The following is a 98,447-nucleotide window of genomic DNA, read 5'->3' as shown; positions in this document are numbered from 1 at the left end:
GTTTACCTTAACTGGTTTACCATGCCAATTTAAAAAAGCGCCCTTGGGCGCTTTTTTGTTATTCACTTGCTTGTATCGACAACGTCATGGTCGACGACAAGGTTTCCTGTGGCCCTACTTTGGCAGCGCCTCCGATAATATGCAGCTGCTCGTTAAACGAGACTGAGCCATGACCATGACGCGGTTGTGGCAAGTTGGGCAGTGCCTGCCACAGATCCGTTTGCGGATCGTATGCCCACACATCATCAAGGGCTTTACCTGCCTGCCAGTCTCCATTGGGGCCAAACACCTCGCCACCCGACACGATAATTTTACCATCCAGCACACTGGCCGACAGCCCCGCCGATGCAACGGGTAAAGGTGCAATTGGTGACCAGCTATCCGTTTTGGTGTTATACACTTCGCCATGGCTGAGGTTAACGCCCTCTTTGCCGCTGGTACGTCCGCCAATCACGTAAATTTTATGGCCAATCACCGCGCTGGCGGCCGAATTGCGCGCCACACTTGCCGACTTAACCTTGCGCCAGTAGGCGTTGTTGACCAGCACATAGTGTGCGTCGGTATCTATGTTTTTACCGCTGTCCCGGCTGGGCGTTTTACCGCCAATCACATGGATGTTTTTGCCCACGCTGGCATACACAGATTCGGCAAGCGGTATGGGCAAAGTCGGCGCGTTGCGCCAAGCCTGCATATTGCCATCGAGCCTGAAGACCGAGCGCTGAATTTGCCAGGCATCATCCTTAGCCCCCGTAAAACCACCAATGGCATACAGAAAATGCTGGTTAGCGACCATACCCAGGTGATGCCGGGCTGCGGGCAAAGCGGGGGCTTTGGTCCAGCGCGCGTGAGCCGGGTGAAGTAAAAACACGTCAGTGGTGGGACCTAAATCAGAAAAAGACGGGAGATCGGAAGGCGTAAAGCCGCCCCCCACAAAAATACGCTTGTTAAAAACCGCAGGATACACTTCCTGCAGCGCAATGGGTAAGTCGGGCCCGGCCGACCAGCTAAATGGCGTCCGAGGCTCAACGTTTTGCTCTGCCCCAAGCGATCCCGATAGCAACATTGCAGTCATTACCATAAAGACCCGACTTGCAGAGAATAGGCGCATTCTGACTCCTTTAAATTTAATCAAACTATGATACGGTACTGCCAGGGCGCAAGATCAGTGCGCGCGTCATCCTATACAGTTACCGTAAAACATCAGCAACATCAAATAAAAGAGCCAGCATGCGAGCCTGGTTAGGCTTCAGACAGCGGTGTGCTGAGGATTTCCTTACGCACAATTTCAGCCCCGGCACTGAGGGCATTTAATTTGCCCCGAGCCACGTCCCGTGCAAGCGGTGCCATACCACAGTTAGTGCAGGGGTAAAGTTTATCGGCATCCACATATCTGAGCGCTTCTCTGAGTGTTGCGGCGACTTCTTCTGGCGTTTCTATGGTATCCGTCGCCACATCAATGGCACCGACCATGACTTTTTTGCCGCGCACCAGGGATAATAACTCCACCGGCACCCGCGAGTTATGGCACTCCAGCGAGATAATATCTATGTTCGACTTTTGCAGCTTAGGCAACACTTCCTCGTACTGACGCCACTGCGAACCCAAGGTTTTTTTCCAGTCGGTGTTGGCTTTAATGCCGTAGCCATAACAAATGTGTACGGCCGTTTCGCACTTCAGCCCTTCAATGGCACGCTCCAGGCAGGCTATGCCCCATTCATTCACTTCATCAAAGAACACATTGAATGCTGGCTCATCAAACTGAATGATGTCGACGCCGGCCGCTTCCAGTTCTTTGGCCTCCTGATTTAATACCTTAGCAAATTCCCAGGCCAGCTTTTCGCGGCTCTTATAGTGGTCGTCGTACAAGGTGTCTACCATGGTCATCGGGCCGGGCAGTGCCCACTTAATGGGTTGCTTGGTTTGCTGGCGCAAAAACTTAGCGTCTGCAACAAACACCGGCTTCTGGCGGCTGATGGGACCCACCACGGTTGGTACACTGGCATCGTACCGGTCGCGAATTTTAACCGTTTTACGGTTTTCAAAATCCACACCATCCAGGTGCTCAATAAAAGTGGTCACAAAGTGCTGACGGGTTTGCTCACCATCGCTGACAATATCAACGCCTGCCAGCTGCTGCTCGTGCAACGACACACGCAGTGCATCTTGTTTGCCGTCAACGAGTGCCTGTCCTTCGAGCTTCCAGGGCGACCAAAGCACCTCTGGCTGTGCCAGCCAGCCAGGTTTAGGCAAACTGCCCGCAGTGGAGGTAGGTAAAAGTGTTTTCATAATTTCTGCCGCTTCTTTGTCGTTAACTATCAGGCGTAATTCGCCGACCACTGCTCAAGTACACTCTGGTAAGGCTTAATAAAGTGCTCGTGGGCAAATTTACCCTGCTCCACCGCCAGCTTGCTGCGCTCCTCACGGTCGTACACGATTTGCGTCAGTGAGTGATCCTGGTTTTTTAGGTTTGGCTGGTAGCGTCTGCCTGCCACTGCATTGGCGTTATAAATCTCCGGGCGATAGATTTTCTGGAACGTTTCCATCGTGCTGATGGTGCTGATCAGCTCCAGGTTGGTGTAGTCATTCAGCAAGTCGCCAAAGAAGTAAAACGCCAGCGGCGCAACACTGTTTGGCGGCATAAAGTAGCGCACCTGCAAACCCATTTTCTTAAAGTATTGCTCGGTCAGCGACGACTCATTTGGTTCATATTCAAAGCCCAGTACCGGGTGTTGGTTTTCGGTTCTGACATAGGTTTTGCTGTCCGACACACTCAGGCAGATCACCGGTCGCTTTTTAAAGTTTTGTTGATAGGCACTGGAGTTCACAAAGTGTTTAAACAGTTTGCCGTGCAATTCTCCAAAGCCTTCGGGGATGCTGAACTGCGGTTTACCTTTGTTGTGATCGAGCAGTACCACACTGAAATCGTAGTCGCGCACATAAGATGAAAAGTTGTTACCGACGATGCCTTCGGTGCGCTCACCGGTTTTATGGTCGATAATGTTGGTTTTCAGTACCTCGATAGAGGGAAAAGCTTCGCCGCTGCCGGCAATGTCGATGTCTACCGAGATGATCTCCAGCTCAATGGCATAACGGTCGCCGTTTGGATTGTCCCAGTTCGCCAGTGCATTAAAACGGTTATCGATCATCTTTAATGCATTGCGCAAGTTCGCCTGACGACTTTCCCCTCTGGCCAGGTTAGCAAAGTTGGTTGTGATCCGTGTATTGTCTGACGGACGATAATGCTCATCAAAAATGAGGCTTTTGACTGTAAAAGTAAACTCGTTGTTCATGGCGTTCTGGTATCCAATTTTCTTTATTTAACCCAAATGTACAGTGCTCTTCCTGGTGCAGCGCTTGCACTTAGCCATAATCAAGCAGGTCTGGCGGTGAGAGCACATACATTGTTACCCGGGCAAGCACTTGAAGAAAAACGGTTTAATTTCACCTAAAACTTGAGCTGCGCTCATGCTTGTTACTCAGCTGCGTTTTTTCGTCGGCCAGCCACAAGAAAAGGGGCATAAAAACACCTAGAAATTTAAACATCTAGCCATCTAGATGTTTAAATTGAATTTCCTTCATCTAAAACGTGAGGAATATTCAAAGCTTATCTGAAAAGCCTGCGCCGTTATCTTGATATACTCCTGTGGAACGTGGCGATCCGGTTACCTGCAAGGCAATCCCCTCGTCATCTGTCTAAATCCGAATAATAAAATGAGACAAACACAATGAGTGACTTGTTGTTATTGATAATATGCTGCGCGGTGCTGGGCAGCGGTGTGGGCTTTCTGGCCGGACTCCTTGGCATTGGCGGCGGGCTGGTGATTGTTCCGGTGCTAAGCAGTATCTTGTTGTACTTTGCGGTGTTGCCTCCTGAGCAGGTGATTATCGCCGCCATTGCCACCTCCTTGGCCTCTATTTTGTTTACTTCGACCTCCTCTGCCATCGCCCACCACAAAAATGGCAATGTGCCCTGGGAGCTGGCTCCCTGGATCATGACGGGGGTCGCGCTGGGCGCATTGATCAGCGGCTTTTTAGCGGCCATGCTACCGGAGCAAATCGTACGCTGGGTGTTTGCCATCAGCGTGGTTCTGATTGCACTGAAGATGTTTTTTGGCAATAACAAGCCTGCTTCTGACGAGCGCACTATGCCCAATAAAGGGGTGTTAACGGGGTTTACAACCTTAACTGGCGGGCTCTCAGCCATGATTGGCATCGGTGGCGGCGCACTGCTGGTGCCTCTGCTGACGTTTTTCTCCATTGATATGAAAAAAGCCATTGGCTGCGCCTCAGCCTGTGGCATCGTGATTGCCCTGTTTGGCTCTGTTGGTTACGTCACGTCGGGCAGTGCACAGTTTGCGCTATCAGATGGGTTTGCCGGCTTTGTCTACCTGCCCGCACTGCTGGGAATTGTCTGTACGTCCTGGTTTACCGCTCCGCTGGGGGCAAAAGCAACGCATCATTTACCCGTACCAACCATCAAGAAAATTTTTGCGGGGTTACTGGTGCTGGTTGCGGCGAATATGACACTCGCTTAGACGCTATCATAGGGGCCCGGATTGAGCGCCCCCGTTTTAACCAAATTCGGTTCAGTACCACAGAGCTGCGGCACTCAGCGCCGCAACTCAGGCAGGTTTAACACAAGATTGTGGTATGGCAATTAAACTCTCCAGGGCGAGTGGTACACATTTTAATAATAGACGGGCAAATGGTTGTGCACCCGGTGTTTGTATACTCACCGCCTGCAACATTGGGCGTTGCATCAACAGCCAGTGTGGGGAGTTTACTTAAATTTTTGATCTGCTTTTTCTTAAATTTCAGTTTCATAATCATTCCTTGTGTTGATAAATAAGTGTTGATAAATAAGTGTTGATAAATAAGTTTCAATAATTACCTTAACTTAATCCTGAATATTTGCAATAGAGGGACAAGTTTGCCGCTTCGTCCCGTTTATAGCGGACCATTGAGTGTTATCCTTTGTGCCGCTTTCATATCAGTCACCCCTCTGCCATTCAGAACACTTTTGCAGCCTGCTGCTTTGCGGTTAAGGTAAAGCGCTGTGTTAAGCCAAGGCGCTTGTATTTGGCCCGCATAGCCAGCTGCTTGTCGTTACCCTTGCCATAAAATCCATTGTGAAATCGCAGCTCTTGCTTGTGATCAACGCCGACAAACTTGCCCATGACTACAATCTGGTCAATCTCACTTTGGTCGCCGTGATGGGCGGTTTGTGGTGACAGAAGCAACCCTTCTATGTGCTTTTTGATCTTTCCCTCGGTCATATAGACCTGGGCCTGTACATGTTTAAACAGGTCACTTTGCGCCTGTTTAAACTCCTCTGCGGATAAATGGCCATTTTTATCGGCATCCGCATCTGGAAAACTCGACGGGTCAATGGCCACCACCAGATAGGCGCCCGACTCGTCAAAAGTCAGCGTGCCCTGCTCGGCCACCATTAAGTGAGCATGGGCTGCGCAGCTTAGTGAAAGGCTGGCAGCCAGCAGTAATTCTGTGATGAAACTTCGCATGTTTAAATCTCCCAATGACTATAACTGACCTTTTACACAGCGCTGAAAATACGGATAGGTATCGGTGGCATAGTAATGGTAAATGCCTTGAGGGAACTCAGGGGTGACGCCATAGCGGCCATTACATTCGTCCAGGTCGCCACTGCCCGACACATACTCCCAATCCTGAGCAAAGGTCCCCAGTGCATATACAGACGTTGAGGGGCGGTTGCTGCTAACGTTCTCCACCAGCTGATAACTGCCCGTCATCGCCTTTAACGACGAGGTTGCATCTTGCGCGTCGCTGTAACCATTTCGGGCGTATATGGGAAAGCCATCGGCAGCCCAGCCAATCAAGGTCATACTGGTATTGTCGCCACCACGCAGGGCAATAAAGCCTTCCGGCATGCCGTGGTAATGATAAGCGCCATTGGGCTGCACATGGGCATTGTTGTCATCGGTGCCAAAATCAAAGCTGGTCTGGCCAAGCGCTTCGATATGCCAGTTTCCGGTATTGCCCACCAAACTACAGCTGTTGCCGGAATCATCGCACGAGCCTGCGGTATTGGCATCTATTTTAACGCCATTCAGTACATAGCCCGTTGCGCCTCTTGGTCCGCCGAGCGTTGAAGCCGTATCCGTTTGTTCAGGCGTTAGGGTGTAACTGACAGAAACTGCTGTTTCGCTGATGGTATTGGGATTGCCCGGATTAGGAAAAGTGCCCGTCTCATGGTCTGGAATGCCATTGGCAGTAAGTTGCCGAGTACTGCCGGTACAGCTCCAGTCGGCATTGCTGGTCATTTGTACTGAGGCGGAGTCATTGAACTCGTTGTAGAAGTAATCACACAGCACGCCGTCGGTCGAGCCAGATGTCAGCGCCGTGCCCGTGTCTGTATTGGCACCCGATTCTGTCTCTTCGGTGTTTGTGTCATCCGACGGAGCATTATTATCACTTGATGTGTCCGCTGTGCTGTCGCTCTGCGTTGCTGATCCTGTGTTGGTGCTGTTGGTTTCAGCGCTAAGCGAATTCGACTGAGCCTGAGTATCACTGCCACCACCCGAGCCACATGCAGATAACAACAACACCGACACCCAGGTCGCCAACATTGTTCTTTTATGTACTGTATTCATACCAACCACTCCCACAAAACGGAACATCTGATAGCCAAAACGCTACCTTTGATTTCACTATATGAGTGGATTGTGCAAACACCGCGCAAAGAAAGTGCAAATACTGTGCAAGTTTAAGGGGCGCTGGCCTCGCCATGGTTGGGCCAGACACCCGGCTAACTTTTCAGTGTTTTTTCCATATCGGTTTTTTCCATATAGAACAAAGCGCGCCCCTGATGCTCAGCCCGTTCAAAGAGGGTATAGCCTAGTTTTTGGTAGATATGGATCCCACGGGTGTTGTCGGCAAACACATCCAGCCAGATACGTTTGCACTTAAGCACATCGACGCAGTATTGCTCCATTTGGCTGAGAGCTTGCTGACCAATGCCGCGACCTTTAACGCCGACCACAATTCTGCGAAACTCCACGCTGGTCTCACCCTCGCGCGCCAGAATGATAAAACCGACTAACGACTGACTGTCATAGATAGACAAATACACTATGCGCGGCTGTGCCATCGCGGCGCGATGTTGCTCTGCACTGTATGGCAGAATAAAGCCGGACGTGTCTGTGGCCCTTTCCATTTCTACAAAGTGCGCTATATCTGATGGGTTTGATTGTTTTAGTTCTATCATTGCACTCCCCTGTTTCTGAGCCCTGGCAATCTGACGTAAATAACACCGGTCAAAAATCCTACCAAGCGCCCGATATTCATCAGTCATTAACTTTACAGGATCAACAGTAAGCTGGCGATAGGGTGATAAGCCCAAAACTTGCAACCTGCAAAGGCAAAGCGCTGAAAGTGCAAAAAAACACACAACCACAAACTTGACAAAAAATACACATAAAACCAACCTCTATCTCACTAATCAAAAGGAGAGGATCTGAAATGAAAAAGTTACCACTGACCGCATGTATACTTACTGCATTACTGGGCCATAGCACGCTCGCGCACGCCAACAGCCAGATTAGTGATCAGGCAATGACTGAGTTCAAGGAAATGCAGGTAGCATTTAATGAAGGCGCCAACGCATTGGGAATGAGCGCTGAGCGCTATGCCGATGTCGCCCAGAAGTACGAGCGCTTTATGACCAAGCTGGCTGCACCAGCGGGTTATCACGACAGTGAAGTGCCTGATGATATCCTGCCTTTTAACCAGATCCCTGCGGTACAGGAAGCAAAGTACCATGCTGACGGTTATTCCCCGGAGTTTGAACAACGCCTGAGAGCCGAGATCAACCAAAATGATGCACGCCTGGCCACATATCTGGGTCTGACAACCGAGCAGCTTCATCCGTTTGTTAAACAGTACGCTCAGTTTGTGATGGATGGCAGAGTAATGAGCGACAACATGATGGGGAAAAGGTAATTTCTCTATCAAAGCCATGGAAAGGTTCGAGTATGTGTGTCGCTCAGAATGCGGCAGCTTTGCTATGACTAGCCTGGATTATCTTCATTTACGAGAAGGACTGCGAGCGCTGCATTCAGGTGGCTGTTATACCGACGTTAAAGTTGTTACTCGCAATCGTGATGGCTCTTATCATGACACTGCTATCTGGCGCGTGCGCATGGATGGGCGCATATGGCGAGAGCGCGCTGCAAATTGCGACAGTGAGATTGGTTGCCACCAGGAACCCTAGCCGCTCCTGGATATTTTTGTATTTCAGTACTACAAACAGGTATTCAGGCTGGGTGGCGACCACGAAATACAAGGTACTTGCGGCACCCAGATATAGCCTTGCTGATCACACCCATAGGTCATGCCCGGTGCTTGTATCTGATAAAGTCCGGCAATATAAAGACAGAAAATGGCATCCAGCGCATCTTCATTGCTTTTAAGGGCTTGTTTGTTTCAACGTACCTCAGTGGCCAGTTTAAGTAAATGGGCGCTAAAGTTCAGGCCACGACGCTTTGCGTCTGTCAGATTAACGCGAAAGCTGAGGTTGTTGGCATCGGCAATCAGGCCTATCATGGCACCCTGGCGGAACCCTTCGCTGGTATCTGCAACCACCAGCACCGGGGACGGGGACTGTGCCAGGTCTTCAAGCCAATACTGGGTTTGCTGCCTGTTCTGCTGGCTTAAAAACAGGATATCGCATTGCGCTACTTGCTCGTTGTCGGGCAGCTCTATGACTTCGGTATTATCATCCACCTGCTGTTCTTGCAGCAAAGCGTCGATGGCCTGATAGAGATCCGGGTTACCGACCACGCAAAAGCTCAGTTTATCAGGCGGTGGTGGCGGCCACTTGCTGAACTGACTAAAGCGGTATAAAAACGCTGCCTTGAGCTCATTCTCACTGAGGTTTTGCGCCTTTCCCTCGGGCAGCAACACCAGACATAACAGAACCAATAGCAACTTAATCATTGCCCCAGCTCCAGTTGAGCGACAAGTGTACCTGACGACGGCGTTGCAGATACGGCACAAAGCCGTCATCGGTAATATCGAGTATTTCTTTATCGGTGATATTTCTGACGCCCAGCGCGATAAACAGGTTGTGCTCGTTTTGCCAGTTTACGTTGACATCATGACTGGCAAAGCCCGGCAGGTGACTGTCAAAGGTCCTTCTTTTGCTGACCGCATAAGAACTCAGGCTGAGCGTAAAGCCGGAGCGACCAAGCGGTAGGCTAAAGCGTAGCTTGCCAATAAATTCTGGGGAGTTAGCAATGCCAAACCCGCCGCGCAGGCGTGAGCGCTGGATTGCGGTGCTGGCTATCAAAGACATGCCGTTAGACCAGCGTTTGTCTGCCCCAATTTCAGCACCATGACTGCGAATAGGTGGGGGATTAAAGTAAATAGGCCGGAAAAAGTCCTGATGGATCAGGTTATCTATGTTGGCATAATAAAACGTGGCAAACGACGACAGTGAGTCGCTCCAGCGCTGCACCAGGCTTATCTCATTGTAATCTATGGTCTCATTTTTGGGGTTTGGCTCGTCAAATACGCTGTTTGCATTGCGCTCAAGGAAGTTCGCGACCCTGAATGCCCGGCTGTGGCGCAGCAACAGGTGGTGATCCGGTGTAAAACTGTATTTGGCGGTAAAGCTTGGAGACCAGCGCTCAGAGCTGAAATCCGAATTGTCATATCTCAGCGCCCACTGAAATTTAAACTCAGGTGTTATGCGCCACAAGTCCTGCACGTACAAGCCATAGCGATTTTCATTACTTTTTTGCTCAAAATTAAACTCCGAGGGTATGCTGGAGCGAGAGCTAAACTCCTGTCTGTGATCCTTTTGAAAATCTATGCCCAGCATCAGTTCGTGATCTTCAACACCTAAAAAAACCAGCTGGCCATCCAGGTTACTCCAGCGGCCAGAGTTCATAGGACGCACAAATTCCAGTCCGCCATCGGGCAAGGTCAGCGGTACATTGCGGATAAGATCGTTACCATGAGTAGAGATATGAAAATACGCTTCTATGTCCTGCGAAATAGTGTCATCAAATGTCAGCGCGACAAAAAAGGCTTCATTGTCGAGCGTTTCAAGTTCAGGCGCGCCTATTTCGGGAACGTTAGAGCGCAGCACACTAAAACCATCCGGAAAACTGCGTTGGCGGCGTGAAGCCGCAGCCTGAAACTGAAAACTGCCACTTTGATGGCTGAACATGGCTCTGCTGCTGCTTTCTTTATTAAGCTGCTGCCAGGCAAGCAGCTCGGCTGGGGCACCTGGCACGGGAAAATCGATATCCCGCAGCTTAGAGCCACTCAGAGAAAACCAGCTGTCGGCGCCCCCTTGCGAACGGAACCCCGCAGTTATCCGGCCATGGTGTGTTTCGTCGTTGGTCACCGACCAGGCTGTGTTCAGGCCTCGCAATTTGCTGCTGGTTTTGGTCACTATGTTGATCACCCCAAGGAGTGCATTGTTACCGTACAAAGCAGCAGAGGCACCCGGGCTGTATTCCACCCGCTCAATCAGCCCCACATCGACAAAATTCTCGTAGCCAAGCAACCCGGCATCCAGCAGGTTTTCGTTCATTCTGGTCCCGTCCAGTAAGAACAAAAAACGCGAATTAAAGTCGCCGGGCCGGCCTATACCTCTGGCCCCAAGGTAGATAAATGAGCTGTTATCACGGGTGGTGATCCCCACAAACATCGCCAGAATGTCTGCCAGTGATTGCAGATTAAACTGCCTGATATCTTTGTCGGTGATCACATGGGTGACTGCCATGCTGTCGCTACTTGAGCGTTCTATCCTGGAGCCCGCAGAGCTTTGCGTATTACTGGGTAACTGGTTAAGCTGCTGACTCAACAGATCTTCCAGGTCGGGCAAAGGATCATTTTGTGCCAGCGCGCAACTCGACAACATCATCAAGAGCCCAACAAAAAGGTCATGCTGTTTCATACCGGAGCCTGCTTGCTGAAAACCTGAAAATTGTTTTTCCCTGCACGTTTGGCCGCATACATAGCGTCATCGGCACAGTTTAGTAGCTCCATTGGCGCATCGGCATCGAGCGGCGTGTAGGCCAGACCAATACTGATCCCTATTGGCATCACCGTCTCTTTGACCACGATGGGCTGATTAATAATAGTGACTATCCTGGCGGCCAGCTTCTCGGCGTTTTCTGTCGACTCTATGCTTGGCAAAAGCAGCGCAAACTCATCGCCGCCCAGGCGACACAGCAGATCATCACTGCGGATAATGGCGCTGATCCGCTTGCCAACCTCAATCAGCGTTTCATCCCCGGCATCGTGGCCATAGTTGTCGTTCACAAATTTAAAGTTATCAAGGTCAATAAACATCAAGCAACTTAAAGGCTTGGGGTTACACGCCTCGCAGGTTATCTCTTTGAGCAGTTGGTTCAATGCGACCCGGTTTGGCAGCTTAGTGAGCGGATCGGTGCGGACCATTTGCTTGAGCTGCTGCCCTTGTGCCTGCTCCTGTTCAAGCTGTTGTCGTAGTTCAGCCTGGGAAATATCAACACGCTTGAGTAGCTCGTTGAAACTGCGGGTTAAAATGCCAATTTCGTCATCGCGGATCACATTGGCGCGCAACTGAAAGTTATGCTCATGTGAAACCCGCTGCGCCAGCTCCGACAGAGAGATAAGCGGCATCAGGGCCTGGCGCTGCACGCGTGAAAGCAAAAAAGCCGAGCCGGTAAACAAGGCTGCGATCAGTAACGCCAACATCAGGACCAACTGTAAATACCAGTACATCATGCCCGTTAAATCGAGCACCATGATCAGGTCGCCCTCAAACTTGCCCTTGATTGACACAGGATAATATAAGCGCATTCTAACGCCTTCGTATTCCCGCACAGACTCAATGCCAACTTGCTGATATAAAGCCGAAGATTTAACAAAGCTGGGCTTTGCATACTCGCTGAAAACCTCACCTTTGGTATCTCGTAAAGAGATAAACAGCACGTCTTTGTTAACCCCGACAAGCTCAAGCTCTTTGCTTGCCGTTTCCACATCATTAAATACCAGCATAGGCACCACGTTATGCGCCAGCTGGGCAAGATTGGTCTCTGCGGTTTCGGCCTGCCGGTCACGGACCACAAACCACAGCAATATGGACGTCAACGAAAACACCAGCAACATACTGCTTGCCATCACCGACAAGTTCAGCTGGGTTAATCTCTTAACAAGAGACATAGAAGGTAACGGCTCGCTCAAGTGTCCCCCATAAACCAGACGACTGTATTATCTTAATAAATATAGAAGAGAGCTGTTCAAAAAACAGGGCGAGGCCGGTAATTAGAGAAAATTATTAAGTTTATTGCAACTCTAACCCCAGGCAGCAGATAGCATTAAAGCTGTCGTCTAACGGTGCAATATACACATTTAACTCAATGCAGTACTTGCCAAATGTCGAACCAGCCGATTTAATGCGTCTGTACCTGCACAAACATGCAGGGGCACACATGTTTTAAATAAGGAGAATTGACATGTCAGAACCCGTTCATATCGACCTGGTTGAAGCCTATATTTGCGCCTACAACGACTTTGATATTGCCGCTATGCTGGCGCTGTTAGATCAGGATATTATTTTTGAGAATGAATCTAATGGTGAGATCACGGCAAGTGCACAAGGTAAAGCAGCCTTTGAGCAACTCGCCGTAAAAGCGGCCGCGATATTTGAGTCCCGCCAACAAACACTCACCGAGCTTGCACTGGAAGAAAATGCTGCCACCGCGCACATTCAGTACCAGGCAAGACTGGCCGTTGACTTGCCAAACGGCTTGAAAGCGCAGGATACGCTGGAGCTTGAAGGAAAAACCCTGTTCCGGTTCGAAAACAACAAAATCACTTATATTAAAGATGTGAGCTGAGGGCGACTCAGCCTGCCCGCTTTACAAAACCAAAAGGACTCGTCGTTTTATGACTTTTGAACATTACCTGGCGTTGTTTATTGCCATGTTTCTCGTTGCGGTGATACCCGGTCCCGCCGTATTTGCAATTACTTCGGCGTCTATCGCGCGTGGCCTGAAACAAGGTGTGAATATGACGGTGGGCCTGCTGCTTGCCGATTACCTGTTCATTTTACTTGCAATTTCGGGCCTGGCAGTGGTCGCCGAAGTGCTGGGCAGCGCCTTTGTTATCATCAAGTATCTCTGCGCTGCTTATCTGATCTGGATGGGGATTTCCCTGCTACGTGCAAAACCGGGTACATCCATTACTGAACCTAAGATGCAAAGCACGCAGTCGGCCGTGTTGAGCGGCTTTTTGCTAACACTGAGTAACCCAAAAGCCATTGTTTTTTACGTGGCCTTATTTCCCACCTTTGTGGCCATAGAAAACATGACTTATCCGGATATTTTGGGGATCATGGCATGTGCGACCCTGGCGTTTGGCTCGGTCAATCTGGCTTATGTATATCTGGGTAGCCAAGCCAGAAAACTGCTGACAACGCCACGCCGGCTCACGCTGCTCAATCGCTGTGCCGGCTCGGTACTGGCCGCATCCGGCGTGACGGTAGCCGTGCGCTGACCTGGTTTGTGCTGAGCATTCGCCCTGCTCAGCACAAAGGATTTAACTGAGTGTCAGGATTTAGAGTTCAATGGCCAGGATGCAGCTATTTTGTGAGCCTGCACTGCGTTTTTGCGGGTCGTGAAAAGTATCAATAATTTGAAATCCGGCTTTTCGCATCATGCCAGCAGACGCCAGGTTTTCTTCATGACGCTCAATTAAAACCAGTTCGCCACCAGCGTGCTTTGCTTGTGCAATACAGGCCTGCAACAGGGCCGTCGCTATGCCTTTGCCGCTATGCTGACTGGCAACCACCACGTCACCGATAAAGTACATAACATTTAGGCCAGTGTATTTGTTGAGATAATCCGGGCTGTGCGCAGCGCCAATCAACACAGCAAAACCGATAATTTCACCTTCCTGCACCGCCACCATGGCACTTGCGCTCCCCTGTTTAAGTAGCTCAAATTCACCATTAACGCCTTCTTCGGTTAAGTGGTTCCACTCATTCTGGCCATGTTGCCATAACAGTGCTTTTAGCGCTTCAGCCTCCGATGCCAAAGCAAGTCGATAAGTGATCATTTGGTTTTCCTTAGCTCTTTATTATGTTTTTCATTGAGTTGAGTTATGCATAAGCACGTGTAAATGCCCTTTACAGTAGGCTTTCAGGATCCGATTGTTTGCACCGATAACTGTACTAAAATTTCCTGCAAAACAGGGAGTACAGAAATAACCAACAACAGCGCCATGGCCAGATTAAAACGCTGACGGCTGGCCGCGCTGCTCAGCCAGTTTTGTAACAGTGAGCCAAACAACAGCCAGACGCCAACACAGGGAAATGACACCAGCAAAAAGATGGTGGCGATAAGCATAGTCTGACTATCGACTCCGCCCCCGACCGTGGTAAAGGCAGCGACCGCGCCGGTGGCAACTACCCAGGCTTTACCATTGATCCATTGAAATAAAGCACCTTTTAAAAACGACAACGGCTGGCCCTGATTGTCGGCATCCTGGGTGTCGGCGGAGCGTGCGATCAGTAAAGCCAGATACAGCAAATACAGTACACCCGCACATTTGATTAGCATATGAAGTCCGGGAAACCATTCAAACAATCTGGAAAAACCGATCCCGACAAGCAGCAGCATAAAGGCAAAGCCGATACAAATGCCGCTCAACAGAGGCAGACTCTTTTTTACGCCAAAGTTAACCCCTGACGTCATCACCATAATATTGTTCGGCCCTGGGGTCACTGAGGATGAAATGGCAAAGAGGATAATTGCGTATAAATAGTCCATATTTGAGTCCTTCCTTTTGTTTCTATATTCCTTTTTACAGGTCAACTCATAAGTAGACAAGTGGCGATGTTCAAAAGTTCGCCACAGCGCGTTTTGAAACTCTCCGAATTTTCTTGGCACTGTGAGGCCACAGCGCGCCATAGCTGTATGTGAAAGAGAAACAGCCAGACTGCTGGTAATTTCGCGCCAAAATACAGCTCGCTCAGATCACTGAGCGAGTAGCAAAGTTGCTTGTTTAAAGTGTTAGGTTTTAAAGCGGCTGACTAAGTCTCTGAGCTGCAATGACAGCTCTTTCATATCACCGGAGTAAACCTGCACCTGCTCGATTTTGCCCATACTGTTTTGCCCCGAAAAGACCACTTCATTGATGTTTTTACTGAGATCTTCTGCAACCGTGCTCTGCTCCGAGACTGCCGATGAGACATGGCTGGACATTTGTGTGATGTTTTCAACGGCTTTACTGATGTTTGCCAGCGAGGCGCTGGCCGTCTGTGCCGCCTGCTTGCTTTCTTCGCTTTTCAGTTTGCTTTTTTGCATCACGGTCACGGCTGAGTCTGAGCCTTTTTGTAGCAAGGTAATGGTTTCGTGTATTTCCGCAGTGGATGTTTGTGTTCGACTGGCCAGGGAACGCACCTCATCGGCCACCACGGCAAACCCCCGACCCTGCTCACCGGCTCTGGCAGCCTCTATGGCGGCATTGAGCGCCAGCAAATTGGTTTGCTCTGCGATCGACTGGATCACATCCAGTACCGACACTATGCCCTGAACACTGGCTTCCAGTGAACTGACCACTTGCGTGGCTTCGTCCATTTGTATCACCAGCTCTTCAATTGCATGAATAGACTGCTCGAATGCCTGATTCACCTTATCCGCATCCGTGTAGGCATTTTCGGCCGACTCCAGCGTCAACTTAGTATTGCTTTCAATTTCCAAAGCCGACGACGCCATCTCAGTAATAGCCGTTGCAATCTGGTCCGTTTCCTGTTGTTGCTGCTGTAAGAAGTTAAAGCCTTCGGTACTGAGGCTGGAAATGTTTTCTGATAACGTCGATGAATCGTCAATCGATAACTTAATGGTTGTCACAAGTTCCGCTATTTTTTCTTCAAACAGGTTAAACGAGGCGGCCAGCCGACCTATTTCATCGTCCCGTCTGACCACTAATTGCTGGGTCAGGTCGCCTTCACCACTGGCAATGTTGGCCAGTTTGTCGGCCACTTCCTCCAGCGGTATCGCCACCAGGCGGTTAAAAATAAATGCCAGCACGCTGCCTAAAATGGCTGCAAGGAGCACCACTTTCACCACAGAGTTAATAGCCAAAGACAGCAGTGCCTGGCGCATCGGCTCAGTGTTGATCAGCAAGGTAACGCTGCCCACCGGGCTTTGCTCCCCACCGTTGTCGAACAGCAATTCAAATTCAAAAGAGGTGGTAGAGAGCGGTTGTGCATCGCCCTCCTGCGTAGCTTTCACGATTAACTCGCCGCCCGTATCTCGCACTTCAATCAGGGCAAGGTCGTCGGATGCCGCCTCCGCATTTACCAGCTTCTGCGCCAGGTCGGTCTGAAAGTTCCACAAAGCACTCGGCAGTGATAGCTCCATACGCTGCTTAGCCAAGGCTATTTGCGTATCCAACTTGCTTTTTAACTGATTACTCTGAGTCACATAGTCATAAACACCAAACGCTAACAACACAAAACCCATTGCCAGCAAAGCGGTTAAAACAAGACGAGATTGAATCGAGCGAGTCAAGCGAACCTCCTGCCAGCGTTAATTGAGGTGCTTAGCCATAATGGCGGGAATATCAATTTTTTTCAGTCCGGCATTATAAATTTGCTGCCACTTTTGACCTTGCGCGTCATTACGAAATGCCACAAATAACTGTTTGTCTTGCAGTAAGGTCGGGTGCATTGCAACCTTAGACTGAACGCCACTTAACGACGCGTCGGATTTCAGCAAATACTTCAGTACATTACTGTCTATTACGGCTGCATCAATGCGTTTTGCTGCGACTTTCTTAATGTTCAGCACATCAGACGGCACAGCCTCCCCTTTAATACTGCCGCTGGCTATCATCTCGTCCAGCTCTTTGGTGTTAACATAATCCTGCACCACACCAATGCGTTTACCAGCCAGGTCGCCCACAGAGCTGTAGCTGATTGGCGCAGACACATTCTGAACCAGGCCAAGTGGCCCTGTGCCCATTGGATCGGAAAACACAAACTCACTGGTGTCGTAGTGATATTCCGGAAAATACCCTACATACTTGGAGTCTTTGGTAGACGCCGACTTAACCGCCCGCGACCAGGGATAAAACTCCACCACCAAAGTGTGACCTTCGGCGGCAAATGCGGCTTGTGCAACCGCCACCGACGCCCCCTGCTCACTGAGCGATTTACCTGAGTAAGGCGGCCAATCCAGTGAAGTCAGATATACAGTTTCTGCATAGCTGTACCAAGATGCACATAGCAATATTAAGGCTGAAATCAGTGATTTCATTACATAACTCCTTTAGAAGTTAAAGGTTCTGGCCAGTGTGACTAACACCGTGGAATCACCCATAGTTTCCATGGTCGTATCTTCGTACCCTAAGCTCAGCGCCCAATCATTGATGCTATAATTCACCGTGGCTCGCCAGTGCGTGTAACTGTCATCGTCTTCCCATTTCCATTTGTCTTTGTCATGACTTATGGAGTGGTCAATACCCACTTCGAACGACAGATTATCGTTGATGGGAATGGCGTGAGTCAGCATTACAATGCTGTGCCCGGCATCTGTCCCAAAGTAGTCCCAGGTATGCCAAAAATTCAGATTGGTGTTGCCAACGTTAAACTTAACGTAAGCTTCCGGGTAGTTATAATCCGAGCTGTTATCACCGCCATGGTAGGTATATTGTGCAATGCCAATATCCACATTAACCGTGTCGTCAATCGCGGTGTAATAGCCAATATAGCCATCCGCTTCAATGTCTGTTCCTTCGCCAAAATCGACCTGAGATCCCCAAAAACCGGCATACAGACCAGAATCGCCGGCCCAGTCTAGACTGGCCTGAATGGCAGGATCTTCGTCGGTCTGACTGACCCCGTTAAACAGGTAATCGGAAACCAAAGTGATTGTTGAAGAAGTCGCGGCATATCCATTGGCGGATACCGCAAGAAAAGTGCACAGGAGTAGTTTTTTCATGGTAACCCTCTAAGAGCCAACAAATTAGTTGTCACTTCAAAGCGTAGCGTAAATTTTTACACTTTAAAGTTAGAGGTCATCTTTATTAGATTTATATCAAAAAACTCAATAGTGTCTGGTTTTGTGTGAATTCTTTTGACGCTGGCAGCTTCCCCTGCTTCGAAGAGCACACCAGAGACACGCGCTTAGAACAACCAAGTCGTTGTATATTCGCTAGCTTTAAATCTCACTAAAAACGCTCAAGATGATACGAGGCCTGACGATGACGGCCTCGTATCTGTGCCTTCAGTGCGCTTTTAGTGTTTCACCGACTTTTGGCAAGGCGCGTTTGTCCAGCACCGAAAATGTACTTAGCTCGATGAGCGCTGTAAACACCAGCTCTTCCTTGGCATAAACAATCAGCAAATTGCCATCCTTATTGACAGCTGTGGTGATCAATTCGCTGTATCCGACAATGACTTCTGTGTAGTTGGTACCGTCGAGACGGCTTAAAGCAAAGGTCATATCATCATTATAATCAAGCTGTTGATCTTCATTGGTGTCTTTATTGATCAGCTCATAGAAAATAGCCTGCTCCTGCTCATTGAGCCGAGCACCTTCTTGTACCAAGGTGCCAAATCGGTAGATAAGCTGATCCACTGAGTCAAACAACCAGTGAGATTCATTGGTGCTGGCATTGATCAGAATGGCATTTTTCATTCGAGATTTTCGATAACTGCTATACATTTGCTGCGAGCTGCCACTGCGCTTGAAGCCTTCTGCTGTTGAGATGTCCGCTGCTGTCGCATCAACCGTCAGCTTTTCGGATTCCAGCGGGATCAGAAAGTAATCATAGTCTCCAAGCTGTTCAGGATAACCCAGATCCCAATTTTCTTCCCGGTCCTTATCCTCAGCTAAGTTCAACGGCACATTTTGCTCGCCCTGTTCAGAAAACAGATCTCTGCCTATGTCATACACAAGCATTGCGCCCAGAAACAGTACTATGAGGAATAAGATCAAGCCGTTAATTCGCCAAATCCAGTTAAAAAAAGCATGTATTTTCATAATCATGTGAAGTGCTGTGTAATGTACCCGCTACTATGCCTTGATTTTGGGCACAAAAAAAGCGCTGTTTCCAGCGCTTTTTTGCTTGGTTACGCCTCAGAGGCGAGTGGCTGCGAGCTGACCCGCTGTGCCTTCGATTCCTGCGCATAGACGCGTTTCGTTGCGGCAATACAAATGGCAGCCAGCAGCAGCAACATAGTATCAACCAGCAAAACATCACGCAGTGCAGCGCCGCTGAGCAGGCTCGACGTGCTGTAAAACAAGGTCCAGTCGCTGATGGCGGTCAGGGCAAACAGTGCCGCACTGGCGCTCAGCAGCGCCTTGCAAAACAGCTTTTGATTGCGCATCAGCTGCGAGATCACAATACTCACAATCCAGATCAGGTAGAAGCTGCGCTCTATAAACTCAGCACGCCCCAGATGCTCGACCGGGAGCGCACGCGCCAGTGCAAACCCGGCCGCAGTAGCCGCCACTACGCCAATAAAGCTGCCTGAGGTCAGGCGCCTGACAAAGTTCAGACTGCGCTGGCTTTGGTTGCGTTGTTTAGCCCGTTTCGCTATCCACATCAGGTTACCTGTGATGATCACATAGGCAGTTGCCAGACCAAACAAGAAAAACGCTAAGCGCATCCCGTATCCTGCAAAGTCACCGAAATGCAGACTGGCAATGGTCGACAGACCACCTCGCACGGCGTTATCGTAATTGTCCATGGTCAGGTAGATTTGCTCCTGCGTACTCATCAGATAACGCACTTCACGCCACAATGAGAAGTCTTCGTTACTGGTCGTAGCGAACACCAAAATCGCGTTCTCGTCACCAAAATGTTCAATGCTGATGCGCTCTATGGTGACATCGCCCAGAGTCGCCATAGCGCGACGATACATATCATCCACACCTGTCATAGCCATTCGTTTATCGGCTTCTTCCAGATGCGGCTGGTCAAACCCGGCGGCATCGAGCAGCGCTTCCTGATTACCCTGATACAAAATCACCGCATAGGAGATCTGGTAAATAATCACCATGTTGAAAACCAGACCGGTGAAGGCATACATCAGGTGCATGGGCAGTCCCATTGTGCCTATCAGATTATGCGCATCGAGCCACTTATCTTTATTGCCGTCTTTTCGATACTGAAAGAACTTGCTGAACAACTTACGCCAGTGGATCACTATGCCGCTCAGTATTGCCACGAAAAAGAACAAAGTAATGAGACCAACAAAATACAGGCCCGCACGCCCCAGCCCTAGGTCATAGTGCATCTTGTACAGGAAGTGCGCATAGTTATGCGTATCGCTGCTGGCAACGATTTCACCTGTAATGGCATCCAATAACAAGGCCTGATGAAGGTGATCTTCACCAGTGATCGGGTCGGGCTGTGCCAGTTCACTTTCAAAGCGGGCTTCAATAAACGGATTGTGTTGATCCGGGGCATACATAAACATGCCGCCATGCATGTCTACCTGATAATTTTTTTCAATGGTTGCCAGCGCTTTATCAAATGCGGGCTGTGCTGTGTTGTGCCCAGCGTCGACCAGTAAAGGCGTGCGCTCCCAGCTGGTGATATTGTCTTTAAACAAAGTGATGGCACCGGCAAAAAACACCACAAACAGAACAGTAGAAATGATCAGACCTATCCAGGCATGGGCATTGGTCAGTGATTTAAGTGTTTGATTGTTCATTGTCTGAATTACCTCAGCACCATCAGGGCAGTATTAAGCAAAACGGATGGCACCAGTGCCAGCATCAAAGCCCGAAAAGACTTCCAGGCAGAAGGAAAGGAGTAGGCCCATACTAAAGCCGCAGCCCAAATTGGGAATGCCAAAATAAGTCCAATTAACAGGCGCGTGCCCTCGGAAAAAGGCAATAACAGATTGAGGTTAAGCACAACTGACACGGATAAAAACAGGCCGATGAATAAACCACTGAGTGTTTTAGGCCACATAGCTTGCCCCTCCAAAAATCAGGCTAACCAGGCACACGCCGCCCGTTATGGACAAGGTGCGCTCTCTGGAGTAGCCCGAGCTAATGGTCACTGTAAACAGGCTTAGCATAAACACCACCAGCGCCGCCAGCATCGACGACACCCAAGGGTAATTTAGACTGAAAGCGACAATGCCGAGTAAAAATAAAGACATAGCGCTAAACCCGGCCAACGGCTTAGGTAATGCGCGAGTGATGATGACTTGTTGCTGACTGCCAAGATATAAACTCAGTGCCGCCAGCCAAAGCGGGATAATTGCAATAAAACTCATATTTATACTAATCGTTATCATTTGCAATTATGGTACGGTTTTAAACCCAGACATTCAACTATAAAGCACAAAATATGGTCGCTTACGAGCAGAGCACTGCTACCATAGAGGTGTTTTTTGTGCGCCCCCACAACCCCCAAACAAGTTCATTAAAGTTTTGTTTCTCTGAACAATTTACGCTTGCAACCGGGGCTGCTATGAGCTTAGATAAAGCAATAGCCTGCACATAAAGTCAGGCTGCTTATCTGCGCTGGCGCAGTCACGATGGAACTAAGGAAAGGACGATGAACATTGAGCTAAAGCAAGCCTGTGATACCGACAAGCCCTATTTGCTGAACCTGCGCCTGCAAACCATGGTGGAGCATCTCGAGCGCGAAGGGATTTTTCTCAGTGACGAAGCACACCTGTGCCGACTTGAGGAAGACTATGCCAGCTCACATTTGCTGCTCATCGATAACGTAACGGTTGGCACACTCAAGTTTCGGTTGTTAAACAAGGAGGTGGAGATTATGCAGTTACAAATTGCTCCGCAATACCAAAAGCAAGGACTTGGCCGCTACACGCTCAGGCATATGTTTGAGCAGTATCCAGACTACCCGTTCTCCCTGACTGTACTTAAACACAACCCGGCTCGTCATTTGTATTTTGCGTTAGGTTTCACAACCTATGATGAAGACGAGTTTGAATACTATATGCGCCGACCCGCACAGCACATGCTTATGGCTTAACTTGTACAGACCCGGATAGCAGGCGCTGAAAATGTTGATCGATCAGCGCATCAATGGCGGCCTGATTGCGTATGATGGCCAGATTAAACTGCTGCAAACGCTTTTCACTCAACAGGCCGGGCCTGATCATGTAATGAACGGGATTTTTGTGCACGCTTAAGCGGCTTGCTCTGATATGCGCCTTATAAGGGTCGCGGTTAATCAAGTAAATGCCGGTGAATAAATCTTCTACCGCATAGTCAACGCGCTTTTTGACCAGCAAATCAAAGCGCTCCGTGGCCAGGTTAATGTCAACCACACAGTCGGGGCACTGCTGCACAACGCGCGAAAACGCCTCGCCATATACACTGCCCCGATTCACAGCCACGATAGATTTACTCAGAAAACTCAGGGTAGGCGTTAAAGCGCGCTGAGCGCTCAACGGGTTGCTCTCGTGGCGGAATAACTGCATCACTTCATCACGATAAGGCACACTAAACTCAGAAAAACGCCGCCGCTCCTGGGTAAAGCTGGCAGCAAAAATAATATCTACTTTACCTTTTTTAAATTCTTCGAAGGTCCGGCTTGATGAAGGAAATGATACGTAACGCCAACATAAATCGGCATTTTTCAGCACCAACTCAAGGATCTCAATATCCAGCCCATGATATTGCTCACCAGAGCGGAACGAATAGGGTGGCCAGTTATCGCTGGCACTGACCGTGACGGTTTGTGTACAGGCCTGTGCCACCGCGCTGCCTGAGACGATAAACAGCAGGCTGACAAACATGAACGTTAAGCAGTTTCGAACGAATTGCACTTTTAGCCGACATGATAGAAAACGTGTCTTTGCTTATAGCATAACTGGCGCTTTTTCCGCCAGTTACCAGTCAATAAATTGCCTGCTAATCAGCACAAATATGATTAAAGGTCGTCGCTATCCGCGCGGATAAGTTATTAAGCCAAGACGCACTGACGATACCAACGTCACTACTCAGCTCAACCATCAGACCAGCTTCAGGAGAGCGAACAAAGCGGATCTGCAACCAATGATAGCGCTGTTCAAAAGCAAATACCTGCTCGTCTGTCAGCCAGTTTTGCCCGCTCAAGCCAAACCTTGGCTGAGCAAACACTTGCAGCTCGGGTACTTCGCTCAGATCCGCAAAAGCGACGGATATTCTGGGAGCCTGGGTTTGAGCAAGTGTTTTAAACGCCCGATCTTTACAGAACATACTAAGCCAGCCAAAGCTATGTCCACCCACAGGGTACGCGGCTAAATCCGCGTTTGTTTGCCCAAGCTGTGCGTCGGACTGCGCACAACTATGCAATAGCAGCGGTGCACTGTGAGCAAACCAGCCCACTGCCTGACCCACTTCCACCGAGATCCCATACTCACAGTTTGTGAATGGCTGTCTGCCATTGTTTTCCAGCGCGACCGTCACTGCACTGTCACCGCAACACTGAGCGTAACTACTTGCCATAGCAGCAAGCAATGCAGCTTGCAGTGATGAGCCCCGGCACGCCAGGCGCGGTAATAACGTGGCGAGTTGCGCAGCGCTGGCTAACTGCATCTGACTATGGACCGGTTTTTTGCTGTTCAGCGCCGCCAGTTTACGCTCCGCCTCCTGACAAAATTCCCCACGAGTGTTAAGTGCATCCCGCCAGTAGTTCAGGTCGTAATCAAAGTGACCGGCCATGACCGCTTTATGACATTGTCGTTGCCAGTGCAGCAGGGCCCAGTCTCTTTGCCTGTCGAAATGCTGAGGAGCGCTGAGCAAGCTTTCCAGGTCACTACTGAGCACCTGCAGGCTGATATCATCAACTAGCAAATGGCTTATCCCTATCGCGACTATATGACCGTAACGGCTGCGATAACTGGCGATGGTTACTAATTGCTCTGACAATGAAGACTCAGCCAGACAAGATTTAAAGGCCTCCCGGGCTTGCTGTTTAAAATCTGCAAAGCTGGCAACGCTTAGCTCAGCACTCAGGTGTAAAGCCCCTTTACTAATCTGCTGCGTCATCTGCCTGGGATTAAAACGCAGCCGCAAAGCGGGATATTTCAGCAGTAAAATACGCGCAGCCTGATGGACTTTCTCACAGCTTAGCTGTTGTTGAGTGAACAACATAGTGCACACTTGCCAGCGCGCTATCCCCTGGATATGGATCATCGCCAGCTTGTTTGGTAATGCATAATTCAGCAATGTTTGCTCAAAGCCTAACGTTGCATTAGCGCAAGATGGGGCTAACTGAGAAAGCGGCACATCACTGAGTAACTGACTTAACGACACCGTCCAGCCGTGTTGCCTGGCACGGGTTTGCAGCATCAATGCCTTTAAAGAATCCCCGCCTTGCGATTTATACCCTTTGTCACGGTCCAGCTCGGCCAGCGGCACATTCAGGCTCTGTGCAATTAGCTCAGGCAATGTCGCCACCTGCTGGCATTGCGCCAGCCTTAGCTCGGCAACGCGCTTTAACGCTGGTTTATCAATTTTACCTATGGCCGTGGTTGGCAGCTGAGTGTAGTAAAAAAACTGCGCCGGCAACATATAAGCGGGTAGCGCTTCGCTGAGCACTTTGCGCAGCGCACTGGTATCTGCATCATTCAGATCACCGGCTATAAAGGCTATCAACTGGGTGCCTATACACAATACCGCCGAGCTGTGAATGCCCGAGTACTGATCCAGCACGGCTTCAATCCCTTCCAGCTCAATCCGATGGCCAAGCAGGTTAACCTGGTTGTCCAGCCGTCCAAGATAGGTGATCAGCCCGTGTTCATCACGGCGCACCAAATCACCACTGCGATAGAAGCGCTGCTCTGCACCAAGACGTGCCATGGTCATAAACTGCCGGGCTGTTTTTTGTGGCTCAGCTAAATATTCCAGTGCCAGGCCCTCGCCCCCGATCAGCAGCTCGCCCTGTTTTGCCGGTCTGCCCTGCTCGTCTACAATCAGTAAAATGCTGCCTGCCGAGGGTCTGCCAATAGGCACCCGGCTGCGTTTTAAATCGGCCCGGGTCACGTGGTGCAAGCACGATGTTACTGTGGCCTCGGATGGTCCATATTCGTTATATAGCGCAATGCGTTCAAACAAGTTCAGCCTGTCCCAGTGACGCACTATGTTATGACTGAACTCCTCTCCCCCGAGGATAACAGTATTCAAATGCATGCTCGCAAGCCATTCTTCAGCATGTGAGTCTGCCAGAAAATTGGCCAGCAAACTGGGCGGTACATCAATATGGGTGATGGCTTTAGAGATACAAACCTTGGCAAACTCGGCCGGATCCAGCACAGTGCGCAGGGTGAAACACACGCATGCCCCGGCAGACAGAAACATCAATACTTGCTGCAAAAAGGCGTCTGTTGAGCTGGATAAAATACATAAGGCACGATTGCCCGGTAGCAGCTGATATTGTTGTCGTGCGGCCTGAACTTGCACAGCCAGACTATGACGAGCAATCGCAATGCCCTTTGGCTGGCCTGTACTGCCAGAGGTATACACATGATAAGCAACGCGCTGCTGCTCTGCCTCCAGGCTGGTTGGCGGTAGCCCGCTCATTGATAAAACCACAGGGTGTGAAACACACGCCAAATCGACAAGGCAGCCAGTTTCTGTCAGTTGTGGATCGACCTTGCTGTACAACACCACACGCGCCTGACTGCGAGCCAGCATATGTTGCATACGTGCCACCGGAAAGTGCACATCGAGGCACACAAAGGGGCAGCCAAGTAACAACGCCGTTAATATCCCCACCACACTCAAGCGCGGATCATCGCCGTATAAGGCAATACAGTCGCCGGGCTCAAGGCCTGAATCGCGCAACAGCGCCACACATCGGGCCACCAGAGCGCTCAACTCGTCATAGGTGAATGTCCAGTCATCGCCTTCGAGTGCCATGGCCTGCGCGGGCTGGTTCAAGATATTGGCGATCATATTGGCCACCGTAGCTTGCGTCATGCCGACTCCTTGTGTAATGAAAGCCCGGTAAACCCATTCACGCCCACCAGCATATTGCACCAATGGGTAAGCTCCTGGCCTTGCATCCAGGGCTCGTCATTATCAAAGGTATACTTACGGGTAAACGCAAGACCAGGACAGCTGTGTTCAACCAGCTCGTCATGAAAGGTCGCCACCAGCAGGCCAACCCTGGCGTTGGGGCACAGCTGCTCAAGCGTGGTTTTTAATGTCAGCGTGTTTGCCAAAATCTCATCCGGTGTTTCAAACTGCCAGTCTTCATTTTCTTCCAGTGCCACACTCAAAAAGAACAACACACTGTCGAGTTCTGCCAGCTCAGAAAAGAAGCGAGTGCAAATGCCGTCAAACTTTTCCCGAAATGCCGGGTACTCGCGCACCAGATCATGGTTTTCAACCGCAAAGTCGTGGGCAGACAGGTAACCCGAAGCGCGATCGGCGTACTTGCGGTACTCCTTGCAATCAGGCTCATACGGTTCCAGATTTTTAAGCAGCAGTACCTCTTTACACCGCGTTTGCAGCGCTCGGTTGAGATCGGCCACCGAACGGCCGCCTATCCAGTCAAAAGGCCCACGCCGACAACCCAGTTCCAGCTGCCGGGTCAAATGACGAGGCCGACAATCCATCCCCAGGCTGTAAACCCGGCGATAGTTTCCCGCGATAAACGGGTTGCCGGTTAGAGCTGTGAATTGCTTGCTCATGCGCACGCTCCTTTGCCTTGTAATCTATTCAAACAGACTCGCCCAATCACCCGCCACCACGTTGGTACCTCCAGCAGCACACGGGCAAACGGGATCAGGCACAGTTTAAGTTTGTGGTTGGGAATGGTACGAAATTCATCGCGGGCTTTGCTGTACAACCAGAAGGTTTCAACAAAACCCAGCGCCGTCCAAGCCAGCACCAGCGCCACGCCGACAGTACTGCTAATCAAAAACGCCATCAGCAACAGCAGCGGCATTAATAAAAAGATGCTCACAGAGATCATGTCGATGCGGTGGCGCAATCCTAATACGGTTTTCTCAGCCATCTGATTGCGATAAAACGCCGCTTTATGCAGCGCCACTTCGACAAACCCCTGCGACCAGCGACGGCGCTGCTGCAACAAGGCATGGAAGGTTTGTGGCGGCTGGGTCAGCGCTTGAATTTGCGGCGCGTAAAACACGGTGTAACCCAGCTCCAGACCCAGCAAACAGGTTTCTCTGTCTTCACCACTGCGCAGCCCGCTGTGGCGAGACAGCAGCGCCTCAATAATTGGCCGCTTATACAGACAGCCCGCGCCGGGCATAATGGGCACACTGCCCTCATTTTTGCTGAACTGATAACTGGCTCGCTCCAGCGCATATTCCAGCATCTGAAACTGCACTGCGGGTGTATTTCCTTCTGTGGGGCGCATGCTGAAATAACACCCCATAGAGGCCGAGTCTGCTGCCAACTTATCATGTATCTCAGGCAGGTTATCCAAACCCTGAAGTTCAGTATCAAAGTCGGTGAAAATAATATACTGATGCGGCAAAGCTTTGATTTGGGTATAAAGCGCCCCTATCTTTTGGCCATTGGGCGTCACTATGCTGAGGCTAAGATGGGTCAGCTTTTCAGTATCCGCCGCAAAAGGCTGATCGGTAGAGCCATCATCAATCAGGATAATATCCAGCTCAGGATGGCGCGCTGCCAGCCCATCAAAGTAAGCCAGGCGCTCGGCAAAGTTTGTTTTATCGCCCGCTTCGTTATAAAAAGGCACTAAAACTGCCGTTGTTTGAGTGGTTACCCGCTGTGCCAGCCAGGTTAACTGATAATCTTTCATCGCACGCTCCTTAGTGGGATTTGACCAGCGACAGCGGCTGTGTCGGATAAGGGTGAAGCTGACCATCACGCATCAGGTAATGGCTGTCACAACAATCAAAGTAAGCCTCATCATGGGTGATCACGAACAGGGTTTTACCCATTTCTTTGAGTGTGGGTAACCACTGGCGGTAAAACACCTGACGGCTTTGCGGGTCGATATTGGCGGCAAACTCATCCAGCACCAGGATGGGCCGCTCTTCCATCAGCGCCTGCACCATGGCCAGGCGTTTTAGCTGGCCCGTCGACAGGCGGGTATTGGTAAAACGACCGTCGCGAAACTGCACTTTGTCGCTCAGCGCAAGTTTGTCCAGCCATTGATTAATTTGCGCCTCGCCCATCGGCTGCCCATAGCGATTGGCAAAGACCACACTGTCGGCCGAAATACCGGAAAAAAGCTGACGATAAGCGAGTAGCTGAGCCGCCTCAAGCGGACGATTATCAAGCCAGACTTGACCGCTTTGCGGTGCATATAATCCACTTAGCAACCGCATAAAGGTGGTTTTACCAGAGCCATTGCCGCCGGAGATAAACACGATATCACCCTGGTTCACTTCAAGATTAATGGGCCCGACCGTAAACCCTTGGTCATATTCAAACATCAACTTTTGCAGCGTCAGCTGCTGTGTAAACGACACCGCTGACGACGCAACACCCTGCTCCCCGGCCTCGCTGGCCAGTTGTTTGATTTCGGCCAGCTTGTGTTGCGACACCTGTAGCTGGCTGAGCACCCGAAATAACTCCATGCTGCTGTGAAACGGGCTCACCATAAACAAAGTGATGATCACAAAGCTGATACTCTGCTGAGGCGACAAGGCAAACCACAACGGCGCGACAAATACCGCCACTGCCGCCAATAGATAAAGTGCGGCCATCAGCATCAGCTGATTATGGGCAAAGCGACATTCGGCCATAATTTTGTTGTGCTGAACGGCTGAGGCATCGCGGCTCAGGTGCTGTTCATACAGGCTGTCATTGCGCAGCGCGTTTTGTTTCACTTCGCGGATCCCCATCAGCAGGTCGTGCAGATGAGTAAAAAAGCTGTCTTCGGCTTCTCTTGCGCGCTCATACCCCTGATGAATGCGCCCGAAGCGCAAACAATAGGCCGTCACCGCCAGCGCTATCAGCCCCAGCGCCAGTAATGCGCCCAAAGGGGCAATCACAAACATGTAAATCAGTGCTGCAATTACAGTGAACAAATGCCCCACACTCAATGCGACGAACTGATTCAGCTGACTAAGTGTGTTGGCATCATACGCAATCGCCGAGAGGATCCGCTCCTGGCCAAACTGCTCTATCATCTGTAACCGGGCATGGCGCACCGCATCCAAAATATCCAGCCGCACGGTCTTAATGGTGGTTTCGGTCAGCCGGATCACGCTGCGCTGAAAAACCAGCTGCACCAACACAAAGCCAACAAATGCCACTGAGAACCACACCGCACCCTGAACCAGATTGGCCGGGTTGCTGCTATCCAGTTGCAGTGCCATAGTGAAAGTGTGCAAGATCAAAATGGTGGTGCAGGCGCTTAAGCTGCTCAATAAAACCAGTTTGAGCGACAGCACCTGCCACAGGGCCCGGCATTTTTCTATCATACTTGTCCTCCCAGACTGCGAGCATACAGGCGCGGCGAAAGCTGCCACAGTACGCCCCCAAGCAACAGGGAGCCGTAATAGCGTAAGTAACCATGGGTGCGGAATTTGCGCTCATTGTGGACAAAATGACAGCGCCCAAGCCATTGATAATGACCACCGTGACGCTGACATCGCACGCCCAAGTCGGTGTCTTCACCACGCAATAAGTCCGTGTTGAAGCCCCCTACCGCTTTAAACAAATCGGCCGACACAAAACAATTGCCGCCCATACTCAAATGACGCCGATTAAAGCGGTTGATATCGGCCGCAACAAACCGACCGAGCCAGTGGCCACTGTCACTTTTCAGTGGCGCTGTGCCATACACTGCTCTGTGACTGCCTTTGCCAAACTGAGCAACCTGCGCTGGTAACTGTGCACTGCACACGGTATCAGCATCGAGAAACAACAGCATGTTGCCACTTGCCTGTGCAGCGCCATAATTACGCGCCGCAGCGGCACTGCCTGCTGAGATAGTAAATACTTGCTCAGTGTAGGCCCTCGCTACCTGTACAGTTGCATCTAAGCAGGAATCACAGACCACGATCAGCTCAGCATCCAGAGGTAACTGTTCAACCAATCGCGGCAAGGTAATTGCTAATGTTTTTGCTTCATTGTGAGCCGGCAAAATCACGGACAACATACGCACCTCTACAGCAAAAAGTTATGTGCATCAGGGCAGGCGTTGAGCACTTTAAGGCTTTTCTGACGCATGGTCTCGGCAGCACGCTGATAGGGCTCAGACGCAATGAGTTCCTCAATAGGTGTTTCCAGCACATTACCAAAGACCAGATCAGGGAACTGCTTGGTCATCACCAGTTTGCCGCCGATATCGACATCCAGTTTCACGCCCATTTTGAGATAATGTGGCCGAGCCGGCATTTTGCCGCGATAGTACTGACGAATTTCGTCTGCGTCATAATCCGGCCCGAACAATACCGGGATCTGGGCCGGATAAGCACGCAGTTTTTCTATGGTGTCTATCACCTGCTCAATATAGTCCGGGCGAAAATCGCCCATATCAAAGCCAGTATAAGAATTGGGCACTGTGTCATAGTCTTCACAAAAGCGGTGGTATTCGCTGCGCGCCATCATGTCCACGACCCACAGATGGTTGTAGATCATCCAGTCCACGCCCGCCTGCTCACACTCATTGAGCAGCTCAGTGGCCCGGTCGAGGTTTTTGGCCATCATGGTGTTTTCTACCCCGATCAACCACTGCTTGCCCGCTTTTTTACCATCAGCCAGCAACTTAATACCGGCCATGGTTTTGTTGTAGGTGCCTTTGCCCCGGATCGAGTCATGGATATCTTTTGGTCCGTCGATGGAAATTAAAAAGGCCAGCTGATCGTGATACTTACTCAGCTCCTCAAAGTGACGCTTGATCATCAGACCATTGGTACAGATATAAATAAAGCACCCGGCTTCTGCCAGACGGCTGAGGAATTTGGGAAAATCGGGGTGCAAAGTGGGCTCACCGCCGGTCAGTATGATGTCGCAGCGCTGACGCTCAACAAAATCAAATAAATGACCGCTCTGTTCATACGGAATGGCCGTGGGATCCAGACCGTGATGAAAACCGGTTTCACGCCACTGGAAACACTGCTCGCAACGCAAGTTGCAGCTGCTGGTCATTTTAATTACCAGTTTGCAGATGTTCTCGGCTTCAATTTTTCCGCTCGCGGCATAGCGCCTGAGGGCGTTCGCCACGCGCTCGGTGCTGGCCTGATGGTGGGCAGTAAACCCTGGGTTTCTGGCCATAAAGTTCTGATGCGCCTGCGGTAATTCGCTGACTGACAGCTGCGTGGCTTTCTTAGTCCACATATTCGACTCCTACAATATTATTTGCTACTTGCGAGTAAATGATGACAAATCTGTTGTGATGCATTGGCATTGACCAATGTGGCCGCTCTCATGCTGGTTTGGCTGCGCAATGAGCTTGACCCCTGAATGCGACTGAGCAGGTCTCTAAGCTGCTCGTCATTGTGGGCATTGAGCGCGGCACCCTGCGCCACAAACACGGCGCGATTGTGCTGCTCTTGCCCGGGCAAAGCGCCATGAATGATCAGGCAGGTATTGGCCAGCGCCGCCTCGGTTAAAGTCAGGCCGCCCGCTTTCGTGATGATGATGTCGGCCTGAGCGTAATAGGGCCGCATATCCGACACAAACCCAGCCAGCCGCAGCTGTTGCTGAGCAATCTGTTGTTCAAAACGTGCCTGCAACTGCTGCTGTAACGCCTCGTTCTGACCGCAAATAACGGTCACCGTGCCTGATGGGTTTTGCGCCAGCAATAAAGCCACCGTTGCAGGTGAGATCCCCAGCCCCCAGCCACCGCCACAAAGCAATATGTTCAGGTTCGCGTTGTTTTGCTCATTTGTTGCTGTTAAATCGGGCGTTACCTCGGTGGGGATCCCCAGCGGCAATACCTCGGTCCCTCTGGCGCGATGCCAGTCCAGCACGGGGTGACTGTACTGATGAGAAACAAACAACTGAGTGAGCGCAGTCCGCCATCCGTTCGATATTTGATAGTCTCCCAGCACACCACTGACTTCGACCTTGTGCCCGGCCAGTTTTGCATAATAACGGGCAAAAAAAGCGCCATAATAGCTACACGCCACCACCTGTTTGTGACGGCGGATCACCGCTTTGGCCTCATCCAGCTTGTCATTGCCTTTAAGTGCCAGCCACAGTGGTAACAATCGGTAAAGAAACGGATAAAACCAGCGGCTGGCATACAATTTACTGTGATGTTGCTTACCCGACATGCACCACTGGTAATACTGGCCAAACAGCAAGTCAGACAGCCACTGTGGCAATAGCTCGGACACTGACATCAGCTCAACCGCTTTGCCTTGTTTGCGAAAACGACTCGCCAGGGCTTGTGCCAGCGCGCGTGAGCCAGCGCCGGATTCCACATATAGCAGTAACATACTACTGAACCCGCTCAAGTGGCCGCGTGGTGTTCAGCCACAAAGCTCTTACTTCAGCCAGCTCCAGTTTCATCACCACCATGTCCTGCTGCGGGCCATAAAAATTTTCAAAACGACCCAGCGCGGTAAACTGTAAAGAGTGATAAATATTAAGAATGTTCGACTGCTTGGTGTCGGCAAATACCTCAATGTAGAGCTCTTCATAACTGGTTTCTTCCAGCAGGACTTTTAGGGTATCGAGCAGCATGGCCATTTTTACCAGAGGCGAGACAGCCTGATCGGCAACAAACCAGCCACCCCAGACGATGCTTTTTGGGTCCCACAAGCGATAGTGATAACCGGACATGCCAACCAGCTGCTCGCCCTGTTTAAAGCACCAGTAGTGACGGCCATTGTCTATCCCCGCCGCCAGACAACGGCGATGAAATTCAATGGTGCGAATGGTGTCTTCGTTCAGTCCATCCACCATTGCATGCTCGATAAACTCCAGTTGCTCATCGCCAAAAGACACCGCTGTCTTTTCAAGCCGCTGATGATGCATAAAGCGCTCGGTACGGCGCATTTTTTGTACCAAAAGTTCTGCTCTGCGATCTTTAAATTGCTGTTCCATATCCGGCCACCCATAGTGTTGCTTTGCTTTGATGGCCTGCAAGTTATTATAAGTATTGGATAAAATCGCTTATGGAAAAGTGATGAATGATTATGAGAGCACTATGAAGGCTGAGCAATGGTTATTCTAACTGATGATAAAACAGCCCGTTTTAAAGCCATTAACATGGTGTTTTTTGCTTAACATTGGGCTGTAAACTCCACCTTATTTCCGAGCGGGAAAAGCACGATTTTTTGTGTTATTTTGAGCGGCAGTTATGCAAACAAAGAGGCCTATAGTGCCGATAAACAAACTGCTATATTCTCTGCTGATACCACTCATTTTATCTTTAATAGCATGTACTTCACCCCCTTCAACGATCGTTGAATGGCCTGGTGGCAGATTGTCGTTATCAGAAGAGCCGGCTTCATTTAACGGCGAAGTGGGACAACGAACATTCCAGGCGACTGTCTCTGCACTGTGGCATGAAGGCGCACACTGGTATGTCATTTATGCCTGCAGCGCTTATGAGCAAAACACGGACACAGAGCGTTTTTCTGCCGGCGAAGTGACATCTGAGTCGGCGCTCATCGGCACACCTGTCACGCTTGATTGTGGCTTAGGGGTTACGTTGACTGTACGACCGTGACTTTTTAGCGCAACTATCGTGCTATAAATGGAAAGAGGTAAGGCGAAGGTGATCCACGCAATACGTCATCAACCAAGTCGTCTGAAGCAAGAGCACGGGATGACGGGTGAAAAGGGTCAGATTTATGGTGTGTTGTGAGGCATTCCAAGCGTCTGCGCTTCGCAGCCATAACAGCCTATAGCCTGAGGAAAAAACAAGCTCAGCAAGGATGCATTGTGGTCAAGCCAGCTCCTCGTCGTCTTACCGGCCCTGAGCCGCCACCTGCTCAAATAAACAGCCATGTGTTGCTTATCGGTGCTAATCGCTTTGTTTACGGCGTTTAATTGCTTGCTCAATCTGCACTTTTAGGTCTTTGGCTCCCTGCCTGTCGGGATCAAGCTCCAGTGATCTCTCTATCGTATTTAGCGCATCTTGATATTTTTCTTGTGCAAATAGTAATTCAGCCTTCGTCTCAACGAATACAGGATGTTTGGGCGACAAATCCAATGCTCTGTTTATCAGGACCTCAGCTTCCTCAAGACGGTTTTGTTCAACCATTAAACTAGCGTAATTGTTCATCACATTTGTGTAATCTGGCTTAAGAGACAATGCTTTTTTATACAAAGCTTCTGCCTCCTCAATTCGGCCAATACTATTTAGTAGGATCGCGTAATTATAAAGATAACTTGCCTCACGGGAGTTTAACTCCAACGCTATTTTATAGTGAGCTTCCGCTTTTTCAAAATTCCCCTGAGCTTTTAACACTAGTGCATAATTGCTATGAGCACTGTCATCATAAGGGTCAATATCTATCGCTTTTCTATAGTGCTTTTCCGCACTTATAGCCTGACCTGTGTCAAATAACCAATAAGCGTAGTTGTAGTGCAGTTCTGACGACTCTGGCAAGGCTTTAATTGCCTGCCTATAGTGTTCAAGTTTATCTTCAACAGACCCTTTACCTTCAGCCTCGAGTGACCAGTCCAACCAGCTTTTATCCTTCTTTTCCTTGGGTTTAGGCAGTAGTTTTGCTTTAATGTCTTCTCCGCCCTCACGAGAGGTATTCAGTACCTGCTCCTGAAGTGTTTGCTTCATATCTTCGGTATAACGCTCCAAGTCTTTTAACTGATCATCATGCTTATAACCCCAAAGGTTGCCGATATCCAGCATTAGCTGATCCCAGTCTGGCGTTGGCACCAACACGCCGTTATGCTTTTGCATCAGCGCAGCGATGTCGCCATTTGGTTGTCCGCCAGGTTCGTAGTAGCACCAGAAAGGTCTGCCACTGATGTCCTGCTGCGACAGGTCAGATAAAAAGTTCATCAGGCTGCCATCGTTTCCGCCATAACCAATAAAAATGGGGGTATAAAATTTAAAGATATTCTTCAGGGCATCTTCCCAGGGCTTTTTCAACTGCCCGGTGCCGTCTGGGTCATTAATGGGGTCGGTAAACAAGTCACGGTGGATTTTGGCGACCATAGGGCGCCTTGCCAGTGGCTTCAGATATCCAGCGAGGGTTTCGTGACCTATCACATGCGGAGAGCGACGACCATAAATATACAAAGAATCAGCGACCAGGTTGTCGAAATTGGTAGTGATCACCATGTTATGGCTGGTATTGGTCATTATCCAGGCCAGTACGGCATAACCAAAACTCGGACTACCAGCTTCGATGGCTTTTTCCAGCTCCGCGAAGCCGGCCTCATGGTCACCTGCGAAGCAGCGGGCAAATATCTCGGGATAATGACCAGCCAGATTATCAGGCTGCCAGTTGTCTATTTCCAGCGGGTTACACCTGAGCCAAGCATCAAAGTCGCTACCGGGTGATACCTCTCGATGATACAACATTTGCATCCATTCCCTTGCCAAATGCGCTGCGCCTTTAACCCCTGACTGGATTGATGCCCCCGCGCCCAGAATAAACACAAAGCGACGGTCTTCCATGGTGCCATTTATACGTTTTAATTCATCAAGGAAACCCTTTAATGCCCAAACCTGCACTGCTGATGCCTCTCTGTCCATGATATTTTTATAAATTTATTTATAACTGGACCAATTGTAACGCGAAAGCTCCCTACCCGGAAGTGATCTGGATCAGTCAAAAAGTCGCATTTTGCGCACCGACGTTGTGTAATAAAACTCGTTTAGCTGTGAATACTCAGCGCTTTGGACACACCACTTTCTCTGCCTTCAGATGATACATTTCAATATCCGGATGACTAAAGAACCCCACTTCCCAGGGGTTTTTAGAGATAAACAACTCTCTCACTTCATTAAACAAAGCACTGCTCGTGGCTATTTGGTGCACCCGCCCGGTGATGATGGAGTAGTTCCATTCAACATAGTTTTCAAAGGTAAAACTGGCACGATTGTCGATGGCAAAATAGCACTGATTATCGCGTTTCATCAGGCTGGATTTAAAGGTCTGTGGCAGGGTGATAAAAAAGATATCGTCATCGGTACTGGATAAAAACGCCATCACAGTAGTGTGTGGTTGCGACTGTGCTTTGGTGATCAGCACGCCAACTTTGTTGTCGTGCTCTTCTTCGTCCATAACAGGCGTTGCAGTTAAAGGTGTGCAGGGTAAGGGGTTTTGCACACGCGGATCTTCCGGGAATTGATACCCCGGTGCACGATATTCCAGCGCAACCGAAATCCCGTAATACACCTGATACTCCACAGCCGACAGGGTGACGTCGGTCTCGTTCAGGGCGGTTACCCGGCCTTTGTACGATAAACGATAAACACTCAACTCGGCGTCATATTCGCTGACCCCGGTGCGGTTATCCAGATGCACCGTGACCAGATCGCCAACACGCAATGCGTGACTCTCTCTGAGCTGGAGCAAAAGCTGGTTGTCATCATTTATTTGTGCAAAACAGATAAAGACATCAATGCCGCCCAGATGGGTCTGGTAAGCCGATGCAACGGCAATCACAGGTGATGGAATAAACTGATTTAAAGACGACATAACACTCCCTTGAAACTGGGTTAGCAAGCAAAATCGAACACTTTAACTCTAGCATATACACGTCGCAGGATACGCTATACATCACGCACAACCATTCTTATTTACAGAACGATAGTGACGATATTCGCACATTTTATTCTTTTTCTTGAAGCGGTAGAGTAGCGCTATCACAGTTTAGGAGCATCATCATTATGCCATCAATTCGTCGCGGCTCAGAGCGGGGCCAGGTTAATCTGGGCTGGTTAAACAGCCTGCATACTTTTTCATTTGGTCATTATTACGATCCAGAGCATATGGGATTTTCCGTATTACGCGTTATCAACGACGATACGGTTGCACCCGGTATGGGGTTTGATACCCACGGGCATCGCGACATGGAGATTATTTCATATGTGCTGCAGGGTGCATTGGAGCACAAAGACAGTAAAGGCAATCATCACATTATTCCAGCCGGCGAGGTGCAACTGATGAGTGCAGGTACCGGGATCGCACATTCCGAGTACAATTATTTTGCCACAGAGCCAACCCGCTTTTTACAGATCTGGATCCGCCCAGGCTCAAAAGGGCTGAGCCCCGGTTACGCGCAAGCCAAAATCAAACAAGAGGGTCCACTTACCCCACTTGCAACCCCCGGTGGCCAGCACGGCTCACTGGTCATTCATCAGGATGCCAGCCTGTATCGCCTTAAGCTCTCAGAAGGTGAAACTTACACACTGAACGCAGATAATCGCTGGGGCTATCTACACCTGGTTGAAGGTTCAGCCCAAACGGCTGAAATATGCCTGGAGCCGGGCGATGCTATGGGCCTGACAGCACAAGAGTCCGCCACTGTGACGGCAACAGCGCCACTTGAGGCACTGTGGTTTGAGCTCCCACCGGGCTGAATTTCAATACAGTATAAGACGGGTCTGCGGCTCAACGGGCTCAGCGCTCAATACTGGTTTCCGAGTACAAAAAAAGCCATGCACAGTCGAACAGGCATGGCTTTGCTATGGACAGTAGTGTCACAGCTACGTCCCGCATTCAAACTGGAAGTATTAAGTCTTTTCCTCCAGAGGCGTTGCACCTTCCTGCAAGCGCAAAAAATCATCAATATCTTTGATGGACGCAGAAGGCGAAAGCAGCCGCAAAGGCACCTCATACTCAGAGTGTAAGAAGAACTTAAACCCTTCATATTCGTACGTTTGGCTAAATAGCTCAGCCAAAGTGTCGGCCTTATTTAGCGCAAAGGCTTGCCCCGATGGCCATTGGTGCGCAAGGATATCAGCCACACTTTGATATTGTTTGTAGTCATTCCAGTTGTGGTCTTGCATTTTCAACATCCTTACGACCTTACGCACCACAGGCGCTATCAAGCTCAAAGCACTGGTAAGACCAAAGAAAAAGAACTTATGCCAGGTGGGTACCTGCATCAGACCGACCCGGCGGATCATCGCCTTGGCCGCCTCAGGGTCTTTACCTGGTCCGCTTAATCTAAATTGCGCGGCGACTAAACTGCCATGATAAAAATTGAAGATCAGCCTTGGGTCTGGCAGCAAGTGATACCATTTAGGCTCTACGCCAAGCGTCCGCGCCAGTTCACCGGTAAATCGGTAGTAACGCACATTTTCTGAACGGTCTGGTTCCAGACAAAACTGCTCCCGACATTCCTGCTGATACTCATCTATACGCCGTTGCAGAGTGTGTGAATCAGCCAGCTCAGTTTTACCCGCCAAAACCCGGGCATATAAACGCGCCTGTAACTCGGCAATGGTCGGAACACCTCCAACATCCGGACGGGTAAATCCAATCCAGACTAAGCTGTCTCGCAATGTCGGGTGGATCATGTGCAAAAAGTTAGAGCGGATATTCTTCGCTGCATCTTGCGCTGCGCTGTGGTGGATCATGTCAAACTGCGTTTCATAGCCGGTTGACATCATCACATCGGTACATTCAATAAATTGCCCATCGTGCAGATAAACACCATTCTCGGCAAAACGTTTTACAGAGAACAAATGAAGCTGGGTTTGCCCGGTTTCCAGATCTTGCAACCAGATATCATTCTTGTTACTGAATTCGCCGTGCAGGCCGTATTTAACCAGAAACTTCCACATCCAGAACGCGCTTAAAGGTCGCTGACGCTTTTGCTCGTTGACCTTCAACCCTTTATTCATAATGCGTTTTTTCAGCGTGGCCTCAAAAAGCGAATGATTGACCAAAAAAGAGTAATGCGCAGCTCGTGTGGTCCTGGAGTCACCGGTATCGCCCAGAATAACCCGGGCAATAATGCTCTTGGGGCGCTTAACCACCAGATGAGTTTCTTGCGCAACTTGCGCAATTTGGTGCACTACATCAGAGCCAGACTCTCCAAGTCCCAGGCAGACCACCTTTTTGCCCTTAAATTTTGACGCTTCTTTGAAATCAAAACTATGGTGAATGGTCCCCTTGAACTGCTCCATGTTAGGAACAGAGGGCAATAGTGGGTTGCGAAACTTGCCACTACACACCGCAACAGAATCAAATAACTCGTCTTTGCGTTCACCGTTCTTAAGATAAGTCACCCGCCATTTTTGTGTGCCAACTGGCTCAACAGACTCAATGACGGTGTTAAAACGGATGAACTTTCTCAGTCTGAAATGCTCAGTAAAATCTTGCAGATACTCGATATATTCACTGGCAGTCCAGTATTTGCGATTCTTCTCTCTTGGCGGAAATGAGGAAAACGCCATAAAAAAGTTAGAAACCGTCAGGTGGATGTCGTTATAGATCCCGCCTTCGTTTTCTTTGTTATAAAAGGCGCCACCAATGTCATCGCTGCGCTCAAAACACACCACAGTGTGACTTTGATCTATCAGCTCTTTGGTGGTTACCAGGCCAGATAAGCCCGCACCAATGACCGCAACGCGCTTCATCGGGTGGCTTGGTGCCTGCATAGCTTGTGAATTCATCACATCGTCTCCCACTCGGTTAGATTGGGTAAATTATCGAATCAGGTAATACTTCCGCGTCTATGATGCAAAGCCGCTTTGAAAATTGCAGCGTACCGTCTGGTGCGATACTCAGGCTGTCCTGACTTTCGCTGGTCAGCAACAAAGTGGAAGGCTCTCCCTGTCGGGATTCAGTGACCATAAAGCTGCTCACCACTTCCAGTGCATGTTCACTTTGGTGCGTGATCTCTATGCTGCCCGCAAACCGGCGTTGCAATCGGTCACGGAACCAAACGGCTTTTTGCAGGCCCAGGGCTCTGTCTATCAACATTTTTTTGCCTTCACAAAACACGTTGTAAACCAGCATACCCTCCTCAAAGTTGGCTCGATTGGTCACTAAGTAACTGGCATCTTCAGTAAAGAAATCTGGCCACTGGGTCAACATTTGCTGGTCGAGCTGGGCGTGATAGCGCTGGTAAAATTCGCGAACAGAGCGCTCCAGCAACAGGGTTTTCAACATTTCTTCCATGCTCACAGCTCCATCACCTGACGATAGTAGTTATAGAACCCACGGATCGCTGATTCCGACACCATATGATCGCAATCTGACGTGCCTTCTCCGTATTCAATGGCGCATTCAAACTGAGATTGCTGCTGTAAACCCACTTGACAGGAAGCCAAAATTTCATTGTCATCTATGGTGACCAGGCCCGACGCTCCCAGTAAATTGGCCTGTTTAACACGTCGTGCAGTCAGTGCTGGGTCTTCGTCTTCATACGCAAAGAAAGTCCAGGTTTTTACACATTTATCCTGGCTAACCGGCTCCACATGACGCATGACCAAACAGTTCAACTGTTGCAGAAAAATCAGATTTGGCCAGATAGTCATGACTGCACCAGTCGCATGAGAAAACTCGGCCTCATGGGCTATCAAACTCGGATCTAGTAATGAAAACTCCGAATCAACTTCTTCTGAGTGAGTCTGCTGCTTACTGAATGTGGCAGTAGAAGCCAGCACACTGTGCATGCCCTTGTCCTCAACCACAATCTCAGTCTCCTGATCCGACCGCCAGATCCCAAACAGGGTGAAAAATGAGTGCAAAATAGCCGCATGTACGGTGTCTTTCACATTTTCAATCTGCAGCTTCCAGTTGCCGGCAACAACGTGCTTGTGCTTGCCAATCACCTTTAAGGGACGGCCATCACAGACTCGGTCAAAGTAACGCAGAACTTTGGGACCCAGATAGGTCTCAAGCGGCACCATGTCGTTACTAAAGCTAGCAAACACCACACCGTGGCGCTCACATACATTTAGCTGTTTCAAACCATGATTTTGCGGGTCAAACTGCGCCGACATTCCCCCTTTTCCCTTCACTCCCTGGCTCAAAGGTACGCCTACCAGGCGGCCCTCCAGATTGAAACGCCATTCGTGATATGGGCAGGTAAACAGCTTGTTGTTACCTTTACGCTTCTCACATAACCGCGCGCCACGATGAGTACAGCGATTAACAAAAACGCGAATAGCCCCTTTTCGGTCTCTGGACACAATCACACCGACATTGCCTACCGAGCTCAGGATATAATCGCCAGGCTCGGGCACCTCACAGCTTAACGCCACATAGTTCCAGGAATTGGCGAAAAATATCTTATCCAGCTCCCGCTGAAAGTTATCCCTGTCGGTATAAATGTGCTGGGGAAGCCTGCGCACACCCGCGTCAGGCCATCCGTGGAACTCACTCATGATTCAAGCTCAGCTGCCGGTTGCTTAGTTGCCTGCGCTGCATTGCTGTTTGATTGTCGCTCTGAGCCATACACCACTAAGTCGGCGATCCGGCTCATCACCGACATCAGCATGGACCAACCCTGCTCCTGAATTTCAAGCAAACCTTCTGCCTCATGCAGGCTGGGTGTCTGGCGACGCACAAAGTCATAGCCCATTTTGACGTGCTCGTGGTCGCCATCATCATGCTCATGGAAATGGCGAGCGTGCTGTGTTTGTGACATCACAGGCGCAACATGCTTGTAGAATACAGTGGCTGAGGCTTCAACCACCAGGTGGATCAATACCAACTTTTGCATATCAGACAAGCGGTTTAAAATACTGCAGAACCAGCTGCTGGTCGCTTCAAGAACCGGGTCAAAAATGCGCGCACTTGAATCCCGGCTGGCAGCCAAGTCCATATTGTGGCCAAACTCTTCGATCAGATGGTCCCAGGCCAGCTCCAGGTGTGCCCCATCAGCACTGGTCAGATAACGGTTGAACACCATTTTCTGGAAGTGATTTGACCACACCTGAAAACAATCCAGGAAACGATTTCTTGTCTCTGAGTCTGTTAGCAGCCCTTTATTTACCAGCGCAAACAAACGATGTTTATCGAAACGATCTTTGAAAATTTCGTTCTTCTGGAACAGTTTATCGACTATGGTATCGGCGTGTTTTAATTCGTAGTTTTCGTCCTCGTGGAACGTCGCCCAGGGGTCGGCGATGTCTTCATATAATCCACGGGAATCGAATTGTAATGACAAGCCCCAAAAACCCGTGGGCTCTGCGCCGATGAACCCATGAGGGCGACCAGGTGGAACCAGCAGTGCATCCCCCGCGCCCATGTCTGTTTCTACATCACCAAGTGTAGACGCACCGCCTTCACAAATTAAGATCATTGATTCCACAGGGTGGATATGCTCATCCAACTGCTCACCAGCTTCCAGTCTGACCCAGGCCATCGAAATGCGGTTATCCTTTGGCAAAAACTCGGTCAGCCCTTCATGTTTGGTGAAGTCTTTAACGTGGCCTAACCAGTGCTCAACACCGTTAACCTCGATAGTGCGAATAGATGGAATATCATCGCGCTTTACCAGTGAAACTAATTTACTCTCAGACATGCTCATTCCTTAGGTATCTTATTTTTCTACAACTTGTAGTGATTTCAAAAATTTAATAACGCTCTTCTGCTCAGAAAGCGGTAACAGCGAAAAGTGGTCACGGCTTTGACGTGCTTCACCACCGTGGTACAAAATGGCCTCAGTAATGGTCGTAATATCACCCCGGTGACCATAAGGCGCTGAACTGCCCACATCCCATAGCTTTCTGGTAATAAAGAACTCACTCCCCGGGCGGCCATCCTGAGACGGGCGAGCCTGATCGAGTGTCTCATTACAGAAAAAGCGAATGGCATCTTCACGCTCCACCGGATCACATAAATTGTGGCGCTTCAGGTCGGTGTAGGCCCATACAGTGGCACTGCCATCTGGGTTTTTCTTCAACCGAGGCTTAGGACCTTGCTTGGTCATATCCCAGCGCACTGAGCGACTGGTATCACGGAAAGTATGAGACGCATTGAGCGGGCTGGGTTCAGAGAACACGGGCGTATCCAACTTAAGTGCCGGTACGTGGCAGCTGTTACAGCCAATCTCGTTAAACTTGCGCTTACCAAGGCGCACGGCTTTGCGCTCAGCACGGGCGCGCGGCATCACCTGAACCGGCACAGGTAAGCTGGCCTGATATACCGATAATGCCGTGATGTCACCGACCGATAGCTCTCTTTCCACACCATCTTCATCGTGATCTTTATCGAACCCTTTGCCCGGGTTTAAATCAAAGCGCTCTTCTGCTTGCATGCCGTGGTGATGGTTCATTGCATCGACGGTAAAGTGGCGCAAAGTGGCAATGTTGCCCGACTGGTTAAATGGGCGGACCATCAAATCCGTATTAATGCCTTCACTTTCCACCACCAATCCGCCTTCCTTGCGGATATCAAAGGACACTCCTTTTGAAACTAATGTGTGTTCCCCGTCAGGCAGGGCTTCGGCTTGAGCGCGCAGATCATAGGTCATTTCACGGGCCACCATTTCAATGGCACCCGCACCATGCATGCCCGGCGTGTTCCTTTCGTTACTAAACTGATTAGACACGGACTCTGTAACCGGGTCTAAACGCTGCGCCAGAATGAAAGCGTTGACCACAAACTCGCCTGATCCACCTATGACCGGCTGAGAGTGACACCCGGCACAGGAATTCGTTTCAGGTGATGAGGTACGAATAAAAGCAGGCTGATCCGGCGCGCGTTTCACGCCTCCACCCGTCGTTGCCGGACGACCCTGACCATCACATTTATTAAACTTGGCAACGAAAAGATCGCGACCCATTTTATGGATCTGCTTTAACGTTGCCTTTCCATTTGCAATATCATCATGTTCAATATGCTTTTTAATCGCCCCTTCTTCCGGATAATCCGCCGGACAAGCGGCCTCTACTGATGCACTTATCACACCAGACAAAACCAATGGCACGGCCATCAACAGGCGACGGTCAATTAGTGTATTTACTCTATTTTTTGTGCGTATGTAGCTGTTCATGGCCCCTCCAATTACATACAATGTGGGTTTATTTTTCTGGTAATGTGCGATAGCCGGGCAGCTGCTCGAAACGTGTAGCCCAATCAAGGACGCGCGGAAAATCGCTCAGGCTAGGCTCGAGTTTGATAACCAAAGCGATGTAGCTGTATAGCGCAATATCCGCAAGGGTGGCGTGTGAGCCTGCCAGCCATGGCTGCTGCTCCAGCTGTTTACTCATAAGAGAAAACAACTTAATAGTCAGCTGCTTAGCTTGTTCTTCATTGCCTGGTTTACCTAGTATCCGGATCCCTCTTAACGCGACGGGACCCGTACACAATTCGCCCGCAGAGAGCGCAAACCAGCGCTGGATCTCTACCTGGGTTGGCAGATCATCTGGGTACCAGATTCGCTGTTGGTCGTATTGTTGAGCAAGGTAAAACAAGATAGCGTGGGAGTCGGTGATCGTTTTGCCTGCATCGACCAGCACAGGTATCTTGCCGGCCGGGTTAAGACGCAAAAATGATTCAGACAAATGTGCTTTAGATTTTAAGTCAATGGTCAAAGTCTCTATGTCTAACCCTAACATTGATGCAAGAGTGAGAACCTTGTGACTGTGCCCTGACATCGGGTGATAGTACAGCTGAATATTACTCATGATAGCAACCTAGTGCTCCCTATATTGGTGACATGCGGAGCATTAGACATTAAAATTTTCATAGAATAAACATACAAAACGAAAACACTGATCACACAAAATGAAAACAAAAGGACCTAACTTGTGGACACTATAGAAGGCTTTAGAGCAGTTATCGCGGTGGCTGAAACCGGCTCATTTACGGCAGCAGCCCTGCGACTGGGTATTTCGAAGTCTGTTGTCAGTAAATACGTCAATGCGGTTGAGAATCAACATGCCACCAAGATATTTAACCGCTCAACCAGAAAGGTTTCTATGACCCGGGCAGGGCGACACTTTTATCATGGTATCGTCCACGTATTGAACGAATATACCTCACTGGTGGATCAGGTCAGTGAAGAAAGTACCAAATGTTCAGGCTTGCTCAGGATCACCACCTCGGTGACTTTCGGAGAGCAAGTACTGGCACCCAAATTACCTCAGTTTATGTCTTTATATCCTGATATCCAGCTGGATTTAGAGCTGAATAATCGCAAAGTCGATTTGGTCGAAGAGAGTTTCGATCTGGCAATCCGCGTAGGCTCCACCGAAGTTCAGGACTTTGTAGCAACGCAAATATGTCAGTTTCCGATGGTGTTGTGCGCGACACCTGAGTACATAAAACAACACGGTCAACCCGAGTGCGTCAGAGATCTCAATACTCATGTCTGGCTCATCGACAAGAAAATGCCTATTAACGACTGGGTAGATGACAAAGATACCGAGCAGTGGGATGCCCTGTTTACGTCCGCACCAATTTCAGTCAACAGCCCGAACATCTTAAAAACCCTGGTCAAGTCTGGCGCCGGGGTTGCATTGATCCCTAAATTTTTGGTCGAGCAGGAGCTGGCAGAAGGTACACTGATTCAGCTAATGAAAGGCGCAATTAAACAACCATTAAATGTGCATGTTATTTACCCAGAGAATAAGTATATTCCAGAAAAGTCGCGCGTTTTTATCAACTTTTTGAAACAACAATATGGCGATAATCCCGTCGATCCGCTGACACAAGGGAACAGCTTGCTCAACGCCTTAATATAGTCACCCAAGATATATTATTAAGCCATAGCGGTCAGAACTCGTGAAGACTGAAAACAGCTCAGGTGAGCATATCATCGCGCACCTGCTCTGGAATCAAAGCTGTGCTTGCAATGCTGGCTTATCATATCTATGAAACAGCGGATCTTAGCAGGCACATACCCTCCGGATCGGTACAAGGCATGGATAGGAAATCCTTCCAGCTGATAGTCAGGTAGCAGAGCCACCAGCTCACCTATATTCAGCGCTTCTTCAAAGGCCCAACGCGGGCCAAGGTGCACCCCTTTACCGGCCAAAACCAGCTGTCGAACTGCAGACACGCTGTTAACTGTAAAGCCCCCTGACAGTTTGACTCGTGATGTTGTGTCACCTTTTTTTATACTGACCTGACTGTTAGCCTGAGCGCGCGAATAGAATATAAACTGGCACCGACTCAGCCCGGATGGATCCGTTACCCCATCAATCTGCTCCAGATAACCCGGGCTGGCAACCAGTACACGCTCAGCAGTGCCCAACCCTCTGCAGATCAGCCCTGAATCCGGCAGCATGCCAACACGCACTGCCACATCAATGCCATTGGCAGTCAGATCTTCAAAATGACTTCCCAGTAACAACTCGACGTTCAGGTCAGCATAAGCGGCCCGCATCTTGTTCAGTACAGGTACAACAAACTGAGTACCAAAATCAACTGGCGCAGCTACCGTCAGGGTTCCGCTGGGCCTATCCTGCAATCCCCGCAGGCGATTTTCCAATTCAGCCTGCTGCTCAGCAATGTGTTTTAGCCCTTGAAAATATACGAGCCCAGCCTCGGTTGCCTGAGATCGCACCGTAGAGCGATTGATCAGTTTAACACCCAGATGGCGCTCCAGCGCAGCCACTTTACGGCTCACCGATGAGGGATCGGTGTTAAGTTGTTCAGCAGCGCCTTTCAGACTGCCCGCTTCAATCACCTTTAAAAAGGTCAGTTCATTTGCGTTCATTACTTTTTGCATATTTTGCAATTAATGAATGAAAATTTATGGCATACCTGAATTAAACGCAAGCGACTAAGCTTACTCTCGTCAACTAATCCAACAGGAGTAAATACTATGTCCACCCCAAGCACGCAATTAGACTTAACTGATAAAGTGGCCATTGTGACTGGCGCAGCCCGAAATATGGGCCGAGCATTTGCTATTTCGCTGGCCAAACGCGGCGCAAATATTGTCGTGCATTATCACAGTGATGCGTCGCTTAACGATGCTGAGCAAACCGCCGCTGAGATTGCTCAGATTGGCAGACGAGCACTATTAGTTCAGGGCGATCTGAGTCAGGAAAGTCAGGTTCAGGCCCTGTACCGACAGACTCTGGAAGCCTTTGGCCGCGTTGATATTGTTATAAACAACGCCGGAAAAGTGCTGAAAAAAGCCATCGCGGATATCTCGGAGCAAGAGTATGACCAGCTTTTTGCCACCAATACTAAAGCACCGTTTTTAATGATGAAGCACGTAGCGCAGCATATTCAGGAGCAGGGCCGCATTATCAATATGGGCACCTCTTTGCTGGCGGCATTTACCGGTCTGTACGGTGCCTACGCCGGTGCCAAAGCACCGCTGGAACACCTTACCCGCGCGCTGGCAAAGGAAATTGGTAGCCGTGGCGTCACGGTCAATGTCGTTGCACCAGGTCCAATAGATACGGCCTTTTTTCATGGCGAAGAAAATGCCCAGTCAGTGGCTTATCTGAGTTCAGCCAGCGTGCTGAATCGCCTCGGCCATATTGATGACGTCGTACCTATGGTCGACTTTCTGGTCAGTGAAGAGGCACGCTGGATCACCGGTCAGACGTTATTTGTCAATGGCGGCTTCGTTACTCGTTAAAATCGATATGACCAGCTCAGGCGCAAGTTCCGTGGCGCCTGAATATACTTAACGGGAGACACACCCCGGGCGTTGCCGTGATAATAGGTTTCATCGAACAAATTCTCGATATACAGGCCAATAGTGCTGTTCCCTTGTGTGTAAGTCAGGTTGGCATTGACCGTCGTCCAGGCAGGTATGGTGACGACCTCAGTGCCGCTTTGCTCAAACCGGTTGGCCTCAGTCAGGGATTCATCCCAATGATCTACAAAAGCAGCTATCTGCCAGTGCTGATTTAAGGTGTAACCAAGCCCCAGTTTGACCTTGTATCTTGATACATCGAGGACTACAGACTGACCGGCAACCTGGGTTTTGTCCGGTGAAATATAACGTAGCGCCAGCTGCCCATGCCAGCGCTGAGCGTGCCAGCGTAACTGGTTTTCCCAGCCATACACCCGGTGCTCGCCCGCCACCACAGTACGCCAGATCTGAGTATTCGGGTCCTGCACTTTTTGATAGAAATTCTTCGCCTGCATGCTATACAAAGCTGAGATATTGGCAAATTCAACTCCGCGCCAGCGAAACTTACTGCTCCAGTTGAACTCATACATCTGCATAGTTTGCGATTCAATTTCGTCGTCAACGACCAGGTCGAATTCAAAAATCGTCGGCGGACGAAACGCCTTACCGTAGGTCAGTTTGAGTGCCTGATCTGGGTTTGGCTGATAGACCATGCTAATGCGGGGCAACCAGCTGGCATTGGTATAATCCTGACGATGGTACCTGAGCCCGGCGTTAATCTTGAGGGTGCGCTCTGCAAAGCGCCACAGCTTTGAATACTGGCCAAACACGGCGTGTTTATCAGAGCGCTCTTTATCGGTCGGCCAGGAATCGGGGGTCACAAGTTTTATCCCCTCAGCAGTTTGCCGGTATTTAACTTTGCGGCCGATTTCGGTGCGCCAGCCATCGTAACCCATGATCCAGTCCTGATCAGAGCCCGCCTGATAGTGCCACTGGGTATTGAGCCGTATTCTGTCCGACGGCCCGATATCTTCCCGCTCGGTATATAAAGCCAGGTCTTCATAGCGGGTAGCCTGCTCAGGGTTATCCACGCTGAGACGGTATTTTTCTTTATATTCCCTAAAATAACTCAGCTCAATATTACCCGACCAATTTGCTGAGGGTTGCACATCTTTGCCGAGATAATAACTACTGTAGCCACGATAAGCGTCGTCCCCGGTAATGTAATCAAATGCCACGGCCTCGATGCCACTGACGTTTGTGGTGCGGGTAAGATTATTGCCCAAGTAAAACCAGGGGGTGCTCAGGCGGCTGTCCAGGGTAATGTTTTCCTCGCGGTTGCGAAAATCATTGGGGTTGTGGTTTCTTAGTGGATCTTTGCTGTTGCGACTGAATGCGTGATCATCAACCAGGAACTCACGTATTTCACGATAGTCCTGATCGCTTGCAAAATAACTGGCCGACACCGCCAGCTCTACTTGCCCCTGTTGATAATGAAACAAACCATGGCCGTGACGCGTGCCCACCTCGCCGGCCAATAGCGTCACTTCGTTCACACCTGTATCCAGGCGGGTGATCACATTGATCACCCCTTGGGTTGCATTACCGCCATATAAAGTAGAATTTGGTCCCTGTAAGATCTCCACCCGTTCAATTCTGGCACTCGGAAAGTTATTCATAATAAAGGCTTCGTTGGCCAGCAAGTTTTGTACTTCTCGGCCGTCTATCAGCATCAGAGTACCCGACATGTTCCCGGTAAAGCCTCTCTGACCGCCCGGCAGCCATGCCCATTGATAGAAATAGTCCATATTGGGAACAGAGGCGAGGATCTCTTTTAAGTCGCGCCAGCCATAACGCTCAATTTCCGAGCGACTGACCACATATACCGTGCCCGAAGAAGCCAGCCAGCTTTCACTCTTACGCGCTGCCACGGTCACATCCTGAGCGAGTAACTCCTCAAATGACATCGCAAAAAGCGCGTCCCCCTCTTCTGCCTGTGCCAATGAAGTGTGCGATATCACGCAGATAAACAAAGAGGTAACTAATCGGGCCATATACTGCTTACTTAACAAGAGATCTCTGGCAAGTATAGCTAAGCATTTTGACTTTTGAGTGAAACGACACATTTGTACATTCAATCCAGATAAAGGGGCTTATGCGTCATAACTTTTGCGGCCAGCGCAACACAAAACTATCGATAGCTGAAAACTGGCACACAATTCGCGCCATAGATGAGGGTTTTTCAGCCAAAATAGCAGCAAATACAGGATAAATTCAGCTTTTGTTTAATTTAAAATAATTATATAAATATCATGCAGATAGAAACAATAAAGTGAACCAGCATGCACCGTTCACAAAATGTCAACCTTGAATTTCCCCTCTATTCACCTTAAAATTTATTTTTATTGAACGGTCAATTAATAAAAATATGCCTAAAGTCGGAATGGAACCTGTGCGTCGCCAACAACTGATTGAGGCGACCTTACAGTCAGTGGCAGAGCTTGGATTACAGGCCACCACGATTAACAGCATCAGTAAAAAAGCCGGGATGTCGTCGGGGATCATCAGCCATTACTTTGGCGGTAAGCAAGGTCTCATCGAAGCCACGGTGCGCTACCTGCTGAGCAGCCTGCAACGCAGTTTGCTGCATAAAACAGCACAGGGTTGCTCCCCCGAGCAGCGCCTGATGTTTATTGTCGAAGCCAACTTTGCTGTGGTGCAGCAACAAAGCGACACCACCCGCACCTGGTTGAGCTTTTGGGCGCATTCCATGCACGATGCGCAGTTACATCGTTTACAGCGCGTCAATGCGCGCCGACTTTACAGCAATTTATTGTATTCGTTCAAACAGTTAATGGCCCAAGGCGAAGCGCGTGAAGCTGCTGAGCTAAGCGCCGCGATGATCGACGGCCTGTGGCTCAGAGCCGTTCTCAGTAAAGCCGATGATGCGCAGTTTGACAGCGCGCAGGATCTGGCCAAACGTTATATCCAGTCCCTCATCCAACAATTTGGAGTCTAATATGTCCACACCTGTCTACCAGAACTTTATTCACGGCCGCTACCTAGCCAATCAGACCGGCGAGCAGTTTGCGGTAAAAAACCCCGCGACCGACGAAGTCATTTATCACGTTGAAGTGGCCGATGCACACATTCAAAAAGCGGCCATCGACAGTGCCAAAGCCGGGTTTGCGCAGTGGTCAGCCATGACCCCGATTGAGCGCAGCAGAATTCTGAATAAAGCGGTGGCGCTGTTGCGTGAACGTAATGATGAGCTGGCTAAAATTGAGGTACTGGACACAGGCAAACCCTGGCAAGAAGCCGAGTGCGTTGACATTCAAACCGGTGCCGACGTAATCGAATATTTTGCCGGACTGGCGCCTGCACAAGTTGGCCAGCAACAAATGGTCGGCGATGACTTTTACTACACCCGCAAAGAGCCACTGGGCATTTGTGCGGGCATTGGTGCCTGGAACTATCCACTGCAAATTGCCTGCTGGAAGTCTGGTCCGGCACTGGCTGCGGGCAATGCTTTGATCTTTAAACCATCTGAAGAAACACCGCTGGGCGCAATGAAACTGGCTGAGATCTTTATCGAGGCAGGCATGCCAGCAGGTGTCTTTAATGTAGTGCAAGGTGCAGCCGAAGTCGGACAATGGCTGACACTGCACCCGGAAATTGAAAAAGTCTCGTTCACGGGTGAAGTGGGCACAGGCAAAAAAGTTATGCAAAGTGCGGCGTCTAACCTTAAAGACGTGACCATGGAGCTGGGCGGTAAATCGCCGCTACTGGTATTTGACGATGCCGATATCGAACAGGCGGTCAGTGCCGCCATGCTGGGTAACTTCTACACCCAGGGTGAGATCTGCACCAACTGTACACGCGTTTATGTGCAGCGCGGCGTGTATGAGCAGTTCCTTGAGCAGCTTAAAACCCGCACAGAACAAAATATTATTGCCGGCGATCCCCTTAATCCCGAAGTAAATCTGGGCGCCTTGATCTCGAAAAAACATCAGCAGCTGGTGCTGGATTACATTGAGCAGGGCAAACAGGAAGGCGCAACTGTGCTGACCGGTGGCCATGCTCTGAGCCCGGCTTCGGCGCCTAACGGCTACTTTGTTGCTCCCACTATATTCACCGACTGTCACGAAGACATGACCATAGTCCGTGAAGAGATCTTTGGTCCGGTCATGTGCGTCATGGTGTTCGATGACGAGCAAGAAGCGATTAACCGTGCCAATAATACCCACCTGGGCCTGGCGGCCGGGGTATTCAGCCGCGATATTCAGCGTGCGCACCGCGTGATCCACCAGCTACAGGCTGGCATTACCTGGATCAACGCCTATGGCAACTCACCCGCCGAAATGCCGGTTGGTGGCTACAAGCAATCCGGTATTGGCCGAGAAAATGGCATTGAAACACTGGATCACTACACCCAGACCAAGTCTGTTTACGTAGGTATGAGCCAAATCGAAAGCCCATTTTAAGCAAAGGAGCCAGACTATGAAAAAAGTATTCGACTACATCATTGTCGGTGCTGGCTCAGCAGGCTGTGTACTGGCAAATCGATTGTCCGCCAATCCACAACACCGGGTGTTACTGTTAGAAACGGGTGGCAGTGATAAGAGCATCTTTATTCAGATGCCTACGGCGCTGTCTATTCCCATGAACACCGACAAATACGCCTGGCAATTTCATACCGAGCCGGAGCCATATCTGGACAACCGGGTGATGCATTGCCCGCGCGGTAAGGTACTGGGCGGCTCGTCTTCTATCAATGGCATGGTGTATGTACGTGGCCACGCCAAAGATTTTGATGAATGGCAGCAACACGGTGCGCAAGGGTGGGATTATCAGGCTTGCCTGCCTTACTTTAAGCGCGCCGAAAGCTGGTATCTGGGTGAAGACTCGTACCGGGGCAGTGAAGGCCCGCTCGGCACCAACAATGGTAACGAAATGGCCAACCCACTGTATCGCGCATTTATCGAAGCCGGTGCACAGGCAGGATATGCCAGGACTGACGATTACAATGGCGAGCAGCAAGAAGGCTTTGGCCCGATGCACATGACGGTAAAAGATGGCCGCCGCTGCTCCGCCAGCCGCGCCTATCTCGACCCTGTAAAGGGGCGTGACAATCTAACAATCGTCACCGGTGCGCTGGCGCACAAGGTGCTGCTAGATGGCAAGCGCGCTGTGGGCGTAGAATATCAGTGTAAGGGCAAAACCCATCGCGCCACTGCCGAGCGCCGTGTGATCTTAAGCGCAGGACCAATCGGCTCGCCACATCTGTTGCAACTGTCGGGGATTGGCGATCAGGATGCGCTCAAAGCCGCAGGCGTTGAGGTACAACACCATCTGCCCGGCGTCGGTAAAAACTTACAAGACCATCTGGAGTTTTATTTCCAGTACAGATGTAAGCAGCCCATTACCCTCAATGGCAAGCTGGACTGGTTCTCTAAGGGGTTGATCGGTGCGCGCTGGATCCTCAATAAAACCGGCCTGGGGGCAACCAACCATTTTGAGTCTTGCGCCTTTATCCGCTCTAAAGAAGGGGTTGAGTGGCCAGATCTTCAGTATCACTTTTTACCTGCAGCCATTCGCTACGATGGTAAAAGTGCGTTTGACGGACACGGGTTCCAGGTCCATATTGGTCATAACAAACCGAAAAGTCGCGGTGAGGTCACCATTAAATCGGCCGACCCGACTCAGGCACCTAAGATCCAATTTAACTACCTGGCACATCAGGACGATATTGAAGGCTTCCGCGCCTGTGTTCGCCTGACCCGCGAGATCATCGAGCAACCCGCTTTTGATGCCTACCGCGATGGTGAAATCCAGCCAGGCAAAGACGTACAGAGCGACGAAGAAATTGATGCCTTTGTACGCCAGGCAGTCGAAAGCGCCTATCACCCGTCCTGCTCATGCAAAATGGGTGAAGACGACATGGCCGTGGTGGACTCAAACACCCAGGTGCATGGTATCGACGGCCTGAACGTAGTGGATTCGTCTATCTTCCCGACGATCCCGAACGGCAACCTCAACGCGCCAACCATTATGGTCGCGGAGAAAGCCGCAGACATTATTCTGGGCCAGCCGGCCCTTAAAGCAAACAATGCTCAGGTTGCCATTCACAGTCAGTGGCAAGCAGTACAACGTAGCACGGAGATTTAACAAAGCCACCTGCGGCCCAATCGGGCCGTGGGGTCTGCAGTGGTGCGCGATACAAATTGGTTGTATCGGGTTAATGCGGAAACAATAAAAAAACGGAGAGACAATGAGTTATTTCTACTTATTTTGGGAGGGTGACAATGACAGTATGGCTTAGTGCAGGCATTGTGTTTACCCTAGTTGCAATCGCTTTTATTTTATTAAAATGGGGAAATCTACGCTGTGTCGGTGTGACACCGGTTAAAACTTTTACCTTTATTGCTATTTTATTTACGTCCGGTCTGGATGTCGGACTTATCATGTTTCCGCTGACGGAGTTTGCGGGTTACGCAGACATAAAAGCAAGCCCAGAGTATGCGTTTGCCAATCCACTTGCCATCGAATTTGGCTTTTGGGGCTTCCTGATCTGGGGATTTTATTTTCTGACGTGTTTTTATTTCTGCGTAATAGAGCCTAAGGTGAAATTTTTCGAAATTCCTTGGGTTAAATTTATCAATAATGTAGTTATTATTGGTACATGCGCCTTTACGGCCTATCTGCTGCTGTCCAACCTGCCCTGGTATATGCCAAGCGTAGGCGATGGCGAGTCCATTATTCCGACCTTTTATCTCATAGTGTTCGCCGCTATCTGTTTTGCGGTCTACTCGAGCACTAGCCTGAAGTATGTGCGCATTCTGAGTATTTCTACGACCTGGATGTTCATTGCCCTGATCGCCTTTATGTGGGCCTCTGCGTTTGTCTTTGGTGACAGTGAAATGAGCGCCTTTACCAACAATGTTGCGCTACTGGGCGGCTACTTTAGCAATATCCATGAGTTTGTATTGCCACTTAATGATTACCACGAATTCTACCTGTTCTGGTGGTTTGCCTGGAGCATCATGATAGGTCAGTTCACCTCACGTTTTGTCGGTGGCCTGAAAACCTATCAGGTACTGGCGGCTATGCTGGTATTCCCGTCAATTCCCATCGCTGTGTGGTTTAGTGTGTTGTATCACTACCATGAAGCCGGGATCGACACTGCGGGTATCAAGAACCTGGCGATGGTCGTGGTTGGCGTGATCTTTGTGATCAACTCGCTGGACTCTTTAATTCGACTGTACACCGACAACCTTGGGTTAACGGTTAAGAAACTCGGAAAACGCAATTATATTTTGTTTAATATTGCCGCTCTGTCATTGCTGACGCTGCTATTTAAACTAAACTTTTTGCAGATCCAATGGGTGGGTGCGCTGGTCATTGCACTGTTCTTTGGTTGCTTTGGCTATATTTGCTACAGCAAGTTCAAAACAGTGGCCAATATTACCCGTTCACCGAAAGAGAACACCATCGACTTCAGCCGTATCGAGACCGTAAACTAAGGTTCAAAAGAAATGAAAATAAATTTAAAAACAACACTCTGCGCACTTCCTCTGGCCCTTTTGTCGAACCTGGCTGTGGCTGGCTGGTCAACCACCATTACCGGCACCTCAGACTATACCTTTAACGGGGTGTCACAAACCCAGAGCGACCCAACCATTCAGGGCAGCCTGGACTACGCAGCCGATGCAGGCTGGTATGTGGGTACCTGGGCCTCGGGTGTGGACTTTGGCGATGACACGGGCCATGAGTGGGACTTTTACGTTGGCCGCTCGTCGGAGCTGTCCAGCGCATGGACGGTAGACTATGGTATCGCCTACTACACCTATCACGGCGATGATGCGTCGAGCGACTATAACTATCCAGAGGTGTACTCTAAGTTTGCTTACGCAAGTAGCCTGGGTACCACCAATGTGAACTTCTGGTACAGCTGGGACTACTTTGGAGTAGATGTCGGTCATAGCATTGTGATGCTGTCGCATACCTTTGATATCGCGGATAATCACTCAATCACCCTCAGTGGTGATGTGTCGAACTCGTTCGATGCCGACAAGTATGCCTGGGACGGGCTGGACAGCTCTTACACCCACTACGCAGTGTCTTACACCACCACACAGTTCGATTTCGATCTGACCTTTACCGTGGAAGACACCACCATAGATGGCGAGCATACCGACGAGCGCTTTGTGTTCGCAATTGCACGCACATTTAACTTGTAATCCAAGTGACCACAGTGAGGGCGCAACTGCGCCCTCACTCTCTCATCTATCGGGCTCACAAAGCTATTTGTCTCACGAGAATATCGCTGATACAGCACGCTCTTCACTCCTATTCATCATGTTCTCAATGTCGTGCCAGATCTGGTTGTCTGCACTTTCATAAGCTTCGCTGTCATCGACATAAGCAAGTCTTACCCAATGGGCTTTATTAGTGGGATTCCCCTGTTAGTTTTAGCCCCACAAAAGCACACAAAAATTACATGGAAACAAAATATTGACATTCTGAGAAAAAAGAATAAACCTAGCACTTCCACAACAAAAAGGATGTTAATTATGAAAGTGACTTTAAATAAAAAATCTATTAAATCTCTATCTGCTAATCCAGCCACGGTTATTCGCGCGCAGGAGACACCTCAGATAGGCGGTGGCCGTGTTATCGATGAATCATTCTGGGTTTGTATTAACACGCGTTCGAACTGCGAAGGGACAAAACGCTGTCCATTTTGATTGATTAAGTTTAATAACAAGCGCACTGTGCGCTTGTTATTTCAGTGAGTCTGCGCTTTATCCTCACAACACAGTCCGCCCTGAGCGGTTCCTTCAAAAACCTACATCTTGCTACGCCGCAATTAAGAGCCACAGCGAAATGCACTGGGTACGGCTCCGGTCCAGCGCTTAAATGCCCGCCGAAAGCTGTGTACATCGGCAAACGCCATAGTGCTGGCCAGCTGGCTGTTATTCCATTGATTAAGATCCATCAGGTGCAACGCTTCTTGTCCCCTGACCTCATCAACCAATTGCTTGAAATGCGTGCCGTCTTGCTTGAGTCGACGCTTCAAGGTTGCCGGGCTCATACCCAGATAGCAGGCGGTGTCTTCCAGCGACCAGGTCTGACTTAGATTCTTACGAAACACACGGCGCAGGTGTGCCTGAAGTAACTGTGGCGAGTGAAGCGCGTGGCGGGCACTGCGTTTTGCCTGAGCAAACCGCAATGCACTGGCCTCTTTAAAAGGCTGATAGAGTGCCTCTTCTTGCAAGATAATGGCGCAACGCGGCGCGTTAAAACGCACATGCTCACCCAGATAAACCGGATAGTGAAAGTCTTGTCCGGGTTGTGACCAGGGCAGTTCGACCTGTACCCAGGTCTGCGCGCCGAGCTGCTCCTTAAGCAGCAAACGGCAAGCTGACAGTACGATTTCAAACACGGTTCGCTGCTGAATGCTCAGTGATGCAGATTCGGTCAACCTGATATACAACTTACCCTGATGCCGCTGCACATTAAACTGAACCAGCGTCTCAATGCCCTTTTGCACGCGCGCCCAGGCTGTCAGTGCCCCGCGCAAATCAGGCGCGTACCGCCACAAGTCGAACAAAACATGACCATGTCCGGTCGCAATTCTCTGCCCCAGCTCCATCGCCAAATGCGGATGCTCCGCCAGCTCTCGTTTAAGCTTTTTGAGTATAAGCAGCACGTTGACAGGCGCAACCTGAGCTCCCGGGTAGGTCAAATCCTCAACAAACAGCGACGATCCCCGGATCAGTTGATGTGGCTTTATCTGATAGTGCTCGGCCAGCTCCAGTATGGTAATGAGAAAATGCGCAGGCATACGCTTATCTTGCAGATAGCTAAAATTAGCGGGTGTCATAGTGCTACCTCCGCCACAGCAGACGAAGTGCGTTTCGCACCCGCCAGCTGTTGATTGAGCCGCTCAAACAAGGCCTGCTCTGACTCTCCAGCCATTCTCGTTGCCTGAACAGTGGTCACGGTCAGCGCGCCCTTTAACGCGCTGTTACAGCAGTCACGGATCAGCTCGCAAAACACACTGGCTTCATGGGGAGGCGTATCCGGTAGCAATATCGCAAACCGGTCACTGGTATAACGACACGCTAAATCCGTTTCCCTGAGGGCAAGTTCCAATGCGGAGGCCACCTCATTGAGTGCCTGATCACCTTGCTGTGGACCATGCGCCCGGTTGTATTGGGCAAACCCTTTTATATCGACCATGACCAACGAAAGTGGCTGCTCACGCTTGTCATGCAGCACAGCCTCACGGTTTAGCTGGATCAACAGATAACGCAGGCTATAAAGCTGAGTAACGGGGTCAATCAGGCTATGTTCGCGGTGAAAGTGCTCTCTTTGCTTGAGCTGGCGATTAACCGCCTGCTGCTCGCGATACCAGGTGATCAGCCCCCAGGTCAGCAAGGTCATACTGACAGGAGCAGGCAATGACTCCAGCCAGGTAAATAAGTGGCTGTGTGGCGGATAGGCAATGAACTCATCCAATACATCAAGCCAGGTCGTAAGCCAGTAAGTTGCCGAGCCGAATAGCAGTATTGTGGTGACCCGCCCTCGTGGTCGGCATAATGCCAGCAGTATAAGCCAGATAGCCGCCATCATAGACGAGGTGGCTTCACCGGTTAAATCGACCCAGTCAACCTCATGCATAGATTTGGGCTCGCCGACAAATAACGCCAATATGGTCAATCCGATACTTGCGAGCAGAGCAAGGCATAAACTGCTGACATTCTTCATCTTTTGAGCCAAATATTGAATCTTGCGGGTATCCTAGCGGCACGATATGACACTTTTAAGACGCCCCCGGCTTAAAGCCTGAGCTATTTGGACCCGGCCCGAACAGCTCATTCAACCTCGTATCAAACGCATCCCTATCACCAAATAACAACCTAACATCAAGATTCTATTTGTCTTTTTTTACTGAGCAAGCGGATATGTTAAGACAAAGCAGCTCACATTCTGAGTCACAAAGCGCATTATGAGCCATTCAGGGCGCACAGCTGTGCCAACGCTTGAAAGAGTGAAACAAAATTGTCATATCCACTTTTTAAGGTAGCCACTCCTTTACATCCCATAGCGGTTTGCGAATCAGCTTAGTGCACATTAGGTTGGCTCGCCTCCGCCAGTACTCTGTGACGTCGGAACTTAAAAATGAAAATACAGAAGTTATGCAAAACAACGCTTATCCTGGGGCTGCTGGGCGCGCTGAGCGCCTGTCAAAATCAGACACACCAGCAAACTGCGGCTCAGCAGTCACTCCAGCTTCAGACACAGGGCTCAGTCACAGGGATTGTGGATAGTGTTCAGGTGCCGGGTAACAATCAAATTCTGATCGCTTCTGAGCACGAAGGATTGGCGCTGCGTCAGGGAAACACGCTCAAAACGCACCTTCATGGCGCGTTTAAGCAAGTCCGCCTGAGCGCGCTGGAAGAGGGGCAGTGGCTGTATGCTGCGCTTGAAGGCAGTAACGACAGGGTGTTCGTCGGCACGCTGAACTCCAGTGCAGCCCAACTACAGCCACGTTTTGAACTGTCTCAAACTGGGTTACTGGTCGATAACCTGTGTTTGTTCGCCGATGAAGCCAATCAGACCCTCTCCTTATTTGTCTCAGATGGCCGCGGTAAAGCAGAACAATGGCTGCTGCGCCAACAACACCAGTGGCTGAGCGCACCAAAGCTGTTACGCTCACTGTCTTTGCCATACGATGCTGATTCCTGTGCCGTCGACCCGGGCAATGGTTACCTCTATATCAGTGAACCGCTGGGGATCTGGCGCTATCCGGCACGCATTGAAGACAACCCGTCGTATTATCCGGTCTCTCTGGTTGCCCCCTACGGCAATCAGTCATCGCAGGCTGTTAGCCTGGCAACCAGCCCCTCAGGAGCGCTGTTTGCCTTGCTTGAAAACGGCCAGGAAGTGCTTTACTGGGACGCGCCAGACGCTGCAAATAGCTGGGTACCGGCCCAGACCTTAGTGCTTGAAAATGGCAAAGCCACCATGATGAACCTGAGTCAGCCTTTGAGCACAGATAAGGCCACACTGAGCTTTACCGATGAACAGCAAGGCCAATACGCGACAGCTCACATTACCCTCAACTCAGAAGTCACAGCAAAAAGCTTAGTGGTAGTCAGGCCCAAAGCACAGAGCCAACCCGCGACGCAATTTGGTGATGCAATGGACGATCCGGCTATCTGGGTTCACCCTGAAAACCCCGAGGCATCACGGGTGCTGGGCACCCATAAAAAGCAAGGCCTGGAAGTCTACGATCTGCAGGGCAAGCTGCTGCAAACTTTTAAAGACGGCCGGCTCAATAACGTCGACCTGCGCGGTGGGTTTAGCTGGCAAGGTCGCATTATCAGCATCGCGGCTGCCAGTAAGCGCAACGATGACAGCCTCGCCTTTTATGGCATTGAAGCAGACGGTAACGTCTTTCGTCTGGGTAGTGCGCCATCGGGTCTGGAAGAGATTTATGGACTGTGTATGGCCACTTTTGAGGGCAGCCACTACGTGTTTGCAAATAATAAAGCCGGCCTCACCTATCAATACAGAGTGAAAGCCAACAAGGATAAGTTGTATGCAGAAAAAGTACGAGCCATACCACTGAACTCGCAACCGGAGGGCTGTGTTGCGGATGATGCTCGCGGGCGATTATTTATTGGCGAAGAAGATGTGGGGATTTGGGCCACCAGCCTGAACCCGACGGATAACAGCCAGCCGGTTGCAGTAGCAAAGGTAGGTGAACACCTGGTCGATGATGTCGAAGGCCTGGCGCTGTCATTTGGTGACTCGCCGGTGCTGGTTGTTTCCAGCCAGGGTAACAACAGCTACCAACTCTACGAAGCAACACCGCCCTATCGCCATTTGGCAGGATTTCGCGTTGGTCTGGATGGCTTTAAAGGCCTTGATGGCGCATCAGAAACCGATGGTCTGGCCCTCTCTACCCGTTTGCGGACCCGAGATTACCCCGAGGGGTTGCTGGTACTTCAGGACGGCCGCAACCGCTTTCCCGATAAGCCGCAAAACTTTAAATTTGTTAGCTGGCGGGATGTACTGGAGGCTACGGGACTTACTAAACCCCAGAAATAAAGCTTTGTTGTCTAACGCGGAGGCATACAGGGCCTCCGCAACTCGCTTACCAACACACTTTTAGTTAAGCTTTAATAATTTTAATCAGTTAGTTATCCCTTACTAGCATTTTGTTGCATCACCTGAGTCAGTTGCAGAGCGCTCACAGTGCTGATAGCTACATAAATGGTGCGGGCACAAGCAAATACACCAACAAAAAGCAGAGCAAGATATTGCCCTGCTTTTTACTTTTAGCAGTGCAAGTGCAGCAGAAAGGCCTGCATAACTTGATGTGCCGTGAAGAGGATGCCACTTACCTCATATCATTTCCTGCTCAAAAAAAGACCACTTTTAATCGACAAAAAACTTGGTTAAAGTGTATTTTGACTCTGTTATTCGTTTAACACTTTCCCATTAACAGTGTTTACCTGCACATTTCTCAAGAGCCGGGCTATGAGCTTAAAGGACTTATTTTTTCATTAGAAAAGTAAGTACTTAAACTACATAAACCATTTCAATGTTAAATAAGGAAAATTAAATATGAACTTGAAACTCAATAAAAAAAGCGTAAAAAACCTCTCAAAAGATAAAACAGCTGTACCCGCTGAATTAACGCCTAATATTGCCGGCGGCCATACTTACAGGGACACCACAGCATTGTGTCCTACTCATACGTCCCGTATATGCTAAGGCATCGAGCGGAACCCATAAAATCCTCTCTACAGCGCCTGTGCTAATCAATAGGCGCTATGACACCTTTAACCCCCCCACAATCTCAGAGTGTGCTGGGTTTAGATTTAACGATGAATTCAGCGCTGAACTCATTTTTGATGTTAGTGAACGAGGTATGCTCTCCTGTTGGTTCTCACCTGATATGTTATTCGTCTGAAATTGATAATACAGTTCGCCGATAGGTCGGTAAGCTCTTCATATCCGGATATAAGAAATATTCAATGAAGATAGCCCATCAACACGATAATGTGCCGCAGGTAGCGGCTAACAATACGAGTGCTCAGCCAGAGAGGACATTGCTCAGCTTAAGAGTAATTTTAATGAAGTTTATCGAAAGTGTCACAGGCCAGCTGCGCAGTAATGCAGAAGTGAAATTCAGTTACTAATTATTAAGCACAAAGATACGCACAAAAAAGCCGAGCGTAAAAGCTCGGCTTTTTGCGTCTTGTGCTGACAAGACGCATTACTCACACCCAGAGGGTTAGTTTTTCACAATCGCGTTGTGATAAACGTTTTGTACGTCGTCGCAGTCTTCCAGCATGTTGATGAACTTCTCGAAGTTCGCCAGGTCGTCTTCACCTGTGATCTCAACGTGCGTTTGCGGCACCCAAGTGATTTCGTCTACGTCGAAGTTGATGCCTTCAAACGCTTCAATCAGCGCCGTTTTCGCTTTGAAGTACTCAGTGTGTGGTGCAAACACAGACACCTGACCGTCTTCTACTTCTACATCTGTTACGTCTACATCGGCCATCATCAGCGCTTCAAGGACCGCTTCATCGTCATCACCAGCGAAACCAAGGATAGCAAAGTGATCGAACATGTGTGCAACACAGCCCGGACTACCAATTTTTGAGTCTGTCTTTGTGAAAGGCAGGCGAACATCCTTGATAGTACGGTTCGGGTTGTCAGTCAGACAATCCACAATCACCATACAGTTACCAGGGCCATAGCCTTCGTAGCGTGCCGGAGAATAATCTTCGCCTGCGCCGCCTGCAGCTTTTTCAATTGCTTTTTCAATAACGTGTGCCGGAACCTGGTCTTTCTTAGCTTTGTCGATCAAACGGCGAAGGGATAGGTTAGTGTCGGGATCAGCGCCACCATTTTTAGCAACTACATAGATCTCTTTACCATATTTTGAGTTTACTTTGGTCTTTGCCGCTGCCGTTTTTGCCATGGCGTTTTTGCGGACTTCAAATGCTCTACCCATCTTAATTCTCGTTTGTGCAAATTAAATTGGACAAGATTCTAACAAGACATTGCATTTTGGGCTATACCCAGACGAGAATTGCGCGCCATTGGCAGTGGCGCCGAGTGATATTATCCGACTAACTGGCCTGTTTGGGCACGGTGATGCAGGCCCAGTGCCGCAGGCAAGTCAGTAAAACGCTCAATAATGATATCGGCCTGCTCGGCATAATCTGGCAGCTCAACCGGAGCAAACAAACACGCGTGCATGCTGGCACGGCGGGCCGCTTCGATGTCGTACTTGTAGTCACCCACATAAACGCACTGCTGATACGGTAAAGACCAGCTGTCGGCGACCATATGCAACGCCTGAGGGTCCGGCTTTGGCAGCGCATCTTCACGCGTTAACATCAAATCCAGCTCAAGGCGACAGCGTTCCAGTTTTAGTCTGGCGGCTTTAGAGTAGTTACGTGTGACGATGGCCAGGGGCATACCTATGGACTTTAGAAAAGACAAGGTTTCGGCTACGCCGGGAATGGGCTCAGCGTGCTGCGCATCCTGCATTTCATGTTGGTGAATAAGCGCCATCGCCTCTTCGCGCATATAAGGCGAAGGCAGCGACTCCACATACTCAAGTAAATCGGCATCACGGTCGCAGCCTACCTGCGCCTTGATTAAAGCGAAATCCAGCGAGGAGGTCACCAGCGTGCCGTCCAGATCAAAAATCACACCTTTTACCATTAAATCAGCCATTCATATTTCCTTATCACCAAGGCCTCACTTGCCCTAAACATAGGGTAAGCCGGGAAGCCTTGCAAAGATATTGAGATAAAATTTTTCAGGCCCTACCTGCTGGTCATATCTCAGCAAAGGGACGTCGATTTAATACGTATTGCCAGGCAGTGCGGATCAATTGCAACCCTGGCTGGAACATGTCATCTTGACTCTGAACTGTATACAAGGAGACGTGATGAATCATCCTATCGAACAATTCCAACACTGGTGGCAACAGGCAAAAGCAGATCCAACTCTAAAGCAACGTAGCGCGGTATGTATTTCTACACTGGACGCTCAGGGGTTTCCTGTCGGGCGCTTCGTCGACCTCAAAGCCGCTGACCAAAACGGGTTTACCTTTTGCACACATTTGAACTCACAAAAAGGCGCAGACCTGCGGCGCAATCCAAAAGTGGCTATGACGGCATGGTGGGATTCTTTGGGTTATCAGGTTCGCGTGGCCGGATTGGCTGCTGAGATCAGCCGTGCTGATGCAAATCGCTATTGGCAAAGCCGCAACCGCGATGCTCAGCTCACCACCTTAGCCTGCCAGCAAAGTCAGCCGCTGGCATCAATGCAGTCCATCAAGGATGAGCTTACAACACTTGGCACACATTATCAGGAACAAGCGATCCCACTGCCCGACAACTGGGGCGGCTTTATTATCCGCCCACTCAGTATTGAGTTTCTGACCTTTGCGCAAAGCAGGCTTCACTTACGCGAATTCTATCAATACGAACAGGGGGTTTGGCACAAAACCTTGTTGCAACCATAGCAAGTGTAAAGCCCCTTGCCAGATTTGCGATTTTGCCCGGTCAGGTTAACTGCTCCATTTGCACAGTAATGACATCTGTCATGCCATAGTCATGACAGATCACACACGCAATCCCCCCACCCTTTTCGTAAAGTTATCCCATCAACACAATGACTCAGCAAAGGATAACCAACATGACTAAACACCTGACTCGCACCACCGCACTTGCCTGCATCCTCGCCGCACTGTCGACCAGCGCGATGGCCCAAGACCTGACCATCACGTTTACTGGCTTAGCACATCAGTCTGGCACCTTAAAGCTGGTTGCCTATGATTCTCCGGCAGGGTTTATTCAACATCAGGCCTGGCGCGTCGCACAGCAGCAGGTTTCGAACGCTAATCCAGAGCTGACATTGCGCGGTATAGAGCCTGGCCAGTACAGCTTTATGGTCTATCAGGACCTGAATAATGATGGCAGGTTAAACCGTAATCGTTTTGGCATGCCCCTTGAGCCCTATGGCTTCAGTAACAATGCACGCCCAGCAGGTGCGCCACAGTTTGGACAACTGGCTGTACATATCGCACAGCCAAATCAACAGCTGACAATAACAATGCGCTAATGATCGACTGTCGCAGTTCATCTTGTGCTGCGACACTCAGTGTGTTCACGTCCTGAAATGGCGCTGAAATGGCATTGTTAGTATACAAACTGGAAATATCGTAATTTTTTCTGATTAAATGTTATAAATTCACTAGTTTTTAATCAAAGTGTTATGTAATAGTGTGGTTTAAAAGTGATCTAAACCAGATGCATCGCACTATATTTAGAAAGCTGCTTACGCTTTAACCCCAGAAAGTGAGTCGTGTATGCTGAGAACTATAGCTAAAACCATATCCAGCCATTTAACCCTTGTCGTATTACTTCCCTGTTTGTTGCTCGGTGGCGTCATTTTTTATGATGTATCGACTGCAGCCAAACGAATGAATGATGCCTATGACGCTGAATACAATGCCTTTTTGAGCCATGCAGTGCTCGCGCTGGTACATGAAACGCAAAAAGAGCGTGGTGCCTCTGCCGGATTCATCGGTTCAGGAGGTAGCAAGTTTCAAAGCAATCTAACGCAACAACGGCGGTTGACCGACGACCAATTGTCTAATCTGAGAAAGAAGGCCAAAAGTTGGACGCTGTCACAACCCATGCAGCAGGAGCTCGAAACATTTTTAAACAAATTTAACCAACTGGATAGTGTTCGCCAACGCGTAAGCTCGCTCTCCATGAGCCTCCCCGACGCACTGAAATATTACACCGACATCAATAATCAGGGCTTGCATATAGTCATTACCGCAGCAAGGCTGAGCAAAGATCATGTTATCTCGACCGAGCTGATGGCCATTTATAATTTTTCCAGCGCCAAAGAGTCTGCTGGTATTGAGCGGGCTGTCTTGTCTAACACCTTTGCAAAAGACCAGTTTACACCAGCACTGAGAACCAGATACACCCAATTGCTGACCAAGCAAGAGGTCTATCTTGCGGAAGCTTTGGAAGCCTCGCCTCCCATAATGAGAACCATGTTTGAGCGTGCCCTGAACTCAAGTGCCATGCGCGACGTTACGCGCTTTAGAGCCATTGTCGCTGACAGCGATTCGGGGTTTGGTCAAGATCCAGAAGCCTGGTTTGAAGCCGCCACGCGACGTATTAACGCCCTGAAAGAGGCCGAGGAACAGGCATTGACGCTGGTTGATAAAACCGCCATCGATATTCAGGAAACCGCGGTCACAATACTTGTGATAGAAGTGATCATCCTGCTGATTGGGTTGTTGATCACCGCCGCCCTGTTCATCTCTATCCGCCTGCGTCACCAGCAGTCAGCTAAAATTGCCGAGGGGATAGCCATTGCCATTAACAATCGCAATCTGGCCCATGAAATCTCGGTCCTAAGTTCAGACGACCTGGGTAACTCAGCCAAAGATATCAACCGGCTAACCCAACAATTTGAAGACGACCTGATTGAGTTTGGCCGTGCCTCACATAAAATTGCTACCTCGACCCACGAAACCGCCTGTGCCATCAGCCAGAGTCAAACTAACTTGGTTGAGCAACAATCCGGTGTTCAGACCATCGCCTCTGCCGCGGAACAAATGAGCGCCAATATTCAGGTAATCGCAAACTCGATGCTGGAAAATGCAGCGGTGGCAAAGTCCGTTTCTCAGGAGTCAGTCAACGGTCAAAAGGTGGTCAGCGACGCTGTAAAAGTGATCCAGCAGGCCTCCTACGACATGGAAAAATCCGCCGCCTCGGTAGATGCCCTGAACGAGCGCGTTGGCAGCATTTCCAGCATGGTTGATATGATCCAAAGCATCGCAGAGCAAACTAATTTGTTGGCGCTGAATGCCGCCATTGAAGCGGCCCGGGCAGGCGAGCAGGGCCGGGGTTTTGCCGTGGTTGCCGATGAGGTGCGCAGTCTTGCCAGTCGCACCCAACAATCAACCGAAGAAATCTCGGCTTTGGTCAGCGAGCTACAAAGCAGTGCACAATCCGCGTCGGATGTGATCACGCAGGGTAAGGACAACGCCATGCAGGCTGCCCATCGTGCAGAGCAGATTAAAGACGCTCTGGGTAAAATTGTTGAACAAGCCAAGCAGGTGGAATCGGTTACTGACTCCGTATCGGTGAATACGCAGCAGCAGAGCAATGCCATAGACGAAGTAAGCAGGCATATTGTCGAAATATTTGCCAAGGCCACTGAAAATGTGACCGGCGCCGAACAAATTGCTGTGGCCGCCTCCAATATCGCAGAAGCCGCAATGGATATGGATGAACTGATCGACCGCTACAAAGTACAGGAGCAGACCGGGTAAATGACTTCACATCCTTTTGATACACTACAATTAGACACTGGTGCGGCCTTACTGTTTACACCTTGCCCGGGTACAAAGGGCACCTCGCTCACTGAGTCCGTACAGCAACTGCACGATGCCGGTGCACAGGCCATTGTGACACTCATGTATCCTTCGGAATTAGAGAGTAACGAGGCAACAGCGTTACCTCAGGTATGTGACGCCCTTGGCGTATCATGGTTTCAGCTGCCCATCGCTGACGATGCACCACCTAATAAAGACTTTACACAGGCATTTGCACAGAGCTGGCCGAAGCTTAAAGCAATACTATCTGAACAAGGCACTGTTGCAGTTCACTGTAAAGGTGGTTCAGGGCGCACAGGCATGGTCATTGGGTTGATCATGTATCAACTTGGGCTGGATAAAGCTGACATCATCCCTCAAATACAGGCGCTGCGGCAAAAGCCTTAACCCACCCGGCTCAGCTCGATTTTTTCAATCAATTCTCTCGTTTCGAGTAACAATCTGTTGCCACTGTCATTGCACAGTGGCAAATCCACTAAGCAAAGCCATGATGCTGGCGAAAAGTCTCCAGGACTTGGATCAGTTCAGCCACTTTCTGCTCATCATATGCATCATCATGAGCCCGAGCAAAGCGCCCCAGGTCATTGTCAAAATATTGGCCAGACGCCTGGGCAAACTCCTCAGACAGCGCGGCTCGCACCAACACATCCGCGCCCTCCTGAACATTGCCCCCAGCCACACCATAGGCCTGCTCAACCATTTTTGAGCCCAGAAAAGACTTAGGATTCACCGCTATAATCGCAGGCAGAGCACGACCAGAGGCAGCGCCCAGTTGCATCGACCACATGGTCAGGGCCAGTTTACTTTTGGCGTAGGCCGCATTATCCGACAGACTGCTGGATGCTGTTATCTCCTGTGGCATCAGAGATGATTGCGCAGCAGATGATAAGTTGATCACTCTGGCACCTGGCTTCATGTCAGGTAGCAATGCTTGGGTAAGTAGATATGGGGCAATGGTATTCACCATAAAGCGCACATCAATCCCCTCAGACGTGGTTTGCTCTGGCACCACAAAGACGCCCGCATTGTTGATCAGTACATCCAGCTCAGTGCCAGCCTGCTTAAGCTCGTTGATAAAGCCCTTAATATCATGAATAACACTCAAATCAGCTGTGTACGTCGTCGGTTGTTGTGGTGGTGACTGGGTTGCAAATTCCGCTTTCAACGCAGTGAGCTTATCAGCGTTTCTGCCATGCAAGATAACTCGGTGGCCAAGCTCCAGCAGGGTTCTCGCCGTCGCCAGCCCAATTCCATCCGTTGCGCCGGTAATTAAAATGGTTTTTGTCATCACTATATCGCTCGCTAAAGTTAACAATGGCTATTGAGGAGATCCGGAGCACATAAACTCGCGGTACTGATATAGTTTAGATTATTTAATAAAGCTTTATTATTGACCTCATTAAACAATCAGTATTTGCTTTTTATTGATAATTAAAGGTAATACACATGATCAGCACTCAACAAGCGGCTGCTCCGCACACATAAAGCAAAGCAGACGCTAATCGGGTGAATTAGCCCAGCTTTCTGGCAGTCTGATAAGCCTCGCGGCTTTGTACTGTATTCAGATAGGCCTGGATATTTGGTTTATCATCCAGCAGCTTCAGGTTCGCGGCAAATTCCAGCGTGATGGTCATCATGATGTCGGCTGCGCTAAACTGCTCGCCTGCAAAAAATGCCTGTTGTGCCAGCGTTGTTTCAATGTAGTTGAGGTCCAGCGCCAGCTCTTTGGCAATATACCCGTCCATCGGGGCGCTGCCGTCACGCTGCTCCATCCCCATCAGCAAAGTTGCGATCACAGGCAAAGCCAGCGACCCTTCTGCAAAATGCGACCATTCGAGATACTGGTAATAGTGCGCATCGCTCTTGTGCGGACGTAAATTGGTTGCACCGGCTTGATCCAGCAAATATTCCATAACCGCACCGGATTCACACAGTACCACGCCGTTGTGCTCAATGACCGGCGCTTTGTTCAGCGGGTGGACCTGACCGAGGCTGGCAGGCGCCAATCTGGTGTGGGGATCACGTGCATGATGCACAACTTCATAGGGTAACTTAAGCTCTTCGAGCAGCCATAAAACGCGGGTCGAGCGCGACTGGTTGAGGTGATGTACCTTGATCATAACTTCCTGGGATCCTTATCTAAACAAGCCAGCCGTCTCCATCAAAGAAACGGCCAGCGTGTCATTTCAATTATTGTGTTTTAAGGTGCTGAGCGAGGGCTACGCCCACGGCATGTGCGCTGGCTGGGTTCTGCCCGGTGATCAGGCCCGCATCTTCAATCACGAATTCCTGCCACGGCTGAACCTTACGGTACTGCGCCGCTTTGCGGGCAATGGCTTCTTCCAGCAAAAACGGAATGCTGCTGATGGTACCAAAGTCAATTTCTTCTTCACGGGTAAAACAGGTCACCGATTTGTCGCCAATGAGGGGGTCACCATTACTCAGCGTAATGGGTAACAAGGCAGCCGGGCCATGACACACCGCAGCAATCACTCCACCGGCTTCATAATGCGTTGCCGCCAGCGTGGCAAACTGTTCATCGGTGGCCAGGTCGCTGAGCAGTCCAAAACCACCGGGATAAAAGATGGCATCATAATCGCTGATATTCAGCTCAGACACACTCAAAGTATTAGCAATTTTTGCCTGTAACTCTGCGTCTTCGAGCATCTGACTGTTAACCTCGTCGCCTTCTGCGTCAGTACCATATAAAGGCACCTGACCACCCTGAATAGACGCCAGTTCATAGCCAATGCCCTGCGCTTTTAATACGTGCACAACATGGGTCAGCTCAGGGGCATAGGTACCATTTGCCTGATCTGTGTCACCTAAGGTTGCGTGGTTTGTGACCGGTATGAGTACTTTTTTCATGTTATCCTCCTGAATGATGTGATCGAACGCGCAATGCCGGTACGTTTTATCAGCAACGCGCTGTGAGTACTCACTGTAGATTATTTCTCAAAGAATGATAATAGATAAGACTGATAAACACTTTTGCCATACAGCAAAAGTATAACATTCCAACGACAGAGCATCCCCCTTTACCCAGGCTTAATTCTTACAGCTCATTACAACTTCCCACACGGCTTTACACCCATCTTGCGGGGCTTTCTATATGGTAGGAGTCTGTTGAGCGTTTCGCATTCTAATTAAAGGAGAGATCATTATGTCCAGATGGAGTACTGCTACATTGATTACCTGCGCCTGTATGGTGCTGGGGTTACTCAGTGGCTGCCATAACAGTAATCAGGAGCAAGTGGAGGACCGCGTTATCGCATTCAATGCCAACACCAACACGTTAGAGGCCCGGCTGGTCACTCCCAAAAAACACCAGAGCCAGGATGCCATTGTCCTGCTTGTACATGGTGATGGCGCGATGGATCACAGCGCCCAAGGCTACTTCGAGCCCATTATCACAACACTCACAAACAAAGGTTATGCCACTATGTCGTGGAGTAAACCCGGTATTGGTAATTCAAGCGGCGACTGGCTGGCGCAAACAATGCCACAGCGCGCAGAGGAAGTTCGCAGCGCAATTCGCTATCTCAGGCAAAATGGCTACCCGAATAACCCGATAGGCGTGCTTGGCTTTAGCCAGGCAAGCTGGGTGCTGGCCGAGCTGAGCAATGAGCCAGAGATTAAATTTGCCGCCTTAGTGGGAGGCGCTGCCAACTGGCGAGAGCAAAGCCAGTACACGATGTGGCTGCGCCTGATAGAAGAACAAAAGATCCATGCCGACGACGACGGTATTTGGCAGGAAATTGCCCAGCTGAATGAGCTGGAATACCAGTTGATCAAGGCCGGATTTGACGACTACCAGGGCAGTGACTTACACCTGCATCCGTTTATGGCAAAGCCAATACAGGATGAGGCCAGGTTCAATTTTGTGCGTGCCAATATCGACTCGGACGTTAGTCGAGGGTTTGCGCATATTCATTTTCCTATGCTGGCGCTGTTTGGCGATTCAGATATCCGGGTAGATGTGCAGCACAGCCAGCAGGTGTTTGCCAGCACAGTGGGCGCAGCAGATACGCTGGAGCAGAAGGTGATCAGTAACGCATCCCACAGCCTGCTCAAAACCGACCTGCCAATGCGGGCAGCACTGTATTTAACTGCCGATGATTTCGCGCCAGGCGCGCTGGACACGCTGGTTCATTGGCTGGATACACACGCAAATGACAAGACGGCACAACGGCTTTAGATTTGCGAGCAGGGTGAAGTTATTACCAATCGCCATCCAGGCAAACTTCATCCTCTTTTTGTCATTTGGTTGCACTTCATACACAAAGTCAATATCTTACGCATATAACAACTAAAAATGTCCCATTATGCTGTACATCATTCTAACACTCGTATTGCTGGCTCTCAGCGCCCTATTGTTCACTTCCAGGTTTAAAGCCTTTACCCACCGTTACGAGGTCGCCTGTAATTTTATCCTGACTTTAATTGCAACCTTAGTGGGTGTATTACTGGCAATTGCGATCAGTAACTACGACGCAGATCGAAAAGAAATCAAAGATCTGATTAAGGTGCTCCACGCTGCAGAAGCCGTTGTAGAGGAAAGCCTGGATTATAGTATCCGCCTTCATGAGGCCTACCAGCAAAACATCGAAGAATATGGCGACAAGCAAGCATTTTTTGCCCGCAATCCACTCGTTTACCCCCAATACCTGGACAATATGCTCACCCAGAATCTGGTCAGCAAAAACCTTTCCGTGGAAGGGTTAAGCGAACTCAATGAGCATCTGATAATCTTGCAGCGCTCTAAAAAGGTTGAACCTGAAGCTTTTATTGCCAGTATGCTCTATATCAAGCAAATACTGATCCTGGAGCGTCAATATCAAAGCGCTGAGCTGTCGGTACAGGATTACCAGCAATTGCAGGACGAATATGAAGAGCGACTGGCAGGCCAATAACAAAACCAACAACATTAAGGATAGTCATGCGTTCACTACTCGTCGCAACACTTCTGGCAGCCTGTGGCATGAGCAATGCTTCAGCCTCCACTAAAACAGATGATAAGCAAAATCTTCTTACACCCACACAAATACAACAGGACCTTCAGAGTTTTATTGATTATGTCCGGCTCGGCTACGCCTATAGCGATGAAAAGCCAACTGACTTTGCCACCTTTGAGCAATGTGTTCGTCATCAAAGTACTGAGCTTAAAGACAGGATGCAGCTATCTGCGCGGCTTAACCACTGCCTGGAGCACTGGTATGATCATCATGCAGATGTAACGCCCAGACCGTCAGACTATTATCTACCAATGCCCACCGCCAGTGGTTTATGGGGGGTGTGGCAAAACGAGCAAGCCATCATCACCGCAGTGCCATTTATGGGACCCGCCTATCAACAGGGCTTCCGCGCGGGGATGCAGATCTTACGCCTCAATGGCGTGCCCATTGCTAAAGCCATTGCCAGGGCCAACGTCTCTGGCTTGGATACTGCAAGCAGCTGGACACTCAACCGGCTATTGACGGGGAAGCGTAAACAAACTCTCTCGCTGGAAGTTCGCTGGCAGGGTAAGACCGAAATAAAGCTGCTGGATATTGAAGCCATTGTAAAAGATGTGATTGCAGAAAAACCCCTGCTGACGCAAAAGCGCATTGGCACAGTGGGCTATATTCGCCCGGAAAATAGCCTGGGCAATAATGCGCTAATCGGCGCTTTTGACGAGGCAATGGAGCAGTTGAAAGATACCCGGGCCATGATCCTCGATTTACGCCACACGCCCAGTGGCGGCAATACCGAAGTGGCCAGAGGCATTATGAGTCGCTTTATTAAAACTCGTCAGGCATATCAAACACATGAGCTAGTCTCTATCGAACGTGAGTTTGGGGTGAAGCGTGCCTGGCAGGAATTTGTGTTTCCCCGTGGCGACTTTCAGTATGACAAGCCATTAATTGTACTGTGCGACAAGTGGACAGGCAGCATGGGAGAGGGCCTGACCATAGGGTTGCATGGGATGAAACGGGCAACGGTAATCGGCACACTAATGTCACAACTACTCGGTGCCATCTATAGTGAAACCCTGCCACACAGCCAGCTCAGCTATATGTTACCCAGAGAAAAACTCTATCACGTTGACGGAACACCTAGAGAAGCATTTATCCCTGACATAGTGGTTAAACAGCGACAACACAATCAGGAGCAGGACGACACGCTACAAACAGCACTGGACTGGCTCAACAAGAATCATGCAGATTAATGCGTAAAAAATGTTACAAATAGGTGATTGCTAGTTCAGTTTTTACCCGCTAAGTTGAAGGCGTTGCTGAAAAAAGCAACATAATTTAACTAAGGAAAAAGACCATGAAATTACAATTAAACAAAAAGCATGTAAAGCAACTGTCAAACGACGCAAAAGGACTTAACGCAGCATTGACGCCCCAGATTGGTGGTGCGGCACCACCGCCAAGCCACTTTTGTGACACCGTTGGTCAGTGTAACACCCACACATTTGTGACTTTTTATTGCCACTGATACGCGCTGCCTGACCCCGCCTGTCGGGGTCATTTACACATCGAGTACAACTGTCGCTATTGGCATATCTCAGGCGCCCGATAGCTTAGTCCCATTAAGTCAAAGTAGTTTTGTCCGAGGGCAATATGCCGAAAGGCCTCATCACTCAGATATTGGTTAACACGACTGTTGATCTCGACTTCACGCCGATAGTCCCGCAGCTTATAGCCTTTTGCCGCGACAAAATCACTGCCGGTCAGAATACGCGTTGGATAACGATTAAAAAATGCCACATACTGCGCACGGATCGCCGCGTGGCGAAAATAGGCCTCGTATAACACCCGCCACGATATATCGAGCATCAGGTTAGGGTAAGCATCCAGCAACCGCGACAGGATAGCGATATGCTGCTGCGGATCCATCTTGGTTTGTTCCCGCGACAATCCCATATGCACCCAGACAATCGGATTATCCGGATAACGGGCCAGTACATTTTCCATCAGGTGTAAATACTGGGTGGGCGCCTGATCTGAGCCAATATCCGCATGGATAGACAAAGGCATAGGCGCCCTGCCATCTTCAGGTGCTCTGAGTCTGGCCATAAACGGTGCCCAGTCGGCAATGTGTGCAGGCTCCGTTGCCCGGTGAGCGTGCTTGAAGAGAGCTTGCTTCACCAGGTTCACCTCTCCCATCCAGGTAAATGCCGGGCCAAATTCATCGTCCAGTAAATCCATCTTTTGCATCACATCCTGTGGCTCACTGAGATCGGCAAAACTCATTGATAACGTCAGATGCAGATCGCTATTTGGGTGCAATAACGCGTTAGACCCATTGATAACATCATTTCTGATGGTCGGTTTGATTTCACCCGTCGGACACAATGAAAAGCGCTGACAGCCACTTTGTGCACTGAACATTTGTCCTATACCAAACACATTGACAAACAACACACCGGCGGGCTGAAAATAACGGATCAATTCGGAGTAAGGCACGGCCTCGCCACCAAAAGGGCGAAAGTGCGCATGCGCGTCGACCACAAATGTATAGGGCTGCGTGGCTCTGTCATAACAGGCTTGTTCAGGACCGGCTTTAAACTGGGCCAATTGGCGCTCACTGCCCGTGCTCTGGCAGCCCGACGCCAAAGACACCAAGGCTGATGCCAGAAAAGCGGCACGCAACGTTTTTGTGCTCATGGTTATTTCCCTCTTTGCAAGTTTACGGCCTGCCAGCAACACCACCCTAACCCACTGCAAAAGTGGAGTTTGCCGCATGGTATAATTCCGGACTGGCGGTCCGTTTTTGTGTTCAGTGGCAGCATGAAATATATAACCATTTGTTATTATTATACAATTTTTTTGGAGCATTCTTTGCTGTAGACTTGGCTCTGATCACCGACCGTTTAATGGATATCCATTATGTTACAGCGCTATCGCGACTTTATCTGGTTCACCTGTTTACAGCCAGCGCTTATGCAACTAGGCCAGCAACCACGCTGGGCACTCAGTATGTTGAGCTTACTGACACTGACACTCAGTGCCGTGCTCTGTGTTGCCGCCCTGCTCTATCATATCTGGTTTAAACCACTGCCTTACCCAGTGCCACAACATACTCTGGTACTAGACCATCATCGCCAGGCCAGTAGCGCCGGACTGACCGATCATGGCTGGCCTTATCCGGCAGTCACACAGCTGCTGCGCATGGCAGGCAACACCGCTCCTGCGTCAGATGGCGAAACACAGCCAAATCCGCTGCTGAGTTTTTACTACGCAGAAGAAGTACCACTGGAGACAACCTATCAGGAAAAAATTAAAACCGCTTATGTCAGCGGCGACTGGCAAACTATGCTGGGTGGGGAGTTAATTTATGGTCATAGCAACCCATTTTTAGCCGCACCCGATACCCAGCCCCGCGGTGCGGTGATCAGCTTTGCGCTTTGGCACAGCGCCTTTGGCGGCACACCAGACATATTACGCCACCACCTCAATATCAATGGGGTAAAGCATCCAATCCGTGGCGTGGTCAGTCAAGATTATCAGCCACCTGAGCTGTTTAAAGCCGGCTGGCAGCCCGATCTCTGGCTCCCCTGGCGCTACAATAATTCAGAGTACAAAGGATACTGGCAAAGCCCCGATCCCAACATTCGTATGCTGCTGCGCTCGCAAACAGCACAAACCCAGCTGGCCCAGCTGCAAAGCCAGGTAAACAGTGCTGCCACCTCGCATGCCCCTAAGCAACTGCAAGACTGGCAAACCCGTCTGACCGCGCAGCCCCTGACCACCGCACTACGTGGTGACCACCCGATTATCTTTATCGTGTTTGCCTGTACGCTCGCACTGTTGCTGCTGGCAAGCCTCAACCTGGCACAGTTGTTTTTACTCCAGTTGCTACAGAGCAGACATCAGCTGGCTGTGCGTTCTGTGGTTGGCGCAAACTACACAACGCTGCGTAATACCTTATTGTGCCAGCTGCTGTTGCTCATCGCACCGGCAGTTATGCTCGCGCTAGGCGTAACGCATTTTGCCTTGCAATACAGCGCCGCATGGTTATCTCAGTTTATCTATCAGAGCGAACAACTGGCGCTCAACTGGCCGATGGTTTTGCTGGCAAGCTTGTTGGGGGCCGCTATCCTGGCTTTATTTATGGCATTAAGCCACAGACATTGTCAGTCAGACACCCTGATGCGCAGCCTCAAACGCAGCGGCAAAGGCCAGGCTGCACAATTGTCCCAGACCACCATCCGGCGCTTTGTCGCCTCACAGGTGTTGCTGGTCTCTCTGGCTATTTTGATCTGTGCGCAGCTGGTCTGGGATAATCTCAAACAACTGAGTCATCCTTTGGGGTTCGAGGCACAGCAAGTTTACGAGCTGGAATTTAATGTCGCTACGCTGGACTGGCAAGGTTGGTCTGCGTATGCCCCGATGGCCAAGGCCTTTAAACAAGCTTTGCTGCAAGAGCCAGGTGTGGTGGCCGCCAGCTTTGCCCGCACTCCACTCAAAGACGACTTTCAGTTTAATGTCACCGCTGCGTGGCGTGATACCCGCTATCTGCCCTTTCATCGCAATGTGGATCAAGACTACTTTGCGGTGCTGGCACAACGCCTCATTACCGGGCGCACATTCACCAAACAAGACATTGACGAGCAACGCCCTGTGGTCATAGTCAACCGTACGTTTGCCCAAAAGCTCGGTGGTGAGGTGCTGGATAAAACCCTGGAAGTAGATGGCTCAACCCCCCAGCGCATCATTGCTGTTATTGACGATTTGCAACTGCCGGGTAAACCTGTGCCACCCGCACGCTTTTACTTGCCTAATTTTGGCTCAGCTACCTACCTGCTGGTGAAACTGGCACCCGGGCTGACGCTGAGCAAAACACAGCTCAGCACACTACTACAACAGCAGCACCCACAATTTGTGCTCACTCAGTGGCGGGCGCTGGACGATGAAGTGGCCCGCGCGCATCAATACCGGCGGATCACCACCTGGCTGCTGGTCTTCGTCAATCTGCTGATCCTGATCATTACCGCGTATGGCATTTATAGTCTGCAAAGTTATGCTGCCTATCTGCAACAGAGCGTGGTTAAAGTGCACCTGATGCTGGGCGCTAAGCGCCGTCAGGTTTTGCTGGCACGAGTCCGTGCGTTTTTGCAACCCGCACTGATGAGTATTGCATTTGCGGTTATCGCTGTTGGCCTGAGCTGGCCCTGGCTTAAAACGTTAATGGTGTTTTCGCCCAGTCCAGCACTCATTGCGCTAAGCCTGGGCGGTGTGATTGTGACTCTGGTGGCTATCAGCCTGGTAACGGCCCACCAATATGTGCCCACCAGACGATTACTATAAAATGTAAAGGGGGTTGCCACCCCCCTTTTTTTAGTTGTTGCTCACTGAGCTACGCTTTAACCGCGACAAATCCCGCCACAGCATAGGTGCGACAATCAAAGTCAGTACCAGGTTAGACACAGGCACCGACAGCCAGACCCCGTCTATGCCAAACTGCTGCGGCAGCAGGAATAAAAACGGTACCTGAATGGCCATATTGCCCAGCGAGATCAGTAAAGATTTTGCCCCCTGATCGAGCGCCACATAGTACATGGCGGCAAGAAAAATAAAGCCATCCAGAAACACCATGGACAAGTGCAGACGGGCACCGCGCTGCGCCTCATCGAGTAGTGCCTGCTCCTGAGTAAACAAGGCTACCACAGCCTCAGGAAAGACATTCAGAAAAAGTACTATCGCCAGCCCAACCGACAAGCTCACCTGACAGGCCAGTTTCAACGTCGCTGCAATCTTCTCTATTTGCCCTGCCCCATAGTAATAACTTACCGGCGGCTGCATCCCACTGGCCACCCCTTCGGCAAAGAAGTAATAAATCACGCCGATGTAGCCAATCAGTGCAAACGCTGCAACATGTAAGGGCTCACCGTAAGTCAGCAACTGCTTGTTGTGAAGCGCCGTAATAAAGGCAAAATACAGGAACATCACTAGCCCTGACGCGCCCTGAACTAAGGTTCGACCGGCAAGCTGTACAGAGAAGGTTAACCCGCTTAATGAAAGCCTGACGCACGCTTTGTCCGAACAAAAGTAGCTGAGGGCGAGTATACCCACCAGAGATTGTGATACCACACTGGCCCAGGCCGCTCCTGCAAGCTGCCACTGCAACAGCACAATAAAAACATAGTCGAGGACAATATTGGTCAATGCCCCCAAAATCAGCAGGCGTGTGGCCACACCCGGACTGCCGTCGTTGCGGATCAGCATGGGCAGCGCCCCCGCCGCCATAGTGGCCAAAGCCCCCCAGCCGAATACCGACAGGTAGCTGTGACCAAACCTCAGTACCTCGCCACTGGCCCCTTGCAGATCAAGCAACAGGCTGCCACTGGCATAAAGCGCCAGACTGGTTGTGAATGACAGTATCAGCAGCAACCAGATACTGGTTGCCAGCACCGCCTTGGCCTGTAAAGGGTCTTTCGCTCCGCGAAACAGCGACAGTAAACTGCCGGCTCCAATCCCCACCAGCGTACCCAGACCAGCTATCAGGCCCACCACGGGCCAGGCGATATTCACGGCGGCCAGGCCATCGGCTCCGATAAAATGACCAACAAATACCCCATCTACAACCTGATATAAGCCATTCACCATCATGGCTGCGATAGCTGGTATGGTATAGCGCCAGAACGTTCGGGCTACCGACTCGCTACGCTGCTCCGTCGGACCTTTTTGATCCTGGCCGAGCTGTGTTAGCTCCACATTGTGCGTTTGCATAAAATTCCCCGCTCACTGCTAATACCCGCTATTATGCTTAACTACCGGATGAATAAAAGTTAGTTACTATCCGCTTTTCGGATACTTTGGAGACCTTCATGCACTGGACACTCGATCAACTGGAAGCCTTTGTATGTGCGGCCAGAACCGGTTCTTTTTCTGCTGCCGCCCGCAAACTGGGTAAAGCGCAGTCCCGGATAAGCACGGCCATTGCCAACCTGGAAACCGACCTGGGGTTTGAGCTGTTTGATCGCTCAGCCCGCTTACCCGTGTTAAATGCGGCAGGACATGACCTGTTCGCAGAAGCCGAAGCCGTGCTGATGCAGTGCCAGAGATTACAGTCCAGAGCGCTGTCAATGAGCTGCGGCGAGGAGGTATCACTGACCGTAGCCATGGATGAAGCCGTGCCAATCAATGCATTTGAGACCCTGTTCGAGCAACTATCGCAGCAGTTTCCGTTATTAAAACTGTCTATATTAAACGGCTCACAGGACGACATTGCCGGTTGGGTTGATAAACAAAAAGCCGACCTCGGGATCTTGTTTCATCAAAAACCGCTCTCTCAGAGCCTGGATTATACCCCTCTGGGCAGCTTTGAGCAGCGCCTGATAGTGGCCCCCGAGCATCCGCTGGCGTCCTGCCCACACCCAACGGTTGAGCAGCTCAATCAGCATCGCCAGTTGGTGATCCGAGACCGCATTGGCAACAACCAGTCTCAGGCCATCTCTTCCTTTCACTGGCACATCGACAGTTATTACTATATCGCCGGACTGGTTTTACGTGGTGTTGGCTGGGCGCTGGTGCCAGAGCATGTGGTTAAGTCTCACTGGTTTAACGAGGCCGTTATCACCCTTTCTACTCGGCACATTCCCGGCTCACTGACCGTTGATATGGGCCTGGTCAGGCGCAGGGATAAGGCAAAGGGCCCCGTCATTAACTGGCTTTATGACACCGCGTTATCTATGCCACTTTAGAGCCAGTTATAATCCATTTGCCGCGCGGTTTTAACAGCCAGCGTTTTGCCAAAATGTACTTTGACCAGTTCAAGGCTCATATCTATGCCTGCGGAGATCCCCGCCGAGCTGGTAAAATTCTGATCCATCACAAACCGTTTGTCCTGACACACTTTTAGATGAGGGTAACTGGTTTGCAGCTGCGCCAGGTCGTCCCAGTGCGTGGTCACCGATTTACCGTCAATCAGCCCCGCCTCGGCAAATAAGAACACCCCGGTGCAAATAGAGGCGCAGCGGCGGGTATGCGTGGCTGTTTCAGCCAGCCAGGCCAGCACTGAGGTATTATTAAGCACATGCTGATGCTGACCGCCTGCGACTATCAGCAAGTCAAATCGGGGATGACCATGGATACTGTAATGCGGGTTAACAGACAAGCCACCGCGACAACTCACGGGCGCATGGCTTGGTGCAATCAGACTGATATTTACGGGCTCATCCACAAAACGAGCTGCCGTGCTGAACACTTCAAATGGGCCGCTAAAGTCTAACACTTCAACGCCATCGTAAATAAAAATACCGATTTCCATTGAATGATCCAGAATTAGAAAGTTGTTGAGCCCCCATAGTGTAGCGCAGATCTTAACCATTCATATCTATTTACACTTTGATTTTGGCGATTAATCGAGATCTGATTGCACTTTCATAAAGTTGTCTTTTAGTATGCTGTAATCAAAATGACAACAAGCGAAAACCAACTATGTTGAAAATTAAACTAACACTACTGAGCGCTGCCGTGATGGTCGGTCTGGCGGGATGCAGCAGCACACAGCAAAGCAACGAAAGCGCGGTAACCGTTGCCGAAAAACAGTATCAAAACCCCATTTTACAGCCATTTTCCGGACCATATCAGGGCGTACCTCAATTTGATAAGGTTCAGCTTAAAGATCTTGAACCAGCACTGGACATTGCGCTGGCAGATCACCTGAGCGAAATTGACCAGATCGCAAGTAACACCGCGCCTGCAACCTTTGACAACACCATAGTTGCCATGGAGCGTTCAGGTCAGGCACTGGATCGCGTTTTTACCTACTACGGTATCTGGAGCGCCAACAACTCTTCACCTGAGTTTCGTAAGATGCAGGGCGGCCTGATGGCAAAATATGCCAAGTATCGCTCTCAGATCACCCAAAACAAGGCGCTGTTTGAACGTATTAAAACCGTTTATGAAAGCCCTGAATTCAAGCAACTGAGCGCAGAAGAGCAGCGTATCACCTGGTTGCAGTACAACAGCTTTGCCCGTAACGGTGCCACGCTGGAAGGAGAGGCGGCAAAACGCTATGCCGAAATTAACCTGGCTTTATCAAAGCTGCACGCAGACTTTGCCAACAATGTCCTGGCCGATGAAGAGGGCTACGTCGTTTATCTGAGCAAAGACCAGCTTTCTGGTTTACCAGCGTCTTATATCACGTCTGCTGCCGCAGCAGCCGAAGAGCGTGGCAAGCCAGGTATGTATGCGGTCACCAACACTCGCTCTTCTATGGATCCGTTTTTGATGTACTCCACGGAGCGTGAATTACGTAAGCAGGTATGGCAAAACTACTACAGCCGTGGTAACAATGCCGGTGAGCACAATAACAAGGCCATCATTAATGAGATCCTGACCTTACGTCACGAACGTGTGCAACTGCTGGGTTACGAGAACTATGCACAATGGCGTCTTGAAGACCGCATGGCAAAAGATCCGAAAAACGCCATGGAGCTGATGGATAAGGTATGGCCAGCAGCGATTGCCCGTGTCAAAGAAGAAGTTGCCGATATGCAGGCGCTGGCAGACAAAGAAGGCGCAAACATCAAGATTGAGCCATGGGACTACCGTTTCTACTCTGAGAAAGTGCGCAAGGCCAAGTACGACCTTGACTCCAATGAAGTCAAACAATACCTGCAACTGGACAAGCTACGTGAAGCCATGTTCTACGTCGCAGGCCGCTTGTTTAACTTTGAGTTCACTGAGGTGCCAGAAGGTTCAGTACCGGTCTTCCATGAAGACGTACGCGTCTGGGAAGTGACTGATAAAACCAGCGGCGAACACATTGGCCTTTGGTACTTAGACCCGTTTGCACGTCAGGGTAAACGCTCCGGCGCCTGGGCTACTTCATACCGTAGCCACACCACGTTTGATGGTAAAACCAACGTGCTGAGCTCGAACAACTCAAACTTCGTTAAAGCACCAGCGGGTCAGGCGAGCCTGATCTCCTGGAATGACGCGGAAACTTACTTCCACGAGTTTGGTCACGCACTGCACTCTTTGTCTTCTAAAGTAAAATACCCAGGCTCAAACTCGGGTGTGCGCGACTACACTGAGTTCCAGTCACAGCTGCTAGAGCGCTGGCTGGTCACTGATGAAGTGATCGAACGCTTCCTGGTACACCATGAAACCGGCAAACCTATGCCAAAAGCACTGGTCAACAAAATCAAGCAAGCGGCTAACTTCAACCAGGGCTTTGCCACCACAGAATACCTGGCATCGGCCATTATGGATATGAAGTTCCACACCACAGATCCTGCTAAGATTGGCGATCCGGTTGAATTCGAAAGATCTCAGCTGGCGGCTATCGGCATGCCATCTGAAATTGTGATGCGTCACCGCACCACGCACTTTGGCCATGTTTTCTCGGGTGAAGGCTACTCGGCAGGCTATTACGGTTACCTGTGGGCAGAAGTACTTACATCTGATGCGGCCCAGGCCTTTGCCAGTGCGCCAGGTGGGTTCTATGATGAAGAAGTGGCGGATCGCCTGGTGAACTACCTGTTCTCAGTGCGCAACGCAATGGATCCGGCTGAGGCGTATCGTAAGTTCCGTGGTCGCGACGCAGCGGTCGAAGCCCTGATGTTAGATCGTGGCTTCCCGGTCAACTCTGAGAAATAATGCGTAGAAGTAATTTATAACGTCTTAAAAGCCCCATAATTTTGGGGCTTTTTCCTGCCATATATTCAATTATTCAATGACGTCTAACAGCTTCATTTTTCTTAGTTGCTTTTCCAGCGTTGCCAGGCTAAATGGCTTGATAACAAAGCCGTCGACTTTTTGTAGCAACACCTGTTGTACCCGGTCCCGACCATTTTCACAGGTGACCATCAGAATTTTGATATCTTTCAGGGAAGGTTTGGCGCGGATTTCATGTAACAGAGCAAGCCCGTCTACGTGCGGCATGTTGAGATCGGAAACAACCAGTTCATAGGTTTTTTTGTCGAGTAATTCCAGTGCCCGCTTTCCATCAGTGGCTTCGTCTATGTCTGTAAAGCCCAGCCTGCGCAACATGCTTATCATCACATGACGCATGGAGGTCATATCATCGACAACCAAAATTTTCACCCGTTACTCCCTAACTGACCCACTGATTAGCTAAAAATTAGTCTAAAACCGCGAAAAAGTCGATTGTAAGGAGTACGAGTTTGAGAAGATAGATACTATTCTTTGTTTAATGACAAAGACATAAAGACACTAAGCGGGTTATCACGGTACAGACCAAAGCGCTCACAGCGTTCAAAGCCCAGGCTTTCGTAAAGGTTGATAGCTTTTTCCTGCTTTACGCCGGTTTCCAGGCGGATCAGAGGAATTTGTGCATCGCCCGCGTAATGCAGCAAAATTTGCATTATGCGTTTGGATAAGCCCTTACCACGGTACTGAGGTTTGACATACAAACGCTTTAATTCACCGTACAAGGTTTTATCGAATTGTTTAACGATAGCGCCACACGCCACTATGCCCTCTTCGTTCCGCAGCCCCACGGCCCGTACATTGGGTTGATTGAGCTCTTCGAGTGCCAGAGACTGATCACTGGCAATGGGATAGAGGGTATTCATCAGCCGGTCAATTTCTGCAAATAGTTCTCTAACACTTGGATCATCGGGTTTTAAATCAACTAGTTGCATAATTTTCCTTTGAACAGAGCAGTTACTTTTTTAAACGGCTGTTGAGCCCTTTTGCACGACATGTGATAAAGCTCAGCATATTGGCTGGCGCAATCACATAAAAGGGTATTTTAACGTACTTTGCAGGAAATATAACTAAATATATTCAGGTAACAGAGAAAGGAAACATGTTGCAGCATGTAATTAACGTAACGGGCCAGGCTCCTGTAACGGCTCAAACTTAGGCCAAATAGGCCGTCCATGGGGTTTTACCTTTCAGGCCAGCCAAAGTGTGATAGCAAATAACAGGATAGTGGCAATCGTGATGAAAAACAGTGAACACTGATTATGACCGGTACGGCCTGCCTGTGAAAACAACATGATTAACTCCTCCCGTACTCCCCCTGATGACCAAAACCACAAAAGTATTAATTACAGAGAAAGCGATACAACCAAAAGTAGTAATATTGATAGCAAAAAATTACCCAAAACACCAGTAAATAGTGCAAATATTATCCTAAAAATCAGGCTAATCGCAGCATTTAACAAGTGCATTCATATAATACAAACACTTACGTTTAATCTTTAGACAGTGCAAAAAAGTCAAAATTCGCTTGGCTTAAGCTACCGAGGACCCATATAAGGAAAAAAGGAGTAGCCATGATCACATTAAAAGCAGCGAATAAAGACAATTACAGAAATTGCTATCTGCTACGTACCCGATAACCCGGTTGCAAAAGATTTTTATGCCAGCTTTGGCTTTGTCGAAACCGGCTTTGATGAGGACGAGCAAGAAATGCTGGCGGAGATCAAATTAAGCCCGTCTTGCCAGCCTGCATCTGAGTGTAAAGGGGCTTAACACAGGGAGATAAGCTGCTGGGGTTCGGCATAACGAATACCCGCCTGTTCAAACGCGTGGATATCGTCAGCGCCGTGATAATGATATACACAGAGCCTGGCTAAGACTGCTGGCGGGTACTCCTTTAAAAGCTCATCCAGCCCGGCGTGACTGGGGTTTGCAGATGCCACGCAGTCATGAAAAATAATCTCTCCCTGCGTCACCTGATGAGTCAACAACTCGGGAATGGGCCGGGTATCGCCGCTATAGAAAAATCGTCCGGGAAGGTGCAAAGAGAAGGCACTGCCGGGAGCCTGATGACGAACAGGATAGCAGCTTAGTCTGAGCTGCTGATGGAAAAACTGCTCCCCCACGGGATGCAATTCAAAGGTATGCCAGACATCTTCACGACGCTCGGCCAGGCCAGTATACGCCAGCATGGCAAACAGTGACTGGATCAATTGTACGGGCACATATAACCGCACTGTCTGACCACTTAAGGCGGCCTTAAAATACAACTGCTCCAGCCCACCAATATGATCGTAGTGCAGGTGAGTGATAAATACCGCCCGGGGCAGCGACTGGCTGCCAAAGGTCTGTTTATAACGCACCAGCGTATCATGGCCACAGTCGATCAGCAGCCAGGGGCGTGCATCGCAGCAAATAACACAGGCGGAATTCCCCAGCTCGGTTGCACTGGCCGCACCTACGCCCAAAAATAACGCACTGTCTGGCACGCTTATCTGAGGCTGTGTGCGCTTTGATTGCGTCTGTGCTGGCCGGGTTACTATCGAATCTAACATCAGTCTGCTCGTCAATACTCACCACTCGGTACAAAGACAATGCTAGATGCAATAATTGACATTCCCGTGACATATTCGCCCTGGTCCTGTAAATAGTTACACCACTATTTGGTTAATTTCACCACATTCAGTCACTATATGTTCAGCGCTTAATTCTGCATTATTTTAACTTGCTGATATTATTAAACTAATTTTTTGGCACCCGTTTTGCTATAGTCCCTGTATATAAAAAAGAACAAATTGGAATTGCACCATGATCAAAAAACTCTCTCCTTTATTCGCAGCATTGGCACTCAGTGGCTGTGTGATCCACATTGATGGCCACAGCAAAACAGTTGCAGACGTGGAACTTCAAAAAACCCTGACCCTCAACGCCACCGAACTGCGCAGCCTGGTTGCAGACACCAGCGCCGGTTCGCTGGATATTGTGGGCGTCGACAACCTTACCCAGATTGAAGTCGATGCCAGGATACGGACTGACAAAGAGCACAGTTATCAGCTTAGCCTTGAACAGGACGGTAACAATGCAAAGCTGATTGCAAAACATAACGCCCGCGTTGGTATTGTCTGGTACAGCGGTAACAGCCCCAAAATTGACCTGTCCCTGCGTGTGCCTAGCCATCTGATGCTGGATATTGATGATGGTTCGGGTGACATTGCCATCACCGGCATGACCGGAGATATCGAGCTGGAGGATGGCTCAGGTGATATCAGCATTAACGGGGCAGCCAACGTTAAAATTGACGATGGTTCAGGACAGATGCTGATCCGTGGTGTCAGCGGCATGCTGGATATCGAAGACGGCTCGGGCGACATTAACATTGAAGGCGGCAGTCAGCTTAAACTCGACGATGACTCGGGGCAGATCTATATCTCTGACATCAGCGGCGATATGGACATTGAAGACGGCTCAGGCGACCTGCAAATCATTGGCGGACGTTCGCTCATTTTAGACGATGAATCGGGCAACATTAGCCTGATGGACCTCAGTGGCGACCTGCGCATTGTGGATGGCTCGGGTAATGTCGAGATCCGTGGCGGTAACACCCTGGATTTACGCGATGACTCCGGCTTTGTGCGCGTTCAGAACTTACAGGGCAACGCCAAAGTAGACGACGGCAGTGGCAACCTGGTACTGCAAAATATTAAAGGCCATGTCACCATTGATGATGACTCTGGCGACATCGAGGTGATAGAAGCGGGCGGTCTGACCATCACAGGCGACACCTCAGGCGGACAACGCATCGAAAAGGTCCGCGGCGAAGTGAATATCCGGGATTGATAGTCACTTTTTGCAAGTAAAGTGTCACCTTCTGCCAGTGAAAAACCAGACGTCACCTTCTACAATGACGTCATAACTTCTGGTAACAAGGTGACATCATGACTTATACAAACACAGCCCTGATCACAGGCGCATCTTCGGGAATTGGCTTAGAGCTGGCGCGCTTACATGCGCAGCAGGGCGGCGATGTGGTACTGGTTGCCCGCTCCGAAAACAAGCTGATTGCCCTCAAAGAAGAGCTGGAGCAAAGCTATGGTGTCAATGTGCCCACAGCCCTGTACGTCACACAACTTCCCGACAACCAGAGCGATTTTGACGCCTATTTTGGCACCCGCCTGACCCTCAGCAACCAGGTCGCAATACGGTTTAGCAGCGAGGATGCCAACAGGCCCTTTCTGACCGAAAACGCTGCTATGTGGTCGTTTTTTGAAAATGACCTGGCCCGGCGTTTGGCTGAGCTGGATGCCGACGCCAGTATGAGCCAAAAAGTCAAAGCCCTGCTGATGGAGCTACTGCCATCGGGGCAGGTGAGTGCCGAGCAGGTTGCCGCAAAGCTGGCTATCAGTAAACGAACATTACAGCGCAAACTGGATAGCGAGTCTGCCAATTTTCAGTCTCTGTTGAGCGCACTTCGCTCAGAGCTGGCCCGCCAATACCTGCACCGCTCCAGCATGTCTTTGCAGGAGATCGCTTTTTTGCTGGGGTTCAGCGACGCTAACACCTTTATCCGGGCGTTTAGCAAATGGCATGGTGTTTCTCCTGGCCAGTTCCGCAACCAGCATGACAGCGGTGCTAGGCGGGATTATTCAATTTAATAGAAAAGTTGGATAGGCGTTTACACCCGCAGCACATAAAATTCAGTGTCATACTTTCGGACGCTGATTTTGAAAAATTTACTCGCCTTAACCTTTGCCGCTCATCTTGGTGCGTTGTGGCCCATAGCCTCATACAGCGCAGACTTTGCCGCGTATAAGCAGCAATTTCCACTCAAGGACAAGAAGAGCTTTACAGCAGCGCTCGAAGAAGGTGAGGCATTACTTGCAGAGCCATCACTTACCCCACAACAGCGGACCTTTGTGCTGCATCGCACGGCATTACACCTGGTGCGGCTGGACGACTACGAGCGCGCAAAGCTCAGGCTTGATGCACTGGCAAATCATCTGAGCGCACACCCCGATGACTCTATGCAGGGAAAATACCACTGGGTAAGCGGCGACCTGGTACTGCGCTTGGGAGATGGTCAGGGGGCTCAGGCGCACTTTCTCAGCGCCAGCGAATTTTTTTCTCGTACGCAAGACTGGCGCATGCTCAGCCATGCTCACCGCATGGTTGCCAATGCCCTTGCCAAAGACAGCCCGAACCTCAAAGCACTTGAACATGTTGCCCTGGCAAAACATTATGCTGAACAGGACAACAATATTCCGTTGCACAACGCCGCATTTGATACGCAAGCCCGAATCTATAAGCTCTTTGGCCAGTTAGACAGAGCACTGGAAAGCCGCCAGGCTCAGCTGACCTGGCTTGGGCAACAAAGTCAGCCAGATCAGGCCATGATGTCCTCAACTTACTACGGTCTGGCCGATATTTTTGTGGATTTCGGCGACCATCAGGCCGCACTCGAAGCCTTCACCCAATCGTACCGCTACGACGAACAGGCAAATGACCGCCTGTACATGGGGCAAAATCAGATCCGAATTGCAGAACAACATCTGCACCTGGCCAATTTAGAGGCTGCAACTAAGGCTTATGAACAGGCCAAAGCCATCAGCGAGTCCATAAACCACAAGCGTAATCTGGGCTGGGCCATAGCCGGGTTGGGGCGTGTTCAACTGGCCAAAGCCAACTACCCGCAAGCGGCTAATTTAATTGGCCAGGGTCTGACGTTAATCAATCCTCAGCATAATCAGGCACTGCATCGCCAACACCTGGTCTGGTATGCCAGCGCCTTAAGCCATCAGGATCCGGGTCAGGCGATAGCGCAACTGGCGCCTTATTTCGACCCCAAACCAAATGACACTATGGTGGAGGCCGCAAAAGTGCTGGCCTTTGCCTATCAGCAGCAACAAGACTTTACATCGGCACTGCGCTTTCAGACGCACGCAACTGAGCTGCTCCAGCAGCAAACTGAGCAATCGCGACTGACCCGGCTGGAAGCCAAAAAGCGCGACGCTGAATTGCACTTAGAAACGCTTAAAGTGAATCAGCTACAAAGCGGACTGGATGAACAAAAGCGCCAGAACAGGCTGCAAAGCGTGATCCTGGCGGCGGCCATCATAGTGCTGCTGAACTTTTTCCTGATGTTTTATCTGTATCATCTGAAAAAGCGTAAAGTGATGGAAAAAGAGGCCGCCGTACTCAACCAGGCACTGACTCTCAAGCAACAGTTGCTGGCGGATGTCTCACATGAGCTGCGAACGCCACTGACGGTGCTCAAACTGAATATTGAGGCACTGCAACATAACCTGATCACAGACCCCGATGCCACCTACACACTGATGCAAAGTCGTTTGTCTATGTTAAACACTTTGATAGCCGATATTTATGAGCTGGCACAGGCAGACACACACAGCCTGCAACTGGACCTGCAAGTACGACCCGCCAAAGTCCTGTTTGATGAATTACTGAGTGCCATAAAACCTTTAATCGCACAACACGAGTTGACGCTGAGCACACACAATACTCTGTCCGACACACTCGCAGTTGCCTGTGATATAGACCGCATGCACCAGATCTTCAACAACCTGGCACGCAACAGCTGCCACTACACCAATAAGCCCGGACAAGTCAGTGTGACTATTGCTCAGCAGGCTGAGCACCTGATCTGTCACTTTGAAGACTCCAGCCCGGGTGTCGGTGATGACGATTTACCGCGCCTCACCGAGCGCCTTTATCGCTGCGATAAATCACGCAGCCGCGATCTGGGCGGTTCAGGCCTGGGGTTGTCGATTTGTCAGAAGCTCACTGAGTTGCATCAGGGGCAGTTATCTTTGTCGCACAGCAAACTGGGTGGTCTGTGCGTGACCCTGACGCTACCACTTGTACAACCCGCACAATCAGATAACTAAGCTCAGTTACCTTTCCCTTGCTTTCACTTAGTACCGTTTTACTTTCATGTAATTACGGCTAATCTAAAAGCATCATCGTCTGAACGCTGGACGATTCATTCTATTTTTTCAATCGAACCAATTAATTTAACCCGTTATACAAATGAATCGATTCGCCTGATAATGGCTTCATCGAAATCAAAGGAGACAAACATTATGCTAAACAATATCGAAGGTCAGACAATTCCTCAGGTCACTTTCCCGGTACGTGAAAACGACGAGTGGAAAAATATCAGCACAGATGATCTGTTCAAAGGCAAAACCGTTGTGGTGTTCTCACTGCCAGGCGCCTTTACACCGACCTGTTCATCAACGCACCTGCCACGTTACAACGAACTGGCTGGCGTATTTAAACAAAATGGGGTTGATGACATCGTCTGTATCTCTGTCAACGATACGTTTGTGATGAATGCCTGGGCCAAAGATCAGGAAGCAGAAAACGTAACGCTTATCCCGGACGGAAACGGTGAGTTTTCTGAAGGCATGGGTATGTTAGTCGACAAAAAAGAGCTGGGCTTTGGCAAACGCAGCTGGCGTTACTCTATGCTGGTTAAAGACGGCGTGATTGAAAAAATGTTCATTGAGCCGGATGTACCGGGCGACCCGTTTGAAGTATCTGATGCCGATACCATGCTTGAATACATCAACCCGGAGCAGGTAAAACCGCAGCCAGTGTCAATCATCACCAAACCTGGCTGTCCTTTCTGCGCCAAGGCAAAAGCCCTGCTGGACGAACAAGGTCTGGTTTATGAAGAACTGGTGTTAGGTCAACAAGCCACCCTGACCAGCCTGAAAGCGCTGTCTGGTCGTGAAACTGTGCCGCAGGTATTCATTGGCGGTAAACACATTGGTGGTTCAGACGACCTGGCGACCTACTTCGCGCAGTAATCACACGAACTCAAAAAGTCATCTGTAAAGGGGCTTAACAGCCCCTCAACTCCCTTTGCTCAGAGGTAAAACATGAAACAACTTGAAACTGACGTAGTCGTGATTGGTGCGGGCACAGCCGGGCTCAGCGCCTATCGAAATGCCAAACAATCCACGGATAATGTGTTAATGATCGAAGCCGGTCAGTATGGCACCACTTGCGCGCGTGTCGGCTGCATGCCCAGCAAGTTGTTGATTGCCGCCGCGGAAGCCGCACATAGCGTAACCGAAGCACCGAAATTTGGGGTTAATACCACAGCGCCACAAATCGATGGCAAAGCCGTAATGGCGCGGGTGCGCAGCGAGCGAGACCGGTTTGTTGGCTTTGTACTGGAAGCCGTAGATGAGTTGCCAGAGCAAGACAGGATCAAGGGCTATGCACGCTTTTTGGATGCCAACCGGGTTCAGATTGACGACCATACTGTGATCACCGCCAAACGCTTTGTTATCGCGACCGGCTCAAGACCCAATATTCCAGGCTTCTTTCAGGCTTTTGGCGAGCGCTTAATCATTAATGATGATGTGTTTGACTGGCAGGACTTACCCGAGTCTGTGGCCGTGTTTGGCCCGGGCGTCATTGGCCTGGAACTGGGACAAGCTCTGCACCGCCTGGGTGTGAAGGTTAAGTTGTTCGGCGTCGGGGGTAGCATTGGGCCGCTGACGGATCCGCAAATTCAGGACTATGCCAATACCGTGTTTGGCGAAGAATTTTATGTCGACAGCGATGCCAAAGTCTCTGATATGCAGCAGGTTGGCGACAAAGCACAACTGACCTACATTGACCACGATGGCAAGCCACAGACCGAACAATTTGATTATGTGCTGGCAGCAACGGGCAGAGTGCCGAATGTCGATAAACTGGGCCTGGAAAACACCGGCATTGAGCTCGATGAGCGCGGTGTACCACTGGCCGACACTCATACCATGCAGTGTGGCGACAGCCATATCTTTATCGCCGGGGATGCCAGCAACCAGATCCCACTGCTGCACGAAGCGGCCGATCAGGGTACGATTGCCGGTCAAAATGCCGGGCGTTTCCCGGATGTGCGCAATGGCCTGCGCCGCGCGCCAATAGCTGCGGTATTCAGCGATCCGCAAATTGCGATGGTGGGGGAGAGCTTTAAACAATTGAACGAGCGCTATGGCAAATGTGGCTGCTTTGCCATTGGTGAAGTGAGCTTTGAAAACCAGGGCCGCAGCCGCGTGATGCTAAAAAATAAGGGTTATATGCACCTGTATGCAGAGCAGGGCAGTGGTTTGTTCCTGGGCGCTGAGTTTATCGGGCCTGCCGCTGAGCATATCGCGCATCTGCTGGCCTGGGCCGTGCAAAATAAGATGACGGTGCCCCAGATGCTGGATATGCCTTTCTATCATCCGGTCATTGAAGAGGGGCTACGTACTGCGCTGAGAAACCTCAATGCCAGGCTCAAATTTGGTCCGGATATTGTCCAGCATTGTATGGAATGCGGTCCGGGTGCTTAATTAAACGCCGTCTGCCCGGTAGCCTGAGCTTGCTACCGGGCTTCGACGTTGAGCACGCTCAGGCATCGTAGCGACCCGCTTGCTGGGTTGCGTCGTTGCGCATTTTTTCAAACTTATCAAAAGCATCAGATACCACTTCCTTGTCTGTCGCCGTCAGTGAGATGGTCACGCCACAGCTGGGATTCGCGCAGCAAAACGCCTGCCCCGCCAGCAGTAAGCTGGATTCAAAGTGAATAGGCATGCCACATTCCGGACAGTCAATTTTTGATTTTATACTCATGGGTTAATCCTCGTTTTTACTGGGTAAAGGGGTCAGGTTTTTTGCAAAAATATCGAGTATCGTAGTGATCCCGCGCGGTAAGGGTAACTGGCCTGCTTCGAGCATCACTTCGTAGTTGGCGTGCGCCGAGCCCGACTGTTGCTGACTCTGACTGCCTGATTTCGCCAAAGAGCCATGCAGCTCAGTTTCAAATTCGTGGGCTTGCTCAGGCTGGCGAGATTGCGAGCGATTGTGTTTTTGCTCCTGTGAATTCTGCTTTTTGATTTCTCTGGAACTTTTAACCTCCATGCTGAAAGAGACGGTTAATTTTTCAATGGCCAGTGAATTTATGGGGATCAGCGTCATCAGCGGAATGGCTATTTCCATTTCATAGGGGACTTTGCTCACGCTGCCGTCTTTTTCCAACACCGAGCGGGTCAGGGTAAATGTCACCATCACCGGGGTCAGGCGCCCTTCGTTGTGACGGTCTTTTTCAAAGCAGGTCGATAAAATAAACTGAGTTTGTGCATTGGCTATCATTGCATTGGCATCGGTGGCCGCTTTAAGTGGCGCACCAATCAATGCTTTCATAGGCAAACCGGCAAATTGCGACGCAATATTACTGTTCATACTTTTATCCTTACGCAGAGCGGGTTAGCCCGGAATTTGCGCTCTGAGCGCGCGCTCATAGCCTTCAACGAGCTTTTTCAGCCCTTCGGGGGGTTCGTTGCCAGTAAGCGTGATTTCCAACGTGGCATTGGCGGTGTTTTCACTTGTTTCTTGCTGGCCCATCAGCTTATTGCGCAGCCCGGCAGGCTTGGCCGTGCTGCGGGCAAAGGCCACCATCAGCTGATCTTGCTCATTGTTACTGATCTCCAGCTCAGCGATAAACTTCACCTCTGAGATCCGCGGAGAAGAAATGGGCACCAGCGCCAGTAATGGCACTTCTGCGCTCACTGTGTCTATGCCGTGTTCAGTGCGGCTGGGAAACTCCATCGCACAGGTTTTTGGCGAGTAACTGGGTGCCTTGCCTTTACCATTGTCTTGCTCATCGAAAAAGCGTTTAACAAAGTCCAGCGTTTCGCCTTCGACCGATTTAGCGGCGTCTTTGACTCCTTTGTGAATGGCCTTCATAAGTGATTGAAATTCGATCATGATGCTCTCTTTTTGTTGTTCCGGTTAATAAAGGGAAGCGCAAGGCTTCCCCGGTTGGGTGCTATTACAGGCGATTACTCTTTTTCGATGATCGGGTCGATGTTCTTCGTAAAGGCATTGATGATCGTCGTTACACCAGTTGGCAGCGGCAGCTGACCTGCGTGGACATCCACCTCATACTTGGCTTTGTTCGAAGCTTCATAGTGTTCGCGTTGCTTGGAGCTGGTTTTGCTGCTGTGCGACACAGAGCCATGTACTTCGACCGAGAACAAACCCGCGTTATATTTTGCGGTGATGTCGGCTTTTGCCGCAGTTTCCTGCTCAGACTGCTTTTCATTGTCCTTTGACATTGAGCTCGAAACTTCCATTTCGAAGTGTACTTTCACGTCATCCACTGCCAGAGAGTTCAGCGGGATCAGGGTCAGCAGAGGTAACTTCAGCGTGATATTCGCTTCAGACGTGGTGGTGCCTTTGATCACCGGACGGCTCAGCGTGAACTCAACCATGATTGGCTTGAGCTGGCTTGAACTGCCCTGGGCACCGGCGGTTTTATCAAAACAGGTACTGAGCATAAACTGTGTTTGCGTACGTGCCATCATGCCATTTGCATCTGTTGCAGCCTTCAGTGGACCACCGATAAGCGACTTCATAGGTAAGCCACTGAATTGCTGCGCCATAGATACGAGTCCAGACATAAAATTCTCCTCAAAAATTACTCTTAAATTCGCGACATCATGTCGCATGAGATAACGTTTACCCGGTGGTGAACGTCGGAGGTCATAATAGGCGTCGGGCAGCTATAACAATCGGCGCTTTAGGGCAATAATTCGGGGACATCTGGTAAGTGTGCAGAGCAGGCTGGCTGACAGGAAAAAGAGGTTACGCACCAGAGAAGGCAGTGATACCATGATCGCCAGTGAGTTTTGTTCCACTATTTATTCCATAAAGGATCACCCGTGATACAAAGAATTGACACCAAACAACGCATGAGCCGCATCGTTAAACACAACGGCACCATCTATTTATGTGGCCAGGTCTGTAAAGACGCAGAGCAGGGCATTAAAGAGCAAACCGCCACTATGCTTGAGAAAGTGGATGAGCTGTTATTGCAAGCAGGCAGTGATCGTGAGCATATTTTGTCTGCCACGATTTATATTAAAGATATGAAATACTTTAGTGAGATGAACGAAGTATGGGATGCCTGGGTGCCTGAGGGCCACGCACCTGCGCGCGCTTGTGTTGAAGCGGCAATGGCAAGAGACGCGTTACTGGTAGAAATTTCAGTGATTGCAGCTGAAATTAACCCCGCTTAGCATGTTACGCCCGGCTCAATACCGGGCGATTTTTATGATGCGCGAGGCTAGTTGCGCACGAGCTTAAATGGCTCGTTTGTTCTTACATACAGCAAGGCTGGCTCATCTGCACTAAGCGCTATCTGCACCGGCTCCCCGGCAGCCAGATAACTACCCGGCCGTAATACTCGATTTTGCTGTGTTTTTGCTTGCAAAAAGTTCAGCGCACCGCGGATCACCACGGCTTTAAACTCGCTGCCGGTGCTGGACAATTGCACTTTGGCATTGGCGGGCAGCTTAACCAATGTACCAGTCAGCGGGCCTTGCTGCCATAAATTTGCCAGTTCAACACCTGCGCCCCTGAGCTGCGTTGAAGTGCGCGGGTTTTGCCACGTCAGGTTAGCATAGTGAAGATTAACTGGCCGCTCGCCATTATCAAACTGCTGTGCAGAAGGCTTAACCAGATAGGGACCCTGGTCTATTTCAAGATAGATCATATTTCCCGGCGCACTGGCAGCTGTAATATGATCTTCCCCTGCCGGTTGTGTCCAGTAAGAGCCCGGCGGCATCCACATGGCTTTAGCTGCGGGATCATCATTGTGCAGCAGGCCTTCTATCACAATACCGCGATAAGACACGTTATGAATATGCGGTGGTGACGAAAACCCGGGTTCAAACCTTACCAACATACCAGTCGCACCGGCTTGAGTTCTGTCTCCCCACAAGTTTGCAGCCTTTGGACTCTTATCACCCCGAGCCGGATTCAGATGCCCCCATTCAATTTGCTCAGTGCTGACAACTGTCACCTTGCTGCTGACGTTATCAGCGCCCTGAGCCTGAAGCATGGGTGAGATTAAACAAGCCGCGACGAACAAACTACTGAGCACACTGGATCTGATCACAATAAAAACCCTTTTCTGAAACCGACAGAACGAATGCAGATCAGTGTAGATCGATACGTGCAGACAATAAATTGGCTGCAGATTGAAAGATTATCAACGTTTGATTGATAATTCCTCTAAAACTGCGCTATTCCTACGATTGAGGCAGGCTCAATTGTGGCCAGAGGCCCCCTTGTAAAGGGGGTTTACAGTAAAACCCGGATACACTGTTCACTTAAAACCGACCGTATCACTTATTGACCAGGATACTTACCCCGATAAAGGTGCAGGCATAAGAACCAGCCAAGACACAGCAGTGTGATAGCGTCTGGTTCTTGATACAGCACATACAGATAAGTCGTACACAAGCAATGCAGACAAGCTTTGTAACAACGTACGCCTAAGCTGGTGCCAATAAAAACATGATGTATGGCTTCTGCGCCAGCAAAGGCAAGCAACAAAGATACCAACGGTGGTGACGACTCGAAGGTAAAACCATACAAGGCCAGCAAAGTAACCACATTGAGCACGACAGCGATGCCACGTTGCATGGCCATTTAGTAGATACTCAAAGTGACAAAGCCAATCTGAAACCCAATCGCTACGCCCCAAATATCAGCATGCGTTTTTAACGCCATAAAGCGACCCCAAAAATACTTGTTTTCCATGATCATCATAAGTGCACTCAGCGGACACATAAACAGAAAAAGCGCATCCTTACTCGCCAATACCGGTAATGCACTCAGTAATATGGCATGTACATCTGCTAGCTGTCGCGCAATTGCGTAGCCCACTATTGCACCCACTAAACTGGGCAAAATAACCCGTCTGGGGATCTCCATGTTTTTCTTCCTTAATAATGCGAACCTGCCAGTCCTAATTAACAAGACAATTGCCTCAGTGCCCAAACCCAGGCACCTGCGGCCAAAGCACCTGTGCACAATGTCGCAATGATCACAGCACCCATCCACCTGGATTGAGTGCAATTCAGATAAACCAGCCCGACATCTGAGAGGTGATAAAACGCCTCTACTTCGCTGTTACGGTAAATATATCAGGCCGGGAGCGGGCATAGATAACACGTAACGGCGTATCGCAAATCTCTGGCTTAAAATAGTTTTGCGCTATTTGCCCTTCGGCTTCAAACGAGATCAGGCACCTTGGTTTACAAAATCCACGATCATTACAGGTCTTTGCTGGTACTGCGGTATAAGTGTCTGCCTCCTGAGCTTGATGTTCCAATAAATAATTGTTTCTCAGTGTACTTAGCTCAAAAGGAACCAATAAAGACAGCAAAAAACTCAGAACCGAAAACAGATTCAGTCTGAGTGAGCGATAGGTTAAATGCCTTAAACCCAGCCCGATATAAATGACAATGCCCGCCAGCATCAACAAAAAGCCACTTAACCAGTGGTTGTCTTGTTTGATATGGAGCGTATCAAATGACAGATAAAACCCTGTAAGCCAGAGTAGGGAGCAAATGAATTTCAGGTTATATATAAGCATAGTTAGCTCCCCAGAAAATAGGCCAGACTGAGTCTCGCTTAGAATATACTAAGCGAAACAAACCCGTGCTGTAAGCCCATAGAGACTCCCCAAACATCGGCATAGGTTTCTAAACTCAAAAAGTGACGCCAGAAGTATTTGTTCTCCAATACCACAGCACATGCCGCTAGTGGTACCAGGGCAATAAACAATATCCCGGAATCATTCAGTACAGGCACTTTATCTAACAACCAGGCATGTAAGGCATCAAATTGCCTGGCTATCAGAAAGCCTATAATCGAGCTAATCACGCTTGGTAATAAGTGTTTTATTGGTTTATTCATCACTATTTACAGATAAACAAAGCCCAATGTATTGCGATTTCTTAAGAGGACACCTGGCCCCTGCGAGTCAAAACCATAAGCTCACAAGGGCCATTTCATCACGTTTAATAAATACTCAGTGTTACAAATCCGAGGTGAAGCCCTGCAGCAAGCCCCCAAATCTCAGCGTTGTTACGAAGCGATAAAAAACGCCCCCAAAAGTACTTATTTTCGGCAATCACTAGTAACGTAGTGAGCGGTGTAAGCGCTACAAATAAAATCGCGTAACTATTCAAAGCAGGTATAATCTCCAGCAACACACCGTGCAAAGCACTGAGTTGCCTGCCAAGAAAATACCCAATGACAGAACATATCAGACAAAGGCCCAAATACCGTTCAGGTCTGTTCATTTACACTTTCCCTGCAAGTGGCTTCATTGGTAGATACTCAAAGTGACAAAGCCAATCTGAAACCCAATCGCTACGCCCCAAATATCAGCATGCGTTTTTAACGCCATAAAGCGACCCCAAAAATACTTGTTTTCCATGATCATCATAAGTGCACTCAGCGGACACATAAACAGAAAAAGCGCATTCTTACTCGCCAATATCGGTAATACACTCAGTAATATGGCATGTACATCTGCTAGCTGTCGCGCAGGTGCGTAGCCCACTATTGCACCCACTAAACTGGGCAAAATAACCCGTCTGGGGATCTCCATTGACTTTCTCCCTCTGTATATCAGCGATATATTCGCCTGGTTTAACAAGGTAATAACATGATACCCCAAACCCCCGCGCCGCTTGCCAGTAAACCACAACACAGGGTTATGACGAGGGCCACAGATACACACCTGGCTTTGGTATACTTAAAATAAACGATACCCAGACAACCCGATATGCACAGCGCAGCAAAAACAAATGCAGTGCTAAGCAACACTGCGACCCGCCAGCCACTGTCCGCCTCTTTACATTGCAAGGCCGTGATATAAGCGCTGAACTCATCCAGCAACACTTCCTTCAGGAGCAGTAACCAAAGTACAGCCAGTACAGCTAGTAACAGGCGCTGTGTGATACTCATACTGCCAGACAGCTCACTCATGGTATCAGTAAGCCAAAGAAATACAGCAGCAGGCCTAGAGCAAACAACTGGGTGAGTGTCGCCGCCCAGTATTCCCAGCCCTCGCTGCGATAGATCCAGCGGCCT

At 49.8% G+C, this 98,447-nt stretch carries 98 protein-coding genes; 35 read left to right on the top strand and 63 right to left on the bottom strand.

Translation table 11 applies throughout. From position 1 onward, the window contains the following. Positions 1-58 precede the first annotated feature (58 nt). From TW77_RS22410 to TW77_RS22400, 3 genes are all read right to left on the bottom strand, one after another. Positions 59-1,108: a Kelch repeat-containing protein gene (locus TW77_RS22410; protein ID WP_046007177.1), complete on the bottom strand. Its 1,050-nt coding sequence runs from the start codon at positions 1,106-1,108 to the stop codon at positions 59-61. Positions 1,109-1,239: 131 nt separating this feature from the next. Further along, positions 1,240-2,286 (bottom strand): methionine synthase, encoded by a 1,047-nt coding sequence (locus TW77_RS22405; protein ID WP_046007194.1) that lies wholly within the window; start codon positions 2,284-2,286, stop codon positions 1,240-1,242. A 29-nt stretch (positions 2,287-2,315) separates the two neighbouring features. After that, on the bottom strand, positions 2,316-3,290 hold the full coding sequence (locus TW77_RS22400; RefSeq protein ID WP_046007176.1) for a DUF1852 domain-containing protein: 975 nt from the start codon (positions 3,288-3,290) through the stop codon (positions 2,316-2,318). A gap of 435 nt (positions 3,291-3,725) precedes the next feature. Here TW77_RS22400 and TW77_RS22395 point away from each other — a divergent pair, with 435 nt between their 5' ends. Next, positions 3,726-4,535 carry a sulfite exporter TauE/SafE family protein gene (locus TW77_RS22395; protein ID WP_046007175.1) on the top strand — a complete coding sequence of 270 codons (810 nt, stop codon included), beginning with the start codon at positions 3,726-3,728 and terminating at the stop codon, positions 4,533-4,535. 97 nt (positions 4,536-4,632) lie between these two features. Here the strand turns inward: TW77_RS22395 and TW77_RS22390 are convergent, their stop codons facing one another. The 4 genes from TW77_RS22390 to TW77_RS22375 all read right to left on the bottom strand — a co-directional run bounded on the left by TW77_RS22390 (position 4,633) and on the right by TW77_RS22375 (position 7,246). After that, positions 4,633-4,824, bottom strand: coding sequence for a hypothetical protein (locus TW77_RS22390; RefSeq protein WP_046007174.1), 192 nt, complete (start codon positions 4,822-4,824; stop codon positions 4,633-4,635). A 185-nt stretch (positions 4,825-5,009) separates the two neighbouring features. Continuing rightward, on the bottom strand, positions 5,010-5,522 hold the full coding sequence (locus tag TW77_RS22385) for a hypothetical protein (RefSeq protein WP_046007173.1): 513 nt from the start codon (positions 5,520-5,522) through the stop codon (positions 5,010-5,012). An 18-nt stretch (positions 5,523-5,540) separates the two neighbouring features. Continuing rightward, complete coding sequence (locus TW77_RS22380; RefSeq protein WP_046007193.1) at positions 5,541-6,632, bottom strand: YHYH protein; 1,092 nt, start codon at positions 6,630-6,632, stop codon at positions 5,541-5,543. A gap of 155 nt (positions 6,633-6,787) precedes the next feature. Beyond that, positions 6,788-7,246: a GNAT family N-acetyltransferase gene (locus TW77_RS22375; RefSeq protein ID WP_046007172.1), complete on the bottom strand. Its 459-nt coding sequence runs from the start codon at positions 7,244-7,246 to the stop codon at positions 6,788-6,790. Between the two features lie 254 nt (positions 7,247-7,500). On the opposite strand from TW77_RS22375, the gene TW77_RS22370 reads away from it, so the two are divergent. Then, positions 7,501-7,980 carry a hypothetical protein gene (locus TW77_RS22370; RefSeq protein ID WP_046007171.1) on the top strand — a complete coding sequence of 160 codons (480 nt, stop codon included), beginning with the start codon at positions 7,501-7,503 and terminating at the stop codon, positions 7,978-7,980. 16 nt (positions 7,981-7,996) lie between these two features. Next, positions 7,997-8,251: a hypothetical protein gene (locus TW77_RS25450; RefSeq protein ID WP_162197982.1), complete on the top strand. Its 255-nt coding sequence runs from the start codon at positions 7,997-7,999 to the stop codon at positions 8,249-8,251. Positions 8,252-8,463: 212 nt separating this feature from the next. On the opposite strand, the gene TW77_RS22360 is transcribed toward TW77_RS25450, so the two are convergent. From TW77_RS22360 to TW77_RS22350, 3 genes are read right to left on the bottom strand one after another with little or no spacing between them, the layout of a single operon-like run. Beyond that, positions 8,464-8,976, bottom strand: coding sequence for a YfiR family protein (locus TW77_RS22360; RefSeq protein WP_052713312.1), 513 nt, complete (start codon positions 8,974-8,976; stop codon positions 8,464-8,466). Further along, positions 8,969-10,948, bottom strand: a complete 1,980-nt coding sequence (locus tag TW77_RS22355) for a TonB-dependent receptor plug domain-containing protein (protein ID WP_046007169.1) — start codon at positions 10,946-10,948, stop codon at positions 8,969-8,971. The genes TW77_RS22360 and TW77_RS22355 overlap by 8 nt, the downstream gene beginning before the upstream one ends. After that, positions 10,945-12,201, bottom strand: a complete 1,257-nt coding sequence (locus tag TW77_RS22350) for a sensor domain-containing diguanylate cyclase (protein ID WP_046007168.1) — start codon at positions 12,199-12,201, stop codon at positions 10,945-10,947. Before TW77_RS22350 ends, TW77_RS22355 begins: the two co-directional genes overlap by 4 nt. Positions 12,202-12,494: 293 nt before the next feature. Here TW77_RS22350 and TW77_RS22345 point away from each other — a divergent pair, with 293 nt between their 5' ends. Then, entirely contained in the window at positions 12,495-12,878 is a 384-nt protein-coding gene (locus TW77_RS22345) for a nuclear transport factor 2 family protein (RefSeq protein WP_046007167.1), read from the top strand. Between the two features lie 49 nt (positions 12,879-12,927). Then, positions 12,928-13,536, top strand: coding sequence for a LysE family translocator (locus TW77_RS22340; RefSeq protein ID WP_046007166.1), 609 nt, complete (start codon positions 12,928-12,930; stop codon positions 13,534-13,536). A gap of 60 nt (positions 13,537-13,596) precedes the next feature. Here the strand turns inward: TW77_RS22340 and TW77_RS22335 are convergent, their stop codons facing one another. From TW77_RS22335 to TW77_RS22295, 9 genes are all read right to left on the bottom strand, one after another. Further along, the gene (locus tag TW77_RS22335) at positions 13,597-14,097 is read right to left on the bottom strand and encodes a GNAT family N-acetyltransferase (protein ID WP_046007165.1); all 501 of its coding nucleotides are present in this window, start codon (positions 14,095-14,097) and stop codon (positions 13,597-13,599) included. A gap of 83 nt (positions 14,098-14,180) precedes the next feature. Further along, complete coding sequence (locus tag TW77_RS22330; RefSeq protein WP_046007164.1) at positions 14,181-14,810, bottom strand: LysE family translocator; 630 nt, start codon at positions 14,808-14,810, stop codon at positions 14,181-14,183. A gap of 243 nt (positions 14,811-15,053) precedes the next feature. Beyond that, the gene (locus TW77_RS22325; RefSeq protein ID WP_046007163.1) at positions 15,054-16,556 is read right to left on the bottom strand and encodes a methyl-accepting chemotaxis protein; all 1,503 of its coding nucleotides are present in this window, start codon (positions 16,554-16,556) and stop codon (positions 15,054-15,056) included. 18 nt (positions 16,557-16,574) lie between these two features. Next, a complete protein-coding gene (locus TW77_RS22320; protein WP_046007162.1) occupies positions 16,575-17,303 on the bottom strand; it encodes a substrate-binding periplasmic protein in 729 nt (242 codons plus the stop codon). 12 nt (positions 17,304-17,315) lie between these two features. Continuing rightward, entirely contained in the window at positions 17,316-17,987 is a 672-nt protein-coding gene (locus tag TW77_RS22315; RefSeq protein WP_046007161.1) for a TorF family putative porin, read from the bottom strand. A gap of 285 nt (positions 17,988-18,272) precedes the next feature. Then, positions 18,273-19,037 carry a hypothetical protein gene (locus TW77_RS22310; RefSeq protein WP_046007160.1) on the bottom strand — a complete coding sequence of 255 codons (765 nt, stop codon included), beginning with the start codon at positions 19,035-19,037 and terminating at the stop codon, positions 18,273-18,275. 83 nt (positions 19,038-19,120) lie between these two features. Further along, entirely contained in the window at positions 19,121-20,710 is a 1,590-nt protein-coding gene (locus TW77_RS22305) for a PepSY-associated TM helix domain-containing protein (protein WP_046007159.1), read from the bottom strand. 8 nt (positions 20,711-20,718) lie between these two features. After that, positions 20,719-20,973: a hypothetical protein gene (locus TW77_RS22300; protein WP_046007158.1), complete on the bottom strand. Its 255-nt coding sequence runs from the start codon at positions 20,971-20,973 to the stop codon at positions 20,719-20,721. Then, positions 20,963-21,283 carry a hypothetical protein gene (locus TW77_RS22295; protein WP_046007157.1) on the bottom strand — a complete coding sequence of 107 codons (321 nt, stop codon included), beginning with the start codon at positions 21,281-21,283 and terminating at the stop codon, positions 20,963-20,965. The genes TW77_RS22300 and TW77_RS22295 overlap by 11 nt, the downstream gene beginning before the upstream one ends. Before the next feature lie 284 nt (positions 21,284-21,567). On the opposite strand from TW77_RS22295, the gene TW77_RS22290 reads away from it, so the two are divergent. After that, complete coding sequence (locus TW77_RS22290; RefSeq protein WP_046007156.1) at positions 21,568-22,011, top strand: GNAT family N-acetyltransferase; 444 nt, start codon at positions 21,568-21,570, stop codon at positions 22,009-22,011. Here the strand turns inward: TW77_RS22290 and TW77_RS22285 are convergent. From TW77_RS22285 to TW77_RS22245, 9 genes are all read right to left on the bottom strand, one after another. Then, positions 22,001-22,780, bottom strand: a complete 780-nt coding sequence (locus tag TW77_RS22285) for a substrate-binding periplasmic protein (protein ID WP_046007155.1) — start codon at positions 22,778-22,780, stop codon at positions 22,001-22,003. The genes TW77_RS22290 and TW77_RS22285 overlap by 11 nt on opposite strands. Positions 22,781-22,895: 115 nt before the next feature. Continuing rightward, positions 22,896-25,946 (bottom strand): amino acid adenylation domain-containing protein, encoded by a 3,051-nt coding sequence (locus TW77_RS22280; protein ID WP_046007154.1) that lies wholly within the window; start codon positions 25,944-25,946, stop codon positions 22,896-22,898. Next, positions 25,943-26,662: a DUF1796 family putative cysteine peptidase gene (locus tag TW77_RS22275; protein ID WP_046007153.1), complete on the bottom strand. Its 720-nt coding sequence runs from the start codon at positions 26,660-26,662 to the stop codon at positions 25,943-25,945. The genes TW77_RS22280 and TW77_RS22275 overlap by 4 nt, the downstream gene beginning before the upstream one ends. Continuing rightward, positions 26,659-27,762, bottom strand: coding sequence for a glycosyltransferase (locus TW77_RS22270; RefSeq protein ID WP_046007152.1), 1,104 nt, complete (start codon positions 27,760-27,762; stop codon positions 26,659-26,661). The genes TW77_RS22275 and TW77_RS22270 overlap by 4 nt, the downstream gene beginning before the upstream one ends. Positions 27,763-27,772: 10 nt before the next feature. Then, complete coding sequence (locus tag TW77_RS22265) at positions 27,773-29,395, bottom strand: ATP-binding cassette domain-containing protein (RefSeq protein WP_046007151.1); 1,623 nt, start codon at positions 29,393-29,395, stop codon at positions 27,773-27,775. Then, positions 29,392-30,075 carry a glycosyltransferase gene (locus tag TW77_RS24505; protein WP_052713310.1) on the bottom strand — a complete coding sequence of 228 codons (684 nt, stop codon included), beginning with the start codon at positions 30,073-30,075 and terminating at the stop codon, positions 29,392-29,394. The genes TW77_RS22265 and TW77_RS24505 overlap by 4 nt, the downstream gene beginning before the upstream one ends. An 8-nt stretch (positions 30,076-30,083) precedes the next feature. Next, positions 30,084-31,256 (bottom strand): radical SAM protein, encoded by a 1,173-nt coding sequence (locus TW77_RS22255; RefSeq protein WP_046007150.1) that lies wholly within the window; start codon positions 31,254-31,256, stop codon positions 30,084-30,086. Positions 31,257-31,273: 17 nt separating this feature from the next. Continuing rightward, the gene (locus tag TW77_RS22250; protein WP_046007149.1) at positions 31,274-32,362 is read right to left on the bottom strand and encodes a glycosyltransferase; all 1,089 of its coding nucleotides are present in this window, start codon (positions 32,360-32,362) and stop codon (positions 31,274-31,276) included. 1 nt (position 32,363) lies between these two features. After that, complete coding sequence (locus tag TW77_RS22245) at positions 32,364-32,972, bottom strand: hypothetical protein (RefSeq protein ID WP_046007148.1); 609 nt, start codon at positions 32,970-32,972, stop codon at positions 32,364-32,366. Positions 32,973-33,354: 382 nt separating this feature from the next. Between TW77_RS22245 and TW77_RS22240 the strand changes: the two genes are divergently transcribed. Continuing rightward, entirely contained in the window at positions 33,355-33,600 is a 246-nt protein-coding gene (locus tag TW77_RS22240) for a hypothetical protein (RefSeq protein ID WP_156158736.1), read from the top strand. 297 nt (positions 33,601-33,897) lie between these two features. On the opposite strand, the gene TW77_RS22235 is transcribed toward TW77_RS22240, so the two are convergent. After that, positions 33,898-35,598, bottom strand: coding sequence for a tetratricopeptide repeat protein (locus TW77_RS22235; protein WP_082079017.1), 1,701 nt, complete (start codon positions 35,596-35,598; stop codon positions 33,898-33,900). A 136-nt stretch (positions 35,599-35,734) separates the two neighbouring features. Next, positions 35,735-36,547: a hypothetical protein gene (locus tag TW77_RS22230; protein WP_046007145.1), complete on the bottom strand. Its 813-nt coding sequence runs from the start codon at positions 36,545-36,547 to the stop codon at positions 35,735-35,737. A gap of 191 nt (positions 36,548-36,738) precedes the next feature. Between TW77_RS22230 and TW77_RS22225 the strand changes: the two genes are divergently transcribed. Then, entirely contained in the window at positions 36,739-37,431 is a 693-nt protein-coding gene (locus TW77_RS22225) for a pirin family protein (protein ID WP_046007144.1), read from the top strand. Between the two features lie 153 nt (positions 37,432-37,584). Here TW77_RS22225 and TW77_RS22220 read toward each other — a convergent pair whose 3' ends face one another. Genes TW77_RS22220 through TW77_RS22195 form a run of 6 tightly spaced genes read right to left on the bottom strand, consistent with a single transcriptional unit; the run spans position 37,585 to position 44,442 of the window. After that, complete coding sequence (locus TW77_RS22220) at positions 37,585-39,474, bottom strand: NAD(P)-binding domain-containing protein (protein ID WP_240479534.1); 1,890 nt, start codon at positions 39,472-39,474, stop codon at positions 37,585-37,587. Between the two features lie 19 nt (positions 39,475-39,493). Continuing rightward, positions 39,494-39,982, bottom strand: a complete 489-nt coding sequence (locus TW77_RS22215) for an aromatic-ring-hydroxylating dioxygenase subunit beta (RefSeq protein ID WP_046007143.1) — start codon at positions 39,980-39,982, stop codon at positions 39,494-39,496. A gap of 2 nt (positions 39,983-39,984) precedes the next feature. Further along, on the bottom strand, positions 39,985-41,193 hold the full coding sequence (locus tag TW77_RS22210) for an aromatic ring-hydroxylating oxygenase subunit alpha (RefSeq protein ID WP_046007142.1): 1,209 nt from the start codon (positions 41,191-41,193) through the stop codon (positions 39,985-39,987). Then, on the bottom strand, positions 41,190-42,335 hold the full coding sequence (locus TW77_RS22205) for a cupin domain-containing protein (RefSeq protein ID WP_046007141.1): 1,146 nt from the start codon (positions 42,333-42,335) through the stop codon (positions 41,190-41,192). The genes TW77_RS22210 and TW77_RS22205 overlap by 4 nt, the downstream gene beginning before the upstream one ends. Before the next feature lie 18 nt (positions 42,336-42,353). Further along, positions 42,354-43,808, bottom strand: a complete 1,455-nt coding sequence (locus TW77_RS22200) for a di-heme oxidoredictase family protein (protein ID WP_205623896.1) — start codon at positions 43,806-43,808, stop codon at positions 42,354-42,356. A gap of 28 nt (positions 43,809-43,836) precedes the next feature. Next, the gene (locus TW77_RS22195; protein WP_046007140.1) at positions 43,837-44,442 is read right to left on the bottom strand and encodes a glutathione S-transferase family protein; all 606 of its coding nucleotides are present in this window, start codon (positions 44,440-44,442) and stop codon (positions 43,837-43,839) included. Positions 44,443-44,565: 123 nt separating this feature from the next. On the opposite strand from TW77_RS22195, the gene TW77_RS22190 reads away from it, so the two are divergent. Continuing rightward, entirely contained in the window at positions 44,566-45,501 is a 936-nt protein-coding gene (locus TW77_RS22190; protein ID WP_046007139.1) for a LysR family transcriptional regulator, read from the top strand. A gap of 71 nt (positions 45,502-45,572) precedes the next feature. On the opposite strand, the gene TW77_RS22185 is transcribed toward TW77_RS22190, so the two are convergent. Next, positions 45,573-46,490 (bottom strand): LysR family transcriptional regulator, encoded by a 918-nt coding sequence (locus TW77_RS22185; protein ID WP_240479533.1) that lies wholly within the window; start codon positions 46,488-46,490, stop codon positions 45,573-45,575. Positions 46,491-46,586: 96 nt separating this feature from the next. Here TW77_RS22185 and TW77_RS22180 point away from each other — a divergent pair, with 96 nt between their 5' ends. Next, a complete protein-coding gene (locus TW77_RS22180) occupies positions 46,587-47,357 on the top strand; it encodes an SDR family oxidoreductase (protein ID WP_046007138.1) in 771 nt (256 codons plus the stop codon). Here the strand turns inward: TW77_RS22180 and TW77_RS22175 are convergent. Further along, positions 47,354-49,411 (bottom strand): TonB-dependent receptor, encoded by a 2,058-nt coding sequence (locus TW77_RS22175; RefSeq protein ID WP_046007137.1) that lies wholly within the window; start codon positions 49,409-49,411, stop codon positions 47,354-47,356. The genes TW77_RS22180 and TW77_RS22175 overlap by 4 nt on opposite strands. A 374-nt stretch (positions 49,412-49,785) precedes the next feature. Between TW77_RS22175 and betI the strand changes: the two genes are divergently transcribed. The 6 genes from betI (at position 49,786) to TW77_RS25445 (ending at position 56,104) form a co-directional block, all read left to right on the top strand. Next, a complete protein-coding gene (betI, locus tag TW77_RS22170) occupies positions 49,786-50,376 on the top strand; it encodes a transcriptional regulator BetI (protein ID WP_046007136.1) in 591 nt (196 codons plus the stop codon). A gap of 1 nt (position 50,377) precedes the next feature. Further along, entirely contained in the window at positions 50,378-51,841 is a 1,464-nt protein-coding gene (gene betB, locus TW77_RS22165; RefSeq protein ID WP_046007135.1) for a betaine-aldehyde dehydrogenase, read from the top strand. Positions 51,842-51,857: 16 nt separating this feature from the next. After that, positions 51,858-53,525, top strand: coding sequence for a choline dehydrogenase (gene betA / locus TW77_RS22160; protein WP_046007134.1), 1,668 nt, complete (start codon positions 51,858-51,860; stop codon positions 53,523-53,525). 137 nt (positions 53,526-53,662) lie between these two features. Continuing rightward, positions 53,663-54,880, top strand: a complete 1,218-nt coding sequence (locus tag TW77_RS22155; protein ID WP_046007133.1) for a choline transporter — start codon at positions 53,663-53,665, stop codon at positions 54,878-54,880. A gap of 12 nt (positions 54,881-54,892) precedes the next feature. Next, positions 54,893-55,597, top strand: a complete 705-nt coding sequence (locus TW77_RS22150; RefSeq protein ID WP_046007132.1) for a TorF family putative porin — start codon at positions 54,893-54,895, stop codon at positions 55,595-55,597. A 333-nt stretch (positions 55,598-55,930) separates the two neighbouring features. Continuing rightward, on the top strand, positions 55,931-56,104 hold the full coding sequence (locus tag TW77_RS25445) for a hypothetical protein (RefSeq protein ID WP_162197981.1): 174 nt from the start codon (positions 55,931-55,933) through the stop codon (positions 56,102-56,104). A 122-nt stretch (positions 56,105-56,226) separates the two neighbouring features. On the opposite strand, the gene TW77_RS24500 is transcribed toward TW77_RS25445, so the two are convergent. Together TW77_RS24500 and TW77_RS22140 are read right to left on the bottom strand one after the other, a co-directional pair. Continuing rightward, complete coding sequence (locus TW77_RS24500) at positions 56,227-57,243, bottom strand: AraC family transcriptional regulator (RefSeq protein ID WP_052713309.1); 1,017 nt, start codon at positions 57,241-57,243, stop codon at positions 56,227-56,229. Next, positions 57,240-58,130 (bottom strand): GGDEF domain-containing protein, encoded by an 891-nt coding sequence (locus TW77_RS22140; protein ID WP_046007131.1) that lies wholly within the window; start codon positions 58,128-58,130, stop codon positions 57,240-57,242. The genes TW77_RS24500 and TW77_RS22140 overlap by 4 nt, the downstream gene beginning before the upstream one ends. Positions 58,131-58,544: 414 nt before the next feature. Here TW77_RS22140 and TW77_RS22135 point away from each other — a divergent pair, with 414 nt between their 5' ends. Both TW77_RS22135 and TW77_RS25440 read left to right on the top strand, forming a co-directional pair. Beyond that, complete coding sequence (locus TW77_RS22135; RefSeq protein ID WP_052713308.1) at positions 58,545-60,479, top strand: phytase; 1,935 nt, start codon at positions 58,545-58,547, stop codon at positions 60,477-60,479. A 932-nt stretch (positions 60,480-61,411) separates the two neighbouring features. Then, positions 61,412-61,576, top strand: a complete 165-nt coding sequence (locus TW77_RS25440) for a hypothetical protein (protein ID WP_162197980.1) — start codon at positions 61,412-61,414, stop codon at positions 61,574-61,576. Positions 61,577-61,671: 95 nt separating this feature from the next. On the opposite strand, the gene TW77_RS22125 is transcribed toward TW77_RS25440, so the two are convergent. Together TW77_RS22125 and TW77_RS22120 are read right to left on the bottom strand one after the other, a co-directional pair. Then, entirely contained in the window at positions 61,672-62,397 is a 726-nt protein-coding gene (locus tag TW77_RS22125; RefSeq protein WP_046007129.1) for a YebC/PmpR family DNA-binding transcriptional regulator, read from the bottom strand. Positions 62,398-62,507: 110 nt separating this feature from the next. Beyond that, positions 62,508-63,128, bottom strand: a complete 621-nt coding sequence (locus TW77_RS22120; RefSeq protein ID WP_046007128.1) for an HAD family hydrolase — start codon at positions 63,126-63,128, stop codon at positions 62,508-62,510. A 217-nt stretch (positions 63,129-63,345) separates the two neighbouring features. Here TW77_RS22120 and TW77_RS22115 point away from each other — a divergent pair, with 217 nt between their 5' ends. From TW77_RS22115 to TW77_RS22100, 4 genes are all read left to right on the top strand, one after another. Then, a complete protein-coding gene (locus tag TW77_RS22115; protein ID WP_052713307.1) occupies positions 63,346-63,924 on the top strand; it encodes a pyridoxine/pyridoxamine 5'-phosphate oxidase in 579 nt (192 codons plus the stop codon). A gap of 173 nt (positions 63,925-64,097) precedes the next feature. Beyond that, complete coding sequence (locus TW77_RS22110) at positions 64,098-64,523, top strand: DUF2141 domain-containing protein (RefSeq protein ID WP_046007127.1); 426 nt, start codon at positions 64,098-64,100, stop codon at positions 64,521-64,523. A 247-nt stretch (positions 64,524-64,770) separates the two neighbouring features. Continuing rightward, the gene (locus TW77_RS22105; RefSeq protein ID WP_046007126.1) at positions 64,771-66,762 is read left to right on the top strand and encodes a methyl-accepting chemotaxis protein; all 1,992 of its coding nucleotides are present in this window, start codon (positions 64,771-64,773) and stop codon (positions 66,760-66,762) included. Then, complete coding sequence (locus TW77_RS22100; RefSeq protein ID WP_240479532.1) at positions 66,763-67,212, top strand: tyrosine-protein phosphatase; 450 nt, start codon at positions 66,763-66,765, stop codon at positions 67,210-67,212. A gap of 88 nt (positions 67,213-67,300) precedes the next feature. Here the strand turns inward: TW77_RS22100 and TW77_RS22095 are convergent, their stop codons facing one another. The 3 genes from TW77_RS22095 to TW77_RS22085 all read right to left on the bottom strand — a co-directional run bounded on the left by TW77_RS22095 (position 67,301) and on the right by TW77_RS22085 (position 69,693). Then, a complete protein-coding gene (locus tag TW77_RS22095) occupies positions 67,301-68,113 on the bottom strand; it encodes an SDR family NAD(P)-dependent oxidoreductase (RefSeq protein WP_046007125.1) in 813 nt (270 codons plus the stop codon). Between the two features lie 223 nt (positions 68,114-68,336). Next, positions 68,337-68,945: a glutathione S-transferase family protein gene (locus TW77_RS22090; protein WP_046007124.1), complete on the bottom strand. Its 609-nt coding sequence runs from the start codon at positions 68,943-68,945 to the stop codon at positions 68,337-68,339. A 70-nt stretch (positions 68,946-69,015) separates the two neighbouring features. Beyond that, positions 69,016-69,693, bottom strand: coding sequence for a type 1 glutamine amidotransferase domain-containing protein (locus TW77_RS22085; protein WP_046007123.1), 678 nt, complete (start codon positions 69,691-69,693; stop codon positions 69,016-69,018). A 295-nt stretch (positions 69,694-69,988) separates the two neighbouring features. Between TW77_RS22085 and TW77_RS22080 the strand changes: the two genes are divergently transcribed. The 4 genes from TW77_RS22080 to TW77_RS25285 all read left to right on the top strand — a co-directional run bounded on the left by TW77_RS22080 (position 69,989) and on the right by TW77_RS25285 (position 73,308). Beyond that, on the top strand, positions 69,989-71,023 hold the full coding sequence (locus TW77_RS22080; RefSeq protein WP_046007122.1) for an alpha/beta hydrolase family protein: 1,035 nt from the start codon (positions 69,989-69,991) through the stop codon (positions 71,021-71,023). 127 nt (positions 71,024-71,150) lie between these two features. Further along, entirely contained in the window at positions 71,151-71,738 is a 588-nt protein-coding gene (locus TW77_RS22075; protein WP_046007121.1) for a hypothetical protein, read from the top strand. A 26-nt stretch (positions 71,739-71,764) separates the two neighbouring features. After that, the gene (locus TW77_RS24495; protein WP_052713306.1) at positions 71,765-73,033 is read left to right on the top strand and encodes a S41 family peptidase; all 1,269 of its coding nucleotides are present in this window, start codon (positions 71,765-71,767) and stop codon (positions 73,031-73,033) included. Positions 73,034-73,137: 104 nt separating this feature from the next. Further along, positions 73,138-73,308 carry a hypothetical protein gene (locus tag TW77_RS25285; protein WP_156158734.1) on the top strand — a complete coding sequence of 57 codons (171 nt, stop codon included), beginning with the start codon at positions 73,138-73,140 and terminating at the stop codon, positions 73,306-73,308. Positions 73,309-73,364: 56 nt separating this feature from the next. Here TW77_RS25285 and TW77_RS22065 read toward each other — a convergent pair whose 3' ends face one another. Further along, positions 73,365-74,480: an amidohydrolase family protein gene (locus tag TW77_RS22065; protein ID WP_046007120.1), complete on the bottom strand. Its 1,116-nt coding sequence runs from the start codon at positions 74,478-74,480 to the stop codon at positions 73,365-73,367. A 222-nt stretch (positions 74,481-74,702) separates the two neighbouring features. On the opposite strand from TW77_RS22065, the gene TW77_RS22060 reads away from it, so the two are divergent. Beyond that, the gene (locus tag TW77_RS22060; protein ID WP_046007119.1) at positions 74,703-77,123 is read left to right on the top strand and encodes an ABC transporter permease; all 2,421 of its coding nucleotides are present in this window, start codon (positions 74,703-74,705) and stop codon (positions 77,121-77,123) included. Positions 77,124-77,153: 30 nt separating this feature from the next. On the opposite strand, the gene TW77_RS22055 is transcribed toward TW77_RS22060, so the two are convergent. Further along, on the bottom strand, positions 77,154-78,545 hold the full coding sequence (locus tag TW77_RS22055; protein WP_082079014.1) for an MATE family efflux transporter: 1,392 nt from the start codon (positions 78,543-78,545) through the stop codon (positions 77,154-77,156). Positions 78,546-78,643: 98 nt separating this feature from the next. On the opposite strand from TW77_RS22055, the gene TW77_RS22050 reads away from it, so the two are divergent. Continuing rightward, positions 78,644-79,519 (top strand): LysR family transcriptional regulator, encoded by an 876-nt coding sequence (locus TW77_RS22050; RefSeq protein WP_046007118.1) that lies wholly within the window; start codon positions 78,644-78,646, stop codon positions 79,517-79,519. Here TW77_RS22050 and TW77_RS22045 read toward each other — a convergent pair. Continuing rightward, positions 79,516-80,085 (bottom strand): DJ-1/PfpI family protein, encoded by a 570-nt coding sequence (locus TW77_RS22045; RefSeq protein WP_046007117.1) that lies wholly within the window; start codon positions 80,083-80,085, stop codon positions 79,516-79,518. The two genes, TW77_RS22050 and TW77_RS22045, sit on opposite strands and share 4 nt — an antisense overlap. A 170-nt stretch (positions 80,086-80,255) precedes the next feature. Between TW77_RS22045 and TW77_RS22040 the strand changes: the two genes are divergently transcribed. Continuing rightward, a complete protein-coding gene (locus TW77_RS22040) occupies positions 80,256-82,424 on the top strand; it encodes a M3 family metallopeptidase (RefSeq protein ID WP_046007116.1) in 2,169 nt (722 codons plus the stop codon). A gap of 69 nt (positions 82,425-82,493) precedes the next feature. On the opposite strand, the gene TW77_RS22035 is transcribed toward TW77_RS22040, so the two are convergent. The 3 genes from TW77_RS22035 to TW77_RS22025 all read right to left on the bottom strand — a co-directional run bounded on the left by TW77_RS22035 (position 82,494) and on the right by TW77_RS22025 (position 85,051). Next, the gene (locus TW77_RS22035; RefSeq protein WP_046007115.1) at positions 82,494-82,871 is read right to left on the bottom strand and encodes a response regulator; all 378 of its coding nucleotides are present in this window, start codon (positions 82,869-82,871) and stop codon (positions 82,494-82,496) included. 95 nt (positions 82,872-82,966) lie between these two features. Then, positions 82,967-83,431, bottom strand: coding sequence for a GNAT family N-acetyltransferase (locus tag TW77_RS22030; protein ID WP_046007114.1), 465 nt, complete (start codon positions 83,429-83,431; stop codon positions 82,967-82,969). An 834-nt stretch (positions 83,432-84,265) separates the two neighbouring features. After that, positions 84,266-85,051: an MBL fold metallo-hydrolase gene (locus tag TW77_RS22025; RefSeq protein ID WP_082079013.1), complete on the bottom strand. Its 786-nt coding sequence runs from the start codon at positions 85,049-85,051 to the stop codon at positions 84,266-84,268. A gap of 253 nt (positions 85,052-85,304) precedes the next feature. On the opposite strand from TW77_RS22025, the gene TW77_RS22020 reads away from it, so the two are divergent. The 5 genes from TW77_RS22020 (at position 85,305) to TW77_RS22000 (ending at position 91,846) form a co-directional block, all read left to right on the top strand. Then, on the top strand, positions 85,305-86,333 hold the full coding sequence (locus TW77_RS22020; RefSeq protein ID WP_052713305.1) for a DUF4097 family beta strand repeat-containing protein: 1,029 nt from the start codon (positions 85,305-85,307) through the stop codon (positions 86,331-86,333). 98 nt (positions 86,334-86,431) lie between these two features. Continuing rightward, complete coding sequence (locus tag TW77_RS22015) at positions 86,432-87,148, top strand: SDR family NAD(P)-dependent oxidoreductase (RefSeq protein ID WP_082079012.1); 717 nt, start codon at positions 86,432-86,434, stop codon at positions 87,146-87,148. A gap of 69 nt (positions 87,149-87,217) precedes the next feature. Further along, positions 87,218-89,398 carry an ATP-binding protein gene (locus TW77_RS24490; RefSeq protein ID WP_156158733.1) on the top strand — a complete coding sequence of 727 codons (2,181 nt, stop codon included), beginning with the start codon at positions 87,218-87,220 and terminating at the stop codon, positions 89,396-89,398. 195 nt (positions 89,399-89,593) lie between these two features. Then, complete coding sequence (locus tag TW77_RS22005) at positions 89,594-90,325, top strand: glutathione peroxidase (protein ID WP_046007113.1); 732 nt, start codon at positions 89,594-89,596, stop codon at positions 90,323-90,325. Between the two features lie 72 nt (positions 90,326-90,397). Beyond that, positions 90,398-91,846 carry a dihydrolipoyl dehydrogenase gene (locus TW77_RS22000; protein WP_046007112.1) on the top strand — a complete coding sequence of 483 codons (1,449 nt, stop codon included), beginning with the start codon at positions 90,398-90,400 and terminating at the stop codon, positions 91,844-91,846. A 58-nt stretch (positions 91,847-91,904) separates the two neighbouring features. Here the strand turns inward: TW77_RS22000 and TW77_RS21995 are convergent, their stop codons facing one another. The 4 genes from TW77_RS21995 to TW77_RS21980 form a co-directional block, all read right to left on the bottom strand. Further along, complete coding sequence (locus tag TW77_RS21995) at positions 91,905-92,126, bottom strand: hypothetical protein (RefSeq protein WP_046007111.1); 222 nt, start codon at positions 92,124-92,126, stop codon at positions 91,905-91,907. Between the two features lie 3 nt (positions 92,127-92,129). Continuing rightward, positions 92,130-92,735, bottom strand: coding sequence for a DUF2589 domain-containing protein (locus TW77_RS21990; RefSeq protein ID WP_046007110.1), 606 nt, complete (start codon positions 92,733-92,735; stop codon positions 92,130-92,132). Between the two features lie 24 nt (positions 92,736-92,759). Next, a complete protein-coding gene (locus TW77_RS21985; RefSeq protein WP_046007109.1) occupies positions 92,760-93,260 on the bottom strand; it encodes a DUF2589 domain-containing protein in 501 nt (166 codons plus the stop codon). 74 nt (positions 93,261-93,334) lie between these two features. After that, positions 93,335-93,955 carry a DUF2589 domain-containing protein gene (locus TW77_RS21980; RefSeq protein WP_046007108.1) on the bottom strand — a complete coding sequence of 207 codons (621 nt, stop codon included), beginning with the start codon at positions 93,953-93,955 and terminating at the stop codon, positions 93,335-93,337. A gap of 261 nt (positions 93,956-94,216) precedes the next feature. Here TW77_RS21980 and TW77_RS21975 point away from each other — a divergent pair, with 261 nt between their 5' ends. After that, positions 94,217-94,573: a RidA family protein gene (locus tag TW77_RS21975; RefSeq protein WP_046007107.1), complete on the top strand. Its 357-nt coding sequence runs from the start codon at positions 94,217-94,219 to the stop codon at positions 94,571-94,573. Between the two features lie 47 nt (positions 94,574-94,620). Here the strand turns inward: TW77_RS21975 and TW77_RS21970 are convergent, their stop codons facing one another. The 8 genes from TW77_RS21970 to TW77_RS21935 all read right to left on the bottom strand — a co-directional run bounded on the left by TW77_RS21970 (position 94,621) and on the right by TW77_RS21935 (position 98,342). Continuing rightward, positions 94,621-95,454 carry a DUF4437 domain-containing protein gene (locus TW77_RS21970; protein ID WP_052713303.1) on the bottom strand — a complete coding sequence of 278 codons (834 nt, stop codon included), beginning with the start codon at positions 95,452-95,454 and terminating at the stop codon, positions 94,621-94,623. 233 nt (positions 95,455-95,687) lie between these two features. Next, positions 95,688-95,984, bottom strand: coding sequence for a hypothetical protein (locus tag TW77_RS21965; RefSeq protein WP_162197979.1), 297 nt, complete (start codon positions 95,982-95,984; stop codon positions 95,688-95,690). Positions 95,985-95,990: 6 nt separating this feature from the next. Beyond that, positions 95,991-96,275 carry a hypothetical protein gene (locus TW77_RS21960; protein ID WP_046007105.1) on the bottom strand — a complete coding sequence of 95 codons (285 nt, stop codon included), beginning with the start codon at positions 96,273-96,275 and terminating at the stop codon, positions 95,991-95,993. A gap of 187 nt (positions 96,276-96,462) precedes the next feature. Then, complete coding sequence (locus TW77_RS21955) at positions 96,463-96,939, bottom strand: hypothetical protein (protein ID WP_046007104.1); 477 nt, start codon at positions 96,937-96,939, stop codon at positions 96,463-96,465. 38 nt (positions 96,940-96,977) lie between these two features. After that, on the bottom strand, positions 96,978-97,262 hold the full coding sequence (locus TW77_RS21950; protein ID WP_046007103.1) for a hypothetical protein: 285 nt from the start codon (positions 97,260-97,262) through the stop codon (positions 96,978-96,980). Between the two features lie 104 nt (positions 97,263-97,366). Beyond that, positions 97,367-97,651, bottom strand: coding sequence for a hypothetical protein (locus TW77_RS21945; protein ID WP_046007102.1), 285 nt, complete (start codon positions 97,649-97,651; stop codon positions 97,367-97,369). A 23-nt stretch (positions 97,652-97,674) separates the two neighbouring features. Further along, positions 97,675-97,962, bottom strand: a complete 288-nt coding sequence (locus TW77_RS21940) for a hypothetical protein (protein WP_046007101.1) — start codon at positions 97,960-97,962, stop codon at positions 97,675-97,677. Positions 97,963-98,003: 41 nt separating this feature from the next. Next, a complete protein-coding gene (locus tag TW77_RS21935) occupies positions 98,004-98,342 on the bottom strand; it encodes a hypothetical protein (protein ID WP_046007100.1) in 339 nt (112 codons plus the stop codon). Positions 98,343-98,447 lie beyond the last annotated feature (105 nt).

Origin of the sequence: Pseudoalteromonas rubra, assembly GCF_000967655.1 — a bacterium.
Lineage (GTDB): Bacteria > Pseudomonadota > Gammaproteobacteria > Enterobacterales > Alteromonadaceae > Pseudoalteromonas > Pseudoalteromonas rubra_A.
This window is presented reverse-complemented; position numbering and strand designations above follow the sequence as displayed.

Bases quoted from the DNA above. Each gene is read 5' to 3' on its own strand.
- TW77_RS22410 (WP_046007177.1), bottom strand. From the start codon at position 1,108: ATGCGCCTATTCTCTGCAAGTCGGGTCTTTATGGTAATGACTGCAATG.
- TW77_RS22405 (WP_046007194.1), bottom strand. From the start codon at position 2,286: ATGAAAACACTTTTACCTACCTCCACTGCGGGCAGTTTGCCTAAACCT.
- TW77_RS22400 (WP_046007176.1), bottom strand. From the start codon at position 3,290: ATGAACAACGAGTTTACTTTTACAGTCAAAAGCCTCATTTTTGATGAG.
- TW77_RS22395 (WP_046007175.1), top strand. From the start codon at position 3,726: ATGAGTGACTTGTTGTTATTGATAATATGCTGCGCGGTGCTGGGCAGC.
- TW77_RS22390 (WP_046007174.1), bottom strand. From the start codon at position 4,824: ATGAAACTGAAATTTAAGAAAAAGCAGATCAAAAATTTAAGTAAACTC.
- TW77_RS22385 (WP_046007173.1), bottom strand. From the start codon at position 5,522: ATGCGAAGTTTCATCACAGAATTACTGCTGGCTGCCAGCCTTTCACTA.
- TW77_RS22380 (WP_046007193.1), bottom strand. From the start codon at position 6,632: ATGAATACAGTACATAAAAGAACAATGTTGGCGACCTGGGTGTCGGTG.
- TW77_RS22375 (WP_046007172.1), bottom strand. From the start codon at position 7,246: ATGATAGAACTAAAACAATCAAACCCATCAGATATAGCGCACTTTGTA.
- TW77_RS22370 (WP_046007171.1), top strand. From the start codon at position 7,501: ATGAAAAAGTTACCACTGACCGCATGTATACTTACTGCATTACTGGGC.
- TW77_RS25450 (WP_162197982.1), top strand. From the start codon at position 7,997: ATGGAAAGGTTCGAGTATGTGTGTCGCTCAGAATGCGGCAGCTTTGCT.
- TW77_RS22360 (WP_052713312.1), bottom strand. From the start codon at position 8,976: ATGATTAAGTTGCTATTGGTTCTGTTATGTCTGGTGTTGCTGCCCGAG.
- TW77_RS22355 (WP_046007169.1), bottom strand. From the start codon at position 10,948: ATGAAACAGCATGACCTTTTTGTTGGGCTCTTGATGATGTTGTCGAGT.
- TW77_RS22350 (WP_046007168.1), bottom strand. From the start codon at position 12,201: ATGTCTCTTGTTAAGAGATTAACCCAGCTGAACTTGTCGGTGATGGCA.
- TW77_RS22345 (WP_046007167.1), top strand. From the start codon at position 12,495: ATGTCAGAACCCGTTCATATCGACCTGGTTGAAGCCTATATTTGCGCC.
- TW77_RS22340 (WP_046007166.1), top strand. From the start codon at position 12,928: ATGACTTTTGAACATTACCTGGCGTTGTTTATTGCCATGTTTCTCGTT.
- TW77_RS22335 (WP_046007165.1), bottom strand. From the start codon at position 14,097: ATGATCACTTATCGACTTGCTTTGGCATCGGAGGCTGAAGCGCTAAAA.
- TW77_RS22330 (WP_046007164.1), bottom strand. From the start codon at position 14,810: ATGGACTATTTATACGCAATTATCCTCTTTGCCATTTCATCCTCAGTG.
- TW77_RS22320 (WP_046007162.1), bottom strand. From the start codon at position 17,303: ATGAAATCACTGATTTCAGCCTTAATATTGCTATGTGCATCTTGGTAC.
- TW77_RS22315 (WP_046007161.1), bottom strand. From the start codon at position 17,987: ATGAAAAAACTACTCCTGTGCACTTTTCTTGCGGTATCCGCCAATGGA.
- TW77_RS22310 (WP_046007160.1), bottom strand. From the start codon at position 19,037: ATGATTATGAAAATACATGCTTTTTTTAACTGGATTTGGCGAATTAAC.
- TW77_RS22305 (WP_046007159.1), bottom strand. From the start codon at position 20,710: ATGAACAATCAAACACTTAAATCACTGACCAATGCCCATGCCTGGATA.
- TW77_RS22300 (WP_046007158.1), bottom strand. From the start codon at position 20,973: ATGTGGCCTAAAACACTCAGTGGTTTATTCATCGGCCTGTTTTTATCC.
- TW77_RS22295 (WP_046007157.1), bottom strand. From the start codon at position 21,283: ATGAGTTTTATTGCAATTATCCCGCTTTGGCTGGCGGCACTGAGTTTA.
- TW77_RS22290 (WP_046007156.1), top strand. From the start codon at position 21,568: ATGAACATTGAGCTAAAGCAAGCCTGTGATACCGACAAGCCCTATTTG.
- TW77_RS22285 (WP_046007155.1), bottom strand. From the start codon at position 22,780: ATGTTTGTCAGCCTGCTGTTTATCGTCTCAGGCAGCGCGGTGGCACAG.
- TW77_RS22280 (WP_046007154.1), bottom strand. From the start codon at position 25,946: ATGACGCAAGCTACGGTGGCCAATATGATCGCCAATATCTTGAACCAG.
- TW77_RS22275 (WP_046007153.1), bottom strand. From the start codon at position 26,662: ATGAGCAAGCAATTCACAGCTCTAACCGGCAACCCGTTTATCGCGGGA.
- TW77_RS22270 (WP_046007152.1), bottom strand. From the start codon at position 27,762: ATGAAAGATTATCAGTTAACCTGGCTGGCACAGCGGGTAACCACTCAA.
- TW77_RS22265 (WP_046007151.1), bottom strand. From the start codon at position 29,395: ATGATAGAAAAATGCCGGGCCCTGTGGCAGGTGCTGTCGCTCAAACTG.
- TW77_RS24505 (WP_052713310.1), bottom strand. From the start codon at position 30,075: ATGTTGTCCGTGATTTTGCCGGCTCACAATGAAGCAAAAACATTAGCA.
- TW77_RS22255 (WP_046007150.1), bottom strand. From the start codon at position 31,256: ATGTGGACTAAGAAAGCCACGCAGCTGTCAGTCAGCGAATTACCGCAG.
- TW77_RS22250 (WP_046007149.1), bottom strand. From the start codon at position 32,362: ATGTTACTGCTATATGTGGAATCCGGCGCTGGCTCACGCGCGCTGGCA.
- TW77_RS22245 (WP_046007148.1), bottom strand. From the start codon at position 32,972: ATGGAACAGCAATTTAAAGATCGCAGAGCAGAACTTTTGGTACAAAAA.
- TW77_RS22235 (WP_082079017.1), bottom strand. From the start codon at position 35,598: ATGGACAGAGAGGCATCAGCAGTGCAGGTTTGGGCATTAAAGGGTTTC.
- TW77_RS22230 (WP_046007145.1), bottom strand. From the start codon at position 36,547: ATGTCGTCTTTAAATCAGTTTATTCCATCACCTGTGATTGCCGTTGCA.
- TW77_RS22225 (WP_046007144.1), top strand. From the start codon at position 36,739: ATGCCATCAATTCGTCGCGGCTCAGAGCGGGGCCAGGTTAATCTGGGC.
- TW77_RS22220 (WP_240479534.1), bottom strand. From the start codon at position 39,474: ATGAATTCACAAGCTATGCAGGCACCAAGCCACCCGATGAAGCGCGTT.
- TW77_RS22215 (WP_046007143.1), bottom strand. From the start codon at position 39,982: ATGGAAGAAATGTTGAAAACCCTGTTGCTGGAGCGCTCTGTTCGCGAA.
- TW77_RS22210 (WP_046007142.1), bottom strand. From the start codon at position 41,193: ATGAGTGAGTTCCACGGATGGCCTGACGCGGGTGTGCGCAGGCTTCCC.
- TW77_RS22205 (WP_046007141.1), bottom strand. From the start codon at position 42,335: ATGTCTGAGAGTAAATTAGTTTCACTGGTAAAGCGCGATGATATTCCA.
- TW77_RS22200 (WP_205623896.1), bottom strand. From the start codon at position 43,808: ATGAACAGCTACATACGCACAAAAAATAGAGTAAATACACTAATTGAC.
- TW77_RS22195 (WP_046007140.1), bottom strand. From the start codon at position 44,442: ATGAGTAATATTCAGCTGTACTATCACCCGATGTCAGGGCACAGTCAC.
- TW77_RS22185 (WP_240479533.1), bottom strand. From the start codon at position 46,490: ATGCAAAAAGTAATGAACGCAAATGAACTGACCTTTTTAAAGGTGATT.
- TW77_RS22180 (WP_046007138.1), top strand. From the start codon at position 46,587: ATGTCCACCCCAAGCACGCAATTAGACTTAACTGATAAAGTGGCCATT.
- TW77_RS22175 (WP_046007137.1), bottom strand. From the start codon at position 49,411: ATGGCCCGATTAGTTACCTCTTTGTTTATCTGCGTGATATCGCACACT.
- betI (WP_046007136.1), top strand. From the start codon at position 49,786: ATGCCTAAAGTCGGAATGGAACCTGTGCGTCGCCAACAACTGATTGAG.
- betB (WP_046007135.1), top strand. From the start codon at position 50,378: ATGTCCACACCTGTCTACCAGAACTTTATTCACGGCCGCTACCTAGCC.
- betA (WP_046007134.1), top strand. From the start codon at position 51,858: ATGAAAAAAGTATTCGACTACATCATTGTCGGTGCTGGCTCAGCAGGC.
- TW77_RS22155 (WP_046007133.1), top strand. From the start codon at position 53,663: ATGACAGTATGGCTTAGTGCAGGCATTGTGTTTACCCTAGTTGCAATC.
- TW77_RS22150 (WP_046007132.1), top strand. From the start codon at position 54,893: ATGAAAATAAATTTAAAAACAACACTCTGCGCACTTCCTCTGGCCCTT.
- TW77_RS25445 (WP_162197981.1), top strand. From the start codon at position 55,931: ATGAAAGTGACTTTAAATAAAAAATCTATTAAATCTCTATCTGCTAAT.
- TW77_RS24500 (WP_052713309.1), bottom strand. From the start codon at position 57,243: ATGACACCCGCTAATTTTAGCTATCTGCAAGATAAGCGTATGCCTGCG.
- TW77_RS22140 (WP_046007131.1), bottom strand. From the start codon at position 58,130: ATGAAGAATGTCAGCAGTTTATGCCTTGCTCTGCTCGCAAGTATCGGA.
- TW77_RS22135 (WP_052713308.1), top strand. From the start codon at position 58,545: ATGAAAATACAGAAGTTATGCAAAACAACGCTTATCCTGGGGCTGCTG.
- TW77_RS25440 (WP_162197980.1), top strand. From the start codon at position 61,412: ATGAAGATAGCCCATCAACACGATAATGTGCCGCAGGTAGCGGCTAAC.
- TW77_RS22125 (WP_046007129.1), bottom strand. From the start codon at position 62,397: ATGGGTAGAGCATTTGAAGTCCGCAAAAACGCCATGGCAAAAACGGCA.
- TW77_RS22120 (WP_046007128.1), bottom strand. From the start codon at position 63,128: ATGGCTGATTTAATGGTAAAAGGTGTGATTTTTGATCTGGACGGCACG.
- TW77_RS22115 (WP_052713307.1), top strand. From the start codon at position 63,346: ATGAATCATCCTATCGAACAATTCCAACACTGGTGGCAACAGGCAAAA.
- TW77_RS22110 (WP_046007127.1), top strand. From the start codon at position 64,098: ATGACTAAACACCTGACTCGCACCACCGCACTTGCCTGCATCCTCGCC.
- TW77_RS22105 (WP_046007126.1), top strand. From the start codon at position 64,771: ATGCTGAGAACTATAGCTAAAACCATATCCAGCCATTTAACCCTTGTC.
- TW77_RS22100 (WP_240479532.1), top strand. From the start codon at position 66,763: ATGACTTCACATCCTTTTGATACACTACAATTAGACACTGGTGCGGCC.
- TW77_RS22095 (WP_046007125.1), bottom strand. From the start codon at position 68,113: ATGACAAAAACCATTTTAATTACCGGCGCAACGGATGGAATTGGGCTG.
- TW77_RS22090 (WP_046007124.1), bottom strand. From the start codon at position 68,945: ATGATCAAGGTACATCACCTCAACCAGTCGCGCTCGACCCGCGTTTTA.
- TW77_RS22085 (WP_046007123.1), bottom strand. From the start codon at position 69,693: ATGAAAAAAGTACTCATACCGGTCACAAACCACGCAACCTTAGGTGAC.
- TW77_RS22080 (WP_046007122.1), top strand. From the start codon at position 69,989: ATGTCCAGATGGAGTACTGCTACATTGATTACCTGCGCCTGTATGGTG.
- TW77_RS22075 (WP_046007121.1), top strand. From the start codon at position 71,151: ATGCTGTACATCATTCTAACACTCGTATTGCTGGCTCTCAGCGCCCTA.
- TW77_RS24495 (WP_052713306.1), top strand. From the start codon at position 71,765: ATGCGTTCACTACTCGTCGCAACACTTCTGGCAGCCTGTGGCATGAGC.
- TW77_RS25285 (WP_156158734.1), top strand. From the start codon at position 73,138: ATGAAATTACAATTAAACAAAAAGCATGTAAAGCAACTGTCAAACGAC.
- TW77_RS22065 (WP_046007120.1), bottom strand. From the start codon at position 74,480: ATGAGCACAAAAACGTTGCGTGCCGCTTTTCTGGCATCAGCCTTGGTG.
- TW77_RS22060 (WP_046007119.1), top strand. From the start codon at position 74,703: ATGTTACAGCGCTATCGCGACTTTATCTGGTTCACCTGTTTACAGCCA.
- TW77_RS22055 (WP_082079014.1), bottom strand. From the start codon at position 78,545: ATGCAAACGCACAATGTGGAGCTAACACAGCTCGGCCAGGATCAAAAA.
- TW77_RS22050 (WP_046007118.1), top strand. From the start codon at position 78,644: ATGCACTGGACACTCGATCAACTGGAAGCCTTTGTATGTGCGGCCAGA.
- TW77_RS22045 (WP_046007117.1), bottom strand. From the start codon at position 80,085: ATGGAAATCGGTATTTTTATTTACGATGGCGTTGAAGTGTTAGACTTT.
- TW77_RS22040 (WP_046007116.1), top strand. From the start codon at position 80,256: ATGTTGAAAATTAAACTAACACTACTGAGCGCTGCCGTGATGGTCGGT.
- TW77_RS22030 (WP_046007114.1), bottom strand. From the start codon at position 83,431: ATGCAACTAGTTGATTTAAAACCCGATGATCCAAGTGTTAGAGAACTA.
- TW77_RS22025 (WP_082079013.1), bottom strand. From the start codon at position 85,051: ATGTTAGATTCGATAGTAACCCGGCCAGCACAGACGCAATCAAAGCGC.
- TW77_RS22020 (WP_052713305.1), top strand. From the start codon at position 85,305: ATGATCAAAAAACTCTCTCCTTTATTCGCAGCATTGGCACTCAGTGGC.
- TW77_RS22015 (WP_082079012.1), top strand. From the start codon at position 86,432: ATGACTTATACAAACACAGCCCTGATCACAGGCGCATCTTCGGGAATT.
- TW77_RS22005 (WP_046007113.1), top strand. From the start codon at position 89,594: ATGCTAAACAATATCGAAGGTCAGACAATTCCTCAGGTCACTTTCCCG.
- TW77_RS22000 (WP_046007112.1), top strand. From the start codon at position 90,398: ATGAAACAACTTGAAACTGACGTAGTCGTGATTGGTGCGGGCACAGCC.
- TW77_RS21995 (WP_046007111.1), bottom strand. From the start codon at position 92,126: ATGAGTATAAAATCAAAAATTGACTGTCCGGAATGTGGCATGCCTATT.
- TW77_RS21990 (WP_046007110.1), bottom strand. From the start codon at position 92,735: ATGAACAGTAATATTGCGTCGCAATTTGCCGGTTTGCCTATGAAAGCA.
- TW77_RS21985 (WP_046007109.1), bottom strand. From the start codon at position 93,260: ATGATCGAATTTCAATCACTTATGAAGGCCATTCACAAAGGAGTCAAA.
- TW77_RS21980 (WP_046007108.1), bottom strand. From the start codon at position 93,955: ATGTCTGGACTCGTATCTATGGCGCAGCAATTCAGTGGCTTACCTATG.
- TW77_RS21965 (WP_162197979.1), bottom strand. From the start codon at position 95,984: ATGCAACGTGGCATCGCTGTCGTGCTCAATGTGGTTACTTTGCTGGCC.
- TW77_RS21960 (WP_046007105.1), bottom strand. From the start codon at position 96,275: ATGGAGATCCCCAGACGGGTTATTTTGCCCAGTTTAGTGGGTGCAATA.
- TW77_RS21955 (WP_046007104.1), bottom strand. From the start codon at position 96,939: ATGCTTATATATAACCTGAAATTCATTTGCTCCCTACTCTGGCTTACA.
- TW77_RS21950 (WP_046007103.1), bottom strand. From the start codon at position 97,262: ATGAATAAACCAATAAAACACTTATTACCAAGCGTGATTAGCTCGATT.
- TW77_RS21945 (WP_046007102.1), bottom strand. From the start codon at position 97,651: ATGAACAGACCTGAACGGTATTTGGGCCTTTGTCTGATATGTTCTGTC.
- TW77_RS21940 (WP_046007101.1), bottom strand. From the start codon at position 97,962: ATGGAGATCCCCAGACGGGTTATTTTGCCCAGTTTAGTGGGTGCAATA.
- TW77_RS21935 (WP_046007100.1), bottom strand. From the start codon at position 98,342: ATGAGTGAGCTGTCTGGCAGTATGAGTATCACACAGCGCCTGTTACTA.